Consider the following 113,007-nt stretch of genomic DNA (forward strand, 5'->3'; position numbering starts at 1 on the left):
ATCAGTTGCCAGTCCGTCATTCGTTCCATCCGCAGAGGAGCCGACCGCAGATGAACATCACCGTCTACACCAAGCCGGCATGTGTGCAGTGCAACGCCACCTACAAGGCGCTCGAGAAGCAGGGCATCGCCTTTCAGAAGGTCGACATCACCCTCGACTACGAGGCGCGCGACTACGTGATGGCGCTGGGCTACCTGCAGGCCCCGGTCGTGGTGGCGGGCAACGACCACTGGTCGGGTTTCCGTCCCGACCGCATCAAGGCGCTCGCCGGTTCCGGGGTACTCACCGCTTAATCGGCATCCGACGGCCAGAAGGGAGAATCAGATGAGCAATCTCGTCTACTTCTCCAGCGTGTCGGAAAACACCCACCGCTTCGTCCAGAAGCTCGGTGTTCCTGCGAGCCGGATCCCGTTGCACGGGCGCATCGAGGTCGACGAACCCTACGTGCTGGTGCTGCCCACCTACGGCGGTGGGCGCGCCACCCCAGACGTCAATGACGGTGGCTACGTCCCGAAACAGGTCATCGCCTTCCTCAACAACCAGCACAACCGGTCGCTGATCCGCGGAGTCATCGCGGCCGGCAACAACAATTTCGGTGCGGAGTTCGCCTACGCGGGCAACGTGGTGTCCATCAAGTGTGGCGTTCCGTACCTTTACCGATTCGAACTGATGGGAACCCCGGACGACGTCGAAGCCGTCCGCGCGGGACTTGCCGACTTCTGGAAGGACCAGACGTGTCACCAACCGTCACAGCTGCAGAGCCTGTAACCTCCGCCGCGCCGGGCACGCCCGGTTCGAGCGTCGGCGAGGTCGACTACCACGCGCTCAACGCGATGCTGAACCTGTACGACGCCGACGGCAAGATCCAGTTCGACAAGGACCGCGAGGCCGCGCATCAGTACTTTCGCGAGCACGTCAACCAGAACACGGTCTTCTTCCACGATGTCGATGAGAAGCTCGACTACCTCATCAAGGAGAACTACTACGAGCGCGAGGTGCTCGACCAGTACTCGCGCAACTTCGTCAAGACACTGCTGGGCCGTGCCTACGCCAAGAAGTTCCGGTTCCCGACGTTCCTGGGCGCGTTCAAGTACTACACCAGCTACACGTTGAAGACGTTCGACGGAAAGCGGTACCTCGAGCGCTTCGAGGACCGCGTCGTGATGGTGGCGTTGACGTTGGCCGCAGGCGACACCGGCTTGGCGGAGAAGCTTGTCGACGAGATCATCGACGGCCGCTTCCAGCCGGCCACCCCGACGTTCCTCAACTCGGGCAAGAAGCAGCGCGGCGAGCCGGTGAGCTGCTTCCTGCTGCGCATCGAGGACAACATGGAGTCCATAGGACGCTCCATCAACTCGGCGCTGCAGCTGTCCAAGCGCGGTGGCGGAGTTGCCCTGCTGCTCACCAACATCCGTGAGCACGGCGCACCGATCAAGAACATCGAAAACCAGAGCTCGGGCGTCATCCCGATCATGAAGCTGCTGGAGGACTCGTTCTCCTACGCCAACCAGCTCGGCGCGCGCCAAGGCGCCGGCGCGGTATACCTGCACGCTCACCATCCGGACATCTACCGGTTCCTCGACACCAAACGTGAGAACGCCGACGAGAAGATCCGCATCAAGACGCTGAGCCTGGGTGTGGTGATCCCCGACATCACCTTCGAGCTCGCGAAAAAGAACGAGGACATGTACCTGTTCTCGCCGTACGACGTCGAACGCGTCTACGGGCTTCCGTTCGCCGACATCTCGGTCACCGAGAAGTACTACGAGATGGTCGACGACGCGCGGATCCGAAAGACGAAGATCAAAGCCCGCGAGTTCTTTCAGACGCTGGCCGAGCTGCAGTTCGAGTCCGGCTACCCGTACATCATGTACGAGGACACGGTGAACCGGGCCAACCCGATCGAGGGCAAGATCACCCACAGCAACCTGTGCTCGGAAATCCTGCAGGTGTCGACGCCGTCGGTGTTCAACGACGATCTGACCTACGCCAAGATCGGCAAGGACATCTCGTGCAACCTCGGCTCGATGAACATCGCGAAGACGATGGACTCACCCGATTTCGCGCAATCCATCGAGGTGGCGATCCGCGCGCTGACCGCGGTGAGCGATCAGACCCACATCTGGTCGGTGCCGTCGATAGAGCAGGGCAACAACGACTCTCACGCGATCGGCCTCGGGCAGATGAACCTGCACGGATACCTGGCGCGCGAGCGGATCCACTACGGCTCCGAAGAGGGTGTGGACTTCACCAACATCTACTTCTACACGGTGCTGTATCACGCGCTGCGGGCATCCAACCGGATCGCGATCGAGCGCGGCGCTCACTTCAAGGGCTTCGAGAAGTCGAAATACGCGTCAGGGGAGTTCTTCGACAAGTACACCGAGCAGGTGTGTGCGCCTACGACCGAGAAGGTGCGCGATCTGTTCGCCGAGGCGGACATTCGCATTCCGACGCAAGAGGACTGGCTCAAGCTCAAGGAGTCGGTACAGAAGCACGGTATCTACAACCAGAACCTGCAGGCGGTGCCGCCGACCGGGTCGATCTCCTACATCAACCACTCGACATCGTCGATCCACCCGGTGGCGAGCAAGATCGAGATCCGCAAAGAAGGCAAGATCGGCCGCGTTTACTATCCGGCGCCGTATCTGACCAACGACAACCTCGAGTACTACCAGGACGCCTACGAGATCGGCTACGAGAAGATCATCGACACGTACGCCGCGGCCACCCAGCACGTTGACCAGGGCCTGTCGCTGACGCTGTTCTTCAAGGACACCGCCACCACGCGCGATGTCAACAAGGCGCAGATCTACGCGTGGCGCAAGGGAATCAAAACCTTGTATTACATCCGGCTGCGGCAGATGGCGCTCGAGGGCACCGAGGTCGAGGGCTGCGTCTCCTGCATGCTGTAGGAGGGGCCTAGCACCGCCAGCGGATAAACGATGGCCCAGGGGCCGAGTGTGGGTCCGCTGCACGCGGGGTGCGGAGTCGCTGTGCAGTCATACCCACACTCGGCCGGGCGGCCCTGCTACGCGACGGAGACTGCCTGGAGGTCGGGCAGGCGCGTCAGCACAGGCCTTTTCGGAGGGGTCTTGGGTCCGGATATGTCCTCCGTTTTCAGCTCGTGGTCGATCCAGCACTCGCCCGTCTTCTCATCGAAGGTGCCGCCGTAGAACACACAGCAGACGCCGAACTCAGTGGTGTCGGGATGCTCTGCTGCGCATTCCCAGAAGTCGTCGCTGACCGGCGCCGCGTTGGCAGTCGCGACGAGTCCCGTGACTAGGCCGAAGGTCATCGCGGCGGTCGCGAGAAGTCGCTTGATGTTCATGCAGCCAGGGTGCTGCGAAAACACGCTCGGCAAAACGGGGCGCATGCCCGCAGTGGGTGCCCGCAAGTAGGGGGCGCCGCGACGGCCGGCGATAGGGGCATAGGGGACGCCGAGCGCGCAGTTGGGTACGCGACACGCCGCACGCAGCGTACAAAAGTGCGCACTGGTGCCGAGCGGACCTACTTGTACTTGTGCTGCGGGCCCTGTTCCTTCTTGTACAAGGCCTTGAGCATCCGGTCGCGGAAGAACGCGTTGTCGATGAACTTGATGCCGGTGTTCGCCACCACCGGGATGCCCGCCAGCTTGTGGAAATAGCGGCCGCGCTTGTACTCGCGTCCCCAGGCGGCTTCCATTCGCTGCGCATAGTTGGTGAAGTCGTCGGGCCCGCCGTTGGTCAGCGCGGCGATCGCGCATTCGCCCGCGGCCAGACCGGATTCGAGCGCCTTGGAGATACCGGCACCCGACGCCGGCTTGCCGGCGCCGAGCGAGTCGCCGGTGAACAGCACACCGGGCCGCCACGGCGGCCATGCGGTGAAGCCCATCGGCAACCGCCACGCCCGCACGCTCTTGTTCTTCTTCAGGTCTTCGATCGCGGGCAGCTCCCAATCGCCGGGCAGCGTGCGCAGGAAGTCGCCCAGAAACTGCGTCGCGTTGATCGACTGCCAGTTCTTGTAGCTGTTGACGTAGCCGAGGCCGATGTTGAAGACCCCGTTGCCCATCGGGAACACCCAGCCGTAGCCGGGCAGCTGGTCACCCTGGAACTCCAGCTTCAGGTAGATGTCCAACGAATCCGAATCGGGGCGGTTCGCGTGCATCTCCGAGCGGATGGCGATCGCCGAGTAACCGTTGTACTCCGAATCGATCTTCAGCGCCCGCTTGATGGGGGAGTAGGCCCCGTCGGCGGCGATGACCGCGTCGCCGTACACCTTCTCGCCGCTCTTGAGCACAACACCCACCACGCTGCCGTTCGCGTCGAACTCCGGGCCGGTCACCTCCGCGCCCTGCCGTACCTCGGCACCCGCCGACTCGGCGTGCTTCAGCAGGAGGGTGTCGAGGTGCTCGCGGCTGACCGTGTGACCGTGATCCGGCATCCCGGGGCGCTTGGGGAACGACAGCTCCCACTGGCTCGGGCTGAACACCGTGACACGGTTGACCCGGTGGAACGTGGCGACCTCGTCGGCCAGACCCATCTTCTGCAGGTAGCTCACCGCGCGGGCGGTCAATCCGTCACCGCACGGCTTGGCTCGAGGGAACTCCGCCTTGTCGAGCACCACTACCTTGGCGCCGGTCTGCGCGGCCTGCCATGCGGCAGCCGAGCCCGAGGGGCCTCCCCCTGCAATGACCAGGTCGTATCGCTGGGTCATAACTCTCGTCTCATCGGTTGGCTGTCGCAGAGATACTACCCAAATCGTCGCAGGTCATCTCCCCCTCCAAGTGCCCTGGCGAGGCGTGCCAGCGGCGTGTTCCGCCACGGTCTGAGCAGGTCAGAGAGCCCTAGGCGCGTACAGTGATCCAAATGCGCGGAAGGCCGAAGTCACGCTCCGGTCATGAACCGGGCGTCAAGGTCGACGCCCGAAGTGAACGCTGGCGTGAACATCGCAAGAAGGTGCGGGCGGAGATCGTCGACGCCGCCTTTCGCGCCATCGACCGCCTCGGTCCCGAGCTGTCGCTACGCGAGATAGCCGAGGAAGCGGGGACGGCCAAGCCGAAGATCTACCGGCACTTCACCGACAAGTCGGACCTGTTCCAGGCAATCGGCCAGCGGATGCGCGACATGCTCTGGTCGGCGATCATCCCGTCGGTCAACGTGGAAACCGATTCGGCTCGAGAGATCGTCGGCCGCGGTGTCCAGCACTACGTGGAATTGGTCGACCAGCACCCCAACGTCGTGCGCTTCTTGCTGCAGGGCCGATTCGCCGACCAGTCCGCGGCCGCGATGGCGACGGTCAACAAGGGTCGCGACATCACGCTCGCCATCGCCGACATGGTGAGCAGCGAGCTCGAGGAGATGGAGCTCGACCCGGCGTCGTTCGAGTTGGCGGCGTTCGCGATTTTCGGCACGGCGGCCTCGGCGACGGACTGGTGGCTCGGTGCCGACAACGACAGCCCGCGTCGGATGGCGCCCGACAAGTTCGTCGCGCACCTGGCGACGATCATGATGGGTGCGATCATCGGCACCGGCGATCTGCTCGGCGTGAAGATCGAAGCCGATCAGCCCATCCACACGGCGGTGCGTCGGCAACAACCAGTTGCCTGACCGGATTGCGGTTCTCAGGCGGTCAGTACGAACGCATCGACCGGCTGCCCGCAGCCACGCAGTTCGAGTTGGCGCCGAGGCGCTTCCGTCATCAAGTCGTCGGCGACCCCCGATGCGACGAGTAACTCACCGCCTGCGGCCTGTCGTTGCATCCGCGCCGAGACGTTGACGGGATCGCCAAGGGCGGTGAAGTCGACCACTGATCCGCCAACGTTGCCGACGAACGCCACGCCCGCGTTCACCGCGACCCCCAGCTCAAGCCACGGCCCGTCGTCACTGCCATAACCGACTGCATGCAATAGATCGATCCCGGCTTCGACGGCGCGGCCTCGGTACTCGGGGCCACTGATGCCGCGCACGAAGAAGGCCATCACCTCGTCGCCGATGAGCTTGTCGATCACCGCGTCGTGCCGCAGGAGGGTCCGCGTCGCGGTGATGTAGAACCGGTTGAGTAACGAGGCGAAGTCGGTCGCAGCGCCGCGTCGGCCGAGGACGGTGGATCCGCGAACATCGGCGAAGAGAATCGCGATGTCGACTTCGATGCCGCCCGCGGGCAGCGCATCGCAACACCGACTGCACAGGTTCGGGTTCTTTCGCGACGGGGTGAACCCGGCGGCGGCGAGAACTCGCCCCGCCAGCCCGCCGAACGGGTTGTTGCAGACCTTGCATCGCGGTTCCGATGGGAGATAGCGAAACAGTTTTCGCGCTTTCACCAACGACGCGTGGCCGTCGGTCAGCACCATGTCCCATTCGTTTCGTCCGGCCATAGGCCCGGGGCTCTTGGAGACGTTGGCGATATCCATGGCGACGATGATCGACTTCGAGGGGCATTCGGCACATGAGGCAGGCGCCTCAACTTCGGGCGGCAGGCGCTCAGCCGGGACCATAGAACGGCGCATTCGCGCGGACATCGACGGTTTCGCGTGGAAAATGAGTGTGTGCAACCCACCCAGCCGCTGCGTGAACCCGGCAAAGGCCTGCGCAGAGCCGAGTTGCTGGCCGCGATATCGCTGGCAATTGACCTCGGGCTGGGACAACCGATGGAACACATGCTGCGGTCCTCGTTGATCGCGGGCCGCATCGCCGAAGAGATGGGACTCGACGCACAACGGCGGGCGACGGTGTACTACGCCAATCTGGTCGGCTGGATCGGTTGTCATGCGGATTCTCACGAGCTCTCGGCGCTGTTCGGAGATGACATCGCCTTCCGGGCCGACACCTACGACGTGGACATGGCCGGTCTGCCGTTCCTTAGATTGATGGTCAACCACGTCGGCCGGGGGATGCCTGCGTGGGAACGCGGCATTCGTTCGGCCGCCTTCGTGCTCACCGCCCGCAATCAGGTTGCCAAGCTGATCAATTCGCACTGTTCGTCGGCAGGAGTCCTGTCCGACAGGATGGGGTTGGACCCGCAAGTCAGTGATGCGTTGACGTTCATCTTCGAGCGCTGGGACGGCAAGGGTATGCCCAACGGCGCTCGTGAAGGGGACATCCCGCTCGAAATCCACATTGTGCGGCTCGCCGATGTCGTCGAGGTTCATCTCCGCACGGGCGGTTTCGACCGGGCGCTCGAAGTCGTGCGCGCTCGACGCGGCACACAGTTCAGCCCCGAGGTAGCAGACGTATTCGAGGGAAATGCCGCCGACATCGTCGACGGGTTGCTGGAGATCGACGTCTGGACAGCCGCTTTGGCGCAGGCTCCGGATCGTGGCCGGACACTGGTCGGCAACGAGATCGACGAACTACTCGGTGCCATGGCGGATTTCGTCGACCTCAAATGTCCCAGCTCGCCGGGATACTCGCGAGGAGTCGCCGAATTGGCGGCTGCCGCCGCCCGGATTCGGCGGATGCCCGACACCGAGGTGACCCGGCTCTACCGGGCAGGCCTTGTGCACGGTCTTGGCAAACTGGGTGTGCCCAACCACATCTGGGAGAAGGCGGGAACGCTCACCACCGCCGAGTCGGAGCGGATGCGAATGTATCCGTATCTGACCGGGCGGATCCTGAGCCGGGTCGATGGCCTGGACTCGGTGGTGTCCCTCGCGACCAAGCACGAGGAACGGATCGACGGGTCGGGTTTCCCCCGAGGCTTGGCCGGTGCAGAGCTGACGGCACAGGACCGGATGCTCGCCGCGACGGTCGCCTATCAGCAGCTACGGGAAACACGTCCCGGCCGCGCCGCTCTCGACTCCGGCGACGCCGCAGACGAATTGCGACGAGAGGCACGCGCTGGACATCACGATGCCGAGTCGGTGGAAGCGGTGTTGACCGCCGCCGGTCACCGGTCCCCGAAGAGGGCGCCCTTCTCGGCGGGCCTCACCGCCCGGGAGGTCGAGGTGCTGCGACTCGTCGCGCAGGGCCGGTCGAATCGTGAGATCGCCGATGAGTTGTTCATTGCGCAGAAGACGGCACGCAACCACGTCGAGCGCATCTACGCCAAGCTGGGAGTGAACAACCGTACGCAGGCGACGCTGGCGGCGATCGACCGCGGTCTGGCGGGCTCCTCGGTGCAGGCCGCGACGTAGGTCGCGCTGTTTGGGGCAAACGCCCCATGCGATAGCCGATCCCGCGCGTCGATGATCAGGGCCTCACATCAGCCATTGGCTATTACGGAGGCCTCAATCATGACCGGAATCGCACTGGGCACACCCCTTGAGGTGGTGCCGAATACCCAGCGCGGCGGGCGAATCGACGCAATCGACGTGCGCAGGCATGCCGGCGGCCGGCAAATCCTGCAGAAGCTGTCGCTGACGGTGAATCCAGGTGAGCTGGTCGCCCTCGCAGGCGGCAGCGGCGCGGGGAAGACGACCCTGCTGGAGACACTCGCGGGACTTCGGCCGCCGTCCAGCGGTCAGGTCTGGCACGACGGCGTCGTTCGCGGAACCCGGGCGAGCATCGACGCCCGCATCGGGTATGTGCCGCAGGACGACATCATCCATCTGGAGATGCCGCTTCGCCGGACGCTGCGCTATGCGGCCCGACTGCGGCTGCCTGCAGGCACTTCTGCGGCCGAGGCGGACCGTGTGGTCGAGGAGACCATGAGGGATCTCGACCTGGCCGACCGGGCTGACGTACCGGTCCGTGCGCTGTCGGGCGGCCAGCGCAAGCGGGCCAGCATAGCGGTCGAACTGCTGACCCGCCCGAGTCTGTTCTTCCTCGACGAACCGACCTCGGGGCTCGACCCGTCGACCGCAGCCGACGTGATGCGTCTGCTGCGTGGGCTGAGCCGAAGGGGAGTCACGGTGGTTGTGACGACGCACGAGCCCACCGATATCGACAAATGTGATCGGGTGGTGTTCCTCGCTCGCGACGGACATCTCGCCTTCGCCGGAAGTCCGGCCGACGCGCGGCGATATTTCGACGTCCGGGATCTCGACGACATCTACGACAAGCTCGCCAACGAGCACAGCCCCCCGATCTGGGCGAACCGATTCACCGAAAGCCGCTCGCCCAGAATGCAGAACGGTCATGACTTAACACCCATCCCGGCTCACCCGTCACACGTCAAGAGCGCGGGCGTAATCCGGCAGTGGTGGCTCCTGACGCGGCGCAATGTCGATGTCCTCTTTCGCAACCGGCTGACCCTCGCCATCCTGCTCGGCTCGCCGGTGCTCGTCACGGTGATGATGGCGACGCTGTTCAAGCGTGGTGCCTTCGACCCGAGCAGTGCGGCCGACATCGGGCCCGCCCAGATCGTGTTCTGGATCGCGTTCGACGGCTTCTTCTTCGGCCTGACGTACGGCCTGCTGCAGATCGTCGGCGAGATGGCGGTGTTCAGGCGGGAGCGGTTGGCCGGCCTCAGCGTCGGGGCCTACGTGGCCTCCAAAGTCACTGCGCTGCTTCCGGTCTTGGCATTGGTGAGTGCGGTGCTGCTCGGGGTGCTTCGGTTGCTCGGGCGCCTTCCCGCGATGAGCTGGCATGTGTACGCCTTGCTGTTCGTGACGATTGTGGTCGAGGCGACGTCCGCGCTGGCGCTGGGACTGCTGGCCTCGGCTGCCGTCTCCAACGCGGCGCAGGCGGCCTTGGCCCTGCCGATGCTGTGCTTCCCACAGGTTCTGTTCGGTGGGGCCATCGTTCCCGTCGACGATATGGCAACCCCGGGACGCCTGATGAGCTTCGGCTTGGCCAATCGTCACGCGTTCGAGGCACTTGGCCGCGATCTCGACCTCGACCGGTTCACCACTTCGTTGCCTGCGATGTCCGCGTATCGTGACACCTTCAGCGGTGGCACGGCGGCCAACCTGATAGCGCTGGCAACGTTCGCCGTCGTCCTGACGGTGGCGACGGTGTGGGTTCTGCGCCGACGCTCCACGCCAGGCGCATCAAGGCGGTGACGCAGTAGCGCGACGGTGCCCGCGAGATGGCTGGACAAGCGTCTCGCGGGTCCGCGCACGCCCGGGATGGCTGGATCGCGCGCGGTACCCTGATGCCGACGATTACCCGGTACCGCCGATCCCGGGTAGGGCTCACCGACGGCAAGGGGAGACTTCATGACGGAGCCAGTGCACACCCGCGCACTCATCATCGGGACCGGGTTCTCCGGGCTCGGCATGGGTGTCGCGCTGCAGAAGCAGGGTGTTGACTTCCTGATTCTGGAGAAGGCCGACGAGGTCGGCGGGACGTGGCGCGACAACACCTATCCGGGCGCGGCCTGCGATGTGCCGTCGCACCTGTATTCGTTCTCGTTCGCGCCAAAACCGGACTGGGGCTACGTGTTCTCCTACCAGCCCGAGATCCTCGACTACCTCAAAGACGTCACCGACCGCTACGGGCTGCGCCGCAACATCGTGTTCGGCTCGAAGGTGACGCGCGCCGCCTGGGACGACGCCGAATACCGGTGGCACGTGTTCACCGAGACCGGCGAGGAGTACGTCGCGCAGTTCCTGATCTCCGGGGCCGGCGCGCTGCACATCCCGTCCCTGCCGGACATTCCTGGTCTCGACGACTTCGGGGGCCCGGTCTTCCACACCGCGCGGTGGGACCATGATGTCGACCTCACGGGGAAGCGGGTGGCCGTCATCGGTACCGGCGCCAGCGCCATCCAAGTGGTGCCCGAGCTGGTCAAGATCGCCGAGCAGGTGCAGCTCTATCAGCGCACCGCCGCATGGATCAAGCCGAGGATCAACTTCGCGTTCCCTGGTGCGGTCAAACGCGCGTTCCGTTTCGTGCCCGGTCTGCGCAAGGCGTTGCGCGCGGTGACCTACACGACCATGGACAGCCGCGCGATCGCGCTGGCTAAGCGCCCGGAACTGATGAACGTCGCAGCCTGGATGTACAAGGCCAACATGTACCGGTACGTCAAGGATCCCGAGCTGCGCAGGAAGCTGACCCCCCACTACAAGCCCGGCTGCAAACGAATCCTGATCTCGGACAACTTCTATCAAGCCGTCGCCAATCCGAAGTGCGAGCTGATCATCGAGGGAATCGACAGGGTGACGTCTCGGGGCATCGCCACCGTCGACGGAACCGAACGTGAGGTCGACGCCATCGTCTGCGCGACCGGTTTCCATGTCACCGACTGGTACACCTACCTCGACATCAAGGGTGCGGGCGGCGAGGACCTCGGCGATCGCTGGAACCGCGAGGGCGTGATGGCACACCGCGGCGTCACCGTCGCCGATGTGCCCAACGCGTTCCTGTTGCTCGGGCCGAACACCGGTCTCGGGCACAACTCCGTGGTGTTCATGATCGAGGCACAGATCGGCTATGTGGCCGACGCCATCGCCGCCGCCGACGAGGCGGGCGCCGCGGCGATCGCACCGACTCGCGCCGCCCAGGACCGGTTCAACGAGAAGTTGCAGGACGACCTGTCGACCACGGTGTGGCACACCGGTGGTTGCCATAGCTGGTATCTCGACGCCAAAGGCGTCAACCGGTCCTTGTGGTCCGGTCTGGCGTCGGAGTATTGGCTGGCGACCAGGGAGTTCAAGCCCGAGGAGTACACGTTCATCGGGGTCGGCCAGCCCGTAGCTGTCTAGTTGTCGTCCGATTTGGGCGACACGCTCGACACATCATGTTGTGTTGCGGTGCTAAGCCGGACCCCAGGGGTAGTGTCGGTGGCAGGCTGTAGAACGGCTATAGGTCAATCAAACTGCAGGTGAAATGGGGTTCTCGTGAGTGATGGCATGAAGCTGATCGATCGTGTTTCGGCCATCAACTGGAACCGGCTGCAGGACGAGAAGGACGCTGAGGTGTGGGACCGGCTGACCGGCAATTTCTGGTTGCCGGAGAAGGTGCCGGTGTCCAATGACATCCCGTCGTGGGGCACGCTGACGCCCCACGAGAAGGAAATGACCATGCGGGTCTTCACCGGCCTGACGCTGCTGGACACCATCCAGGGCACGGTCGGCGCGGTCAGCCTGATTCCGGATGCGCTGACCCCGCACGAGGAGGCCGTCTACACCAACATCGCGTTCATGGAGTCGGTGCACGCCCGCAGCTACAGCAACATCTTCTCCACGCTGTGCTCCACCGCCGAGATCGACGACGCCTTCCGCTGGTCGGAGGAGAATCCGAACCTCCAACGCAAGGCCGAGATCGTCATGCAGTACTACAAGGGCGACGAGCCGTTGAAGCGGAAGGTGGCTTCAACGCTGCTGGAGAGCTTCCTGTTCTACTCCGGCTTCTACCTGCCGATGTACTGGAGCAGCCGAGCCAAGCTGACCAACACCGCCGACATGATCCGGCTGATCATCCGCGACGAAGCAGTGCACGGCTACTACATCGGCTACAAGTACCAGCGCGGCCTGGCGATGGAGGACGCCGCCACGCAGGCCGAGCTCAAGGACTACACCTACGAGCTGCTGTTCGAGCTTTACGACAACGAGGTGGAATACACCCAGGACCTGTACGACGAGGTCGGCCTGACCGAGGACGTCAAGAAGTTCCTGCGCTACAACGCCAACAAGGCGCTGATGAATCTCGGCTACGAGGCGCTCTTCCCGCGCGACGAGACCGATGTGAATCCCGCTATCCTGTCGGCGCTTTCACCGAATGCGGACGAGAACCATGACTTCTTCTCGGGGTCGGGTTCGTCCTACGTGATCGGCAAGGCCGTCAACACCGAAGACGAGGACTGGGACTTCTAGATTTCTTGGTGGTGAGAAGATTTTCTGTGCCACCTCCATCGCCGTGGCGGGCGTCGGCATAAACGGCAGGCGCGCGTGAAGTGGTAGTCCACCGCTGACCGTCGGAATAACGCTGACCCGCAAGGCCACTGGGGTCCTGGTACACCGGCCAGGGCCGTCTTTAGATGATCCCGACCTCGTCGCTAGGCCTCGGGCAGTACTAGCAGACCGGCGACCGGTCACGCCGACCACTCCGCGATCGGAACCGAACAGTACTGGTTAGGACTACATTCGCGATCATGACAGCCGAACTGACGCAAGACGTTTCCCGCAGGCTCGAATCGGATCGCTACGTGTGGTTGACCACCGTGGCGAAATCCGGCCAGCCTGTACCCCGACTCGTGTGGTTCTTCTTCGACGGCAAGGAGGTGACTGTGTATTCGATGCCGAAAGCCGCGAAGATCGCGCACATCAAGGCCCGCCCGCAGGTCAGCCTGAATTTGGACTCCGATGGCAACGGTAGGGGGACCGTCGTAATCGCCGGTGCTGCCAGAGTCGACGCGGTCGGGGCCGATTCGCTAGCAGACGAGCAATATCAGGCCAAGTACCACGACTACGCCAGCAGCATCGGGATGGGCGAGGAGTATCTGGCCGCGTTTAGCACGCGGTTGAAGATCAGCGTCGACAAGGTGTGGTCAACGCCGTCTGCCGGGTAGGCGATGAACTTTGCAGTACCCATGGTGGGTTCTTTTCTCATCACATGCCGATACGACGGCGCAGAAATTTAGGCAATCTACTGAATGATTGTTCGAAGCTTAGCTCTTGCCCGTAGCGTGAAGCAGAAACAACGGCTTTCCTCGGGGCGTACTTGCGTCGGGAAGTACTTTTTCACGCGTGCGATAATTTTTGCTAGGGTTGCGGATTCCTGCCCACCACGTGGAACGTATCCGTTCTTGGAGTTTCGCCCATCAGAACTGCGAGGGGTTTATGAGAAAGTTCGTCCGCCCATTTTCGAGCGCGATCATCGCCGCCGCTGCAGCCGGTATCCTGATTGCTGCGCCGGTCAACGCCGCCCCGGCCACTGATCCGAACCCTGAGTCGGGGATCGACGACGTACTCAGGAGATGTGCTCTCAGTGGTGACCCCGAGACCTGTACCCGAGAGATTCTCGAAGACGAGTGCACTTCCTCGGCGTGCCTGCGGACGAATCCCAACGACGTCTTTATTGGAGCAGACAATCCGAACGGCCGCAGCATCGGCGCAGCCAAACAGACCGCCGACAGTCCCGGAGCAAGTAACCAGAACCCTAGCCCGGGGCCGACCAATCGGAATACAAACGGCCCCAACGGAAGCAATAAGAACGGCTGACCGGGCTGGGACTTCTCGGAGCGGCGTTGGCGACCGCCGTGAAGATGCCGGCGAAGATGCCGATCGCACCATTCTTTGACTCGGCGGGCGTCGATTCGAAAGCGTCGCTGAGACTGCGCACAGATCGTCGAAGGCCTTCAAATCTCGATCTCCTCGCAGTCTCGATCTAAGCGTCGTCGGCGGGCTCGACTTTCGCGGTAGTGACCTCGGCCCCAGCCTCGTCGGCGGTTGCCTCGCCGTCGTCCGCCGCTTCGACGTCGACCGGCTCTTCCGCAGGCGTGTCGTCGTCGTTGGCTGACTCGTCGGGTGGGCTCCCGTCGCCGTCCTCGCCTACCGACTCATCCGACGCAACGTCATCGCCGCCACCAGTCGCATGCACCGACGGCGGTGGGTCGGCCAGCGCGACCGCGGTGGCAGATCCCAAGGGAGCCAACGCCGCCGCCGCCGGACGCGACGGATCGTGGACGGGCTTCTGCCACGTCGGCACCCCGACGACCGTCCCGAACGCCATCGCCTGGTCCAACTGCTCGGGTACCGCCTGGGATTTCCTGCGCTCGTCCTCGAGGGTGATCTCGCCAAGGCCGATCCGCTCCTGCAGCCGCTTCATCCACCGCGGCGCCCACCAGCAGTCGTTGCCCAACAGCTTCATGATCGACGGCACCAGGAACATCCGGACCACGGTCGCATCGAGCAGCAGCGCAGTGATCAGCCCGATCGCCAGGTACTGCATCATCACCAGATCGGAGAAGGCGAACGCCCCGCCGACCACGACGAGAACCAGCGCCGCAGCACTGATCAGACGGCCGGTGGTCGCGGTGCCGTGGCGGATCGCCTCCTCGGTGGTCATCCCACGCGCCCGAGCCTCCACCATGCGCGACACGAGGAAGACCTCGTAATCCGTTGAAAGGCCGAAGATCACCGCGATGATCAGCCCGATCACCGGCGCCGTCAGCGGTGTCGGCGTGAAATTCAGCCACGACGAGAAATGCCCGTCGACGAAGATCCACGTCAGCACGCCCAGCGTCGAACACAGCGTCAACGCGTTCATCAACGCGGCCTTGATCGGTAGCACGAGAGACCCGAACGCCAAGAACATCAGGATCGTCGTCGTCGAGACCGCGATGAGGATCATCGCCGGCAGCTTCGCCGAAATCGTTCGGACACTGTCCTGTTCGAGCGCTGGAGTGCCGCCTACATACAACTCGAGGTCGTGTGGCTTGGCAATCGATCTCAGCTCGTCGACCTTGACCTTTGCGTCGAGGCGGTTCTGCAAGCCGTTCTGGATCACCCGAACCGACTCGTCCTTCGAGGCACCGTCGAGATACGGCCGCTCCGGCCACATCTTGGCCGGGTCGTCGTTCGGCTCGGTGAATCCAGGAATCGCGCGCGCCTCACTGCGAACCTGCGCAACCTCGGCGTCGGTGACCGGTCTGCCGTCGGTGCTCTTGATCACCAGCGTGATGGGCTCGACGCGGAACCCGGGGAAGGTTCTATCGAACTCCTCCTGTGCCTGACGCACCGAATTGGTTGGCGGCAGGTACTTCTCACTGATGCCGCCCAGCGCGATGTTGCCCAACGGGAGGATCAGGATGATGAGCACGAGAAGGATGGGAGCCGCGAACAGCACCGGCCGTTTCATGACGCGTTCGGCCAGCCTGCCCCAGAACCCGTTCTCGACCTCGCCGCTGGTCTTTGTCTTCTGCAGCTTGTCGCCCAGCCAATTGATCAGTCGGCTGGTCTTGTCGTTGTTACGCAGGAACGGGATTCGCAGCAGCGTGCGGACATTCAGCGCGTCCACGTTCGGGCCGAGCATGCCGAGAATGGCAGGCAGCACGGTGATCGACAGGATCGCCGCCAGCGTGACCGACGCGATCATGGCGTAGGTGAGCGACTTGAGGAAGCCCTGCGGGAAGAGCAGCAGGCCGCCGACCGACGCCGAGATCAGCACCGACGAGAACGCGATGGTCCGCCCGGCGGTCACCACCGTGCGACGCACCGCCGTTTCGGTGTCGTAGCCTTCGGCGATCTCCTCGCGGAAGCGGCTGACGATGAACAAGCCGTAGTCGATGGCGATGCCGAGGCCGATCAGCGTGACGACCGGCTGCGCGAAGTAGTGCACCGGCACCGACAAGGCGGTCAACCGCATGATGCCGAGCGCCCCTGCGATGGTGAGCCCGCCGATGATGCCGGGCAGGAAAGCAGCAACTACGCCGCCGAACACGAAGAACAGCAGAACCACCACCAACGGCATGGCGAGCACCTCTGCTCGCTTTTGATCGGTGGCGATGGTTCCGGTCAGCTCATTGGCCAACGGCAGCAACCCGGCCAACTGCACGTCGACGCCCGGGTTGTACAGATCCTCTTGGACGGCCTTGAAGTTCTTCAGGATGTCGTCGTCGTTGTCGCCCTTGAGCTGGATGGACATGAACGCGTGCTTCTTCGACGCGTCGGCCATGTTGCGGAGAAGGTCAGGAGTCTTGAAGTAGCCGATGGAGCGCAGGATCTGGTCCGGGTGGTCCTCTTGGACCTGCGCGAGATTGTCGAGCACCTTTTTGCGGAAGGCCCGGTCGTCGACGGTCTTGCCGACGGGAGCGGTGTAGATGGCGACGATGTGGCTGGACGTGTCGCGGCCGTAGTGCTCATCACCGAGTCGCGAGGCCTGCGCCGACTCGCTGCCGTCGTCGAAGAAGCCGCTCTGCGTGACGTGCTGGCCGAGGCTGCTGCCGTAGATGCCGCTGCCGAGGCAGAGCGCCACCATGACTGCGACGACGACGAATCGGTAGCGATATACCGTCCGACCCCACCAGGCGAAAACGATAGGCCCCTAACTCGTAGGTCACTGCGCGCAAGGTGAGATTACAAGCACCGCAGCAGTCAGCGGCCGTCGATCCAGGCAACGCCATCCTGGCCGACGCCCAGCCTCAACGCAGCGACGCGGTATCGATGACGAACCGGTACCGCACATCGCTGGCGATCGTCCGCTCGTAGGCCTCGTTGATGTAGGTCGGCTCGATGACCTCGATCTCAGGAGCGACACCGTGCTCTGCGCAGAAGTCGAGCATCTCCTGGGTTTCGGCGATTCCGCCGATGAGCGAGCCCGCTATACGTCGGCGGCCGAAGATCAAGGAGCCCGCGGGAACCGGCATCGGGTTCTCGGGCATGCCGAGTTCGACCAGCGTCCCATCGAGGGTCAGCAGACCGAGGTAATCGGCCATGTTCAGGTTCGCCGACACCGTGTTGAGGATCAGGTCGAACGTGCCAGCCAGCTTCTTGAACGTGTCGCGGTCGCTGGTCGCGTAGTACTCGTTGGCGCCGAGCCGTAGCCCGTCTTCCATCTTCTTCAGGGTCTGGCTCAGCACCGTCACCTCGGCGCCGAGCGCCACGGCCAACTTGACCGCAAGGTGTCCGAGACCGCCGAGTCCGATGACGGCGACCTTCGTGCCCTCGCCCGCGTTCCAGTGCCGAAGCGGTGAGTAGGTGGTGATTCCCGCGCACAGCAACGGGGCAGCGGCGTCGAGTGAGATCGCGTCGGGGATGCGCAATACGTAGTTTTCATCGACGACGATCGCGCCGCTGTAGCCGCCCTGCGTGGGCTGCCCGTCGCGGCCGACGCCGTTGTAGGTCCCAACCATGCCGGGGTTGTTGCAGTACTGCTCCTCGCCGGCGAGGCAGTATTCGCACTCGCGGCAGGAGTCGACGAAGCAGCCGACGCCGACGCGGTCGCCCACCGTGAAGGCCGTGACGGCGGACCCGACCTCGCTGACGATTCCGGCGATCTCGTGGCCGGGAACCATCGGGTATTGAACATCGCCCCACTCACCTCGCACCGTGTGGATGTCCGAGTGACAGATCCCGGCGAAGTGAATCTGGATCGCGACGTCGTTGGGCCCGACGTCGCGGCGGGTGATCGTCGTCCTGGTCAGCGGTTCGGTGGCAGATGTGGCGGCGTATGCGGTTACAGCGGTCGTCATGTGATCCCTCTTCGATCCACTTCAGGGCATGCGTGAACACGCTCTCTGAGCAGGTGAATTCGCCGCGACCCTGCGGCTGGACAGTGCAACCGGGAATCGCCCGGCAGTAATCCCCGGCGCTTCTGTGAGGAATCTCTTACAGGCCGGGCGACCGAAAAGCACCGTTGAACGAGGTTCGCTCGTACTCGGCGACACCGGCCGGCGTGTAGGGGTCGCGCGCGATCATGTCGTCGGCCTCTTCGGCGCTGATATCGGCGGTGATCAGCATTCCGCCCGTACCGTCCTCCTGCCGGCCCGCGAGCAGGAGCCGCCCTGCCGCGATCTCGCCCTTCAGGAATTCGAGGTGGGCCGGACGGATCCGCTCGACGACATCGGGCGACTGCAGATACGTCGACTTCAAGACGTGAATCACGCTGCCGACGCTAGTTGATCGGCGCGTTGAGCCAGCGCAGGTCGCTCAGTATTCCTCTGGCGGCAACAATGCCCTCGCCGGTCTGCCACACCTCGTTGTTGACCACATAGACCCGGTTGTCGCGGGTGGCGGAGAGCTTCTTCCAGGCATCGCTGTTCATCACCTCGGCAGCGCGATCCTTGGCCGCGGGCGAGGCGAAGGAGACGTAGGTGATGTCGCCGTCGGCGAGGGAGAAGTCGGGGGAGTTGTCGAGATCCTCTTCGGTGGTCCCGACCTCGACGTACGACTTGTCGGTGAAACGTTGTGCCGCAGGCCGTTCCACGCCGACGTCGGCGAGCACGCTGCCTGGGAAGCTGTTTGGCCCGAACACTCGCATCGTCGTGTCGGTGAGCTGAACGACCGACGCCTGAAAATGCGCCGCGTCGTTGTCGGTCCCGGTCTTGTCGGCGGCCGCGGTGAAGCCGTCGATCAGCCCGTTCGCGGCGTCCGCGCGCCACGTTGCCGCGCCCACCGTTCGCAGGCTGTTCTCCCAGGCGGCGCCCGGCGCACCTGTGAAGACGGTCGGCGCGATCGCCGACAGCTCCGCGTACGCGTCGGGGGTGAGGGCCGCCGACCCGAGGATCAGATCGGGTTGCGCCGCGCGAATCTTCTCCAGATCGGGCGAGCTGCGGGTGCCGACTGCGGGCAGGTTGTGCACGACCATTCCCAGGTAAGACGGTTGCGCGTCGGAACCGTCGGGGAGCGCGGCGGCGACGACGCGCGACTGCAGACCAAGCGCGCACAGCGCATCGAGCTGGTCGCCGGCGAGCACCACGATCTTCTGCGGTTCCGCTCGCACGACGGTGCTCCCTGCGGCGTGACGGACCTCCCGGTCGCCCTCGCCGGGACCGACGGGTGCCGGATCGGGTGCACACGACTCGTCGGGCCTGCGTTGATTGCCCAGCACACCCGCTCCGGCGATCTTCGTGGTGCTGGTGATCACCGAGGGCTCATCAGCCGGGGAAGTCGTCCCGTCGCCGAGTTGTCCGCAGCCGCCGACGGCGGTCACCACGACGGCGGTCAGGAGGGCAGCCGCGGCTGCGATCGGGCCGGGTCCCAGACGGCGGATCAGCACGGAGCCGACGGTAACAGCCAGCCGCATTTGCGGCGTTTGTTGCGGCCGCCACCCGCGTTTTTGCCGCAACAAACGCCACAGCTGGCGACTCGGTAAAGCAAATACGACCGTTTGTAGGACCCATGCCGACACTGGCCGGTTCTCACAGATAGGATTCGGACAGAACAGTTGCGGGCACGCCCGCGAGAGACGTTTGGAGGACGAGTTGGTAGCCGAAGCGCCCGCCCCGGTCGGAGAACTCGAGGCCCGCCGTCCGTTCCCGGCGCGCTTGGGCCCCAAGGGCAGCCTCATCTACAAGCTGATCACCACGACCGATCACAAGCTGATCGGCATCATGTACTGCGTCGCCTGCTTCGTCTTCTTCTTCATCGGCGGGTTGATGGCGCTGTTCATGCGCACCGAGCTGGCTCTGCCCGGCCTGCAGTTCCTGTCCAATGAGCAGTACAACCAGCTGTTCACCATGCACGGCACGGTGATGTTGCTGTTCTACGCGACGCCGATCGTGTTCGGCTTCGCCAACCTGGTGCTGCCGCTGCAGATCGGCGCCCCCGACGTCGCGTTCCCGAGGCTCAACGCGCTCTCCTTCTGGCTGTTCCTGTTCGGCGCGACGATCGCGATCGCCGGCTTCATCACCCCCGGCGGCGCCGCCGATTTTGGCTGGACCGCCTACACACCGCTGACCGACGCCATCCACTCCCCGGGAGCGGGCGGCGACCTGTGGATCATGGGTCTGGCCGTCGGTGGTCTTGGCACCATCCTCGGCGGCGTCAACATGGTCACCACGGTCGTGTGCATGCGGGCACCGGGTATGACGATGTTCCGGATGCCGATCTTCACCTGGAACATCCTGGTGACCTCCATCCTGGTGCTGCTGGCATTCCCGCTGCTGACCGCGGCGCTGTTCGGTCTGGCCGCCGACCGCCACCTCGGCGCGCACATCTACGACCCGGCCAACGGCGGTGTGCTGCTGTGGCAGCACCTGTTCTGGTTCTTCGGACACCCAGAGGTGTACATCATCGCGTTGCCGTTCTTCGGCATCGTGACCGAGATCTTCCCGGTGTTCTCCCGCAAGCCGATCTTCGGTTACACCACGCTGATCTACGCGACGTTGTCCATCGCGGCGTTGTCGGTGGCGGTGTGGGCGCACCACATGTACGCCACCGGCGCGGTGCTGCTGCCGTTCTTCAGCTTCATGACATTCCTGATCGCCGTGCCTACAGGGATCAAGTTCTTCAACTGGATAGGCACGATGTGGAAGGGCCAGTTGACGTTCGAGTCACCGATGCTCTTCTCGGTGGGCTTCCTCGTCACGTTCCTGCTCGGCGGCCTGTCCGGTGTGCTGCTGGCCAGCCCACCGCTGGACTTCCATGTGACTGACAGCTATTTCGTTGTGGCGCACTTCCATTACGTGTTGTTCGGCACCATCGTGTTCGCCACCTACGCGGGCATCTACTTCTGGTTCCCGAAGATGACGGGCCGACTGCTCGACGAGCGGCTGGGCAAGCTGCACTTCTGGCTGACATTCATCGGTTTCCACCTCACGTTCCTGGTGCAGCACTGGGTCGGCGACGAGGGCATGCCGCGCCGGTATGCCGACTATCTGCCGTCGGACGGATTCACCGTCTTGAACGTCGTCTCCACGATCGGCGCGTTCACGCTCGGGATCTCGATGATCCCGTTCGTCTGGAACGTGTTCAAGAGCTGGCGCTACGGCGAGCCGGTCATCGTCGACGACCCGTGGGGTTACGGCAACTCGCTCGAGTGGGCCACCAGCTGCCCGCCGCCGCGGCACAACTTCACCGAGCTGCCCCGGATCCGTTCGGAGCGACCCGCGTTCGAGCTGCACTATCCGCACATGGTGGACCGAATGCGCGCCGAGGCGCACATCGGCCGTCACGCTACTGCGGGGGAGTCGATCGAAGGCTTCGGCCCGCGCACCGAACCTGACCGCACCTAGGTCGTGAGCGTCTGGGCGTGAACACGCCAAAGGTTTCGGTTCTGATCACCGTCACCGGAGTCGATCAACCCGGTGTGACTTCTGCGCTGTTCGAGGTGCTTTCGCGGCACAAGGTCGAACTGCTCAACGTCGAACAGGTTGTCATTCGGGGGCGCCTGACGCTGGGTGTACTGGTGTCAGGCACCGCGGAAGTCGCGGGCGGCCCCGAACTGCGCGGTGAGGTCGAGAACGCCATCGGCGAGGTCGGGCTCGACGTGACGATCGAGCGCAGCGATCAGATGCCCGTGCTGCGGGAACCGTCCACCCACACCATCGTCGTGCTGGGCAGGCCGATCACCGCAGAGGCGTTCGGCGTGGTGGCCCGCGAGGTGGCCGCACTCGGCGTCAACATCGATTTCATCCGCGGGGTATCCGACTATCCGGTGACGGGTTTGGAGCTGCGGGTGTCGGTGCCGCCCGGGGATGCTCATCAGCGGTTGCAGACCGCGATGGCGCGGGTGGCCGTCAACGAGGGTGTGGACATCGCGCTCGAGGACTACAGCCTGTCGCGGCGGGCCAAGCGGCTCATCGTCTTCGACGTCGACTCCACCCTGATCCAGGGTGAGGTCATCGAGATGCTGGCCGACCGGGTCGGCGCGCACGCGGCCGTCGCCGAGATCACCGAGGCAGCCATGCGGGGCGAACTGGACTTCGCCGAGTCGCTGAACCGCCGCGTGGCTACGCTGGAAGGTCTGCCGGCCGAGGTGCTCGACGAGGTCGGCGAGCAGATCGAGCTGACCCCCGGCGCGCGCACCACGATCCGCACGCTGCGCCGCTTGGGCTTTCACTGCGGCATCGTGTCCGGCGGCTTCCGTCAGGTGATCGAGCCGCTCGCGCACGAGCTGGAGATGGACTTCGTCGCCGCCAACCAGCTCGAGATCGTCGACGGCAAGCTGACCGGCCGCGTCGTCGGACAGATCATCGACCGGCCGGGAAAAGCCAAGGCGCTGCGGGATTTCGCGCAGCAGGCGGGCGTGCCGATGGAGCAGACGGTTGCCGTCGGCGACGGCGCCAACGACATCGACATGCTGGCCGCGGCCGGACTCGGGGTCGCTTTCAACGCGAAACCGGCGTTGCGCGAGGTGGCCGACGCGTCGCTGAGCCACCCGTATCTGGACACCGTGCTGTTCATCCTCGGCATCACCCGCGGAGAAATCGAGGCGGCCGATTCGATTGACGGCACGCTACGCCGGGTCGAGATACCGGACGACTAGACCACGATCGTGGTCGGTTCCGGGGCGGTGGAACCGGTGACGCTGTGCCAGGCTCGGGCCAGCAGCTCGATGGCTGCCGACAGCTCGTCCTCGGGAAGCGCATAGGGCACGCGCACGAAGCGTTCCAAGGTGCCGTCGACGCCGAACCGTGGGCCTGCGGGCAACTCCAATCCCATCCGGGAGGCGGCGGCCGACAGGGCAGTGCTCATCGGCGCGGGCAATCGCACCCACAGCGACATGCCGCCGACACCCGGTCCCGGCGCCCAGTCCGGAAGATGCCGCTCCAGCAGTGACAGCAGAAACGCCCGCCGGGCCCGGAGGATGTCCCGCCGCTCGGGAAGCAACTGATCGCGCTGCGCGAGAAGCCTTGCGGCGGCGAACTGTTCGAGGACGGGTGTGCCCATGTCGACCGACGGACGGAGTGCGGCGATCGTCGCGATGGTGGCGCGCTCGGCGCGAATCCAGCCCACCCGCAGACCACCCCAGAACGACTTCGACATCGAACCGATCGTCAGCACGAGGTCCCGTCGCGACGTCATCGCCGCAGCCATCGGTTCGGGCACCCCGTCACCGAGCCACATGTCCAGAATGGTCTCGTCGATGACGGTGCGCGTCCTGGTTTCGGTGATGATGTCCGACAACCGCTTTCGGTCCTGCGCGGACATCGTCAAACCGGTCGGGTTCTGATTGTCGGGAATCAGATATGCCAGGCTTGGCGAGAGCTGCTGCACCGCCGCCTGTATCGCATCGAGCTCCCAGCCGTCCTCTGTCATCGCCACCGGAACCGGGCGCGCGCCTGCGGTGGCGATGGACGACAACGCGCCGTGATAGGTGGGTTGTTCGACTAGCACCCGGTCGCCGGGCTGCACGTAGGTGGTCAGGATCAGGTTTATCGCGTGCAACGCCCCGGTTGTCACCAGCACTTCGTCAGGTTCTGTGGGAAGACCGCGATCGCAATACCGATCGGCGATGGCTTCGCGGAGCACCTCCACGCCGACGAGCTCGTGACCCACCTTGTGCAGATAGGGCGTAACGTCATGTGTCGCATCGACGAATGCCTCGCTGACCGCCGCGGCCGGCGCCGACAACGCAGCGGCGGCGAGACTCATTGCGGGTGCGGCGATTTCGACACGTGCGGCCGGTGCGACAGGCAGGGCGGTGGTGCTGCGGGCGCCCCGGCGGGCATTGAGGTAGCCGTCGTCGCGCAGTTGTGTGTAGGCGGCGGTGACGGTGGTGCGGGAGACCCGAAGCGTGTCGGCCATCGCCCGTTCGCTCGGCAGCCGGGCGCCGACAGGGATGCGGCCGTCGACTATCAGCAGCCGGATGGCGTCGGCAAGGCCGTGGTAGGCCGGGCCACTGCGACTGGACGTCCGCCAGTTGCCGAGCTCCCGAGCCAAAAGGTCCACATCGAGGGCTCTTGCGTGCATTTCGACCGTCATCGCAGGCCAGTATGCGCTAACTGGCTATGGAATAACAAGCCAGTCAGTCCCATTATCTGATTATGAGTACAAATTGGACATCCAGAATGACCCCCACGTGGGGCCGGTTCTTCCGTCCCGCCGAACGCATGCCTGCCGAGTTCCTCGATCGAGACGCCGAACGGATGCGCAACGAGCTCGAGCTGATACGGATCCGCTTCCCGCACCATGCTTAGCGCGCCGGCGCGCGGCAGCGTGCTGCTGCTCGGGCTGATCGGCTACGGCTTCTCGATGGCGATGATGGTGCGTGCCGGACTCGGGCTCGACCCATGGGATGTCTTCCATCAGGGGCTCGCGCTGCGGACACCGATGACGATCGGCATCGCTTCGGCCGTCGTCGGGGTGGCGGTGCTGCTGGCCTGGGTCCCGCTGCGGAATCGGCCCGGTATAGGCACCGTCGCCAACGTCATCGTGATCGCGGTGACCGTCGACGCGTCACTGGCGCTACTGCCAACGCCGACAGCGCTTCCGGTGCGGATCGCGATGATGGTCGGCGCCGTCGTCCTCAATGCGATGAGCACCGTGCTCTACATCGGTGCGGGCCTCGGTCCTGGGCCGCGCGACGGCCTGATGACCGGTCTTGTCGTCCGGACCGGCCTCTCGGTCCGGCTCGTCCGGACCTCCATCGAGGCCACCGTGCTGGCCGTCGGCTGGCTCCTCGGCGGTACCGTCGGCGTCGGCACGGTGTTGTATGCGTTCGGCATCGGTCCGCTCGTGCAGTTCTTCGTCCGGATCGCGCCGAAGCGACTGTTGGCACACAGCGGATGGGCGTCCGTCGCCGAGGCGAGCTTCACGAATACGATGGGCGAGTGCCCGACTCCGGAAGCGACAGCGTCGAGGAAGACCTGCTGATCGACTTCGCCAAGGTCGCGCTGCGGCGCGGCGGCCAGACACTCGTGGGGCCCATCACATGGTCGGTGGAACTCGACGAACGCTGGGTGGTCATCGGTCCGAACGGAGCAGGCAAGACATCGCTGCTGCGGATCGCCGCTGCAATGGAATACCCGTCTTCTGGCACCGCGTTCGTGCTCGGCGAACGGCTCGGCCGTACCGACATGTCGGAACTGCGCGCACGGGTCGGGCTGAGCAGTTCGGCGCTGTCGCAGCGCGTACCCGAGGGGGAGGTGGTGCGCGACCTCGTGGTGTCGGCCGGATACGGGGTGCTGGGCCGGTGGCGAGAGAAATACGATGACGTCGACTACACCCAGGCGATCGACATGCTGGAAAGCGTCGGCGCCGAACACCTCGCCGAGCGCATCTACGAGACGCTCTCGGAAGGCGAACGCAAACGTGTGCTGATCGCCCGTTCGCTGATGACCGACCCCGAGCTGCTGCTGCTCGACGAGCCCGCCGCCGGACTCGATCTCGGCGGACGCGAGGAGCTCGTCGCCCGCCTGGAAGACCTCGCCGCCGATCCGGACGCACCGGCGATCGTTCTGGTTACCCACCACGTCGAGGAGATCCCGCGCGGGTTCAGCCACGCCCTGATCCTGTCGGAGGGACGAATCGTCGACGGCGGGCTGCTGACTGACGTGTTGACCGCCGCGAACCTGTCGAAGGCATTCGGCCAGTCCATCGCCCTCGATGTCATCGACGGCCGTTACTTCGCCCGGCGCACCAGGAGCCGAGCCGCGCACAGGAGGCGATGATGAGCGAAGGACCGCTGTTCCCTCGGCCGGCCGCCACCGTGATGCTGATCCGGGACAATCGCGCCGGCCAGCCAGGGGGAATCGAGGTGTTCCTGATGCGGCGGCACCGGAAGATGGACTTCGTCGGCGGCGTGATGGTCTTCCCCGGCGGCGGCGTCGACGACCGCGACCGCAACGCCGACATCGCGTGGCACGGCCCGGACAAGAATTGGTGGGGCGAGCGGCTCGGCACCGACGCCGACCTCGCCGAGGCGCTCGTCTGCGCGGCGGCCAGGGAGACGTTCGAGGAGTGCGGCGTGCTGTTCGCGGGCGCGGCCGACGATCCCGACCTGCTCGTCGACGACGCGTCGAGTTATCGCGATCAGCGCGCCGCGCTGGTCAGCAAGGAGCTGTCGTTCGCGGAATTCCTGCAGGCCGAAAAGCTGATGCTGCGCTCCGACCTGCTGCGGCCGTGGGCGAACTGGGTCACTCCGAAGGAAGAACGCACCCGGCGCTACGACACCTACTTCTTCGTCGGCGCCCTCCCCGTGGGTCAGCTGGCCGACGGGGACAACACCGAATCCGACCAGGCGGACTGGATAGCCCCCGAGGCCGCCCTCGCCGATTTCTCGGCGCAGCGCAGCTTTCTGCTACCGCCGACGTGGACCCAGCTCGACGCGTTGGCCGGTCGCACCGTCGCCGAGATCCTCGCCGTCGAACGGCGGATCGTTCCCATCTCGCCGAACATGAGCATGACCGACGGGAATCTGGAATTCGAGTTCTTCGACGGCGAGCGCTACAACCAGGCTCTCGGGGGGCGCACCCCGTGAGGGAGTTCGTCGGCATCCACACCCTCGACGAACACCCCGGCATCGCGACGCTGCTGCTGTCGAGGCCCCCGACCAATGCGCTGACACGTCAGGTTTGTCGCGAAATCATCGCCGCCGCAGCGGAACTCGGTGGGCGCGACGACATCGCCGCGGTGATCCTGTTCGGCGGGCATGAGATCTTCTGCGCGGGCGACGACGTCACCGTGCTGCGGACGTTCGACGCACACGAGGTCGCCGGGGCCGCTGAGGTCGGCAGAGATGCCGTCGAGGCTCTCAGCGCGCTTCCCAAGCCGACCGTTGCGGCGATCACCGGTTACGCACTGGGCAGCGGGCTGACGCTGGCTCTTGCCGCGGACCGGCGGGTGGCCGGCGACAACGTCAAGGTCGGGGCGACCGAGATCCTGTCGGGTTTTCCGCCCGTTGAGACGGGTCGGCTGGCGCGCACGATCGGGGAGAGCAAGGCCAAGGATCTCGTGTTCACCGGCCGCTTCGTCGACGCCAAGGAGGCGCTGGCACTCGGGCTGATCGACGAGATGGTGGAGCCTGACGCGGTGTACGACGCCGCGATGGCGTGGGCGCAGCGCCTGGTGGACCATCCGCCGCAGGTCCTGGCCGCCGCGAAAGCCTCCTTCGGGCCAGCCCGTTAGGCTGCCCTGCATGAGTTTCGAGCAATCCGACGCCGGGCCCGACGTCGCCGACCACCCCGCTCCGAACCCGCACGCCACGGCGGAGCAGGTGGAGGCGGCGCGCCACGACTCCAAGCTCGCCCAGGTGCTCTACCACGACTGGGAGGCCGAGAGCTACGACGAGAAGTGGTCGATCTCCTACGACAAGCGTTGCGTCGACTATGCACGCGACCTGTTCGACGAGACAGTGCCCGCCGAGGAGCAGCGCAAGCTGCCCTACGACCGCGCGCTCGAGCTGGGGTGTGGCAGCGGCTTCTTCCTGCTGAACCTGATCCAGGCCGGTGTCGCGCGGCGCGGATCGGTCACCGACCTGTCGCCCGGGATGGTCAGGGTCGCCACCCGCAACGGCCAGAACCTCGGCTTGGAGATCGACGGCCGCGTCGCGGACGCCGAACGGATCCCCTACGACGACGACACCTTCGACCTCGTCGTCGGCCACGCCGTGCTGCACCACATTCCCGATGTGGAGTTGTCTCTGCGCGAGGTGGTCCGTGTGCTCAAGCCCGGCGGCCGGTTCGTGTTCGCCGGCGAGCCGACGAACTCCGGTGAGAACTACGCCCGTCCACTGTCGACGCTGACGTGGCGGGCAGTGACGAACGTGACCCGGCTGCCGGGGCTTTCCGGCTGGCGGCGGCCGCAGGCCGAGCTCGACGAGTCGTCGCGGGCGGCCGCGCTGGAGGCGATTGTCGACCTGCACACGTTCTCGCCCGGCGACCTGGAACGCATGGCGCGTAGCGCGGGTGCCGTCGATATCGCTACTCAGACAACGGAGTTCACCGCTGCGATGCTCGGCTGGCCGATCCGCACGTTCGAGGCCGCGGTGCCGCCGGGCCGGCTGGGGTGGGGCTGGGCCAGGTTCGCGTTCTCCAGCTGGATGACGCTGAGTTGGGTCGACCACAACGTGTGGCGCCGCGTCGTGCCGAAGGGCTGGTTCTACAACGTCATGGTCACCGGGGTCAAACCGTCGTAGATTTCAGCGCCGCTGCCGTCGCCTATCTCAGCAGCGCGGCGGGTGCGCAGGCGCTGCGCGACGTCGACGGCTACCGGTTGATCGACACCACCCGCGTCGCCGACATCGCCGCGATCAGGAAGCAGTTCGGCGAGCACTCGGCGATTCTCGTCGAGACGGTGTTGCTGCGCAGAAGGGCGACAACCAAGTTCGATGACCCGTCGCACTGGTTGTTCACCGACGAGGCGCTGCAGCAGGCGACCGCACAGCGGGTGGCCGAACACCGGGCGGCGCGGCTCACGGGCGCAGTCGTGCACGACGTCACCTGCTCGGTCGGCACAGAGCTTGCGGCACTGCGGAACTCGGTCCGCTACCTGGTGGGCAGCGACATCGATCCAAACCGGTTGGCGATGGCACGGCACAACGTGGGCGATGTGCCGCTCTGCCGAGCAGACGCCATACGGCCCGTCACCCGTGACGCCGTCGTACTCGCCGATCCAGCGCGTAGGGGATCAGGACGCCGACGGTTCGACCCCTTGGACTACGCGCCGCCGTTGAACCAACTACTCGACGTGTACAGCGGTCGGCACCTCGTCGTAAAGTGCGCGCCCGGAATCGATTTCGGTGAGATCGAGCGGCTGGGTTTCAGCGGCGAGATTGAGATCACGTCACTGCACGGCAGCGTACGCGAGGCGTGTCTGTGGTCGGCGGGGCTTGCGGGGTCGGGTGTGCGACGCCGCGCCACCGTGTTGGACCGTGCCGAACAGATCACCGATGCCGAGCCCGACGACTGCCCGGTCGCGTCGGCGGGCCGCTGGATCGTCGACCCCGACGGTGCGGTGGTCCGCGCCGGGCTGGTCCGCCACTACGCCGCCAGGCATGGGTTGTGGCAGCTCGACCCGGACATCGCCTACCTCTCGGGCGACCGGCTGCCCGACGGTGTCCGCGGCTTCGAGGTGCTCGACGAGATCGGATTCAGCGAGAAGAGGTTGCGTCAGGCGCTGTCGATGCATGACGCGGGTGCTGTCGAGATCCTGGTGCGCGGCGTCGATGTCGACCCGGACGCGCTGCGCAGGCGGCTGAAGTTGCGTGGCTCGCAGCAGGTGTCGGTGGTGATCACGCGCATCGGCTCCGGCGCGGCAAGCCGCGCAACGGCGTTCATCTGCCGACCGTCACGCTGAAACTGCTCAACCCGCACTCGTCTTCGGCAAAATCTGGTTCTGCTGCCGCCTGTATATTGTGGCGTCGGCGGCTACCGTGCCGCTCTGGCCTGAAGAGGAATCATCCATGCGTCTCTCCGCGTCAATTCTCGCTGCCACGGCGGCTGTGCTCGTCGGTTTCTCCAGCGTCGCCGCGGTACCGGCGTCAGCAGCGCCGCCGAAGTGCTCTGATCTCAAGGGCGCCCTCGTCGGGCAGAACTGCGTGATCCATGAAGCCGACACCGGCTACAACCTGAAGATCAGCTATCCGGCTAACTATCCGGACGTGCAGGCGGTCTTCGACTGGGTGAAGCAGACCCGGGACGGCTTCGTCAACGTCGCGAAAGGCACAGGCGCGCGCACCACGCCCTATCAGCTGGAAGTGACCCCCACCGAGTACAACTCGGCCGTTCCGCCGCGCGGCACGCAGTCGTTGGTGTTCAAGGTGTACCAGGATGTCGGCGGCACCAAGCCGCAGACCTTCTTCAAGGCGTTCAACTGGGATCAGACGCTGCGCTGGCCCATCGTGCTCGACACCGGCGGCAAGGAGAAGACTCAGCCGCTGTTCCAGCCGGGCGCCAATCCATGGCCGATCATCTTCCCGCTTGTGGAGGCCGAACTCGAGAAGCAGATGGGCACCAAGCCGGCGATATCGCCCGCAGTCGGGCTGAATCCGGCCACATATGAGAACTTCGCGATCCAGAACGACAACCTGGTCTTCTTCTTCGGCCAGGGCGCGATCGTGCCGGAGTCGGCGGGTGCGCTGACGGTGCCGATCCCGCGCGGGCCGGTCGACAGGATGATCGCCTAGCCGCTAGGCAGGCGCGAAGCCGTAGACCTGGCCGTCGCTCGTCGCAGCGACGACTCGGCCGTCGTGCCCGATGGACACCCCGACCGGGAAACCGGTCGCATCGGGCAGTGGATAGCTGTTCACCGTGTGGCCGTCGACGGGGTCGAACACCATCAGCGCCTGGCCGTTCTCGCCGTCCTCGACCACGGTGTAGCCGACGTGTCCGCCAGCCCGACTGGATGTCGTCAATGGGGAGACGTCGTCGCGGGTCCAGACCACGTCGGCGTGGTCGCCGCGGTCGCGGATGGCGACCAGCTTCGTGTCAGGGCCACCGCCCGCGATGATCTCGTCGCTCGGTGTCACCGACGGCGGCGTCTGCGAGAGGAATTTCAACGGTGTCGACCACTTCGGCTTGCCGTCAACCGCGTCGATGGCCCACAGCCGGTTGTCGCGACCGTTGACGTAGACCGTCGAACCGTCGGCAGAGGCCACCGGGCTTGACGTGGTGCCCGCCTTGACCGCGTCGCTGGTCCACGCCACCGTCAGCTTCGGGTTGCGGTCGGGATTGTATTTCAGGCCGACGAGCACCGACGCGGAGGCGCCGGGCTGCCACACGGATATAACGACCATGCCCGTCGTGGCGGCGAACGCGGGCGCAGCCGCGACGGGGCAGCGGGGTCGCGCCTGCCTGCAGTCGGAAAGGCCGCGCTGTGAATCGGTCGGGTCGATGCCTTCCACGAGGTCCAGAGGCGTGCCGATGACGGTGCCTCGGTGGGCGTCGAAAAGGAGCACCTGGCCGAGGTGTGTCACCACGAGAAGATGACCCGGTGCCAGAATCCTTGCAGTGGTCGGCATCCCGATGACCGGTCGCCGCCACCGGAACCACTGCGTCGAAGGAAACGACAGCATCGTACCGGGCTGACCGATGTAGAGGTTGTCGAAGCCGTCCCATAACGGGCTTGACGAACCACCGCCCTGCCACAACCGGGTGCACCAGCGCTGCCGCGCGTTGTTGTCGGCCTCCCACACCATCAGCGAGCAGCCAGCCGGGGTCTGCCCGTTGGCAGCCAGATACCGCCCCGACCCGAGCGCCACGGCGGCGCCGAGATCACCCTTGACCGAGCGGGTCCACTCGAGCTCGAGCGTGTCGGCACCTGACACATCGGTATAGCTGCTGTTGGCGGCGTCGCCGTACTGGGCGGCCCAGCCGTCGGAGGCGTGCGCCTCGACCCAGGAGTCGGTATTGCCGCACCCGGCCAGAACGATCGTGATCAGCGCTGTTGAGGCTGCTGCGATGAGTCGCCGGAACACGCGGTCCTTTCCCGTTCCTATTGGTAAACCCACGTGAGGGTAACCGTTCGGGATAGGAGCGCTCGCGTAGGCTTTCCGGCCATGACGACGATGTGGGGAGCGCCGCTGCACAAGCGCTGGCGGGGCTCCCGGCTCCGCGACCCGCGCCAGGCCAAGTTCCTCACGATGGCATCGCTGAGATGGGTGATCTCCAACCGCGCCTACACCCCGTGGTATCTGGTGCGCTACTTCCGGCTGCTCAAGTTCAAGCTGGCCAACCCGCACATCATCACCAGGGGCATGGTCTTTCTCGGCAAGGGCGTCGAGATCCAAGCGACCCCCGAGTTGTCGACGATGGAGATCGGTCGCTGGGTCCACATCGGGGACAAGAACACCATCCGTTGCCACGAGGGTTCGCTGCGCTTCGGCGACAAAGTGGTGCTCGGCCGCGACAACGTCATCAACACCTACCTCGATATCGAGTTCGGCGATTCGGTGCTCATGGCCGACTGGGTCTACGTCTGCGACTTCGACCACCGGATGGACGACATCAACGTGCCGATCAAGGATCAGGGCATTCTCAAGGGCCCGGTCCGGATCGGGCCTGACACCTGGATCGCCACCAAGGTCACCATCCTGCGCAACACCACCATCGGACGCGGCTGCGTTCTTGGCTCGCATGCGGTGGTCAAGGGCGACGTCCCGGACTACTCCATCGCCGTCGGTGCGCCGGCCAAGGTCGTGAAGAACCGCAAGCTCGCCTGGGACACCTCGGCCGCCGAGCGTGCCAAGCTCGCTGCCGCCCTGGCCGACATCGAACGCAAGAAGGCATCCCGCTAGCTTCGTTTGCGTTGATGCTGCACTCAGGGCGGAGAAGTGCGAGTAGCCTGCGCCGTCATTGCAGTGTCGATTCAGCGGTCGGGGAGTGCGTGCTCGACGATCATGCGACGCGGATGTGGTTGTCGCACGCCGCGTTTGGCGGTGAGGTAGACCTGCGCGGTTTCGCTTGCGACGGTGTGCCAGTCGAAGTCCGACGTCAACCGCTCGCGTGCGGCGATCGCCCATTCCTGCGCGGCCTGCGGGTCGTCGAGCACCGCACGAACCGCCGCCGCCAGCGCCGCGATATCGCGCGGAGGGAACGAAATTCCGGTCTGGCCGTTGATGACAGCCTCCCCGAGACCGCCGACGTTCGAGGTGATCAGTGGCGTGCCCGTGGCCGCTGCTTCCAGGGCCACGATGCCGAATGGTTCGTAATGACTCGGTAGCACGGCCGCGTCGGCGCTGTGCAGCAACTGTACGAGTCCCCGGTGATCGACTCGTCCGACGAACGTCACAGCCTTGAGCACCTTGTGCTTTCGGGCCTGCTCGACCAGCCACTCGTACTGCGTTCCGTCACCGGCGACCGTCAGCGTGGTGCCTGGGTGGGTGCGCCGGATCCGCGGCAGCGCCGCGATCGCGTCGTGGACGCCCTTCTCGTATTCGAGCCTGCCCAGGTAAAGCAGCTGCGCCGGTCCCTTGCGCGACCGCCGCCGCGCGAACGGCCACAGGCCCGCGTCGATTCCGTTGCGGATGACCCGGATCTCGGCAAGGCCGGGGCCGAAGAGCTCGGTGATCTCGTCGCTCATCGACCTCGAACACGCGATGAGGGCGTCGGATTCGCGCACCAGCCACGACTCCACGGCGTGCACCTGTCGGCTGATCGGGCCCGAGACCCAGCCGGAATGCCGTCCTGCCTCGGTGGCATGGATAGTGGAAACCAGTGGCACGTCGCAGAATTCGGCGAGGGCGATGGCCGGATGGGCCACCAGCCAGTCGTGCGCGTGCACGACGTCGGGCCGCCACGGCGTGGGTCGTGTGCCCTCGGACTTGATGGCCAGCCCGGTGCGCGTCATCGAATGACCCATGGCCAGCGTCCACGCCATCATGTCGGTGGCGAAGTCGAACTCGTGTGGGTCGTGGGCGGCCGCGACGATCCGCACGCCTTCGCTGACCTCGTCGGTCGACGGATGGGTGCTCGGGTCGGTGTTCGTCGGGCGGCGGCTGAGCACGACGATCTCGTGTCCCGCGGCGGCCAGCGCCGTCGCCAGTTGGTAGACGTGGCGGCCGAGCCCGCCGATCACCACCGGCGGGTACTCCCACGACACCATCAGGATCTTCATGCGTGGGGAAGCCTTCGCGCGTCGAGAGCGCCGAACAGACCGTCCGCGCGGTTCCAGCCCGCCGACAGCCTCTCGGCCTGCTCGCGGCGACCGGTCGCGAGCGCGGCTGCGATCTCGCGGGCGGCGTGCGCGTGCAGATGTGCGCGGTAGCGGGCGTAGTCGGCCGCGGAGTCCTTGCTGATCATGAACGGCCAGTCGCTGGAGACCGTCAGCAGTGTCTCCCGCAGGATCTGATCCGCGACCACGTCGCGCGCGACTGGAGCACCCACCGAGGCGTTCTGTTCGAACGCCTTGTCCACCGTGCTGAGCGCTGTGTCGACCACTTCGTTGTTCAGCTGCACCAGGTCGGCCACCTGCTCGCCGGACCAGACCGACCAGTCCTTGCCCGAACCCCAAGAGCTGGGCGGCAATTCGACGGGGCTGCCGGTGAAGCCGTCGGCGACGGCGTCGGACAGCGTGCCGATGCGGATGCCTGCGGCAGGAAGTTCACGCAATACCCGTTCGAGCCACACCGGACCCTCATACCACCAATGGCCGAAGAGTTCGGTGTCGAATGCGGCGATCACATGTGCCGGCCTGCCGATCCGCTCGCTTTCGCTGACGAGCCGTCGGCGCACCACGTCGACGAAGTCGGCGACGTGTCCGTCGACGGTACGGTCGGCGCGTTCGGGATCGTAGGGCGCCTTGGCATCCGAAGGGACGTTGCGACCCGTGACGCGAGCCGGTTTGAGACCGGTGACGTGATCGTAGGTGTGGAAATCGCGGTACGCCGCATGCCCCGGATAACCGGACTTCGGCGACCACACCCGGTAGCTGACCTGGAGATCACGGCCGAACGCGACGACGTCGGACTGGCCGACCGGCCGTCCCAACGCCGTATCGCCGTGCAGGGACGGGCCGTCGACCATGAAGTGTCCGACACCGGCTGCCGCGTAATCGATTTCCATTCCCGGCGCGTATGCGCATTCCGGCGCCCAGATGCCCGTCGGAGTGTGAGCCAGGCGTTGGTGGGCGTCGGCCAGACCTTCGCGCAGCGCGAACTCGCGCAACCGCGGGTTCAGCAGCGGCTGGAACGGGTGCGACAGCGGGCCACCGAGCAGCTCGATGGTTTCTCCGTCGATCAGCTCGCGCAGCAGCGGGCTGGCGCCATGCCGCCACAGCGTGGTGAACTCGTCGAGCTCGCGATCGGCCTCGGCGACCTCGCGAATACCGAACTGCCGCAACGGTTCCGGTAAGGTTGTCGCCTCTTTGGCGCGTAACCGCCAGTTGGCCAGCCAGTGATGCATGCCCGTCAGGCTGTACGGATCGTCGAGCTGCGCGGTGACCACCGGGGTCATGCCGAGCGTCAGCAGGTGACGGCGGTCCTCGTCGGCGAGCTTGCGCAGCACGCGCATCAACGGCAGGTAGGCCGCCGACCACGACTGGTAGAGCCATTCTTCGCCGACTGGCCAGCGCCCGTGATGGGCCAGCCACGGCAGATGGGTGTGCAGCACGAGGGTGAATAGCCCTGGCACCCGCTCTGGCGGGCCGGAGTGAACAGACCGGGGAGTTGACCCGGTCATGGCCGCACCGCGATTGCTACCAGGTCAAGGCTTTCGTCGATATCGCGGTCGGCCGCGTCGGTCAGGTCGAAGTCGTCGGCGCTGACGGAGGCGACGTCGGCCAGCAGCTCTTCGGGCCACGGCGCATCGGCGAGTGCGCGAGCGACCTGTGCCTCGATGATCGAGCCGCCGTGCTTGGCGTCCATCTCCACCAGTGCCCGGCCGTGGAAGACACCCTGCATGGCATCGAGCGCGAAGCCCGCAGTCTCGAGCAGCTCGGTCAGTTCGCCTGCGTTGAGCTCGCGCGTGTGAAAGGGGTTGAGCGGTGTCTCGCGACCGGGGGAGAACGTGACGCGGTTTGGCGTCGACATCAGCAGCAGGCCCGCTGGCCGCAGCACCCGCAGGCATTCGGCGACAAACTGTGGCTGATCCCACAGATGCTCGATGACCTGGAAGTTCACCACCACGTCAACCGAGCCGTCGGGCAGCGGGAGTTGCGCCAGATTGCCGTGGCGCATGTCCACCCGTGGGTAGCGGGCCCGCACGTGCGCGACGGTGGCCTCGTCGTAGTCCAACCCGATCACCTGCCGTGCCACATCGGCGATCAGGTCGGCGCCGTACCCTTCGCCGCACCCGGCCTCGAGTACGTCACGGCCGGCGCACCGGTCGCGTAAGCGCTGGTAGACCACCTCGTGGCGGCGGAACCAGTAGTTCTCCTCGGCCAGCCCGGGAACTGTGCGCTCCCCGGTCAGCGGCAGGGCGCCCTCCGGCCCGGCCGGACCGTGGGTAACAAATGAGCTCATTGCAGAAGGAGGCTAACCCAGGAGAAGGGTTGGTGGCCGGTTCGCGAACGGTTGGGCCGGTTCAGGACACCTAAGGGGACGTCAGAGCACAAACTTCGACCCGCTATGGTGTTCCTACGACCACCTTAAGTTACCGGCGAGTAACATGGTGGCGACTCTTTCAAACGTGGTAATGGGGCCGACCGCCGGTCTCTTTCGAGGAGGACGAACCAGACTCATGACGAACATCGTGGTCCTGATCAAGCAGGTCCCTGACACGTGGTCGGAGCGAAAGCTGACCGACGGCGACTACACCCTTGACCGCGAGGCTGCCGACGCCGTGCTCGACGAGATCAACGAGCGCGCGGTCGAAGAGGCGCTGCTGATCAAGGAGAAGCAAGGCGGCGACTCGACGGTCACCGTACTGACCGCCGGTCCTCAGCGCGCCACCGAGGCGATCCGCAAGGCGCTGTCGATGGGCGCCGACAAGGCCGTGCACCTGCTCGACGAGGGACTGCACGGCTCGGACATGGTCCAGACCGGGTGGGCACTGGCGCGCGCGCTTGGCACCATCGAGGGCACCGAGCTCGTGATCGCGGGCAACGAGGCCACCGACGGTACCGGCGGCGCAGTACCCGCGATCATCGCTGAGTACCTCGGCCTGCCGCAGCTGACGCACCTGCGCAAGGTCACCGTCGAAGACGGCAAGGTCACCGGCGAGCGGGAGACCGACGACGGCGTGTTCACCCTCGAGGCGTCACTGCCCGCGGTCGTGAGCGTCACCGAGAAGATCAACGAGCCGCGCTTCCCGTCGTTCAAGGGCATCATGGCCGCCAAGAAGAAGGAAGTCACCACCCTCACCCTCGGCGAGATCGGGGTCGAGGGGGACGAGGTCGGCCTGGCGAACGCGGGAACAAAGGTTTTGTCGTCGACCCCCAAGCCGCCGAAGACGGCAGGCGAGAAGGTCACCGACGAGGGTGACGGCGGCAGCAAGGTCGCCGAGTACCTCGTGGCTCAAAAAATCATCTAATTCCTGCGACCGAACCCCTAGAACACAGAGGCAAACAACCCATGGCTGAAGTACTTGTGCTCGTCGAGCACGCCGAAGGTGCCATCAAGAAGGTCACCTCAGAACTCATCACCGCCGCCCGCGTCGTGGGCGAGCCGTCGGCCGTCGTGGTCGGCAAGCCCGGCACCGCCGATCCACTGGTCGACGGACTGAAGGCCGCAGGCGCGGCCAAGATCTACGTCGCCGAGTCCGATGAGGCGGAAAGCTACCTCATCACGCCGTACGTGGACGTGCTGGCGTCGCTGGTGGAGTCGGCCTCCCCGGCGGCCGTGCTGCTGTCGTCCAGCGCCGACGGCAAGGAGATCGCGGGCCGGCTGGCCGCCCGGATCGGCTCCGGAGTGCTCAGCGACGTCATCGACGTCAAGGAGGGCGCCAAGGGCATTCACTCCATCTTCGGCGGTGCGTTCACCGTCGAGGCGGAGGCCACCGGTGACGTTCCGGTCATCACCGTACGTGCCGGTGCCGTCGATGCCGCGCCGTCCGACGGCGCGGGTGAAGTCGTCAAGGTCGAGGTGCCCGCTCAGGCAGAGAACGCCACGAAGATCACCAAGCGCGAGCCCGCTGTCGCGGGCGATCGCCCCGAGCTCACCGAGGCCACCGTCGTGGTGTCGGGCGGCCGCGGCGTCGGCAGCGAGGAGAACTTCAAGGTGGTCGAGGAGTTGGCCGACTCGCTCGGCGGCGCCGTCGGTGCGTCGCGTGCCGCGGTGGACTCGGGCTACTACCCGGGCCAATTCCAGGTGGGCCAGACCGGCAAGACCGTGTCGCCGCAGCTGTACATCGCCCTCGGCATCTCCGGCGCCATCCAGCACCGCGCGGGTATGCAGACGTCCAAGACGATCATCGCGGTCAACAAGGATGAAGAGGCGCCGATCTTCGAGATCGCCGACCTCGGCATCGTCGGCGACCTGTTCAAGGTCGCCCCGCAGCTGACTGAGGCGGTCAAGGCCCGCAAGGGTTAATCCGCCGGCTACTAACCGCCGAGGCCCCCGACACGCTTGCGTGGTCGGGGGCTTTCGCGTTGTGCGCGACGTTCACCGAGCGCTCACGGACACGTCACCGTCACGATGCCGTTTCGAGAGACGGGCACGCGACCGTGCAGTCGTGAGCACCGCTTCAGTTCTGATAGCCGCCGACCAACCGAGCGGTCCGACCACCTCGCCGTCGGCGCCGCGTTACACCCTGCTGCTGTCCACCGACCCCGCTCTCATCGAAGCCGCGCAGCGACTCCGTCATGACGTTTTCACCTCCGAGCCCGGATTCGCGCTCACAGGCGCGATCGACGGTCGCGATGCCGACCGTTTCGACGAGTTCTGCGATCACCTGCTGGTCCGCGAGGACAACACCGGCGAGCTCGTCGGCTGCTACCGGATGTTGCCGCCGCCGGCAGCCATCGCGGCAGGAGGGCTCTACGCCGCAACCGAATTCGATGTCACCGGCCTTGACCGGCTGCGTCCGTCTCTGGTGGAGATGGGCCGTGCCGTGGTTCGCGACGATCACCGCAACGGCGGTGTCGTGCTGCTCATGTGGGCGGGCATCCTGGCCTACCTGGACCGGTGCGGGTACGACTACGTCACAGGTTGCGTCTCGGTGCCGGTTGCCGATTCCGATTCGGCGCCGGGCAGCCAGATTCGCGGTGTGCGGGACTTCGTCCTGCGCAGGCATGCCGCACCCGCGGCATACACCGTGTACCCGTATCGTCCGGTGATCGTCGACGGACAGGGCCTCGACGACGTCGATCCGCCCGCGCGGGTCTCGGTCCCGCCACTGATGCGCGGATATCTGCGCCTCGGCGCCCAGGTGTGCGGTGCACCCGCCCACGACCCGGACTTCGGCGTCGGTGACTTCCCGGCGCTGCTGGACAAACGCAGGGCCGACGTCAGATATCTGAAACGGCTGAGGTCAGTCGGGGCGGCGAGCGACATGGCAGACGGGATGGAAAGGTGACCGACACCGCTGACGCGGCGAGTGTCGACAGTCCCTGGGTGCCGCGGGCGACGTGTGACGCGTCGTGTGTCGCCGCAGGGGCGGCTCCTGCCGGGCGACCGGTCGTGGTGGCGGTGCGCGTCGCGGTGCGGGTCACTTTCGCCATGATCCTGTTGTCGGCCGTTCCGCTGCTGGCGATCCCGATGCCGGGCCGCTCGCACGTTCAACGCGGCTACTGCACGATGATGCTGCGCGCGTTGGGTGTGCGAATCACGGTGTCCGGCGGTCCTATTCGCAACCTCCGTGGCGTGCTCGTCGTCAGCGGTCACGTGTCCTGGGTGGACATCTTCGCGATCGGCGCGGTGATGCCGGGATCTTTCGTCGCGAAGGCCGAGATGATCAGCTGGCCCGGCCTGGGTGTCGCGGCGCGGCTGATGAAGGTCATCCCGATCGAGCGGGCGAGCCTGCGCCGGCTGCCCGAGGTCGTCGAGATGATCGCCGCTCGGCTGCACGCCGGGCAGACCGTGGTGGCGTTCCCCGAAGGCACCACGTGGTGCGGGCTGGCGTACGGCCGGTTCCGGCCCGCGATGTTTCAGGCCGCCGTCGACGCGGGCAGGCCGGTGCAACCGCTGCGGCTGCGCTACCAGCACCGCGACGGCACACCGTCGACCGTCGCCGCCTACGTCGGCGACGACACCCTGATCGCGTCGATCCGCCGCCTGGTGACCGCCCACCGCACGATCGTGGGTGTGCAAGTCGAGTCGCTGCAGTTGCCGGGAACCGATCGACGGGACCTCGCCGCGCGTTGCGAGGAGGCGGTCCGGGGAGATCTGGGACGACGGGCACACGGGCACGCACTGGTCGCCTGACCGGGAATCAGGGCGGCCGCGGCCCGGCGGCTAAAATAGACGGGTTATGACGACTGACAAGTCGGTCTACCTGGATCACGCCGCCACCACTCCGATGCATCCCGCTGCCATCGAGGCGATGACGACCGTGCTGGCGACCGTCGGAAACGCGTCGTCGCTGCACGGCACGGGCCGTGTCGCGCGCCGCCGGATGGAGGAGTCGCGCGAGACGCTGGCCAGGCTGCTCGGTGCGCGACCGTCCGAAGTGGTCTTCACCGCCGGCGGAACCGAGAGCGACAACCTGGCGGTCAAGGGCGTCTTCTGGGCGCGTCGGGACGCCGAACCCCGTCGCAGGCGCATCGTGACCACCGCGGTCGAGCATCACGCGGTCCTGGATTCCGTCGAATGGCTCGCCGAACACGAGGGCGCCGAGGTGACCTGGCTGCCCACCGCGTCCGACGGGTCTGTCTCGCCCGCCGCCCTGCGCGCAGCAATGCAGGAACACGACGACGTCGCGCTGGTGTCGGTGATGTGGGCCAACAACGAAGTCGGCACGATCATGCCGCTGGCCGAACTCGCCGCGGTGGCCGCCGAATTCGATGTACCGATGCACAGCGACGCCGTGCAGGCGATCGGGCAGATCCCGGTCGACTTCACCGCGAGCGGGCTGTCGGCGATGAGCATCACCGCGCACAAGTTCGGCGGCCCGACCGGAGTGGGCGCGCTGCTGCTGCGCCGCGACACGGCGTGCGTGCCGCTGCTGCACGGCGGCGGCCAGGAACGCGATGTCCGTTCGGGCACACCGGATGTCGCAGGCGCGGTGGCGATGGCGGCGGCCGCCGAAGTGGCGATCGAGGGCATGGAGACGACCAGTGCGCGGGTGGCCCTCCTGCGGGACCGGCTTGTCGACGGGGTGCTCGCGAGCATCGACGATGTCGTTCTCAACGGCGCGACGGGCGCGCAGCGACTGCCCGGCAACGCGCATTTCACCTTCCGCGGCTGCGAGGGCGACTCGCTGCTGATGCTGTTGGACGCCAGGGGAATCGAGTGCTCGACGGGCTCGGCGTGCACGGCCGGTGTGGCGCAACCCTCCCACGTGCTGACGGCGATGGGCGCCGATCCTGCCAGCGCCCGCGGGTCGTTGCGGCTGTCGCTCGGCCACACCAGCGTCGAAGCCGACGTCGACGCCGCGCTCGACGTGCTGCCAACAGCGGTGAAACGGGCGCGGCAAGCCGCGCTGGCCAGTTCGGGAGTTGTCGAGTAGTGCGGGTTCTTGTCGCGATGAGCGGAGGTGTCGACTCGTCGGTCGCCGCCGCCCGGATGGTCGACGCCGGTCACGACGTGGTGGGCGTGCACTTGGCGCTTTCGGCCACGCCGGGGACACTGCGCACTGGATCGCGGGGGTGCTGCTCGAAGGAAGACGCAGGCGATGCCCGCCGAGTCGCCGACATCCTCGACATCCCCTTCTACGTCTGGGATTTCGCCGACAAGTTCAAAGAGGACGTCATCGACGACTTCGTGTCGTCGTATGCGCGGGGCGAAACCCCAAACCCGTGCGTGCGGTGCAACGAGCGGATCAAGTTCTCGGCGTTGTCGGCCCGCGCACTCGCGCTGGGTTTCGACGCGGTCGCCACCGGGCACTACGCCCGGCTGTCGGAGGGCAGGCTGCGACGCGCCGTCGACAGCGACAAGGACCAGTCCTATGTCCTCGGCGTGCTGACCGCCGAGCAATTGCGCCACGCGCTGTTCCCGATCGGTGACACCCCCAAGCCGCAGATTCGCGAGGAGGCCGCTCGCCGCGGCCTGGCCGTCGCCGATAAGCCGGACAGCCACGACATCTGCTTCATCCCGTCCGGTGACACGAGGGCGTTTCTCGGCAGCCGCATAGGTGTGCGCCGCGGCACCGTCGTCGATGCGGGTGGAACGGTGCTCGCCGAACACGACGGCGTACACGGCTTCACCATCGGCCAGCGCAAGGGTCTTGGCATCGCCGGGCCGGGGGCCGACGGGCGACCGCGTTACGTGACGTCCATCGACGCCGAAACCGCGACCGTGCACGTGGGCGCCCTGGCCGACCTGGAGGTGTGGACGCTGACGGGCGAGAAACCCGTGTTCACCTCGGGCGCCGTGCTGCGGAGGCCGCTCGAGGGTGTGGTGCAGGTGCGGGCTCACGGCGGCATCGCCGACGCCGTCGCCGAGGCGCGCGACGGCAACCTCGTCGCCGATCTGCGGTCTCCGCTGCACGGCGTGGCGCCTGGCCAGACGATGGTTCTCTACCGTCCCGACGCCGGAGGCGACGAAGTGGTCGCGAGTGCCACGATCGCGCGCAGCGTCTAGTCGGGCACCTTGTCGATGATGTTCGTCATGACAATTCCGGGCACCGAATCCGGGAACACGCAGAAGGACACCTCGACCAGCACAACGTTCTTGAGCCGATAGTCGCGGCCGCACGTACCCGGCGAGCGCATGGTCAGCGTGTCCGCGTCGGCGGTCCACTCGCCGATGAATGTCGATCCGAGTTCGGTCGAGCCGCAGTCATATACCTGTCCGACGAGATCGGCGAACGCGTGCCGGGCGGTCTCTTGGTCGCGGTATGCGGCAGCGCCCTCGGAGATGAGGCCGCCGTCGGGCGGATTCTGGAATGTCGTCTTGTGGAATTCTTCGACCTCGTTGCCGAACGTCTGCGTCTCGGCGAAGTACCACTGGCACTCCTGCGGTGTTCCAGTCATCAGGTCGCTGACATCGACCGGGATCTTGCCGTCCATGCTCGGCACGATCGTCAGGGCGTCGCCTGCGCCCGTGATCGCCTGCATCTGGGCCTGATCCAGCATCACCGACTCGACATCCACCGGCGACCGCGATTCGTCGTCGATGCCAGGAGCCGTCCGCGTCGCCGTGCCCGCGATGGTCTGTGCGCAGCCACCGGTCAACAGCGCGACAGCACACAGCACCGCAAGTCGGCCAGCCGCTGAGGACATGTGTCGGCTCCTTCCTGTGTCGCAGACTAACGCGTGTGGCTCGTGTGGCGAATAGTGTTGGTGAAGTGAACGCCTTCGCCGCCGGTACCGGCATCGGATCCTGGCCGGGCACGTCGGCGCGTGAGGCTGCCGAGATCGTGGTCGGTGAGCTGCACCGACTGCCGCATCTGGCCGAGTTGCCCGCCCGCGGCATCGGTGCCGACCTCATCGGCCGGGCGGGCGCACTGCTGGTCGACATCACGATCGACACCGTCCCCCGCGGTTACCGGATCGCCGCAGGACGCAGCGCGGTGACCCGGCGAGCGGTCAGCCTGCTGGCCGAAGACGTCGACGCCCTCGAGGAGGCCTGGGAGAAGGCGGGCCTGCGGGGCGCGGACCGGACCATCAAGGTGCAGGCGCCCGGCCCCATCACGCTCGCGGCGCATCTGGAACTGTCCAACGGGCATCGGGCGATCACGGATGCCGGCGCCGTTCGCGACCTCGCGCGTTCACTGGCCGAAGGCGTTGCGGCGCACCGCTCCGAGGTTGCTCGGCGGCTGGACTGCCCGGTCGTCGTGCAGTTGGACGAACCGTCGCTGTCCGCCGCGCTGGAGGGGCGACTGACCGGGGTGTCGAGCCTGTCCCCGGTGCATCCGGTCGACGAGTCCGTCGCGGCCACGCTCTTCGATGAGTGCGTGGCGGTGGTGGGCGGCACGGTGGCGTTGCACAGTTGTGCGGGCGGGCTGCCGTGGCCGCTGTTGCAACGCAGCACGTTCAGCGCGCTGTCGTTCGATCTGTCGACGGTGACGGCGGAGTCGCTGGACGGTGTCGGCGAATTCGTCGAATCAGGCCGCACGGTCCTGCTCGGCGTCGTACCCGTCACCGCCCCCGAGAACCGGCCGTCCGCCGAGGAGGTGGCCCGGTCGGTCGTCGACGTCACCGATCGCCTCGGCTTCCCCCGCAAGCTGCTGCCGGACCGGATCGGCGTCACTCCGTCGTGCGGTATGGCCGGAGCGACCCCGCAGTGGGCGCGCAGCGCGATCGAGCTGTCTCAGAAGGCGGCCGACGCCATCGCCGACGACCCGGCAGCGGTCATGAATTAGTGTTTGCCAGGCAAAGGTCTGTGCGACAATGCTTGCGCGGGACCCTGGGTCGGTTTGCCCGGTTGGTCCGGGAAGGGATCGTGGCGTACTCGACAGTTCGCATTGCGGCGGGTGCCGGCGTTGTCGCAGCCTCCCTTCTGATCGTCGGCCCGAATCCTGCGCCCGCGTTCGCCGACAAGTACGGCTGGTCGAGTGACGACTACGGCAACAACGGCTACGCGAAACGCGATGCCTCGAACGTTGTGAAGGACGCCATCAACGGCATCAGCAGCTTCCCGGACGCCGGCAGGGACTCGCAGCCAGATGCGGATCCGCGCAAGATGGATCTCGGCAGCGACAACGAGGACCTCGTAACGGAGAGCTTCGCTCCGGAAGGCCAGATGGCCATGCGGTCGGCGGCGGTGGCGGAAGCGCCTGCCGGCGACAACCTCGCGGTGGCCGTTCCAGGCGGCGGTGGGTCCGGCTACTCGGGTCAGCCGGTGTCGGCGTTCCAAGCGCCGCGCGTGACGATCGGCAACGGCCGCACGCCCGGCACGCACGTCGCCCAGCCGCCCCAGGGCCCTGACCCGGTACTGGCCTATGCCGTCCAGGGGGTCCCCGCGGCGCCCGCGTTTCCCACAGCGATCGAGATCAACATTCCGCCGCTTCCGCCGCCGCTGCCGCCGGTGGAGCGGATCGGGGCCGCCGAGCTGGTGGTGGGGCAGTTCGGTTACGGCACTACGGACACGGTCACCGATCCGCTGGCCGGTGTCGCCGGTTTGTTCCTGATACCCGCGATCGGGGCGGTTCTCGGCTACCGGCAGGCCCGCGCCGCGCAGTCGCTGCGGGAGTCACTCCGTACGTAGGTCCTTGCGCAGGATTTTGCCCGCCGACGACTTCGGGATCGCGTCGATGAACGCCACCTGACGCACTTTTTTGTAGGGCGCGACCTCGCTCGCGACGAACTCCATCACTTCGGTTTCAGTGAGCTCGGCACCGGATTGCTTGACCACGAACGCCTTTGGCACCTCTTCACCCGATTCGGCGTCGCGCACGCCGATCACGGCGGCGTCGGCGATCGCGGGATGGGTGAGCAGCACCGCCTCCAACTCGGCGGGGGGCACTTGGTATCCCTTGTACTTGATGAGTTCCTTGAGCCGGTCGACGATGTACACACAACCGGTGGAATCAACCTTGGCCAGGTCTCCGGTGCGCAGCCACCCGTCGTCGTCGATGGTCTCCCTGGTGGCCACCTCGTTGTTGAGGTAGCCGGCCATCACGTTCGGGCCCTTGAACCACAACTCGCCCGTCTCGCTGAGACCGCTTGCGGGCACCTCGATTTCGTCGCCGGTCGCAGGGTCGATGAGTCTGGACGACGAATTGGCCGCCGTCCACCCCGCGGCGCCGATGGGCGCCACCGACCCGACGAGACGCTCGCCGCCGTCCAACGGGGTGCAATGGCTGACCGGGCTGAGCTCGGTCATGCCGTACCCCTGCACGACTCGACACCCGAGGCGATCGGCGACCGCGTGACCGAGTTCCTCGTCGAGCGGCGCCGCGCCGGAAAGTACCGCGCGGAGGGTCGACATGTCGTAGGAGTTGACCAAGGGATGTTTGGCCAGGGCCACCGCGACGGGCGGGGCGATGTAGGCCACGGTCACCTTGTGGTTGGCGATGGTGGCGAGGAACTCCTCGAGATCGAAGCTTCCCATCATCACCAGACGTGCCCGAGCATGTAGGACGGCGTTGAGCAACACCGTCATTCCGTAGATGTGAAAGAACGGCATGATCGCGATGACGACGTCGTCGGCGCCCACGTCCTGCACCGGCCGTGTCTGCGCGACGTTGGCGACCAGGTTGCGGTGGGTCAGCATGACACCCTTGGGGTTGCCGGTCGTGCCCGAGCTGTAGGGCAGCACGGCGAGGTGGGTGGCCGGGTCGAAGCTGACTTTCGGCGCCGGGAAACCGGCGCCGAGTAGATCCTCGGCGCTCGGGTGGCCGTCCGCGCCGTCGAGGACGACCAGTCGGTCGTCGGAAATGCCCACTGCCGCGGCCGCCTCCTTGGCTGCCGGCAGCAGTGCACTGACGGTGATGAGCATCGTCGCCTTGGAGTCCGTCAGCTGCTTGACGATGTCCTTCGCGGTGAACAGCACGTTGATCGTGGTGGCCGTCGCCCCTGCGCGCAGGATGCCGTGGAAGGCGATGGCGAACGCCGTGCTGTTGGGTGCGAGCAGGCCGACCACATCGCCGACGCCAACACCGCGATCGGCGAGGGCGCCGGCGAATGAATCGATTTTGCCGACCGCATCGCGGTAGCTGACTTCGGTGCCCTGCTTCGCATCTACCAGGGCGACACGCTCGCCGTCGGCGGCGTCGAGATTGCCGAACAGATAGTCGTAGACGCTGACCGAGGGAATGTCGACATCGGGGAATGGACTGGCGAAACTCATGGTTCCGATCGAACCATGTCGACGCGCCGGTGGGTCAGCCGCCGTCGAGCTGCTTGACCAGCTTCTTGGGGGCGACCATTCGGTAGGACGCGTCGACCAGTTCGCGCACCTCACCCCAGTCGACCTTCTTCCTGGCGGTGAGGTCAAGCCCGAGCCAGCCGGCCGATCCGAGGTAGGCGGGGAAGAAGAACCGGGTGTCCTGCTCGAGTGCCCTGCGGTCGCTTTGGTCGACTTTGACCATGATCGACCGCGGATATTGGATGTAGTCGCCGCCCTTGATCGACGGCTTGGCGCTGCCCCCGTACATCGCGAAGATCTTCGTTGCGAAGAACGAGGGCCTTCCGTGCGACACCTTCTCGTACGCCTCCGGAAAGCCCAAGGTGATCGTCCGCACCTCGGCGAGAACGGGATCGTCGTCGTGAAACATGATCGGGTGCGGCATTGGTGCCAAGTTACCCGTTGCGCGACATCTGCTGGGCCCGCACGTCGGCATGCATCTCCCACGGAGCCTGGGGCAGCACATGCCCGGTTTCCAACAGCGACTTCAAGTTCGACATGACCGCCGCCCAGCCCGCCGCGGCCACGTCGCGGTTCGATGCGTCAGGGATGTCGGTGTGGGTCACCGTCAGCCGGACGATGTCATGGTGCGGTTCGATGTCGAAACGCACGACGGACGGCAGGCCCGCCTCATCTGCGCCGAACGTGATGACCAGTCGACGCGGCGGCGTCGCTTCGATCACCTCGCCCTCGATGTCGGCGATCCCCGAACCGTCGGTGCGCAGATGCTCCCAGCGCGAGCCCGGCTGCCAGTCGGACACATTGCTGTGACCCCAGTACTTGGCGGTGAGGTCGGCGTCGGTGAGCGCCTCCCATACCTTCTCCGGCGTGCTGTGGATGTAGGTCACGTACACAAACGACGGCTTGTCGTCCGTTGCGGTCATGTCCGTCTCCTCTGCTTGTTGCTTCACCGCACGCAGCGTGTGAAGACGCGAATATTCGAACTGTTCAATCCAGCGATGGCCAATCTCGTGCAGCGGAATGGGATTCAAGTAGTGCAGCTTGAGCCGCCCATGTCGCACGGTGCTGATGAGGTTGGCCGCCTCGAGCACCGCCAGATGCTGGCTGACCGACTGCCGCGCCATTTCGAGGTACTCGCACAACTGGCCGAGTGTCTGCCCGTTGTCCTGCCGCAGCCGATCAAGCAGCAGGCGACGACCCGGGTCGGCCAGCGCCTTGAACACCAGATCCGCCGGGTCATCCGCCATCCGACCATTATGCAGGCATATACCTGCCTATTGTCAAACCTGCATGCCTTTCCGTCGCCGAGCCTGTCTTAGTCCTCCGATAGCCTGCGTGGGTGAGCCCGAAGGCAACGGAGGCGCGGCAGGCGCTCGCCGAACAGTCCGAGGACGCGCCCGACGCCGACCTGCGCCGTCGCTGGCAGGAATTGGCCGACGAAGTGCGTGAGCACCAGTTCCGCTACTACGTCCGCGACGCGCCGGTCATCTCCGACGCCGAATTCGACAAGCTGCTACGCGAGCTGCAGACCCTCGAGGACGATCACCCCGAGCTGCGGACGCCCGATTCGCCGACCCAGCTCGTCGGCGGCGCGGGGTTCGCGACCGACTTCACGTCTGCCGAACATCTCGAGCGGATGCTCAGCCTCGACAACGTCTTCACCCCCGATGAGCTGGCCGCCTGGGCCGGCCGCATCAAGGGCGAGATCGGCGACGATGCGCACTACCTCTGCGAGCTCAAGATCGACGGCGTCGCGCTGGCGCTGGTCTATCGCGACGGCAAGCTTCAGCGCGCCGCGACCCGCGGTGACGGCCGCACCGGTGAGGACGTCACGCTCAATGCCCGCACGATCGAGGACATCCCGGAAAAACTCACCGGTTCAGAGGAATTCCCGGTGCCCAAAGTGCTCGAAGTGCGCGGCGAAGTTTTCTTCAGGGTCGCCGATTTCGAGGATCTGAACGCCGGCCTCGTCGCCGAAGGCAAGCCGCCCTTCGCCAATCCGCGTAACAGCGCCGCCGGATCGCTGCGACAGAAGAATCCGGCCGTCACCGCGCGACGCCGACTGCGCATGATCTGCCACGGCCTCGGCAAGGCGGAGGGCTTCAGCCCGAAGACGCTGCATGACGCCTATCGCGCCCTCAAGTCCTGGGGGCTGCCGGTCCCCGACCACACCACGAGGGTGCAGGGCATCGACGCGGTCACCGAACGCATCGCCTACTGGGGTGAGCACCGCCACGACGTCGAACACGAAATCGACGGCCTGGTGGTCAAAGTCGACGAGGTCGCGCTGCAGCGGCGGCTCGGCTCGACGTCACGGGCGCCGCGATGGGCGATCGCCTACAAGTACCCACCGGAGCAGGCGACGACCAAGCTGCTCGACATCAAGGTCAATGTCGGGCGTACCGGGCGCGTCACGCCGTTCGCCTGGATGGAACCCGTCAAGGTCGCCGGTTCGACGGTCAGCCAGGCCACGTTGCACAACGCGTCGGAGGTCAAGCGCAAGGGCGTCCTCATCGGCGACACCGTCGTCATCCGCAAAGCAGGCGATGTGATTCCCGAGGTGCTCGGGCCCGTCGTCGACCTGCGCGACGGCTCCGAGCACGAATTCGTCATGCCGACAACGTGTCCCGAATGCGGAACGACGCTCGCGCCGGCCAAGGAGGGCGACGCCGACATCCGCTGCCCGAACACCAGGTCGTGTCCCGCACAGCTGCGGGAGCGGGTGTTCCACGTCGCCGGCCGCGGTGCGTTCGACATCGAAGGACTGGGCTACGAAGCCGCGGTTGCACTTCTCCAGGCCGGAGTGATCACCGACGAGGGTGACCTGTTCACGCTGGGCAGCGAAGACCTGCTGCGCACCGAACTGTTCAGGACCAAGGGCGGGGAGCTGTCAGCCAACGGGAAGCGGCTGCTGGTGAATCTGCACGAAGCCAAGGCCCAACCGCTCTGGCGTGTGCTCGTCGCGCTGTCGATCCGTCATGTCGGCCCTACGGCTGCGCGCGCGCTGGCCACCGAATACGGCAGCCTGGACGCGGTGATGGCGGCTTCCCAAGATGAATTGTCGGTCGTCGAGGGCGTCGGACCCACCATCGCCGCCGCGGTCACAGAGTGGTTCACCGTCGACTGGCACCGCGCGATCATCGACAAGTGGCGCGCCGCGGGAGTGCGGATGGCCGACGAGCGCGACGCGAGCATCGAGCGGACGCTGGAGGGCCTGTCGATTGTCGTGACGGGATCGTTGACGGAATTCTCTCGCGACGACGCCAAAGAGGCCATCGTCGCGCGCGGCGGCAAGGCGGCCGGTTCGGTGTCGAAGAAGACCGCGTATGTGGTGGCGGGAGATTCACCGGGCTCGAAGTACGACAAGGCCGTCGAGCTGGGTGTCCCGATCCTCGACGAGGACGGGTTCAGCCGGCTACTTCAGAACGGTCCGGACGCAGTCTGACCCTCGAGTTTGTCGCCCGCTTCGGCCGGGAATGCGTTCGCAGAACCGAATCATAGGGAGTGAACCGATGACGATCTGCGCGACGTGCGGTAACGACTACGACAAGGCGTTCACCGTGACCTGGCCCGACGGCCGTAGCGAGAACTTCGACAGCGTCGAGTGCGCCGCAGCCCAGCTGGCGCCCGAATGCGCCCACTGCGGATGCCGGATCCTCGGGCACGGCATCGAGACCGACGAAGGCATGTTCTGCTGCGCGCACTGTGCCAGGAAGGACAGCAGCGCCGACGTCAACGACCGCTGGCCGGTGCCCGCAGGCGGCTGACGCGTCAGCGCAGAATCGTGGCGACGATCCCCGCGAGGTAGCCAAGGCGAGCCACCTCCGACGGCCGGAACTCCGGGCCGCCGGGTCGGCCGAGAACCACCGCGGTGTGCTGGTCGCCCAACGGTGCGGCGGCCAGCGTGGTGTTCATGTCCCGCCACACTTGCGGCATCCAATCAGCTTCGCCGTCAAGCGATTTCGCGGTGTCCAGCGGTAGCCACGGCACTTCGTTGATGTGGGTTTCTGGCGCTCCGTGGCTGCCCACCATGCGGTCGATGCCCGATTCGGTCAGCCGCACCACGGTGCACCAACCGACGCGCAACACCCGCGGCGCCTCGTCGGCCAGTACTTGAAGCTTCGCCGGCTTGCCCGGCGCGGCAGCGATGTGGTCGACCAGCTCCAGTTCCCGATGCGCCTCCAACAGACCGGTGTGCGGCCGGATGCTGTCGACCCGCACTCCTCTGAGGTTCTCCGCAGCAGTGATCAACATGTCGGGCATCGCGCCAGGGGGCAGATCGACGATCATGTCGTCAATCGCGTAGCCCGTGCCGCGCTCGACCACGTCGAGGGACAGGATGTCGGCGCCGACCGAACCCAGCGCCACCGCCAAGGAGCCGAGGCTGCCTGGCCTGTCTTCCAGCTGGACCCGCAGCATGAACGAAGGCACGCGCAACACTGTTTCACAGGGCAGCGGGGTCGGCATGCCGATGCGACGACCGCTTGCGGGAGGAGCCGACGGGCCGGGGTGACGCCTGACTAGGCTTGCATGTCGTGTCCCAGATCTCCCGAGATGAGGTAGCCCATCTCGCCCGCCTGGCTCGGCTCGCACTGAGCGACGACGAGCTGGACGGCTTCGCAGGCCAGCTCGGAGCCATCATCGAGCACGTCAGCCAGATCCAGGCCGTCGACGTCACCGACGTCGAGGCCACGGACAACCCGCTGACGTCGGTGAATGTCACCCGTCCCGACGTCGTCGAGCCGGGGTTGTCGCAAGAGCAGGCGCTGGCGCAGGCGCCGAAGTCGGCCGAGGGCCGCTTCGCGGTGCCGCGGATCCTGGGGGAGCCGGAATGACGGCTTCTGGCGATCTCCCCAGGCTGGACGGCGCGACGCTCGGCGCCAAGATCGCGGCCAAAGAGGTGTCGTCGGTCGAGGTCACCCGGGCCTGCCTGGACCGAATCGCCGACACCGACGGCGAGTACAAGGCGTTCCTGCACGTCGCGGAGGACGCGGCGCTGGCCGCAGCCGCGGCCGTCGATGCCGCGGTCGCCGCGGGAGAGGCGCTGCCGTCGCCGCTCGCCGGGGTCCCACTGGCGCTCAAGGACGTCTTCACCACCACCGACATGCCGACCACCTGCGGGTCGAGGATCCTCGAGGGTTGGACGTCGCCGTACGACTCGACGGTCGCGGCCCGATTACGTGCCGCGGGAATCCCCATCCTGGGCAAGACGAACATGGACGAGTTCGCGATGGGATCGTCCACCGAGAACTCGGCGTTCGGCCCGACGCGCAACCCATGGGACGTAGAGCGGGTGCCGGGCGGATCCGGCGGCGGCAGTGCTGCCGCGCTCGCGGCGTTCCAGGCCCCGCTGGCCATCGGTTCGGACACCGGCGGATCGATCCGCCAGCCCGCCGCGCTGACTGCGACCGTCGGCGTCAAACCCACCTACGGCACGGTGTCGAGGTACGGACTGATCGCGTGCGCGTCGTCGCTGGATCAGGGCGGGCCGTGCGCGCGCACGGTGCTCGACACTGCGCTGCTGCACCAGGTGATCGCCGGACACGACCCGAGGGATTCGACGTCTATCGACGCCGACGTGCCCGATATCGTCGCCGCGGCGCGCGCGGGCGCCGGCGGCGACCTGCGCGGTCTGAAGGTCGGTGTCGTCCGCCAGTTGCGCGGTGACGGCTATCAGGACGGTGTGCTGTCGTCGTTCACCGCCGCCGTGGAGACGCTGACCGAGCTGGGTGCCGACGTGTCCGAAGTCGACTGCCCGCACTTCGACTACTCGCTGCCCGCCTACTACCTGATCCTGCCGTCTGAAGTGTCGTCGAACCTGGCCCGATTCGACGGAATGCGCTACGGATTACGTGTCGGTGACGACGGGACGCACAGCGCCGAAGAGGTCATGGGGATCACGCGGGCTGCCGGCTTCGGTCCGGAAGTCAAGCGCCGCATCATGATCGGTACGTATGCGCTGTCAGCGGGCTATTACGACGCGTATTACAACCACGCCCAGAAGGTGCGCACGCTGATCGCCCGTGACCTCGATGAGGCGTACCAGAAGGTGGACGTGCTGATATCGCCTGCAACCCCGACGACCGCGTTCCCGCTGGGGGAGAAGGTCGACGATCCGCTGGCGATGTACCTCTTCGACCTCTGCACGCTGCCGCTGAACCTGGCCGGACACTGCGGTATGTCGGTGCCCTCGGGCCTCTCACCCGACGACAATCTGCCGGTCGGACTGCAGATCATGGCGCCGGCCCTCGCCGACGACCGGCTCTACCGGGTAGGCGCCGCCTATGAGGCGGCCCGAGGGGCACTGCCGACGGCGGTGTAGCCCGACACCGTGCCTGCAACGGCGACACAGGGGAGGATGGAGCCAGCGCACGCGAGGAGCAGGAGAGGCAGATGCGGATCGGAATCTTGACCGGCGGCGGTGACTGTCCCGGGTTGAACGCGGTGATACGGGCGGTCGTGCGTACGTGCGATGTGCGGTACGGCTCGTCGGTCGTCGGATTCCTGGACGGTTGGCGCGGCCTGCTCGAAGACCGTCGCATCCAGCTGCGCAACGACGACCGCAACGACCGTCTGCTCGCCAAGGGCGGCACCATGCTGGGCACTGCGCGGGTACATCCGGACAAGCTGAAGGCCGGCCTGGACCAGATCAAGCAGACGCTGGACGACAACGGCATCGACGTGTTGATCCCGATCGGCGGCGAAGGCACGCTGACCGCGGCGCACTGGCTGTCCGAGGAGAACGTGCCCGTCGTCGGGGTGCCCAAGACCATCGACAACGACATCGACTGCACCGACGTCACGTTCGGCCACGACACCGCCCTCGGGGTCGCCAGCGAGGCCATCGACCGACTGCACAGCACGGCCGAGTCACATCAGCGGGTGATGCTCGTCGAGGTGATGGGACGCCACGCCGGCTGGATCGCGCTGAACGCGGGGCTGGCTTCCGGTGCGCACATGACGCTGATCCCCGAGCAGCCCTTCGACGTCGAAGAGGTGTGTCGGTTGATCAAGCAGCGGTTTGTGCGCGGCGATGCGCACTTCATCTGCGTGGTCGCCGAGGGCGCCAAACCCGCCGAGGGCTCGATGAAGTTGCGCGAAGGCGGGATCGACGAGTTCGGTCACGAGAAGTTCACCGGCGTCGCGCAGCAGTTGGCCAGCGAGGTCGAGAAGCGGATCAGCAAGGAGGTGCGGGTGACCGTCCTCGGTCACGTGCAGCGTGGTGGCACGCCGACCCCGTATGACCGCGTGCTGGCCACCCGGTTCGGCGTCAATGCCGCCGACGCCGCCCACGCCGGGGAGTACGGGATGATGGTCTCGTTGCGGGGACAGGAGATCGGCCGCGTGCTGCTGGCCGACGCCGTCCGCCAGTTGAAGCTGGTGCCGCAGAGCCGCTACGACGACGCCGCCGAGTTCTTCGGCTGATTTTCGCCCGGTAAGCGGGGAAAAGTGACCCACTAGGATCGGAACCATGTCTGTTTCCACCGCTGACCTGGTCGACTACGACGACGTCGTCGCACGCTTCGAGCCGGTGCTCGGGCTCGAGGTGCACGTCGAACTGTCGACGGCGACCAAGATGTTCTGCGGCTGCGCCAACCGATTCGGCGCGGAGCCCAACACGCAGGTGTGTCCGGTGTGCCTCGGCCTGCCCGGCTCGCTGCCGGTGCTCAACCAGACCGCCGTCGAGTCCGCGATGCGGATCGGGCTGGCGCTCAACTGCGAGATCGTGTCGTGGTGCCGGTTCGCCAGGAAGAACTACTTCTATCCGGACATGCCGAAGAACTACCAGATCAGCCAGTACGACGAGCCGATCGCCATCAACGGCTACCTCGACGTTCCGCTCGACGACGGCAGCATCTGGCGGATCGAGATCGAACGCGCCCATATGGAGGAAGACACCGGCAAGCTCACCCACCTCGGCAGCGGGACCGGGCGTATCGAGGGCGCGACGACATCGCTGATCGACTACAACCGCGCCGGTGTGCCGCTGATCGAGATCGTCACCAAGCCGATCGAGGGCACCGGCGCACGCGCTCCCGAGATCGCCCGCGCATATGTGACGGCGCTTCGGGACATGTTGCGCGCTCTCGGTGTCTCCGATGTGCGGATGGATCAGGGTTCGATGCGATGCGACTCGAACGTCTCACTCATGCCGACCGGCGCGACGGAGTTCGGCACCCGCACCGAGACCAAGAACGTGAACTCGCTCAAGAGTGTCGAGGTCGCGGTCCGCTACGAGATGCGCAGGCAGGCAGCTGTTCTGGACTCAGGCGAGAAGGTTCACCAGGAAACCAGGCATTTCCACGAGGACGGCTACACCTCGCCTGGCCGCAGCAAGGAAACCTCGCAGGACTACCGGTATTTCCCCGAACCCGACCTCGAGCCGATCGCGCCCGACGCCGAGTTCGTGGAGAAGCTGCGGGAGACCATCCCCGAATACCCCTGGCTGCAACGCAAACGGATACAAGAGGACTGGAACATCTCCGACGAGGTGATGCGCGACCTCGTGAACATCGGCGCGCTCGACCTGATCGCCGCGACCGTCGCGCAGGGGGCGTCCAGCGAGGCCGCTCGGGCGTGGTGGGGAAACTTCCTGGTCCAGAAGGCCAACGAGTCAGGCGTCGAACTCGACGCGCTGAAGATCACGGCCGCACAGATCGCCGCGGTGGTGGCGCTGGTCGACGAGGGCAAGCTGTCCAACAAGCTGGCCCGCGAGGTTGTCGAGGGTGTGCTGGCCGGTGAAGGCGAGCCGGCTGACGTGATGAAGGCGCGCGGCCTCGAACTGGTGCGCGACGATTCGCTGATGCAGGCGGCAGTGGACGAAGCGCTGGCCGCCAATCCCGATGTGGCGGAAAAGATCCGGGGCGGCAAGGTGCAGGCGGCCGGTGCGATCGTCGGCGCGGTGATGAAGGCGACGAAGGGTCAGGCCGATGCCGCACGTGTGCGCGAGTTGGTGCTGGCGGCCTGCACCTAGATGGCAGGGGTCGACGCTGAACTGCTGGCGGTCGTCGAACGTTCGCCGACGGCCACCGACGCGCACGACCGCGCCGGTTGGGTCGGGCTGTTCGCCGCCGACGGGCGCGTCGAGGACCCGTACGGGTCGCGTCCCCATGTGGGACAGGAGAACATCGCTCGGTTCTACGACACGTTCATCGCGCCCCGCCGGATCGTCTTCCACCGCGACGTCGATGTCGCCGTCGATGCGGCGGTGGTGCGCGATCTGACGCTGGAGATCGCGATGGGTCGGGAAGTGACGCTGAACGTTCCGATGCATCTGCGCTACGACCTGAGGCGCCTCGATGGCGACTGGGAGATCGAGCGACTGCGCGCACATTGGGAATTGCCGACCATGGTCGCGCAGATGCTGCGCCGGGGCTGCAAGGCACTGCCGGTTTCCGCGCGATTGGGCGCAGAGTTGTTGCGTAATCAGGGGCTCGGCGGGACGGCGGGTTTCATATCCGGCTTCCGGCGGCCGAGCCGCCGTCAAAAGCGTTGTGTCGAAGCATTTCTCGACGCGGCCGTGACCGGGGATGAGGTGTCGTCGAGGCGCACGATGAGCGGCGGGGCATCGGTGAGCGTCGGCGAGCAGACTGCGATTTCGGTGGGCCAGTTCGTCGACCGTGTGCGGGGCGGCCGCTGGTTCAAGATGATCGCGGCGGGCGACACCGTCAGCGCGTCGGTCGACACGCCGTCGGGACGTGGTGTGGTGTTCTGCGAAGTGGCCCGCACGACGCGGGGTATCACGCGCGTGCGCTACTTCGCCTGACCAGTGCTGCGGCGGGCAGATCTAGGTGTTGTCGGCTCTGTTGCGCGGGAAGCCGCCGCCCGACGGGAACACCGGGAAGACGACGTCGTCGAGTTTTTCCGGGTCACCTGTGGTCTTGTTCACCGTGGCGCCCCAGACGTTCCCGTCCGGCGAGGTCTGCAGCGCCCACGCGTGACCGTGCACGTCCTGGCGGACCACCTCGGGTTCGCCGGTGACCGAGCCGGTGTCGGGAGCCAGTCGCACGGCGACCGTCTGCTTGGGGTTGATCAGGTTGACGAGCACGGTGCCGTCCAGCGCCGCACAGCCCGCCACCCCCGGCTTGTCGGGCCAGGTCCACACGGTCGAGGTCTTCGAATCCTTGGCGATGCGTTGCAGCCGATCGGCAGTCGGGGTGCGGTCGGCGATGTAGAGCGAGCCGTCCGACGGATCGACGCACAGGCCGCCGCCTGAGCCCAGCCCCGACATCGCCGTGGTCTGCGGTGCCTGGTTGACCGTCGTCGGCTGCTCGATGCGCAGCAACTTGCCCGCAGGCGAAGCCGGGTCGGCAGCCAGGCCGGGGTCGCCGGCGTCGCCGGTGAGGACGACCAGCGTGGTAGGGCTGGTGAACTGCAGGGCGCCCATGTTGCCGGTGGCGCCCTTGGGAATGCCGGTGAAGATCGGCTTAGGGACATCGCCGTCGGCGATGCGGATCACCCGGTTGTCAGTCGGCGTGCTGACATAGGCGTACATCAGCCGGTCCTGCGAGTACGTCGGCGACAAGACGATGTCCATCAGCCCGCCGTCACCGCTGCCGTCGACAGGTATGACAGTCTTGACCTTGGGTTCCGCCCGCACCGACACCTCTTTGACCGCGCCGGTGACGCGTTCGGCGACCAACGCCGACTGACTGTCGGGAAGCATGATCAACCCGCTCGTGCTTTCCAGGCAGCCCTGCATCACATTGGGCGCCGGGCACTCCTTCGGGAACGGCTTCGCAGGCAGCGGGGGCGGCGGCGGGGGACTCGAGCTGGGCCCCGGCCGCAGTTCAGGCTCTTCGGTGAACGGCTGCGACTGTGCGTTGTCGAATCGCGCACATCCGGAGAGAGCGAGCAACCCCGCGCAGGACAATGCGACGACACCCCGCAACGGCCCGCGCAGATTCATGCCCGCCAGGTTACGGATCGTTTCGCGATGTGCGCCACGCCGGTGCTTCGGCGAACCTCGACGGCGCCGGTGAATACGACGCCGAAAGCGCCGCGCCAATCCTCGATTCACCAATCATGAGCACTTACCCTGAGCAGGTGACCAGTAATCCCCAGTGGCAGCGGCCCGACGACCTTGGCCGGCCCGCGTCGGCAAGCCTGGTCGACCCCGAAGACGATCTGCCCTCGTCGAATTACGCCGGTGACTTCGAAACCACCGCGATCCCGAACTACAAGACCGACTCGCAGCCTGGATACGGCCTTATCGGCGAGCCCGAGCCGCTGCCGTATGGGCAGGGAGTCGACAGCCAGCCGATGAGCCCCTACGCGCAGCCCGCCGATATCGGTCCCGGCTACGACGATCGGCAGGTCGACGATCGACGCGGCACCCAGGACCTCGGCCTGATGCTGCTGCGCTGGGCAGTCGGCGCGCTGTTGGTCGTTCACGGGCTTCAGAAGGCGTTCGGCTGGTTCGGCGGCCCAGGGCTGGACGGCTTCGAGGACCGGCTCAAGGAGGCCGGCTACCAGCACGCCGACATGCTGACCTACATCGGCACCGGCGCCCAGATTCTCGCGGGCCTGCTGCTGATCCTCGGCCTCTTCACCCCGCTGGCCGCGGCCGGTGCGCTGGCGTACCTGGTCAACGGCCTGCTCGTGGAGGCGATGGCCGCCCACAACGAGGCCAGGCTGCGCGACTTCCTGACCGATGGGCACGAGTACAAAGTCATCCTGATCGTCGCGGTCGTCGCGATCATCCTCGCCGGACCGGGGCGGTACGGGCTGGACGCGGGCCGAGGCTGGGCCCGCAGGCCGTTCATCGGTTCTTCCGCCGCGCTGCTGCTCGGTGTCGGCGGCGGCATCGCGCTGTGGGTGCTCCTCAACGGCGGCAACCCGCTGTCCTGACGCGGACGCGGACGGGCAGGACGGGCTGAGCTCAGCCGTAGGGATTGGGGACCCGACCGGCACTGGCCTCGGTCAACCGGGGCAGCGTGGAGAACGTGACCGCGGGCAGTGTCAGCTCGCGACCGTCCTTGAACTGGGCCCGTGCCCAGGACCCCTTGTTGAAGGCCAGCCCGTCGATGTCCTCCCAGCGCACGGTCTCGCTGCCGCGCAGGCTGCGCGCGGTGACGGTGTCGACCCGCGCCACTGTGCGCAGTCGGACGATGTAGGCCGACAGGACCACGGGAATGATCAGCAGCGGTGCGAACCACGGCGACGCCAGCACCAGCGACAAGATGCCCAGCGCCAGAAAACCGACCGCGAAATGAGCCATCGGCGAGATTCTGATCACGGCCGGTTCGGCGGGGGCGGGCTCCGATGGGGAAGTCACGCCTGCCATCGTCGCACTGCGCAGCGCCGGTAAGGGAATTTGACGGTTGACCAGTGCGGAGACTACCGTCGTCTGTTGTGGAGAACCTTGGCTTGCTCGTAGTAATTGGGTTGCGCGTTGATACCGCGCTTGCCCTGACTCGGGCATAGTCACAAGTATCGACGCGCAACCCTCGTACAGCGGCCTCGCTGACGGGGGTTTTTTGTTGCCCCAGCAGTGATTTGAGAACCCACAAAACAATTCAGACAAATGAGGACATCGTGAGCGCACCAACCACGCGACCCCCGGAACGGTCGGCGAACCCGCCGTACGGGGATTTGGCCGAGGCCAACGCCGCGCAATCCGCGGCGAAGGCGGGCGGTCAAGGCCAGTCAAGCCACCCCAAGAAGATTGCCCCACAACAACTCACCGGAGCCCAATCGGTCATCCGGTCGTTGGAGGAGCTCGACGTCGACGTCATCTTCGGGATCCCCGGCGGTGCCGTGTTGCCGGTCTACGACCCGCTTTTCGACTCGCAGAAGCTCCGCCACGTCCTCGTCCGCCACGAGCAGGGCGCTGGACATGCGGCAAGTGGTTACGCTCACGCCACCGGCAAGGTCGGAGTGTGCATGGCGACGTCGGGCCCCGGCGCCACCAACCTGGTGACGCCGCTGGCCGATGCGCACATGGATTCCATTCCGGTGGTCGCGGTGACGGGTCAGGTCGGTCGCGGGCTGATCGGCACCGACGCCTTCCAGGAGGCGGACATCTCGGGTATCACGATGCCGATCACCAAGCACAACTTCCTCGTGCGCGACGGCAACGACATCCCGCGTGTGATGGCCGAGGCGTTCCACATCGCATCAAGCGGACGGCCTGGACCCGTCCTCGTTGATATCCCCAAGGATGTGCTGCAGGGACAGTGCACGTTCAGCTGGCCGCCGCGCTTCGAACTGCCGGGCTACAAGCCGAACACCAAGCCGCACAACCGCCAGATCCGTGAGGCCGCCAAGCTCATCGCGGCGTCGCGCAAGCCGGTGCTCTATGTCGGCGGCGGCGTCATCCGCGGTGAGGCGACCGAGCAGCTTCGGGAACTGGCAGAGCTGACCGGCATCCCGGTGGTCACGACGTTGATGGCCCGCGGCGCCTTCCCGGACAGTCACCCGCAGAACATGGGTATGCCGGGGATGCATGGCACGGTCGCCGCGGTGGCCGCGCTGCAGCGCAGCGACCTGCTGATCGCGCTGGGCACCCGCTTCGATGACCGGGTGACGGGCAAGCTGGATTCGTTCGCGCCGGAGGCCAAAGTCATCCACGCCGACATCGACCCGGCGGAGATCGGCAAGAACCGGCACGCCGACGTCCCGATCGTCGGCGACGTCAAGGCGGTCATCACCGACCTGATCGAGGCGCTGCGCCGTGACGACACCACCCCCATCCCGATGGACAAGTGGTGGGAGTACCTGCGCGATGTGCAGTCCACCTACCCGCTGAGCTACGGGCCGCAGAGTGACGGCAGCCTGTCTCCGGAGTATGTGATCGAGCAGCTCGGCAAGATCGCCGGTCCCGACGCCGTGTACGTCGCAGGCGTTGGGCAGCACCAGATGTGGGCTGCGCAGTTCATCTCCTACGAGAACCCGAAGACATGGCTCAATTCGGGCGGTCTCGGCACGATGGGTTATGCCGTTCCCGCCGCGATGGGAGCGAAGTTCGGCCGCCAGGACGCCGAGGTGTGGGCGATCGACGGCGACGGCTGTTTCCAGATGACCAACCAGGAGCTGGCCACCTGCGCGGTCGAGGGCGCACCGATCAAGGTCGCGATCATCAACAACGGCAACCTCGGCATGGTCCGCCAGTGGCAGACGCTGTTCTACGGAGAGCGGTACAGCCAAACGGATCTGGCCACGCACAGCCATCGCATCCCCGACTTCGTCAAGCTCGCCGAGGCGCTCGGCTGCGTGGGATTGCGGTGCGAGCGTGCCGAAGACGTTGAGGACGTGATCAACCAGGCGCGAGCCATCAATGACCGCCCGGTGGTGATCGACTTCGTCGTCGGCGCAGATGCGCAGGTGTGGCCGATGGTGGCCGCGGGCACCGGCAACGACGAGATCATGGCGGCCCGTGGTATCCGTCCGCTGTTCGACGATCCCGAAGAAGGACACGCGTGATGACCCGAAGACGAGCGCGAGTGAGGATCGCTGGGCCCACGCCCGCAGGGCAGGGGACGAGGTACGAGCGAGGACCGGTGGGCCCACGCCCGCAGGGCAGGGGACGAGTGGGAGTCGAGACATCATGAGCAGCATTCCTACGCATACGCTTTCGGTGCTCGTCGAGGACAAGCCCGGTGTTCTCGCGCGCGTGGCGTCGCTGTTCTCGCGTCGCGGCTACAACATCCAGTCATTGGCGGTCGGCGCGACGGAGCAGAAGAACATGTCGCGGATGACCATCGTGGTCAGCGTTGACGAGTCGCCGTTGGAACAGATCACCAAGCAGCTCAACAAGCTGATCAACGTGATCAAGATCGTTGAGCAGGACGAGGACAACTCGGTGTCGCGCGAGCTGGCACTGATCAAGGTGCGCACCGACGCCGCCACCCGTGGGCAGGTCATCGAAGCGGTGAACCTGTTCCGCGCGAAGGTGGTCGACGTGTCGACCGAGTCGCTGACGATCGAAGCGACCGGCACGCCCGCCAAGCTCGAAGCGTTCCTGCGGGTGCTGGAGCCCTACGGTATTCGCGAGTTGGTGCAGTCCGGAGTCGTGTCGCTGTCGCGCGGGCCGCGCGGCATCGGCGTCAAGTAAAGCCCCATAATCAGGCGAGATCGAAGAAGAGAAGGAAACACAGTGGCAGTAGAGATGTTCTATGACGACGACGCGGACCTGTCGATCATCCAGGGACGCAAGGTCGGCGTCATCGGCTACGGCAGCCAGGGCCATGCACACTCGCTGAGCCTGCGCGATTCCGGCGTCGAGGTGAAGGTCGGCCTGAAGGAGGGCTCGAAGTCGCGGGCCAAGGTCACCGAGCAGGGGCTCGAGGTGGACACGCCCGCCGAGGTCGCCAAGTGGGCCGACGTCATCATGCTGCTCGCGCCCGACACCGCACAGGCCGACATCTTCACCAGCGACATCGAGCCGAACCTCGCCGACGGCAACGCGCTGTTCTTCGGGCACGGCCTGAACATCCATTTCGGCCTGATCAAGCCACCCGCCAACGTCACCATCGGCATGGTCGCCCCAAAGGGGCCGGGCCACCTGGTGCGCCGTCAGTTCGTCGACGGCAAGGGTGTGCCGTGTCTGGTCGCGGTCGAACAGGATCCGAAGGGTGAGGGGCAGGCGCTCGCGCTGTCCTACGCCAAGGGCATCGGCGGCACCAGGGCCGGTGTCATAAAGACGACGTTCAAGGACGAAACCGAGACCGACCTCTTCGGCGAGCAGGCCGTGTTGTGCGGCGGCACCGAGGAATTGGTGAAGACCGGTTTCGACGTGATGGTGGAGGCCGGCTATGAGCCCGAGTTGGCGTACTTCGAGGTGCTGCACGAGCTGAAGCTGATCGTCGACTTGATGTACGAGGGCGGTATCGCCCGGATGAACTACTCGGTGTCCGATACCGCGGAGTTCGGCGGCTACCTGTCGGGCCCGCGCATCATCGACGCCGACACCAAGCAGCGGATGAAAGACATCCTCTCCGACATCCAGGACGGCAGCTTCGTCAAGAAGCTGGTGGCCAACGTGGAGGGCGGCAACAAGCAGCTCGAGGATCTGCGCAAGCAGAACGCCGAACATCCCATCGAGGTGACCGGCAAGAATCTGCGCGACCTGATGAGCTGGGTCGACCGCCCCATCACCGAAACGGCCTAGTCTTTTGCGATTTTCGGCGCGCTGAGTCACGCTGAGGGTAACTCAGCGCGCCGAAATCGCTACTGGGACGGCGATGACCACGGGAAGTCGATCCATCGGTCGGTTCTGCGCCAGATGTACTCGCAGTCGACGGCTGACTGCGGCTTCTGGTACAGAACCGCGCAGCGGGCATCTGCGACGTGGTCGGCGCAGAAATCGCGCACCAGTCGAAGTGTCTCGCCGGTGTCGGCGACGTCGTCGGCGATGAGGACGCGGGCCCCGGCCAGATCGACGGCGTTGGGCACCGGAGGAAGTACCACCGGCATGTCCAAGCGCTCGTCGACGCCGGTGTAGAACTCGACGTTGATCACCGCCAAGTTCTTCACGCCCAGCGCATAGCCGAGCGCGCCTGCGACGAACAGACCGCCGCGCGACGGCGAGTATCAGCTCGGGTGCGAACCCGTCGGCTGCGACGCGGCCCGCCAATTCATCTGCGGCGGAGCCGAACAGTTCCCAGGAGAGCTCTTCGCGGTCTTCTCTCACGGCGACAGCCTTGGCAGCTGTTTGTAGCCGAACTCCCTGCGCAGCACCGTGCGTGCGGCGTAGTAACCGGCCATGCCGTGCACCCCGGTGCCGGGCGGTGTCGCCGACGAACAGAGGTACGCCTTCGGGATCGGCGTCGTCCACGGGTTGAGCCGCAGTGTGGGTCCGACCATGGCGGCGAACAGTGTCGCGCCGCCGACGATGATGTCGCCGCCCACGTAATTGGCGTTGTGGTCCGACATCTGCGCCGCAGGCACGCAGCGCGAAGAGGCCACGAGGTCGCGGAAGCCGGGGGCGGCATCGTCGAACATCGCGGTGACCGTCTCGGTGAGGTCGGCGGTGGAGCCCGCGGGGACATGGGCATAGGTCCACAACGGTCGGCGGCCTTGATCGTCGGTGCGCGACGGGTCCGATAGGTGCGGCAGCGAAACCAGCGTCATCGGCCGCTCGGCATGCCGTCCCGCGGCGACTTCGCGTTCGCAGTGCGCCATCTGCGCTCTGGTCCCGCCCATGTGCACTGTCGGCGCTTCGCCCACTCTCGGGTCGCGCCAAGGGATCTCGCCGGACAGCACGAAATCGACCTTGCACACACCCGGGCCGAATCGGTAGCCGCGCAGTGCCTTCGCGTAGCGCGCGGGGACGGCGTCGCCGTAGATGTCCAGCAGCGCGGTCGGGGCTGTGTCGTAGATGACCACGCCACCGGGCGAGGCGGTCACGGGTTCGCCGAGTATCAACTCGCCCCCGTGGGCGCGCAGATCGGCGATCAGCGCGTCGGAGATGACCTGGGTGCCGCCGATTGGCACCGGCCAGCCCGCGGTGTGCGCGACTGTGCCGAGCATCAGCCCGGCGCCGCTGTTAACCGGCGACGGCATCCGCGCAATGGCATGGGTGCCAACACCGGTGAACAATGCGCGGGCGTCTTCTCCGCGCAGCAGGCCCCATGCGGGGCTGCCTTGGGTCAGCACCCGCAGGCCGGTCCGCACAGTGGTGAGGAGGTCCGGCGGCAGCGACCGCTTGTCGCCGAGGAAGAACTCGACGACGCCGTCGACGTTCTCGGTCAGCGGCCCGAAGAGTCGCCGCCACGACGCGCCGACCTCCAGCTCGTCGCAGGTGCGGTCCAGCGATCGATATGCGACCGCGGCGGGTCGTCCCGGCAGCGGATTCGCATACGACACCTCCGGCGCGACGAGCTTGACCCCGCGTGCGGCCAGATCGAACTCCACGAAGAACGGCGAGGCGATCGCGAGCGGATGGACCGCCGAGCAGATGTCGTGAAGCACGCCGGGGAAATCGGGGTCCGGCGCGCTGCGTGCGCCACCGCCCGCGGTCGGCTGTCCTTCGATCACCCGCACCGCGAGCCCTGCTCTAGCGCAGATGACAGCGGCAGCCAGGCCATTGGGTCCACTGCCGACGACGGTCACGTCCACGCCTGGGTTTCTCCCGCCCTCCACCCCGTCATTCAAGCCCATTAGTCTGGCCGGGTGAGTCTCCCCGTCGTACTTATCGCCGACAAACTGGCCGAATCGACCGTTGCTGCGCTCGGTGACCAGGTAGAGATCCGCTGGGTGGACGGCCCCGACCGCGAAAAGCTGCTGGCCGCCGTGCCGGAGGCCGAGGCGCTGTTGGTCCGTTCCGCAACCACCGTCGACGCCGAGGTGCTGGCCGCGGCGCCCAAGCTGAAGATCGTGGCGCGCGCCGGTGTCGGCCTGGACAACGTCGACGTCGACGCCGCCACGGCCCGCGGCGTACTGGTCGTCAACGCGCCGACTTCGAACATCCACAGCGCCGCCGAGCACGCGATCGCCTTGATGCTGTCGGCCGCTCGGCAGATTCCGCCGGCCGACGCGTCGCTTCGCGAACGCACCTGGAAGCGGTCGTCGTTCTCCGGCACGGAGATCTACGGAAAGACGGTCGGCGTGGTCGGGCTCGGCCGGATCGGCCAGCTCGTCGCGCAGCGCCTCGCCGCGTTCGGCACCCACATCGTCGCCTACGACCCCTACGTGTCACCTGCCCGGGCCGCACAGCTGGGCATCGAACTGCTGACGCTCGATGAACTACTGGGGCGGGCCGATTTCATTTCCGTGCACCTGCCGAAGACGCCCGAGACCGCCGGCCTGATCGGCAAGGAGGCGCTGGCCAAAACGAAGCCGGGCGTGATCATCGTCAACGCCGCGCGCGGCGGCCTGATCGTCGAAGAGGCGCTCGCCGAGGCTGTTTCCAGCGGACACGTGCGCGCCGCGGGACTCGATGTGTTCGCCACCGAACCGACCACCGAGAGCCCCCTGTTCGAACTACCGCAGGTGGTCGTCACCCCGCATCTCGGCGCGTCGACCGCCGAGGCGCAGGACCGCGCGGGCACCGACGTCGCCGGGAGTGTGAAGCTGGCACTCGCCGGTGAGTTCGTGCCCGATGCGGTGAACGTCGGCGGCGGTGTGGTCGGCGAGGAGGTCGCGCCGTGGCTCGATCTCGTGCGCAAGCTCGGGTTGCTGATCGGTGTGCTTTCCGCCGAGCTGCCGGTGTCCATCTCTGTGTCTGTGCAAGGCGAGCTCGCCTCCGAAGATGTTGAGGTGCTGCGCCTTTCGGCATTGCGCGGCTTGTTCTCCTCGGTGATCGAGGATCCGGTGACGTTCGTCAACGCTCCGTCGCTTGCCGCCGAACGCGGCGTGGAGGCGAGTATCAGCACCGCCACCGAAAGCCCCAACCACCGCAGTGTCGTCGATGTCCGCGCGGTGTGCTCCGACGGTCAGGTCGCCAACGTGGCGGGCACGCTGTCGGGGCCGCAGCTGGTCGAGAAGATCGTCCAGATCAACGGCCGCAACTTCGATCTGCGCGCCGAGGGCATCAACCTGATCATCAACTATGCCGACCAGCCGGGAACGCTGGGCAAGATCGGCACGTTGCTCGGCTCCGCGGGGGTCAACATCCACGCCGCGCAACTCAGCGAGGACGCCGAAGGGCCGAGCGCGACGATCCTGATGCGCATCGACCGCAACGTGCCGCAGGACTTGCGTGCCGAGATCGCCGACGCCGTTGGCGCCAACCTGCTCGAAGTGGTGGACCTGACATGAAACTGGCCGTCATCGCCGGCGACGGCATCGGGCCCGAAGTCATCGCACAGGCGCTCAAGGTCCTCGACACGGCGCTGCCCGGCGTTGACAAGACGGAGTACGACCTCGGCGCCCGGCGTTATCACGCGACGGGGGAGACCCTGCCCGACGGCGTCGTCGACGAACTGAAGGGTCACGACGCGATTCTGTTGGGCGCCATCGGCGATCCATCGGTACCCAGCGGTGTGCTCGAGCGCGGGCTACTGCTGACGTTGCGCTTTCAACTCGACCACCACGTGAACCTGCGCCCGTCGCGGCTGTATTCGGGTGTCGACAGCCCGCTCTCCGGTAATCCGCCGATCGACTTCGTCGTCGTGCGCGAGGGAACCGAAGGGCCGTATACCGGCACCGGTGGAGTCATCCGCGCGGGCACGCCGCACGAGGTGGCCACCGAGGTCAGCCTGAACACCGCGTTCGGGGTGGAACGCGTCGCCCGCTACGCGTTCGCACGTGCCGGCGAGCGGCGCAAGCACGTCACGTTGGTGCACAAGACGAACGTGCTGACGTATGCGGGCAAGCTGTGGTCGCGGGTCGTCGACGAGGTCAGCAGCGACTATCCCGATGTCGAGGTGTCCTACCAGCACATCGATGCGGCCACGATTCACATGGTGACCGATCCGGGCCGGTTCGACGTGATCGTGACCGACAACCTCTTCGGCGACATCATCACCGATCTGGCCGCCGCGGTGTCCGGCGGCATCGGTTTGGCGGCCAGCGGCAATATCGATGCGACACGGACCAATCCGTCGATGTTCGAACCGGTGCACGGCAGCGCCCCCGACATCGCCGGGCAGGGCATCGCCGACCCGACCGCGGCGATCATGTCCGTTGCGCTGTTGCTGTCCCACGTCGGCGAGATCGACGCCGCCGCGCGTGTCGACAAGGCCGTCGAGCAACACTTGGCCACGCGCGGTGAGGCGAAGCTGTCGACGATGGAGGTCGGCGAACGGATCATCGCGAGCCTGTAGGCCGCCCGGTGGCGACACTGCGGCGGCAGTGCTGGCTATTAGGGATCGGTTCGGCGTTTTCGCGGTCGCGACCGTGCCGGGTATGTCGGCAACCGCAAGCGCCGGCCTTCCGAATCCATTGTGTTTCATCGGTTCCTGGTTCTTCACCACCGCCGGGTGGATGCAACTGGTACTCGCGCGGCCTGCACTCGGTGTCGGCTGGTACTCGGCGGCAACGCAATTCGTCGGGACCATACTGTTCAACATCAGCACCGGATCGGCGCTGTTGGCGCATGCGGTCAAGCCGGAACGGCGCCTGGTGTGGGCGCCCGACCTGCTGGGATCGGTCGGCTTCCTGATCAGTGGAGCGCTCGGCATCGTGGCCGTGACGGCGGTGGTCGGGCTGATCGATCTGCAGGCTCGCGACTGGCATGCCGAGGGGATCAACATGATCGGATGCATTGCCTTCGGCGTCTCCGCCCTTGGTGCGTTCGTCACCGGATCCGGTGTCACCGCCGATGCCGTGCTCGCCAACGCAGGTACGTTCATCGGCGCGCTGTGCTTTCTGGCGGCTGGGCTGCTGGTGCTGCCGCCTACGGCGCATCGCAGCCCTGAACGTGGGGGATAGGCCGTCGTCGGCTGTTCGGCAAACTAGCCCTTGGCTCGGGGCTTGATCTGATCGATCACTTGCCAATTGACGCCTCGTTGATCGGCGGATCCGCACCATTATCGCGGTTCGTCGTCGAAGTTCAGATCGAATCTGACGTCGGTGCCCTCGACCTTGGTCACATTCACGTCGACGCCGTAGGTATCGCCCGCGTCGTTGACCGTGCAGCGGGTCGTCGCGCCGACTTCACCCTTGAGGTTGTCGGGGCATTCGACGGACTCCGGCGCGCGCCCGACCTGTTTCTCCAACTGAGCCGAGATCTCCTTCGCGAGCTCGTCGTTGTCAACCGAGACGCTCGTGCCGGCGGAGAAGGAACAGGCCGCCACAGTGGCGGCCGATGCGGCGACCCACAGTGCCGATCCGAGAAGTCGCCGCATCGGGCACCCCCTGTACGTGTGCGTCAGCCCAGAAACTGTGGCACAACCCGCGTACTGCCTGCGCGGCTTTCGGTCACGATCCGGCGTGATCGCCACTCAGGGGGTCTGATTCAAGCGGAACAAGGGGGATCGCGATGATCGGAAAGAGAGCGCAGACCGCAAACGCCGCCGCGTAGCCTGCGGCGCCGATCAACCCGCCGAACAACGGTGGAGCTATGCCTGCGGTGAGCAACTGGCTCGTGTTCTGTGTGCCGAGCGCCCGTCCGCTCCAGAAGGGTCCGGCGATCTCCGCGATCGCGGTGAAGGCCAATCCGTTGTCCGACACGGTGATCACCGACGCGACGATCACCATCGCCACGCTGATCGGCGAGTTGAGCCAGTCGGTCAGCGCCAACAGGCCCATCGACGCGGCGGCGGCCAGCGCGATGACGCGGATCGGTCGTAGCCGCGAGCCGGCGATGTCCGACCACCGGCCCGCCGCGATTCGGCCGGCGGCGCCGAGCACCTGGGCCAGCGTCACCAGCAGACCGGCGGACGCCGCGGACCATCCGCGCTCGGCCATCAACCACACCAACGTGAAGGTCGACACCATCACCTGAGGTGCCACCAGAAGCACCGAAACGGCGTGGATGCGCCACAGCGTTGCCGACCCCCGGTAGGGGTTGGCTAGATCGCTCTCGTCGGCCTCTGCGCGCGGCGGACGGGGCGGATCCTTCACCGCCACCGCACAGATGACGGCTGCCGCCGCGCAGACCCCGGCGGGGAAGAGCAGTGCCGCCGACACGCCGTAGTTCTCCGCCAGCCGCGGAATCACCAAGGCACCGAGGCCGACTCCCAACGGCTGGGCCGTCTGCCGGATGCCCATGACGAGCCCGCGCTGATCCGGCGGGAACCACCCCACCACGAGTCTGCCGCTCGCGGTGTTGCTGCTGGCCGCGGCCATTCCGCCGAGCAATAGGAATGCGCCGACCGCGAACAGCGAGTGCACGGAGGCCGCTGCGAACGCCGCGGCCGCGGTCAGCGCCGAGCCGAGCGCCAACACGGTGCGTTCGCCTATCCGGTCGACGACATAACCCCATGCGATGAGGGTGAGGACCATTCCGAAGCTCGGCATCGACGACAGCAGGCCCGCCGCGGCCAGGTCGAGGCCGCGCTCGGTGTGCAACGTCGGGATGAGGAATGCCGCGCCATTGATGAACACGTTTGCGAAGAGGGTCGCCGTTAGCGCTATGACGAGCATCGACCAGCGGCGCACGGTGCTGATCGGACCCGCCGTCATGGAGCCCATCGTTGCACAGCCGTCTCAACATATTGAACAGGAATCTCATGCTATGAGAAGCAGATCGGCGGGAGTTGCCTCGAGCGGCCGCAATGCCGCCCACTAGGCTGGGCTGATGCGCCTAGGCCGTATCGCCAGCCCCGACGGGGTCGCCTTCGTCAGCATCGAGGGGTCCCCCGAGCAGTCGGATGCCGTTGTCAGGGAGATCGCCGAGCATCCGTTCGGCAATCCGACCTTCACCGGACGACAGTGGCCGCTGGCCGATGTCCGATTGCTGGCGCCCATCCTTGCCAGCAAGGTGGTCTGCATCGGCAAGAACTATGCCGCGCACATCGCGGAGATGGCTGAGGACGCGAGGAGCAGCACGAGCGACGGCGGGGAGGTCGCAGACCCGATCATCTTCATGAAGCCGAACACCGCGATCGTCGGGCCGAACGTTCCCATTCAATTGCCCGCGGACGCTGACCCCGTCCACTTCGAGGGTGAGTTGGCCGCGGTCATCGGAAGGCCGTGCAAGGACGTCCCCGCGTCGCGGGTGGCCGAGAACATCCTCGGCTACACGATCGCCAATGACGTCTCCGCACGCGATCAGCAGAAGAAGGATGGCCAGTGGACCCGCGCCAAGGGCCACGACACCTTCTGTCCCGTCGGCCCATGGATCGTCACCGACGTCGATTCCTCCGATCTCGAGATCCGCACGGAAGTCAACGGCGACGTGAAGCAGAACAGCCGGACGTCGAACATGATTCACGACGTCGGCGCCGTCGTCGAATGGATCTCGGCGGTGATGACGCTGCTACCGGGCGATCTCATCCTGACCGGAACGCCAGACGGTGTCGGTCCGCTCGAGAACGGCGACACGGTGAGCATCACGATCGAGGGTATCGGAACCCTCACCAATCCCGTTGTACGCAAAGGAAAACCGTGACCGCACTCGGGAAGAGCCACGATGGCGGGGCCCGTGTCCGGGTGCGGTTCTGCCCTTCGCCGACGGGCACGCCGCACGTCGGTTTGATCAGGACCGCGCTCTTCAACTGGGTCTACGCTCGGCACACCGGCGGCGACTTCGTGTTCCGGCTCGAGGATACCGACGCCGAACGCGACAGCGAGGAAAGCTATCTCGCGCTTCTCGACTCGCTGAACTGGCTCGGCCTCAACTACGACGAAGGGCCCGAGATCGGCGGACCGTACAGCCCGTATCGGCAGTCCGAGCGCCGCGACATCTACCGCGACGTGGTTGCGCGGCTCGTGGCCGCTGGGGTGGTGTACGAGGCGTATTCCACACCCGAGGAGGTGGAGGCCCGTCACATCGCCGCGGGCCGTAACCCGAAGCTGGGTTATGACAACTTCGATCGCGACCTGACCGACGAGCAACGCGATGCGCACCGGAGGGACGGCCGGCGCCCGGTTTTGCGGCTGCGGATGCCCGATGAACCGATCACGTGGCACGACCTGGTTCGGGGCGAGACGACGTTCGCGCCGGGCTCTGTTCCGGATTACGCGCTGACCCGCGCCAGCGGAGACCCGCTGTACACCTTGGTCAATCCGGTCGACGACGCGTTCATGAAGATCACCCACGTCCTGCGCGGCGAAGACCTGCTGTCGTCCACACCGCGGCAGATCGCCCTGTATCAGGCGCTGATGCGCATCGGTGTCACCGATGCCATCCCGCAGTTCGGCCACCTGCCCGCCGTGCTCGGCGAAGGCAACAAGAAGCTGTCCAAACGCGATCCGCAGTCGAATCTGTTCCTGCATCGTGACCGTGGTTTCATTCCGGAAGGACTGCTGAATTACCTGGCGCTGCTGGGCTGGTCGATCGCCGACGACCGTGACGTGTTCAGTCTCGACGAAATGGTCGCGGCCTTCGATGTGACGGACGTCAACTCCAATCCGGCCCGCTTCGACCAGAAGAAGGCCGACGCGCTCAACGCCGACCACATCCGGCTGCTGACCGAGGAAGACTTCACGCAACGGTTGCGCGCGTACTTCGGTGTGCACGCCTACGACACCGGCCTCGGTGACGATGGGTTCGCCGAGGCCGCCCGGTTGGTGCAGACCCGAATCGTCGTGCTTGCCGATGCGTGGGATTTGCTGAAGTTTCTCAACGACGACGAGTTCGCCCTCGACGAGAAGGCGGCGGCGAAGGAGTTGCGCGCCGATGCGGGCCAGGTGCTCGAGGCCGCGCTGAACGCGCTCGACGGCGTCCGCGACTGGAAGTCCGCCGACATCGAGGCGGCACTCAAAGGCGCCCTGCTCGATGAACTGGAGCTCAAACCGCGCAAGGCGTTCGGTCCGATCCGGGTGGCTGCGACAGGATCGACGGTCAGCCCACCGCTCTTCGAATCGCTCGAGCTGCTCGGACGCGAGCGCAGCTTGGCGCGCTTGCGCGCCGGTCGTGACCACGCGGCGGCCGCGGCGACCGCCGGGTGAGAAGACGACGCGAAATCTTTGGTAATCTGCACGTCGGCCCGGCAAGACACCAATCGTGTCGTCTCATCTGTCTGCCTGGCCGGAAAAGGGCCTGTGACCAGCGGTTACAGGTGGCCGATGGGGTATGGTGTAATTGGCAACACAGCGGTTTCTGGTACCGCCATTCTAGGTTCGAGTCCTGGTACCCCAGCAGCAGTAGTGATTATGGTCGGCTCTGGCACCTGAGCTATGCTGGCCCTTCGGAAAGTTCTGGCCCCCGTCGTCTAGCGGCCTAGGACGCCGCCCTCTCACGGCGGTAGCGTGGGTTCGAATCCCATCGGGGGTACCCTGCGTGTCGAACATGGAGCGCCCGAACCCTCGCCAGGGTTCGGGCTTTTTCTGCGCGCGCCCCCGCAGGCACGACGCACATCTTCGGATTGTCGGCGGTGCCGCCGTTCGGGAACTCACTCGGACCGACAGATCGGAGAGCCGACTCGTTGCACGGGTCATCGCCCCACCAAGGAAGAGGCTGTCAAAACCCGGTCAGCTGCGGTGGAGTCGCAGCTTTCCTGCAGGAGGTCCGCGACATGAGTGTTAACGTGCGTCGATGGGAGGAGCCATCGACAGAGAAGCGGCAACTCGATGACGACCGCCCTCGCCAAGCCGGAGTGGGACGCCAGGCGGCGAACCCTTCGTAACGCGGTGCGCGAGGCGGTGTACGGGGTCGACAGCCGAATGCGTATAAGGGGTTCCTTCGTTCACGGTGATTTCCATCTCGCTCGCGACGGTCGAGTCACATTCAGCGATGTCGACCTGCTCATCGACGACGACGGAAGGAGTCCGCACGCGTGGGAGGCAGACGTGGCGGCCGCGCTCGCGAGCCGAGGGTGGGACATCCGTATCTCCGTTCTGCACTTCGATCCGACGCTGTCGATGGAGCGATCAGCGTCCAGCCTCCTCAGTTTTGGACAACTGATCCGATTCCTGCCGAAGACTCACGATCGGCGATTTGAGGCCTATCTCCTATCGAAGACGGCACTGGGAGTACTTGGCGTGCCGGGCATCGCCGCCCGTTCGGAACAGACCCCGTGCGGGGATGACCGCGTTCGGGCCGCATGGTTGGCCCGAATCGGTTTCGAGGCGGGATTCGACAGGGCGTCCTGTATCGATCTCTTATTGGGAGCACCGGAGCCGAACGAAATCACGGCCGCATTCGTCGATCTCATGCGTTTCAATGACCGATCGGCCGCTCGGGCGTGGTTCCTCGACAGGCTGGAGAGATCGACGGCTCATCCCTGGATGAAAGACCACTATCACGAAGTACTTCAGGAAAGCTGACTCTGCAACGTCAGTGCTTACCCGGTTCCGCAGGAGGGTCGCCGGAGTCGTCGTCGACGAGTGATTCGTGCGGATGGCTGATCATTGCCGAAAACGTCGCGGTAGTCTGCCAGGTCAGTGCCTCGAGTTCCATGGGACACAACGACACCCACTGCCCGGATGTACTGGACTCGATGAGCAGTCGCGAACCGTTGCGGGTCTCGACTCGAGCGACACGCACCTCGGCGAATTCGTTTCCGATGGTGACCGGTTCGCCGACTGCATGCGGGCGATCCGGTCGCGGAGATGTCATGGTCCCTGCCCGGTCATAGGAAGATCGCCAGGTTCTGCATCCGAATCACCGACTCGTCGACCAGAATCGTGCGGCGCCTGAGCTTCCAACGCTCCCCCTCTCGCCGGAGCAGGTCTTCGCGACCCGCTGACAGAAGTGCTCCTTCCTGCACATCGCCTCTGCTGCGAAAGAGGAGCATCGCCGAGTCGACGATGAGGTGGTCGCGATCTTCGGTCGCGAACGCGCGGACGTTGGACAGATGACGCCGTAACCGCGAAGGCGGATCCTCGGTCCATGCATGTTCAGTGAGGAAACGAGCAGCCCTGCGCGACAACGAGTATTTGTCCTCGTCGAAATGTGCCATCCCGGGCGCCGTATCGTATCCCGCGTTCCGCGCGGTGGTGACCCGTACCGGCATCAGGTAGTGGATGTCGTCGGCCAGCAGATCCAGCCAGTCGGTATAGGCCTGTGCGTCGAGTAGGTACGTCTCGTCGACCAGCCAGCGGTGCAACTCGAGGTGGCGTTCGTCGTCGAAGCGCAGGCTGGTGCCTCTACGCGTGATCCTCGACGCGGTCTTGCCGAGGCGGGAGGCGCTCGAATGCGTGACATCGGCATTATTCATGTTGTAGCGCCTCGCTCCAGGTCGTCTGCCCACCGCCGCAACAACTCCCGCTGGTTGAACTCGCTATATCCTTTCCGCGCGAGGCCCGGGCCGCAGAACCGCTCGGGCGGCAGCGGCGGCGTGACTTCGGTGTCATCCTCGAGCAGTCCCATCCTGCTGTTGAGCAGCAGGCGGCGGGCCATAGAGCCTCCGGCGGTACTGGTGAGCGACACCCAGTTCTCGACGTCATCCTGTTCGAACATGCCGGTGCTGCCGAAGCACATCAGATAGGCCTTGTACGAGAGGGCCTTGAACTCTTCAGGCGCCTGCTTGTCGACGGCGAACCACGACAGAACTTCGGTTTCGTGCTCGCTGACCGGCTGCCACTGCCGCAGGCTGATGAAGGGAAGCACACCGTCGGAGGCCGCGACTTTCGGCCAGTTGTGGACGAAGGACAGATTCGGATACAGCGACGCGGCGCTGAACATGTAGCCGTCGCGCCCGATCACGTCGAGTTGCCCGACGGACCAGGACCGCTTCAGCCGGCTGATCATCTCGTCGGGATAGCCGACGTACCGCAACCGCTCCTCGAGCGAGCCGTCCGGCAGTTTGTAGGTGGTGCCTCCGCCGTTGCCCGCCCAATAGAGCACACCTTCTTTGCGTTTCTGTGCGTTGGGTTCCCGAAACAAGCCGATTTCCACGATCGACGAATGCGTGTGGGGAGTGTGATACATGTCCCCGGCGAAGTTCTCGGCGCCGATCTTCCAATTGGCCTTGATGCGCCAACGCTGCGGGCCGTGCATTTCGATTCCACTACTGCTCTGCTTGGTATAGAAGTCCAGATAGAACCGGAAGTCGCCGAGATACTCATCGAGCGGAGGCGCCGTGGCGGCCAGGCTGATGAAGATCAGCCCGTTGTAGATGTCGATATTCGGTGCCGGCAGCAGCCGTTGCCCCGTGCGTTTAAATCCCGCTTCGCCGCCGTAGGCTTCCTCGTGGAACGGCAGCCCCGCGATGCTGCCGTCGTTGCGGTACGACCAACCGTGATACGGACAACGGAAGTGCGACGCGTTGCCCATCTCGGCGCGGCACACCTGCATGCCCCGGTGAAGACACATGTTGAAATGCACCCGGACGACGCCTTCTTCGTCGCGGATGACGATGAACGAGTCATGGAGTACCCGACGGACCACGTAGTCGCCGGGTTGGGGAATTTCCGACTCATGTCCGACGAAGATCCAGACTCGGCTGAAGAGGCGCTCCTTTTCGAGTTCGAAGATCGCGCTGTCGTTATATATGTGCGCCGGAATCATTCCGCGCCGCACATCGTCGAGCACGCCTTGCAGCTCGGTCACGACGATCTCTTCTCGCACGCACGCAGGAGCACCATTGTGTTCAGAGGTTACTTCCGCACAGTGGACCTCGGCGCAGCCTTCAGACAAGTGACACAGAAAATCTCAGTAGCTATGGTGGCAAGCTGCTTACCGGCACTTTTCGGTCAGCCGAGGATAGACACCGGTCTCCCGCACACCCACGCGAGTCAGCGCACAGTCCGCGCTCCCCGATTATCGTCGAAAGCCTTGCGGCGCAATCTGAGCTGAATTGGCACAAGCGAGGGAGGGCTATATCGATCCGTCGGGCTAACGCCTATGCACGTTCGAACTGCACCCACCATCGGGGATATACCTAGCAGTCGATCAGAGCCGTCGGGTCAATGCATCAGCGGCCGCCAGCAAGTCTGCCGCCCATCGCGTTCCCGGTCGGCGGCCCATCCGATCGATCGGGCCGGACACCGATATCGCCGCGATGACCTGGCCCCGGCCGTCCCGTACCGGTGCGGACACACTTGCCACGCCCGGCTCCCGTTCGGCGACGCTCTGCGCCCAACCGCGTTTGCGTACGTCGGCCAGTGTGCGGTCGGTGAATTTCGCCGCGGGCAATACCGCCTGCTGGGTGGCAGCGTCGCTGAACGCCAACAGGATCTTCGCCCCCGACCCCGCCGTCATCGGAAGGTGCGTTCCGACCGGAACCGTGTCGCGGAGTCCAGCAGGCGGTTCCAACGCTGCCACGCAAATCCGGGACGTGCCCTCACGCCGGTAGAGCTGCACGCTTTCACCGGTGATTTCGCGCAACCGCGGAAGGACAGCCGCGCCAGCGGCCAAGAGGGGATCGTTCACCTGTCCGGCCAACTCGACCAGCGCAGGCCCGAGGCGCCAGCGGCCCTCGGCGTCGCGCGCGAGCAGACGGTGTACCTCCAGGCCCGCGGCGAGGCGGTGGGCGGTAGCCCGCGGGAGACCGGTCCGTTCGCACAGTTCGGCCAGACCACAGGGCGACTCGGAGATCGTGTGCAGCAGCCCCACCGCTTTGTCGAGCACGCCGATACCGCTATCCTGTCTCACAAGGAGATACTAGCGTTCCAGATTGTGAGATAGTCAAGCATGAGCACCGACACCAGGCCGCGCACCATGGCGGAGAAGGTTTGGGACGACCACGTCGTCGCTCTCGGCGGCGGCACGGGTGAATCCCGGGAACCCGATCTGATCTACATCGACCTTCATCTCATTCACGAGGTGACCAGCCCGCAGGCGTTCGACGGGTTGCGGCTCGCGGATCGCGGCGTGCGCAGACCGGACTTGACCATCGCCACCGAGGACCACAACGTGCCGACGATCGACATCGACAAGCCGATCGCCGACCCGGTCTCCCGCATTCAGGTCGAAACGCTGCGACGCAATTGCGAGGAGTTCGGCATCCGGCTGCATCCGATGGGCGACGCCGAACAAGGCATCGTGCACATCATCGGACCGCAACTCGGTCTCACCCAGCCGGGCATGACGGTCGTCTGCGGTGACAGCCACACGTCGACCCACGGCGCATTCGGTTCACTTGCGATGGGCATCGGCACGTCGGAGGTCGAGCATGTGCTCGCCACGCAGACGCTGCCCCTTCGTCCGTTCAAGACGATGGCCGTCAATGTCGACGGACAACTGCCCGCGGGCGTCAGCGCCAAAGACATCATCCTCGCGGTGATCGCGAAGATCGGTACCGGCGGTGGTCAGGGTCACGTCATCGAATACCGCGGCAGCGCCATCGAAGCGCTGTCGATGGAAGGTCGGATGACGATCTGCAACATGAGCATCGAAGCCGGCGCGCGTGCGGGCATGGTCGCACCCGACGAGACGACGTATGAGTTTCTGCGCGGACGGCCGCATGCTCCGACAGGTGCGGACTGGGATGCGGCGGTCGCAGCGTGGGAGAACCTACGCACGGATGACGGCGCCGAATTCGACACCGAGGTGTACATCGACGCGACGATGCTGAGCCCGTTCGTGACGTGGGGGACCAACCCGGGCCAGGGCGTGCCGCTGTCGGCGTCGGTGCCTGATCCCGAGTTGATGCTCTCCGACGATGAGCGGCAGTCCGCCGAGAAGGCATTGACCTACATGGATCTCAGGCCGGGCACAGCCATGCGCGATATCGCGGTTGACACCGTCTTCGTGGGCTCGTGCACCAACGGTCGTATCGAGGATCTGCGTGTGGTGGCCGACGTTCTCCGCGGCCGCAAGGTCGCCGACGGTGTGCGGATGCTTGTGGTGCCCGGGTCGATGCGGGTTCGCGCCCAGGCCGAATCAGAAGGTCTCGGCGAGATCTTCACCGACGCCGGCGCGGAATGGCGACAGGCGGGCTGCTCGATGTGTCTCGGCATGAATCCCGATCAGCTGTCGCCGGGTCAGCGGTGCGCGTCGACCTCGAACCGAAATTTCGAGGGCAGACAAGGTAAGGGTGGCCGCACACATCTGGTGTCACCGGCCGTGGCAGCGGCGACGGCGGTGCGCGGCGCGTTGTCCTCACCCGCAGACCTGAGTACCTAGAGGAGACGAACCATGGAACCCTTCCGTACGCATACCGGCATCGGAGTTCCGCTGCGCCGGTCCAATGTCGACACCGATCAGATCATTCCTGCGGTGTATCTGAAGCGGGTCACCCGAACGGGTTTCGAGGACGGGTTGTTCGCGTCGTGGCGCAACGATCCGTCGTTTGTCTTGAATCTGAGCCCGTTCGACAGGGGCTCCGTATTGGTGGCCGGACCCGATTTCGGCACGGGTTCGTCGCGCGAACATGCGGTGTGGGCGCTCATGGACTACGGCTTCCGTGTCGTCATCTCGTCAAGGTTCGCGGATATTTTTCGCGGGAATGCGGGCAAGTCGGGCCTACTGGCGGCAGAAGTTTCTCAAGATGATGTGGAACTGCTGTGGAAGCTCATCGAGCAGCAGCCCGGACTGGAAATCACTGTGAATCTTCAAGATCGCAACGTGGCCGCGGGAACGGTCATGGTGCCGTTCAAGATTGACGATTACACCGCCTGGCGATTGCTCGAAGGTCTCGACGATATAGGCCTTACCCTGCGGAAACTCGATGACATCGAGTTGTATGAATCCAACCGCCCGGACTGGAAACCGCATACGTTGCCGATACCCGGATAGCCGCGGAAGCAACGGAAATTAAGGGTTCACAAAGGGCCCTTCCGGCCCCCTCGCCAGCGGCCATGCGCGGCAACCGGATTCCAGAAATACGTGACAGCAACGCCTGAAATTGCGCGTGGCTCTTGGAAATCAGTGGTAAGTCGTATTACCGTGTCTTTCTAGTTGGTCCAAGGTGGATCACTGGTCTGGAGGTTTTGCATGAACAAAGCAGAGCTGATCGACGTACTCACGAAGCAACTCGACGTCGACCGTCGCTCGGCAACCGATGCGGTTGAGGGTGTGGTCGACACAATCGTGCGTGCGGTACACAAGGGTGACAGCGTCACCATTACCGGTTTCGGCGTCTTCGAACAACGCCGTCGTGCAGCCCGGGTCGCGCGTAATCCGCGTACCGGCGAGACAGTAAAAGTGAAACCAACGTCCGTGCCGGCCTTCCGGCCCGGCGCTCAGTTCAAAGCGGTTGTCTCTGGCGCACAGCGCCTCCCGGCGGAAGGACCTGCAGTGAAGCGTGGAGCTAGTGGTAGTGGCGGAGCTCGAAAGGCCGTGCGGAAGGCCGCGGCCAAGAAGGCGGTGAAGCGCGGCGCCGCCAAGAAGGCAGTGAAGCGCGGCGCCGCCAAGAAGGCAGTGAAGCGCAGCGCCGCCAAGAAGGCAGTGAAGCGCAGCGCCGCCAAGAAGGCAGTGAAGCGCGGCGCAGCCAAGAAGGCAGTGAAGCGTAGCGCCGCCAAGAAGGCAGTGAAGCGCGGCGCAGCCAAGAAGGCAGTGAAGCGCACCGCCGCCAAGAAGGCAGTGAAGCGCGGCGCAGCCAAGAAGACCGCGCGCAGGGCGCCGGCCAAGAAGGGTCGTCGGTAACCTTCAGACAGACGCGCCGTGGGTCATCGAGACCCACGGCGTATCTGCGTATTGAGGAGCCCCGAGCCTAGACGGCCGCGCTCTCGATGACCGACGCAGGCCCAACGGTGGGGACCGTGCGGGAGTAACGGAAACCCGCCCGGCTCAACAGATCGGCGTACTGCGCCTCGGTGCGTTCCCGTCCCGCCAGTGAACCAGCATCTCCAGGTCGAGCATCTTCGACAGGTGCTCGCGCTCGTCATCCGGCACCACCATCTCGACCAGCAAGAGCGTTGCGTCCGGTTTCATCGCGGCGCGCACGTTACGCAGGGTCCGGACGGCATCATCGTCATTCCAGTCGTGAATGATGTGCTTGAGAATGTAGGCATCGCCGCCCGTGGGTATCGACTCGAAGAACGATCCACCGATCGTTTCGCAGCGATCGGACACACGGGTGGCCGCGAGCACCGAGGACGCACCGTCGACGACATGGTCGAAGTTGAACAGGATGCCGCGCGCCGTCGGCGTCTTCGCGAGGATGGCGCTCAGCAGCATGCCGTGCCCGCCGCCGACATCGACGATCGTGTCGAAGCCGGAGAAGTCGTAGGCGGCGACGACCAACGGTGTCTCCATCGTCGACATGCTCGTCATCCCGTCGTTGAACACCGCACCGAGTTCAGGCACCTCGGGAAGCCAGTCGAAGGCCGGTTTGCCCCTCAGCATTTCGATTGCGGACCGCCCCGTCTGCACCGAGTACGAGAGCTGACCCCATTGTTTCCAGTGCATCGGATCGCCCCAGAACAGCACCATTCCCGGAGTCAGGAGTGTCGGAGCGCATGGACTGACTCAGGGGGTGAGTGCGAAGCGGCCGTCACGACGTTGGGAGAAGATTCCACGGTTGGCGAGCGCGCGCAACAGCCGATTGACGCTGTCCGCGTCGGCACCGACACGGTCCGCGATGGCTGCGGCTGTCAGTGGACCGTCACGCAACGCGTCCGCGATGCCGAGCTTGGTCGCCGCGTACACGCCCTGCGCCACAAAGGCTCCAGTCATCGTCTCGAGGATCGTCGCGAACGGTGCTTGCATCGTGCGTTCGATTCGACGCAGGCGGCGCCGAACTGCGTCGAGTGTGCGGGCGAGTCGAACCGGCGGGAGCTTGGGTGGCGCGTCGGCGGGCATGGTGTCCTTTCCAGCTTCGCCGGCGAGCGCCGGCTATTTCTTGGTGGGGGCGAGCGGACTACCGATGTGGTCGGCCGCTACCAAAGTGCCTTGCAATGATGACATCACCCATGTGCTGCCCTTGCGGTTGCGTGACTTGTCGGGACGCACGCCGTCGCGGGCACACCACCACTCGATGAGATCCGGGATGACCTTGCCCTGGGTGCAGATCACCGGTGTGCCGTCGGCCGCGGCGATTTCGAGTATCCGGCGCCGCGCCGCCTTGCGATCGTCGGCGTAGGCCTCCTCGGTGAGCAGCGGTTCATTCTGAATTCCGACGCCGAGCTCCTCGGCAAGAGGTTCGATGGTCTGGTGGCAGCGGGTGCGGTCGGCCGAATACAAGGTGTCGGCACCGAAGGCCAGCAGTTGACCGACCAGCGACTCCGCCTGCGCCCGGCCGCGTTTGTCCAGTGGGCGCAGCCGATCGTCGCCCTTGTAGCTCGACTTGCTGCCCGCCGTGCCGTGCCGAACGATCAGTACGGTCTTGGTGTTCGGCGGAAACTTGGCGAACCGGCGCAACACCTTCCGGTCGTGTGCATACTGCAGCTGCTTGACCGCCGCCGAAACGGGCAGCCATTTCAACTCGTCGACCTCGTCGTTCGGAGTGAAGTCGCCGTCGACGATGTGTGCCGCCCAGTAACGCACCTTCTTGATGCCCTGCTTCTCGACCGGATAGCTCACAGACGTCAGCCGGCGGCCGAGGTGGCAGGCATAGCCGGTTTCCTCGTGCACCTCGCGTACCGCGGTCAACGGTTCGCTCTCCCCGAGTTCGACCTTGCCCTTGGGCAGCGACCAGTCGTCGTAGCGGGGCCGGTGGATCACCGCGACCTCGGGCTCACCCCCGTCATCGCTGAATCGCCACAGCACAGCACCCGCTGCGAGCACCGCCTTGTTCGCGGGCACCGCGTCACGGGAGGACTTCTTCGGCACCTCAACTCCTGCCGGTCATTTTCAACCGCGGGAACTCTCAAGGATGTCGGTGGCGTTCCATCAGCCACACTTGATGATCGCGGACGGTCTGGCCTTCATGCGGGGAGGCGGTCCAACTCCCGTCGGCGCCCAATTCCCAACAGCGGGTGGCCGGATTCATCGCCGACTCGAACACCTCATCCAGCTGCGTTTTCAGCCTCGGATCCTTCACTTGGGCCATCACTTCGACCCGGCGGTCGAGATTACGATGCATCATGTCCGCGCTGCCGATCCATAACTCATCGATGGCGCGCAAGTGAATAATTCGCGAGTGCTCGAGGAAGCGTCCGAGTATCGAGCGAACCACGATGTTCTCCGAGAAGCCTGCGGCCCCCGGGCGTAGCGCGCATATTCCGCGAACCACGACCTCGACCCGCACACCGGCCTGCGACGCCCGATAGAGCGCGTCGATCACCTGCTCGTCGACCAAAGCGTTCGCCTTCAGCCGGATTCGTCCCTCGGCGCCTTCGCGCGTTGCGGCGACTTCCCGTTCGATTCCCTCGATGATCCCTCTGCGCACCCCGAGCGGGGCGACGAGCAGATTGCGGTAGGAATCCTTGCGCGAATAACCGGTCAGCGAGTTGAACAGATCGGTGAGGTCGGCGCCGATGTCGGGGGCGGCGGTCAGCAGGCCGACGTCCTCATAGAGCCGAGCGGTTTTCGGGTTGTAGTTGCCGGTGCCCACGTGGCAGTAGCGCCGGATGGCCGACCCCTCGCGCCGCACCACGAGCGCGGTCTTGCAGTGGGTCTTGAGCCCGATCAACCCGTAGACGACGTGCACACCTGCCTGCTCGAGTGCTCGCGCCCACTTGATGTTGGCCTGCTCGTCGAAGCGCGCCTTGATCTCCACCAGCGCCACGACCTGCTTACCCGCCGAAGCCGCGTCGATCAGCGCGTTGACGATCGGGGAATCACCCGACGTGCGGTAGAGGGTCTGCTTGATCGCCAACACATTGGGGTCGGCGGCGGCCTGCTCGATGAACCGCTGCACCGTGGTGGAGAACGAATCGTACGGGTGGTGAACAAGAACGTCGCCGTCGCGCAGCGTCGCGAAGATGCTCTTGGGCGTCTCCCGCTCACCGAACGCGGGCGGGGTGGCCGGCACGAACGGCGGGTCCTTCAACTCAGGACGGTCGACACCGTAGATCTGCCACAGCGACGAAAGATCCAGCAGGCCAGGCACCTCGATGACGTCGCCGGGGTTCACGTCGAGCTCGCGCAGCAGCAGCTCCAACATGTTCTCGGTCATGTCGTCGGCGACCTCGAGACGCACCGGAGAACCGAAACGCCGTCGGGCCAACTCACGTTCGAGCGCTTGCAGCAGATCCTCGTCTCGGTCCTCCTCGACCTCGAAATCCGCGTTGCGGGTGATCCGGAACGCGTGATGCTCGACAATCTCCAGGCCGGGGAAGAGCACGGTGAGGAACGCCGCGATCAGCTCCTCCATCGGAAGGAAGCGCAATTCGCCGTTCCGGCTGTCGAGTCCCACGAAGCGGTCGACGTTGTCGGGCACCTTGATTCGGGCGAAATGCTGACCGCCGTCATCGGGATGCTTGACGGTGATCGCCAGGTTCAGGCTCAACCCGCTCACGAATGGGAACGGGTGGGCGGGGTCGACCGCCAGCGGTGTGAGCACCGGGAAGACCTGCTCATGGAAGTAGGTCGACAGCCGCTCGCATTCGTCGTCGTCGAGCTGGGCCCAGGTGACGATGACGATGCCCTTCTCGGCGAGCGCAGGGCGCACCGCGTCGGAGAACACATGCGCGTGTCTGCTGGCGATCTGCTGCGTGCGCTCGCTGATCCGGCGCAACTGCTCGCGGGGTGACAGCCCGTCGGCGGAACGCACCGACAATCCCATCTCGTCGCGACGTTTCAGCCCTGCCACCCGGACCATGTAGAACTCGTCGAGGTTCGAGGAGAAGATCGCGAGGAACTTCGCGCGCTCGAGGAGCGGAAGCGACGGATCGGCGGCCAGCGCGAGCACGCGCGCGTTGAAGTCCAGCCAGCTCAGTTCGCGGTTGAGATATCGGTCCTCGGGCAGTGCGTTGTCGACGGCAGGCGCCGTCGCCGCTGGTGGTGCCTCCGGAGTTCTGCTGTCCTCCTCGCGCGCGGACCCCGAATCACCCGGCACCGCGATGGTGCCCTGCTGTCGAACACGAGTCTCGGCTTCGGTCATCCAACCGATCATTCCTCATCGCCGAGCGCAGCGGCCAACGACGGGCAATATCCTCAACCGCTGTTCACCTTGGCCTGCCGATGGCCTGCGTCGTCGCCGTCCCGACGCCGAGCCTGCGGGCCACCATCAGGTCGTCGGGTGTGTCGATATCGCAGCGCAGCCCGGGCCACGGCCCGGTGAGCTCGATGGCCCCCGAATGCTGATGGCGTCGGGCGGAATCCGGTCCGAACTCAGGCGCCAACGCGACACCGAAGGCAAACAGCGCCGAGGTCCCGGTACCGTGCCTGTCCCCGACGAAGCTGCGTGGGTATCCGCGGGCGGCAGCGATCGCCTCGGCGAGTTCCTGCGGCTGCAATGCGGGCAAATCACCCTGCAGCGCAACGATGTTCGGCGTCGAGTCACGAATGACATCCTCTGCGGCCCTTATCGCATTGTTCAGCGGGTCGCGGTGGCCGTCGGGTGTCGGGTCGGACAGAACCTGCGCGCCCAACTCCAGGGCGGTCTCCCCGGCAACCTGGTCCGGGGTGACGACGGTGACCGTTTGCAGTGCGGGAACCGCGAGCGCGGCCTTGATGGTGTCGACCATCATGGCCAGCACCACGGCCTCCCTGGTCGCAGCGGAGAACACCCCGGCGAGTCGCGTCTTGGCGGCGGCCAGCCGCTTGACGGCGATGACCAATCCGACGTCAGCGGGCGCGCCGGTCTGCGTGCCGCTCATAGGTTTCCATCCTGCCAGTCCGCGCGAGCTAGGGTTGAGCCGTGGTGGAGGCGGCGGTAATGGGGGCCGGTGCGTGGGGAACAGCGCTGGCCAAGGTGTTGGCGGACGCCGGTAACAACGTCACGTTGTGGGCCAGGCGCACGGAGCTGGCCGACGAGATCAACGACACCCATCGCAACCCCGAATACCTCGACGACGTCGAACTGCCTGCATCGATCCGCGCTACCAGCGACCCGGCCGAGGCGTTGTCGAACGCCTGCACGGTGCTATTCGGGGTTCCTTCGCAGACACTTCGGGCCAATCTCTCGCGGTGGGCCGAGCTGATCAAGGAGGACGCGACGCTGGTCAGCCTCGCAAAGGGCATCGAGCTGGATTCGTTGATGCGGATGAGCCAGGTGGTGATTCAGGTGACGGGCGCCGACCCGGCGCGGGTGGCTGTCGTCACCGGCCCCAACCTGGCCAGCGAGATCGCCGAGCAACAACCCGCTGCCACCGTCGTGGCCTGCTCCGACTCCGGTCGGGCGGTGACCCTGCAGCGAGCGATGGCCACCGGGTACTTCCGTCCCTACACCAACGCCGACGTCATCGGCGCCGAAGTGGGTGGCGCGTGCAAGAACGTCATCGCGCTTGCCTGCGGCATGGCGGCTGGTGTCGGGATGGGGGAGAACTCGGTGGCCGCGATCATCACCCGGGGTCTCGCCGAGATCATGCGATTGGGAATCGCGTTGGGCGCCAAACCCGCCACCCTGGCCGGGTTGGCCGGGGTCGGTGACCTCGTCGCGACGTGTACGTCGCCCCATTCGCGTAATCGCACCTTCGGCACCCGGCTCGGCAGAGGGGAGTCGTTGGAGGCGGCAAAGCTGGCAGGCGGCGGGCACGTCGCAGAAGGCGTCACGTCGTGCGAGTCGGTGCTGGCGCTCGCGGGCAGCTACGACGTCGAGATGCCGTTGACCGACGCGGTTCACCGGGTATGCCACAAAGGGTTCTCGGTGCCCGAGGCGGTCGCGCTGCTGCTCGGTCGCAGCACGAAACCGGAGTAGCCGCATGTCCGGCTTGTACGGCGACTCGACCAGAAGCGTCAAAGCAACTGGGACTGAAGCGTTGCCGGGAGGACCCATTGCGCAGCCGCCGGTGCTGGCGTCCGCGTATCACATCCCAGCCGACGAAGACGATTCACTCGACAGCTACGGGCGGTATCACAACCCCACGTGGCGCCGACTCGAGTCGGCGCTGGCCGACCTGGAAGGCGCCGCATCGGCGTTGACGTTCGGATCGGGCATGGCGGCGATCACGTCGGTGCTGCGGGCGATCGTCAAGCCGCGCTCCACCGTCGTCGTGCCCGCCGACGGTTACTACCAGGTTCGCCGCTATGCAACCGAATACCTTGCACCGCACGGAACTACAGTGATCGAGGCGACGTGCGCCGACATCATCGACGCTGCATCGAACGCCGACGTGGTGCTCGCGGAAACACCGTCGAAATCCGGGCCTGGACGTCGTCGACCTGCACAGGCTCGCGCTGAACTGCCGTGAGCGCGGCGCGCTCCTTGTCGTCGACAACACCACCGCGACACCGCTGGGGCAACAACCGTTGTCGCTCGGCGCTGATCTCGTGGTGGCCAGCGCCACCAAATCGCTTTCGGGTCATCACGATCTGCTCGCAGGCTACGTGGCGGGCAGTCACGCGGATCAGATGGCAGCCATCGAGCATGAACGTCGGCTGGCCGGCCCCATCCTCGGCGCGTTCGAGGCGTGGCTTGTGTTGCGAAGTATCGGCACGGCGGGTCTGCGGTACGAGCGTCAGTGTCAGAACGCCCTCGCGATGGCGCTGGCGCTGCGCGCCCATCCCGCCGTGCGGTCGGTGCGCTACCCGGGGCTGCCCGATGACCCGTCGCACCAGGTGGCGAACCGGCAGATGAAGCGATTCGGCGGAATCGTGGCGATCGAACTGTCCGACGCCGCCGCCGTTCATGCGTTGGCGCAGAACAGCAACCTACTGGTGTCCTCGACGAGCTTTGGCGGCATCCACAGTTCGATCGATCGCCGGGCGCGCTGGGGCGATCCGGTCGGTGAGGGCTTCGCACGCATCTCCGCGGGGATCGAGGACACCGAGGATCTCGTCGCCGATATCGAGCAGGCGCTGCGCTGACGAGCCGGGTCGCAACGGTAGATCGTGTGGGTTTCGGCTGGGGCGGTAGCCTCTTTAGGTTGTGACTGCCCGCCACCAGCCCGGCTCAGCCGGTCGCGTCCGTGTCGCCGTCGTGTACGGCGGACGCAGCTCTGAGCACGCGATCTCCTGCGTTTCCGCGGGTAGCATCTTGCGCCACCTCGATCCCGAGCGCTTCGAAGTGGTGGCTGTGGGCATCACGCCGGGCGGGTCGTGGGTGCTGACCAACGCGGAGCCGGACACCCTCGCGATTGCCGACGGTCGATTGCCTGAGGTCAGCGGTGCTTCGGGGACGGCGCTCGCTCTTCCCGCCGACGGCCGAGGCGGTCAGCTGCTGTCACTGAGTCAGGGCGCCCCAGGAGCGCTGTTGGCGTCGGTCGACGTCGTTTTTCCTGTGCTGCACGGGCCCTACGGGGAGGACGGCACCATCCAAGGGCTCCTCGAACTGGCCGGCGTGCCGTATGTCGGCGCCGGGGTGCTGGCCAGCGCGGCGGGGATGGACAAGGAGTTCACCAAGAAGCTGCTGGCGGCCGACGGGCTGCCCATCGGTGATCATGTGGTGCTGCGGCCACAGAACGAGTCTCTGCAATTGGAGGATCGTGAACGCCTCGGGTTGCCGGTCTTCGTCAAGCCCGCCCGCGGCGGGTCGTCGATCGGGGTCAACCGGGTCACGGCATGGGATGAGTTGCCCGCCGCGATCGCCGATGCACGCACACACGATCCAAAGGTGATCGTCGAAGCGGCCGTGCCCGGACGCGAACTGGAGTGTGGCGTACTGGAACTACCCGACGGCAGGATCGAGGCGAGCACGGTCGGCGAGATCCGCGTGGCCGGCGTGCGGGGACGTGAGGACGGCTTCTACGACTTCGCTACCAAGTACCTCGAAGACGCCGCCGAACTCGACGTGCCCGCCAAGGTCGACGACGACATCGCCGACGAAGTACGGCGGTTGGCGATCCGGGCGTTCCGCGCGATCGACTGCCAGGGCCTGGCCCGCGTCGACTTCTTCCTTACCGATGACGGCCCGGTCGTCAACGAGATCAACACCATGCCCGGGTTCACCACGATCTCGATGTATCCGAGGATGTGGGCGGCCAGCGGCGTCGATTACCCGACCCTGCTGGCGGCGATGGTGGACACCGCGCTGGCCCGGGGCACCGGACTGCGCTAGCGGGCGGGCGCCGGATCGACCGGCCTGGCAGGCATCGCGCTCGAGATCGCCTGCGAGATCTCCTGGATGGGTGTCGGACCCGAACCGCTGGGCAGTGTCAGGGCTATATATACGGGGCGGTCAACGGCGAACCAGGTGCTCCTGTCCGCCTCGGTCAGCTCGAACCACGCCACGGGTTCGACGACCTGGGTGGGCACACCCACGACGAAGTCCAGCGGACGGTCGAGTCCGCAGCGAAGAATCACCGGATCGGTGTCCCACTCGGCCCGCCATGCGGCGGTGCCCGGCGGTGCCGGTTCGGCCGCAGGCGCGCGCCGGTAGTCGCCGAGATGGTCGGGCAGTGCTGCCATCAACGCCGTGCATTCGGCACTTCCCGCCTGCGGCGCGGGCACCGTCGCGATGGGGACCGGTTCCTGCTGGGTCGGGGTCTGCCGCAGCACCGCGACAACCAGCACGGCGACGATCGCAGCGACCGCTATTGCGATCGCGGCGATCAGGAGTGCGCGCGGCGGCCCGTCCGGGCCGTCGTCGGCTGGCGATGCCACAAGGGCAACTCTAAGGTCGCGATCCGGCGACCTGCTGAACGCGGCGCGGCCAGTTGCTTGACGACCTCGGCGCGGCACTGGATCAGCATGAAAGCATCGACCACCCGGTATCTCCTCTACTTCGCTGCATAGACTCCACGCCGCAGGGACCAAAATTGCTCGGTGTTCAGCGCACGCCCGACGAGAGCCAGCGTGAGCATCGCAGCACAGTGAGGAGGTGCCGTGGCCACCGAGGAGCCCGCGGAGAGTCTGGCGGGCCTCGGCGAGTTCACCGTCATCGATCGCCTGGTTGCCGGCCGTGATCAGCCCGCGGTGGTCACCGTCGGCCCCGGCGACGACGCCGCCGTGGTCACCGCGGCCGACGGCAGGACCGTGGTGTCCACCGACATGCTGGTGGAGGGCAGGCATTTCAGGCTGGACTGGTCGTCGCCGCATGACGTCGGCCGGAAGGCGATCGCGCAGAACGCGGCGGACATCGAAGCCATGGGCGCGGCGGCGACCGCTTTCGTGGTGGCGTTCGGTGCGCCAGGAGACACGCCTGCCGCGCACACGGTCGAACTGGCCGACGGGATGTGGGAAGAGGCTCGCAAGCTCGGCGCGGGGGTCGTCGGCGGCGATCTGGTCAGCGCCCCGCAGTGGGTGATCTCGGTGACGGTGCTTGGCGCCCTTGGTGAGCGCGCACCGGTGCTGCGTTCGGGCGCGCGGGTGGGCGACACCCTGGCCCTCGCGGGGACGCTCGGTCGGTCTGCTGCGGGATATCACTTGTGGCAGAACACAATCGACGGGTTCGAGGACCTGCGCCGCGTGCACCTGACACCCGAGCCGCCATACGGTCATGGGCGTATCGCCGCGGACGGCGGCGCGACGGCGATGACGGATGTCTCCGACGGCCTCGTCGCGGATCTGAGCCATATCGCCCAGGCGTCGGGAGTCGGTGTCAACGTGTCGACCGCGGCGTTGGCCGCCGACCGCGAGGCGCTGTCGGAGGCCGCGGAAGCGGTAGGGGTCGACGCGTGGACGTGGGTGCTTGGTGGCGGTGAAGACCATGCGTTGGTCGCGACGTTCCACGGCGTTCCGCCCAAGGGATGGCGGCCCATCGGCACGGTCATCGACGCTCCGTCGCGGGTGCTGGTCGACGGCGAGACGTGGCCGGGAAGCCCGGGCTGGCAGTCCTACGACTGAGCTGAGCGGCTAGGTTCATCTCCTGTGACTGCACGGCCGTTGAACGAGTTGGTCGAAATGGGTTGGGCGCAGGCGCTCGAGCCGGTGGGCGCCCAGGTCGCGCAGATGGGAGAGTTTCTGCGGGCGGAGATCGCGTCGGGTAACGGCTATCTACCGGCCGGCCAGAACGTGTTGCGGGCGTTCACCTTTCCGTTCGATCGGGTGCGGGTTCTGATCGTCGGGCAGGACCCGTACCCCACGCCGGGGCACGCGGTGGGCCTCAGCTTCTCGGTCGCCCCGGATGTTCGGCCGCTGCCACGCAGCCTCGACAACATCTTCGCCGAGTACCGCAAGGACCTCGGCTATCCGGCGCCTGCCACCGGGGACCTCACGCCATGGTGCGAGCGCGGGGTGACGCTGCTCAACAGGGTGCTCACCGTTAGGCCAGGCGCTCCGGCGTCGCACAGGGGCAAGGGCTGGGAAGCCGTCACCGAATGCGCGATTCGGGCGTTGGTGGCGCGCTCGAAGCCGTTGGTCGCGGTGCTGTGGGGACGTGACGCGTCGACGCTCAAGCCGATGCTCGAAGGCAGCGACTGCGTCGCGATCGAGTCGGCGCATCCGTCGCCGCTGTCGGCGTCGAGGGGATTCTTCGGGTCGCGGCCGTTCAGCCGCGCCAACGAGCTGCTCGAGCAGATGGGCGCCGAACCGATCGATTGGCGGCTGCCCTAGCTGCCGAGATCGACGTTGTGGCGGGTTCTTCTCACACAGATCCGCCCAAATGTCGGTTTGGGCGTTTTCAGCCGCGGGTGACCTTGCCGGCCTTGATGCAGGACGTGCAGACGTTGATGCGCTTCTTGTTGCCGCCGGGACGGGTCACGGCGCGCACGCTCTGGATGTTCGGGTCCCACCGACGGCTGGTCCGGCGATGGGAGTGCGAGACCGACTTGCCGAAGCCGGGGCCCTTCCCGCAGATATCGCAGACGGCAGCCATTCGAGAACTCCTTGGATCAGTGCTTCGGGGGTCTATTCATATCCGACCCAACAACCTGACCAGGATACCGGGCGGCAAAGAGAACGCCAAAACGCTGTCCACCGGCGGGCGACCGGGCCTGTCGATGTGGCAGGCGTTGTCCGGCGCAGTCGATAGGCTGGCGCCCACCGGGGGTCCCCTTGGTCCGGGAGGGAGGTGGGTGACCGATGGCCGAGCATGGTCGACGGCTGGACGCGTCCGGCCTGCGCGAATGGGCCCACACCTCGGTCGGCGACCTCATCACGCACACCGACGAGATCAACCGGCTGAACGTCTTCCCCGTCGCCGATGCGGACACCGGCACCAACATGCTGTTCACCATGCGCGCGGCCTGGGCACAGGCGGACGCACACTCCGGAGAAAGTGGCGTTGCCGAAGTGGCCGCCGCGCTCGCCGACGGTGCGCTGAACGGCGCCAGAGGCAACTCCGGGGTGATTCTCTCGCAGATCCTGCGCGGCCTGGCCGACGTCACCGCGGAGGCCGCCGCCGATCGCCGAGGCGAGCTCGCCGACATCGACGGCGCCATCCTGGCCGCGGCGCTGCGCCATGCGGTCGGGCTTGTGGTGGCGTCGATGGGCGAGTCGGTGCCCGGCACCATCCTGTCGGTGCTGCAGGCGGCCGCCGAAGCCGCAGAGGGCGCCGTCTCAGGCGCCGCCGACCTCGGTGGTGTGGTGTCGGCCGCGTCGGATGCGGCGGTGATCGCGCTCGACAAAACCACCGAGCAACTCGCTGTGCTCACCGATGCGGGCGTGGTGGATGCGGGCGGTCGCGGTCTGCTGGTGCTGCTGGATGCCCTCGCCAAGACGGTGTCCGGTCGCGCGCCCGCCCGCCAGGAGTACGTGCCCGCCCCGCCGCACGTCGAGACCGCCCTTGCCGCACCGGGTCCGCGGTTCGAGGTGATGTACCTGCTGAGCGACTGTCGCCCCGACGGGGTGGAGCGCCTCCGACAGCGGCTCGACGAGATCGGTGGCTCGGTCGCGATCGCGGCGTCGGGGTCCGACGGCGTTGGGCGCTACTCGGTGCACGTGCATGCCGACGATGCAGGCGGCGCCGTCGAGGCTGCGCTGCCGTTCGGCGTGCTCAGCCGAATCCAGATCACCGCACTCACCGGTGGCTCCGCCGCGCATGCGCCCGGCGGCTGGACTCGCGAGCGTGCGGTGCTGGCGGTCGTCGACGGGAACGGCGCCGCCGAGCTCTTCGCCGGCGAAGGAGCCCATGTTCTGCGACCTGATCCGGACGCCACGGACCCCGCGACGGCGGTGACCGCCAAGGAGCTGCTGCGCGGACTCGTCGACGCGGGCGCAGCCCAGATCATGGTGCTGCCCAACGGATTCGTGGCCGCAGAGGAGTTGGTTGCGGGCTGCACCGCGGCGATCGGCTGGGGTATCGACGTGGTTCCAGTGCCTGCGGGCTCGATGGTGCAGGGCTTGGCGGCGCTTGCCGTGCACGACGCCGACCGGCAGGCCGTCGACGACGGTTACACCATGGCGCGCGCCGCGGCAGGCGCCCGCCACGGCTCGGTGCGGGTCGCCACCGAGGAGGCGCTGACGTGGGCAGGCACTTGCCGGCCAGGGGACGGCCTCGGCATCGCCGGTGACGAAGTGCTGATCGTCGCCGATGACCTCACCGCCGCGGGCGCCGGGATGATCGACCTGCTTCTCGTCGCAGGCGGCGAGCTGGTGACCGTGCTCAGTGGCGCAGGCGTGGAGCCGGCTGTGGGCGAAGCGCTTCAGCGACATGTGCACAACGAGCATCTGGGCATCGAGTTGGTGACGTATGCGACAGGCCATCGCGGTGACGCACTGCTGATCGGGGTGGAGTAGTGGTCGCGCTCTCTGACCGGCTCGAATTCGTCCTCGGCGCCAAGGCGGCCGGTCAGCTCGAGCAACACTTCGGAATTCGCACCGTGAACGACCTCGTGCGGCACTATCCGCGCAGGTACGAAACGGGGTCGACGGTGTACACGGATGATGACGAACCCCCGGAGGAAGGCGAGCACATCACCTTCGTCGACACCATCACGAAATACGAACTGAAACTGACGAATCGCACGCCGAAGCGCGAGTACCTCGTCATCACGCTCGGACACCGCAGACCCAAGGTGACCGCGACGTTCTTCAACGTCAAGTACATCAAGAGGAGCCTGAAAGAGGGCCTGCGCGTGATGCTGTCCGGCGAGGTCGGATACTTCAAGGGCACAATGCAATTGACCCATCCGGCCTTTTTGATCCTGGACTCCGGCAAGGGCTCCAAGTCGTTGGCGAAGATCGCCGAAACGTCGAGAGACACCAGCGGCGAGCTTCTGCTCGAAGGATTCGCGCGTGACTTCTTTCCGATCTATCCGGCCAGTGCCAAGATGCAGAGCTGGGACATCTACGCCTGCGTGCGCCAAGTGCTCGACGTGCTCGATCCCATCACCGATCCGCTCCCGGAATCATCCCTGCGGCCGCGTGATCTGATGTCCGAGGACGAGGCACTGCGCGCCATTCACCTGTCGGAGAACGAATCCGAGCGGAACAAGGCCGTCGAGCGCCTCACTCACGACGAGGCGCTCGGGCTGCAGTGGGCACTGGTGACGCGCCGAAACAGTGAACTCGGCGGATCTGGTCCGTGTGCCGCAAGGAAAGACGACGGCCTACTCGCGGCGCTGATGAAGCAGCTGCCGTTCGAACTGACAGCGGGGCAGAAGGAGGTGCTCGAAACGCTGTCGGCCGAACTTCAAGAAACCCGCCCCATGAACCGGATGCTGCAGGGAGAGGTCGGCTCGGGAAAGACCATCGTGTCGGTGCTGGCCATGCTCCAGATGGTCGACGCCGGCTATCAGTGCGCGCTGCTCGCCCCGACGGAAGTGCTCGCCGCCCAACATGCCCGCTCGGTGCGCGACGTTCTCGGCCCCCTGGCGATGGCGGGTCAGCTCGGCGGTGTCGAGAACGCCACCCGGGTGGCGCTGCTGACCGGATCCATGACGGCACAGCAGAAGAAGCAGGTTCGCGACGAGGTCGCCTCGGGTGAGGCGGGCATCGTGATCGGCACGCACGCCCTCCTCCAGGACACCGTCGACTTCCACAAGCTGGGCATGGTCGTGGTCGACGAGCAACACCGGTTCGGAGTCGAACAGCGAGATCGGCTGCGCGCCAAGGCACCAGCAGGCCTGACGCCGCATCTTCTGGTGATGACCGCCACCCCCATTCCTCGCACGGTGGCCCTGACCGTCTACGGCGACCTCGAGACGTCGACGCTGCGCGAACTGCCACGCGGTCGTCAACCGATCACCACCAACACGATCTTCATCGCGGATAAACCGAGATGGCTGGACCGCGCTTGGACGCGCATCATCGAGGAAGTGCGGGCCGGCAGGCAGGCCTACATCGTCGCTTCGCGCATCGACGAGAACGACAAGAAGACTGGCGGCGAGGACGCCGGGCCGCCTGCGACCACAGTGGTCGAACTGCTCGAGCATCTTCGCCGCGGCCCGCTGGCGGGCCTGCGGTTGGGGCTGATGCACGGAAAGCTGCCCGCCGACGAGAAGGATGCGGTGATGGCCGCGTTCCGCGCGGGCGAGATCGATGTCCTGGTGTGCACCACCGTCATCGAGGTGGGCGTCGACGTCCCCAACGCCACGGTGATGTTCGTGATGGATGCCGACCGGTTCGGCATCAGTCAGCTGCATCAGCTACGCGGGCGCATCGGTCGCGGCGAACACGCCAGCCTGTGTCTTCTGGCAACCAGGCTGCCGGAGGGCTCCAAGGCGGGTGAGCGGCTGACGGCGGTGGCGGGCACGCTGGACGGCTTCGAGCTTGCCGATCTCGACCTCGCGGAGCGCCGTGAGGGCGATGTGCTTGGCTACAGTCAGTCGGGCCGCGCGATCACGCTGCGCTTCCTTTCTCTCCTGGAGCATCGCGAGATCATCGAAGAGGCGCGCGCCTTCTGCCAGTCGCACTACGACAAGGCCTCCGCAGATCCCGCAATGGCTCTGCTGGCAGCCCAATTCACCGATACCGAGCGCGTCGAGTACCTGGACAAGACATGAGTGGCAAGCGGTTGGCGTATCTCGCCCTTGCGGTCATGCTGGCCGTTGCAGTGGCATGCCAGACCGTCGCCTCGGCGAGCCAGCGCGCGGCGCTGTTCGTCGCACAGTCCGATGTGCCCAGGGTCGCCGCAGGCGTCGACGTCCTGGCCGGAATGGCGCAGATACCGCGGCGCACACGGGTATTCGATTATCGCAGGGTCGCCTTCGGCGACTCATGGACCGACGACAACCCGGCTCCCGGCGGACACAACGGGTGCGACACCCGCAATGACATCCTGGACCGCGACCTCGTCGAAAAAACCTACGTGTCGATCAAGCGGTGCCCCAACGCCGTTGCCGCCGGTACGCTGCACGACCCGTACACCAATGAGGTCGTCGTGTTCACGCGCGGCAACCGAATCGGCGCATCGGTGCAGATCGACCACCTCGTTCCGTTGGCGCTCGCATGGGATCTCGGTGCCCGCGACTGGCCCGAGGGCCTGCGCGTGCGGTTCGCCAACGATCCGGCGAACTTGCTCGCCGTGGCGGGGGAGCCCAATCAGGACAAGAGCGATTCCGAGCCCGCGCTGTGGATGCCGCCCAACGAGGCGTTCCGCTGCCAGTACGCCGTGCAGTTCATCGCCGTCCTGCGCGGCTACGATCTGCCCATCGATGTGGCTTCGGCGAGGGTGCTGCGCGACGCTGCGGCGACCTGCCCGACGAGCTGAAAGTCACCATGCCTGCGCGCAATCCGATGCGGCGAAGCGCTGCGATCGTCGTCGGCGGCCTCATCGTCGTGGCACCGGTGGGTTGCTCGTCGTCGGAGTCGCGCGACGACGCGGCCCCGAACCCGGCCAGGATCGTTGTCGAGGGGCAGACCCGAACCGTCGACGGCACGACGGTCTGTATGGACGGGCCGACGGGTGAGGTGTCCATCGAGCTGGATCCGCCGGGGACCGCTCCCGGTGCGACGAGCCCGAACCCCATCGTGGTTCTGGACCTGACCCCGAAGGGTGCTGCGCCGTCGGTCTCGCTGCTGGCGATCAATCTGCCTGATGTCGCGCTTTCGGCGGGGCGCTACCGGACCTCCGGAGTGCCGACGGCGACGAAGGCGGGGAACACGTACACGGTCAAGGGGCAGGCGACCGTGGTCGGAACGCCGCCCGAGCGACCGGTGTACAAGTCTTTCGAGCTCGAGATCACCTGCCCCTAGGCGGCCAAGCCTAAGTGCCGGTGTAGGTCTCGGGGTCCGGGCGGAACCGGGTGCCGTCGTCGAGCCCGTTGAGCGTGGCCATCTCGTCGTCGGTCAGCTCGAAGTCGAACACCTCGAGGTTCGACCTCACCCGTTCCGGCGACGACGAACGCGGGATCACGACGTTGCCCAATTGGATGCTCCACCGGATCAGTGCCTGCGCAGGCGTCTTGCCGTGCGCCTCGGCGATGGACACGATCGTCGGATTGTCCAGCAGCCGACCCACTCCCAACGGGCCGTAGGCCTCGGTGACCACGCCGCGGCTCTCGTTGACCGCGCGCAACTCGGCCTGGTTCAGCAGGGGGTGCAGCTCGATCTGATTGACGACGGGGGCCACGAAGGACAGGTCGACGATGTTCGACAGGTGTTCCTCGTTGAAGTTGGCGACGCCGATCGAACGGGTGAGCCCCGCGCCCTGGCTGGACATCAGCCCACCCCAGCTGTCGACGTACTTCCCCTGTTCGCCGGCGGGCCAGTGAATCAGGTACAGGTCGACGTAGTCCAGACCGAGCCGCTCCAGGCTCTCCTTGAGCGCATCCTGCGATGACTGGAAACCTTGGTCGGAGGTGGCCAGCTTGGTGGTGACGAACAATTCGGAGCGCGGCACACCGGAGGACGCGATCGCCCGGCCCACCGCGGCCTCATTGCCGTACGCGGACGCCGTGTCGATGAGGCGGTAGCCCGCCTCGAGCGCAGCCGACACCGACTCCTCGGTCTCGGCATCCGACAGCTCGCCGACGCCGAGACCGATCACCGGCATCGTGTTGTCGTCGTTCAGAGTGACCGAAGGAATCGCAGCCGCCGACGTCATGTCACCTATCCCTGCCTAGTTGACTGGAGTTGGTGGTACCGAAAGACCACCGACTTCGCCGATGACTATATTGCCGAGCCGGATACGCCACCTAATCAGTACCTGGACTGGCATTTCGCCCGATGTCCGACAATGGTGTTTCACGCGGCAGTTGTCGCATTCGTGATCAGCCGTCGACGAGGAGAAGCCATGGCTGCAGCTGATCCGGCGGTCCGGCCCGACTTCAGGGACAGATTGCAGAAGGTCGTTGGCGCACCGACAATGCAGGCCATTTCCCGGATGCCCGACCGCGCCAAACGGGTGCTGCTGCGGGGCCGCTCGATATCCATCGACGGCAAGACGCTGGACACCACCCTGCAGCTCGTGCTGGCCTCGTCCCGGGTTGCGGGCCGGGAGGGGCTGATACTCAGCAAGGATCCGGCGACCGCGCGCGCCCGCCTCGACGCCACGGCGTCGAGGTTCCCACGGGTGCATGCCGACGTCACCACGTCGGACGTCTCGATACCGGGACCTGGTGGAGACATTCCAGCGGTGCACATCCGCCCGACGACGAGCGGCGGCGATCACGCGCCGCTGCTGGTCTACTTCCACGGCGGCGGTTTCGTCGTCGGCGGTTATCCGACGCACGGCAACCTCTGTGAGGTCATCTCTGCCCGCGCGGACATCCATGTGCTGTTCGTCGACTACCGGCTCGCACCCGAGCACAAGGCGCCCGCAGCGGCCGAAGACGCGTACGCCGCCTATCGGTGGGCTTGCGACCACGCCGCCGATCTTTCGGCCGACGCGGGCCGGGTCGCGGTCGGCGGAGACAGCGCGGGCGGCAACCTGGCCGCGGTGGTGACACAGCGCGCCCGCAACGAGAGTGCACCGCTTCCTTTCATGCAGCTGCTTCTCTACCCGATGTGCGACTTCACCGCCCACACACGCTCGATGGATCTCTTCGCCGACGGCTTCTTCCTGCGTCGCTGGGACATGGACTTCTGCCATGAGCAGTACGTCGGCGGCTCCGGTGTCGATCCGTCCGATCCGCAGGTCTCGCCTCTGCTGGCCTCCGATCTCTCCGGGCTGCCGCCCGCCCTGCTCGTGACCGCGGGCTTCGATCCGCTGCTGGATCAGGACCGCCAATTCGCGGCCGCCCTGTCATCGGCCGGTGTCGCGGTCGACATGCTCGAGTTCGGTTCGATGATCCACGCCTTTCCCAACTTCTTCGGGCTGGGCGGCGGCGCGGCGGTGGCGACCGATGACATCATCGCGGCCCTGCGTGCGCATCTGCACCGGAGCTGACGAGCCGGCGAGACCTCGCCGGTACCCTTGACCCCGTGGCCACGAAATCCAAGAAGACCAGCTACGACCTCAACGCCGCCGACCGCAGGCGCAACATGCTGATTCAGATTGGTCTGACCGCGGTCGTCGTGCTCCTCGGCGTCGGGCTGGTGCTCTACATCGTCATGGGTGCCGACAAGAAGCCGGAGTCAGGCGAGGCCAAATCGATCCGAGTGACGTCGAGCAAGCTCATCACCAAAGAGGGGACCTCCGAACCGAAGGCGGTGCTGGGGCTGTACGAGGACTTCCTCTGCCCCGCATGCGGCAACTTCGAGAAGGAGTATGGCCGGACGGTGAGCAACCTGATCGACAGCGGTGCCGTGGCCGCCGACTACTACATGGTGTCCATCCTCGATCGCGCAGGCGACGGCTACTCGTCGCGGGCGTCGAACGCGGCCTACTGCGTGGCCGACGAGTCTAAGGACGCGTTTCGCCGCTTCCACGCCGCCCTGTACGCCCAGCAGCCGGAAGAGAACGTCGGGCCGTTCCCCGACAACGAGACTCTGATCAAGACCGCCCGCCTGGCCGGCGCGGGAGGTGGCGTGCCTGACTGCATCAGCAAGGGCCGCTACGAGGAGATGGCGCAGGGCTTGGCCTCGGCGACCGGCGTCAACTCGACTCCGTCCATCCGCATCAACGGTGCGGACTACGAGCTCAAGTCGCCCGAGGACCTTGTGAACAAGATCAAGGAGATCGTCGGGGACGTGCCCGGCCTGGTGGCCGCTTCCCCTAATCCGGATCCAAAGCAACCGCCGGCGCCGCCGGCCGCGCCATGACCGTCACCGCCGACAGCTCGGCCGAGTCCGCCGACCGCCCGGCCGAACCCGCCGTCGACGACGCGAGGCCGGGCGTCGAGGTGGGGCGCGCCAGCGCGCTGTGGGTGCTGATCGCCGGGGTGCTCGGACTGACCGCCGCGATCACACTGACGGTGGAGAAGATCGAAATACTGATCAATCCCGACTATGTGCCTTCTTGCAGCATCAACCCGGTGCTGTCCTGCGGTTCGGTGATGATCACCCCGCAGGCCTCGGCGTTCGGCTTCCCGAACCCGCTCATCGGCGTCGTGTCGTTCGCCGTCGTGGTGGTCACCGGTGTGCTTGCGATCGCGAAGGTCAGGCTGCCGCGGTGGTATTGGGGTGGGCTGGCCGTTGGCACGCTGCTCGGCGTCGCGTTCATCCACTGGCTGATCTTTCAGAGCCTGTACCGCATCGGCGCGCTGTGCCCGTACTGCATGGTGGTCTGGGCGGTCACCGTCCCGCTGTTCGTCGTGGTGGCTGCCATCGCGCTGCAGCCGCGCCTGGAGTACGGGGTGGCGCGCTTCGTCCACCAATGGCGCTGGTCGTTGGTGACGCTCTGGTTCACGGCGTTGACCCTGATGATCCTGGTGCGGTTCTGGAACTACTGGTCGACCCTGGTCTAGTCGGTGCGCCCCTGGATGGCGTTAGGGTTCCTTGGTGATCTCCAAAATCCTGGTGGCCAACCGCGGCGAGATCGCGATCCGTGCGTTTCGTGCCGCTTACGAGATGGGCATCACCACCGTCGCGGTCTACCCCTACGAGGATCGCAACTCCCAGCACCGGCTGAAGGCCGACGAGTCCTACCAGATCGGGGAGACGGGCCATCCGGTCCGCGCCTATCTCTCGGTCGACGAGATCATCAGGGTGGCCAGGCAGGCGGGGTGCGACGCCGTCTACCCCGGGTACGGCTTTCTGTCGGAGAACCCCGACCTGGCCGCGGCGTGCGCCGAGGCGGGGATCACGTTCGTCGGGCCGGGTTCCGACGTGTTGGAGCTGACGGGCAACAAGGCGCGCGCGATCGCGGCCGCACGGGCGGCGGGACTGCCTGTGCTGACGTCATCGGAGCCGTCGGCGTCTGTCGACGAACTCGTCGCCGCGTCGTCGAGCATGGACTTCCCGTTGTTCGTCAAGGCGGTGTCCGGTGGCGGTGGCCGCGGGATGCGCAGGGTGACCGACGCCGATGCGCTGCCGGAGGCCATCGAGGCGGCCAGCCGCGAGGCGGAGTCGGCGTTCGGCGACCCGATGGTGTATCTCGAGCAGGCCGTACTCAACCCGCGCCACATCGAGGTGCAGATCCTTGCCGATACGCACGGGAACGTGATGCACCTCTTCGAACGCGACTGCAGTCTGCAGCGACGCCACCAGAAGGTCATCGAGCTGGCGCCGGCGCCCAACCTCCCCGAGGAGCTGCGCGAGCGGATCTGTTCGGACGCAGTCTCATTCGCGCGCGAGATCAACTACTCGTATGCCGGAACGGTTGAGTTCCTTCTCGACGAGCGCGGCCATCACGTCTTCATCGAGATGAACCCTCGGATCCAGGTGGAACACACTGTCACCGAGGAGATCACCGACGTCGACCTGGTCGCCTCCCAGATGCGCATCGCCGACGGCGAAACCCTCGAGCAGCTGGGCTTGTCGCAGGACGAGCTCGTGGTGCACGGAGCGGCGATGCAATGTCGGATCACCACCGAGGATCCAGCCAACGGCTTCCGGCCCGATACCGGCCGCATCACCGGATACCGCTCACCCGGCGGTGCGGGTATCCGGCTGGACGGCGGCACCAACCTCGGCGCCGAGATCAGCGCGCACTTCGATTCGATGCTGGTCAAGCTCACCTGCCGGGGCCGGGATTTCTCCGCGGCCATCGCGCGCGCCCGCCGCGCGCTGGCCGAGTTCCGGATCAGGGGAGTGTCGACCAATATCCCGTTCTTGATGGCCGTGGTCAACGACCCCGATTTCCGGGCGGGACGGATCACCACGTCGTTCATCGACGAGCGACCGTATCTCTTGACCGCGCGCACACCAGCCGACCGCGGCACCAAGATCCTGAACTACCTCGCCGAAGTGACGGTGAACCAACCGCACGGCCCGCGGCCCTCGACGATCTACCCGCAGGACAAGCTGCCCCCCATCGATCTCACGGCGCCTGCTCAGTCGGGTAGCAAGCAGCGCCTCGTGGAGCTCGGCCCGGAGGGGTTCGCCCGTTGGATGCGCGACTCCGCGGCCGTCGGCGTCACCGACACCACGTTCCGCGACGCACACCAGTCGCTGCTGGCGACGCGGCTGCGCACCAACGGGCTGGTGACGGTGGCGCCCTACGTCGCGCGCATGATGCCGCAGCTCCTGTCGGTCGAATGCTGGGGTGGCGCGACTTACGATGTGGCCCTTCGTTTTCTGAAGGAAGACCCCTGGGAGCGGCTGGCCGCGTTGCGGGAAGCGATGCCCAACATCTGTCTGCAGATGCTGCTGCGCGGGCGAAACACCGTCGGCTACACGCCGTATCCGGAGCTCGTCACGAAGGCGTTCGTCGAGGAGGCTACCGCGACGGGCATCGACATCTACCGCATCTTCGATGCGCTCAACAACGTCGAATCGATGCGCCCTGCGATCGACGCGGTTCGCGAAACGGGCACGGGCATCGCCGAAGTCGCGATGAGCTACACCGGCGACCTGTCCGATCCCGGCGAAAGTCTGTACACGCTGGACTACTACCTGAAGCTGGCCGAGCAGATCGTCGATGCGGGCGCACACGTGTTGGCGATCAAGGACATGGCGGGATTGCTGCGCCCGCAGGCTGCTTCGGCGTTGGTGTCGGCCCTGCGTTCGCGGTTCGAGCTGCCCCTGCACGTGCACACCCACGACACTCCCGGTGGTCAGCTGGCCACCTATCTGTCGGCGTGGCAGGCCGGGGCGAGCGCGGTCGACGGCGCCGCAGCGCCGTTGGCGGGCACCACCAGCCAGCCCGCACTGAGCTCGATCGTGGCGGCCGCCTCGCACACCGAATACGACACAGGGCTGTCGCTGGCCGCGGTCTGTGAGCTCGAGCCGTACTGGGAAGCTCTGCGAAAGGTGTACGCGCCCTTCGAGTCTGGATTGCCCGCGCCGACGGGCCGGGTGTATCGCCACGAGATTCCGGGCGGTCAGCTGTCCAACCTGCGCCAGCAGGCCATCGCGCTCGGACTGGGGGATCGGTTCGAGGACGTGGAGAACGCGTACGCCGGATCAGATCGCGTTCTCGGTCGGTTGGTGAAGGTGACCCCGTCGTCGAAGGTGGTCGGCGACCTCGCGCTGTCGCTGGTCGGTGCGGGTGTGACGGCGGACGAGTTCGCCGCCGACCCGGCCCGGTTCGACATCCCCGACTCCGTCATCGAGTTCCTGCGCGGCGAACTGGGCGACCCGCCAGGCGGCTGGCCGGAACCGTTGCGCACCAAGGCACTTGCCGGGCGGCCGCCTGCCAAGCCGGCCAAGGAGCTCACGCCCGATAACGAGGCCGCGCTCGCGTCGGCAGGGCCCGAACGGCAGGCCGAACTCAACAGATTGCTGTTCCCCGCCCCGACAAAGGAATTCGACGCCCACCGAGACCAGTACGGCGACACCTCGAGCCTGTCGGCCAACCAGTTCTTCTACGGGTTACGCCCCGGCGACGAGCACCGCGTCCGGCTCGAACGCGGCGTCGAACTGTTGATCGGGCTCGAAGCGATCTCCGAGCCTGACGAACGCGGCATGCGCACCGTGATGTGCATCCTCAACGGCCAGCTGCGCCCGGTCCTGGTGCGTGACCGCAGCATCGCCAGCGACATCCCGACCGCCGAGAAGGCCGACCGGACCAATCCCGACCACGTCGCGGCGCCGTTCGCGGGTGTCGTCACCGTGTCGGTCGCCGACGGCGACAAGGTGGACGCGGGCCAGACCGTCGCCACCATCGAGGCGATGAAGATGGAGGCCGCCATTACCGCACCAAGGGCAGGCACCGTCAGCCGTATCGCCGTGTCGCACACCGCCCAGGTCGAGGGCGGTGACCTCCTGGTGGTGGTCAGCTGACCCGCATCGTTGCAGGCGCCTTCGGCGGACGGCGGATCGCAGTGCCGCCGCGCGGCACCCGCCCCACCACCGACCGGGTGCGCGAAGCGCTGTTCAACGTGCTGGCCGCCCGCTTCGCCCTGCAGGGCGCCGCCGTGCTCGACCTGTATGCGGGCTCCGGTGCGCTGGGGCTCGAAGCGCTGTCGCGCGGTGCGCAAACGGCGGTCTTCGTCGAATCCGACCAGCGGGCCGCGGCGGTGATCGGCCAGAACATCAAGGCGCTCGGCGTCGGAGGAGCCACACTGCGCCGCGGGTCGGTCGCGTCGGTGCTGACCGCGGGCACCGAAACCCCATTCGACCTCGTTTTCGCCGATCCGCCGTACGACATCGGCGACGCGGAGGTGAACGAGGTGCTCGTCGCCCTGACCGATCGCGGGTGGACCGCGCGGGGCAGCGTCGCGGTCGTCGAGCGCGGCGCCTCAGGACCAGGCCTCGGCTGGCCGGACGGCTGGACGCCGTGGCAGACCCGCCGCTACGGCGACACCCGCCTCGAGCTGGCCGAGAGGACCTGAGCTGCCCTGATAGCGTCGGTCCTCATGAGCGGCGCGGTATGCCCGGGATCCTTCGACCCGGTGACCCTCGGGCACGTCGACATCTTGGAGCGCGCGGCGGCTCAGTTCGACGAGGTCGTGGTGGCCGTGCTGGTCAATCCGAACAAGAAGGGCATGTTCGACGTCGACGAGCGGATCGCGATGATCGACGAGTCGACGGCGCATCTGCCCAACCTGCGCGCGGAGTCCGGCCAGGGGCTGGTCGTCGACTTCGTGAAGACCCGCGGATTGACCGCGATCATCAAGGGCCTGCGCACCGGCACCGACTTCGAATACGAATTGCAGATGGCGCAGATGAACAAGCACATCGCAGGCGTGGACACCTTTTTCGTCGCGACCACGCCGCGGTATTCGTTCGTCTCGTCGTCACTGGCCAAGGAAGTCGCCTTGCTGGGCGGGGACGTTTCGGAGTTGCTGCCTGAGCCGGTGAACGCCCGCCTGCGAAACAAACTAAAGGGTTAATAACCGACGACCTCGGGTAGCCAGGGGATGGCGCGACAGCCCATCAGCGCCCAACCCCAATACATATCGGAGGTATTTCCTATGGTCGAGACATTCGTGCAATCGACCGACGACGCTGTCCAGTTCCTGACTGACCAGCACAATCTGATCAAGGACTTGTTCGAAGAGGTGCTTTCCGCCTCCAGCGACGAGGCACGTGACAAGGCGTTCACCGAATTGCGGCAGCTGCTCGCGGTGCACGAGACCGCCGAAGAGATGGTGATCCACCCGCGGGCCCGCCACGAGCTGAGCGACGGCGACGCCATCGTCGACGCCAGGCTCGCCGAGGAGCACGAGGCCAAGGAGCAGTTGTCGAAGCTGGAGAAGATGGACATCGGATCCAAGGAGTTCATCACCGAATTGACTCAATTCCGCGATGCCGTCGTTGATCACGCCGAGCACGAGGAATCCGAGGAATTCGGCAAGTTGGAGCGCAAGCTCAGTTCCGACGACCTCGAACGGATGGCCAAGGCATTGCAGGCCGCGCAGGCGATCGCCCCGACGCGGCCGCATGCCGGCGTGGAGTCGGCGAAGCTGAATTTCGCGGTCGGCCCGTTCGCGTCGATGCTCGACAGGGCGCGGGATCTGATCAAGGCTGCGACCGGATAACGGATTCGACGCCCACGGCGAAGACCGTCCGCCGGTTGCGGGCGGTCTTTGCATGTGCCGATATGCCGTCGGCGCCACCCTTGACATAATGTCGTCGGAACGTAGTCAGCCAAAAGTTGACCTGGCCTGGGACGGGACCCGCGAAACCCGACCGGCGACACACCGGCGGCGGTAGTGAGTCACAGGGATAACACCAGGCACACTGGTAACAACAACTACGCCTGGAGGGTGTGCCGTGTACCGAGTATTTGAAGCGCTCGATGAGTTGGGCGGAATCGTGGAAGAAGCCCGCGGCGTCCCGATGACGGCAGGCTGCGTGGTGCCCCGCGGCGACGTGCTCGAGCTGATCGACGACATCAAGGACGCGATCCCCGGCGAGCTCGACGACGCCCAGGATGTTTTGGACGCCCGCGACCAGCTGCTCAACGAGGCCAAGGAGCACTCCGGCTCGATGGTCGCGACGGCCCACGCAGAGGCCGACTCCATGCTCAACCACGCCCGTACCGAGGCCGACCGGCTGCTGGCCGACGCGAAATCTCAGGCCGACCGCATGGTCGCCGAGGCGCGGCAGCACAGCGAGCGGATGGTCGGGGAGGCCCGCGAAGAGGCGGCCCGCGTCAGCGCAACGGCCAAGCGCGAATACGAGGCCAGCGCAGGCCGCGCCAAGGCCGAGGCCGACCGCCTGATCGAAAACGGCAATCTCTCCTATGAGAGGGCCGTCCAGGAAGGCATCAAGGAGCAGCAGCGCCTCGTGTCGCAGACCGAGATCGTGCAGTCGGCGACAGCCGAGGCCACCCGCCTCATCGACACCGCTCACGCCGAGGCCGACCGGCTGCGCGGCGAGTGCGACATCTACGTCGACAGCAAGCTCGCGGAATTCGAGGAGTTCCTCAACGGAACCCTGCGTTCGGTGGGCCGCGGCCGCCATCAGCTGCGCACCGCTGCGGGCACGCACGACTACGCCACCCGCTGACCACCGCGGCTACCCGCGGGAAGGCTCGCCGTACGATCTACAGAATGGCGACGAAGAATTCCCGCTCGCCGCTGGTGATCAACATCTCCCGACTCGGCCGTCGGCCCGGGTCGATGATGACCGTCAACGAGACGGTGCCAAGCCCGGCGCGCATCGGTGTCGAGCTGGCGGCGATCGACGAAGGCGCGCCCCTCGAGTTGGACCTGCGGATCGAATCGGTGTCGGAAGGCGCCCTGGTCACCGGAACGGTGTCGGCGCCGACCACGGGCGAGTGCGCCCGCTGCCTGACCCCGGTGCCGGGCCACGTCGACATCGACCTGACCGAGCTGTTCGCCTATCCCGACAGCACCACGGAGGCGACCACCGACGCCGATGAGGTGGGACACGTCGTCAGCGACTCCATTGACCTCGAACAGCCGATCATCGACGCCGTCGGCCTCGCGCTGCCGTTCTCGCCGCTCTGCGGGCCGGATTGCCAAGGGCTGTGCCCGGATTGCGGAATCCCGATGGCGACCGCCGAGCCCGGGCACGCGCACGAGAAGATCGATCCGCGTTGGGCGAAGCTGTCTTCGATGCTGGAGACCGACGACAAGTGACGGGCGATCGCGCTGCACTGCTGGCCGCGCTCGGGGTCGAGCTTCCCGATGAGCTGCTCACCATGGCGCTGACGCACCGCAGCTACTCCTACGAGAACGGTGGACTGCCCACCAACGAGCGACTCGAGTTCCTCGGCGATGCCGTCCTCGGGCTGACGATCACCGAAGAGCTCTATCACCGCCATCCCGACCGCTCCGAGGGCGACCTCGCCAAGCTGCGTGCGAGCATCGTCAACACCCAGGCGCTGGCGGACGTGGGTCGCACGTTGTCCGACGGGGGCCTCGGTGCGCACCTGCTTCTGGGCAAGGGGGAGGAGAACTCCGGTGGCGCGGACAAGTCGAGCATCCTGGCCGACGGCGTCGAATCCCTGCTCGGCGCAATATATGTCGAACACGGCCTGGCGGTTGTGCGCGAGGTGATCCTGCGGTTGTTTCACTCGCTGATCGAGACGGCGCCGACGCTCGGTGCGGGGCTGGACTGGAAGAGCAGCCTGCAGGAGTTGACCGCCGCACGCAGCATGGGCGCGCCGTCGTACATGGTCACCGCCACCGGCCCCGACCACGACAAGGAGTTCACCGCGACGGTCGTCGTGATGAACACCGAATACGGCAGGGGCGTCGGCCGCACCAAGAAGGAAGCCGAGTTGAAGGCCGCCGCCGCAGCGTGGACGGCGCTGTCCGCCTCGAACGTCGATGCCTGAACTGCCCGAGGTCGAGGTCGTTCGGCGGGGGCTCGAAGCGCACGTGACGGGTAAGACCATCACCGGCGTGCGGGTGCACCATCTGCGGGCCGTTCGACGGCACGAGGCAGGCCCCGCCGACCTGGCCGCTCGACTGCTGAACACCACCATCACCGGCACCGGCAGGCGCGGCAAGTACCTGTGGCTCACGCTCGACGACGGCTCAGCGCTGGTGGTCCATCTCGGTATGAGTGGGCAGATGCTGCTCGGCCCCGTGCCCAACGAGGGGCACCTGAGGATCGCGACGCTGCTCGACGACGGCACCGCGCTCAGCTTCGTCGACCAGCGCACGTTCGGCGGCTGGCTGCTGGCCGACCTTGTCACCGTCGACGGCGCCGACGTACCGGTACCCGTCGCCCACATCGCCCGCGATCCGCTGGACCCGGACTTCAACCGCGACGGCGTCGTCACGGTGTTGCGCCGCAAGCACTCCGAGATCAAACGCCAGCTGCTCGACCAGACCGTGGTGTCGGGTATCGGCAACATCTACGCCGACGAGGCGCTGTGGCGGGCCAAGGTCAACGGCGCCCGGCTGGCGTCGTCACTGCCTCGCAAGAAACTCGCCGAACTGCTCGACACCGCGGCCGAGGTGATGACCGAGGCGCTCGGTAAGGGCGGCACGTCGTTCGACTCGTTGTACGTGAACGTCAACGGCGAGTCCGGTTACTTCGACCGCTCGCTGGACGCCTACGGCCGTGAGGGCGAGCCGTGCAGACGCTGCGGTGCGGTGATGCGGCGCGAGAGCTTCATGAACCGCTCGTCGTTCTACTGCCCGCGGTGCCAACCCCGCCCGCGGGTTCGCCGGGCATAAATACGCGCGAGAGTGCATGCAAGCAGGCCGACACTCGCACTTCCTCTGCTGGAATGCAGTTTCGCGGATAGTTGTAGAAATAAGCCATGACGGAACTGTGGGTCGAGCGCACCGGTGTGCGCCGCTACGTCGGGCGCAGCGCGCGGGGCGCGGAGGTGCTCGTCGGCGGCGAGGACGTCGAGGGTGTGTTCACCCCCGGCGAGCTCATGAAGATCGCGCTCGCCGCCTGCAGCGGCATGGCCAGCGATCTCCCGCTGCAGCGCCGGCTGGGCGAGGACTACGCGACGACGATCAGGGTCTCGGGCGTTGCCGACCGCGAACAGGAGCGCTACCCGCACCTCGACGAGCGCATGGAACTCGACCTGTCGGCGCTATCTGACGAGGAGCGGGCGCGGGTACTCACGGTCGTACAACGTGCGATCGACCAGGTCTGCACGGTCGGTCGCACCCTCAAATCCGGGACTCAAGTGACATTTGAGGTTAGTGATGCAGGAGTTAGCTGAGGTACGGCTGACCGCATGGGTGCACGGCCACGTGCAGGGGGTCGGATTTCGGTGGTGGACCCGGTCTCGGGCCCTCGAACTGGGGCTGACCGGGTTTGCGTCGAACAGGCCCGACGGGCGTGTCCAGGTCGTCGCGCAAGGCCCTCGCGATACGTGTCAGCGGCTGCTTGACCTGCTGGAAAGCGGAAACACTCCCGGCCGCGTCGCCAAAGTTGTCGCCGAGTGGACAGAAGTCGGCGACGCGATGACCGGCTTCACCGAGCGTTAGCCCCTCCGGCTGTAGTGTGGCCCATCGTGCACCTCAAGAGTCTGACGCTGAAGGGCTTCAAGTCCTTTGCCTCGCCGACGACTCTGCGCTTCGAACCGGGCATCACATGCGTCGTCGGACCCAACGGCTCGGGCAAGTCGAACGTGGTCGACGCGCTCACCTGGGTGATGGGCGAGCAGGGTGCCAAGACGCTGCGCGGCGGCAAGATGGAAGACGTCATCTTCGCAGGCACGTCGTCGCGGCCGCCGCTGGGCCGCGCCGAGGTCACCGTGACCATCGACAACTCCGACAATTCGCTGCCGATCGAGTACTCCGAGGTGTCGATCACCCGCCGGATGTTCCGCGACGGCGGCAGCGAGTACGAGATCAACGGCAGCAGTTGCCGTTTGATGGACGTACAGGAACTGCTCAGCGACTCCGGCATCGGCAGGGAGATGCACGTCATCGTCGGGCAGGGCAAGCTCTCGGAGATCCTGGAGTCGCGGCCGGAGGACCGACGGGCCTTCATTGAAGAGGCCGCGGGTGTCCTCAAGCACCGGAAACGCAAAGAGAAGGCCGTCCGCAAGCTCGACTCGATGTCGGCCAACCTTGCGCGGCTGACCGACCTCACCACCGAATTGCGCCGTCAGCTCAAACCGCTCGGCAGACAGGCCGAGATGGCGCGCCGCGCCCAGACCATCCAAGCCGATCTACGCGATGCCCGGCTCCGGCTCGCGGCGGACGATTTGGTCAGCCGCAGAGGCGAATTCGACAACACCAACCAGGCCGAGGCGGCGCTGCGCCGCGAGCACGACGAGATGACCGCCCGGCTGCAGACCGCCACCGTCGAGCTCGACGCGCACGAAAGCGCGGTGGCCGGGCTCAGCGAGCGCGCCGAGGCCGCCCAGCAGAGCTGGTTCCGATTGTCGGCGCTCGCCGAGCGGGTCAGCGCGACCGTACGCATCGCCAGCGAACGCGCCCAGCACCTCGACACCGAGCAGGAGGTGTCAAGCGGAGCCGATCCCGACGCGCTAGAGGCCGAGGCCGACGAGGTGGCCGCGCACGAACGTCGGCTGCAGTCCGAGCTGGCGCACTCCCGCGAGCGGCTGACCGCGGCACGCGACGAGCTGGCCGAACGCGACCGCGTCGCCGCCGAGGCCGAGCGCGCCCATCTGGCGGCGGTGCGTGCCGAAGCCGACCGCCGCGAGGGCCTGGCCCGGTTGGCCGGCCAGGTGGACACCATGCGCACCCGGGTCGAGTCCATCGACGAGACCGTGGCCCGCCTCAGCGAGAACATCGAGGAGTCGGGCACCCGCGCGCAGCAGGCGAAGGCCGATTTCGAGACGGTGCAGAGCCGCGTCGGCGAACTCGACGCGGGCGAGGTCGGCCTCGACGATCAGCACGACCGGAGCGTGACCGCGCTGCGGCTGGCCGACGAACGCGTGGCCGAACTGCAAGCCGGTGAACGCAGCGCCGAACGGCACGTCGCCTCGCTGCGCGCCCGCATCGACGCCCTCTCGGTCGGCCTAGACCGCAAGGACGGCGCCGCTTGGCTGCAGCGAAACCTCTCCGGCGCAGGCCTTTTCGGCTCACTGGCAAGCCTCGTCAAGGTGCGGCCCGGCTGCGAGGCGGCCGTCGCGGCCGTGCTCGGGGCCGCCGCGGACGCCGTGGCAGCCGAAAGCTTCGGAGCCGCCCGCTCCGCCGTCGCAGCACTCAAGGCGTCCGACGGCGGCCGCGCGGCGATCGTGCTGGGCGACTGGCCCGTTCAGGCGCCACCGCCGACGCCCCCGCCGGAGGGGGCGCAGTGGGCGACCGATCTGGTCGACATGCCGTCTCGGCTGCGCGGTGCGCTGACCGCGATGCTGTCCGGCGTCGCGGTGGTAGACGATCTGCCCGCTGCACTGGACCTGGTGGCGGCCCGTCCGGAGCTGCGGGCGGTCACCGTCGACGGCGACCTCGTCGGCGCCGGTTGGGTCAGCGGCGGCTCGGATCGCAAACCCAGCACGCTCGAGCTCACCTCGGAGGTGGAGAAGGCCCGCACCGAGCTGGCACAGGCCGAGAACCAGGTCAACGAGCTCAGCGCCGCGCTGGCCGGTGCGCTGGCCGAGCAGAAAGCCCGTCAGGACGCCGCCGAGCAGGCGCTGGCCGCGCTGAACGAGTCCGACGCCGCGATCTCGGCGATCTACGAACAGCTCGGCAGGCTCGGCCAGGAGGCCCGCACGGCCGACGAGGAGTGGCAGCGGCTGATCCGCCAACGCGACGACCTGGAGTCCGGCCGGGTGCAGACCGTCGAGGAGCTGGCCGCGCTCGAGCAGCGGCTGCACAACGCCGAGCAGGCGCCGCTGGTGGATTCGGCGCCCGCCGACCGGCAGCAGACCGTCGCGGCGGCCGAGGCCGCCCGCGCCGCGGAGGTGGAGGCCAGGCTTTCGGTTCGCACCGCTGAAGAACGCGCGAATGCCGTTCGGGGACGGGCGGATTCGCTGCGCCGAGCGGCCACCGCCGAACGCGAGGCCAGGTTGCGGGCCCAGCGTGCTCGCGAAGCCCGTGAACACGCCGCGGCTGTCGCGGCAGCGGTCGCCGAGTCGGGACGCCATCTCGCGAACCGACTGCACTCGACGGTGACCGTCGCGTCCCGCCGACGTGACGAGCTGGTCAGCGAGCGCCATCAACGCATCGAGGCACTGGCCGGAGTTCGCGAGCAGGTCACCGAATTGACCACGAAGATCGCCGCCGTCACCGAGGCGCTGCACCGCGACGAGGTCGCCAAAGCCCAAGCCGCACTTCGGATCGAACAGCTCGAACAGCAGGTCCTCGAGCAGTTCGGGATGGCGACCGCCGACCTCATCGCCGAATACGGACCCGACGTTGCGCTACCGCCAACGGAGTTGGAGATGGCCGAGTACGAGCAGGCCCGCGAGCGGGGCGAGCAGGTCACCGCGCCCGCGCCGATGCCCTTCGACCGGCCGACCCAGGAGCGACGCGCCAAAAAAGCCGAACGGGAACTCAACGAGCTCGGCCGCGTCAACCCGTTGGCGCTCGAGGAGTTCGCCGCATTGGAGGAGCGCTACAACTTCCTGTCCACCCAGCTGGAGGACGTCAAGGGCGCGAGGAAGGATCTGCTCGACGTCATCTCCGACGTCGACACCCGCATCCTGCAGGTGTTCACCGAAGCCTTCATCGACGTGGAACGTGAGTTCACCCAAGTGTTTTCGACGCTGTTCCCCGGCGGCGAGGGCAGGCTGCTGCTCACCGACCCCAATGACATGTTGACCACCGGTATCGAGGTCGAGGCCCGGCCGCCGGGCAAGAAGATCAAGCGGCTCTCGCTGCTCTCCGGTGGAGAGAAGTCGCTGACGGCGGTCGCGATGCTGGTCGCGATCTTCCGGGCAAGGCCGTCGCCGTTCTACGTGATGGACGAGGTCGAGGCGGCGCTGGACGACGCCAACCTGCGCCGCCTGATCTCGCTGTTCGAGCAGCTACGGGAACGTTCGCAGCTGATCGTCATCACCCACCAGAAGCCGACGATGGAGGTCGCCGACGCGCTCTACGGCGTCACGATGCGCGATGACGGCATCACCGCGGTGATTTCGCAGCGCATGCGGGGACAGGAACTGGTCACCGCGGGCTGAGGGACCATGCCGAGATCGACGTTTCGGCGCGATCAACTCACACTTTTGCGCCTGTTTGTCGGTTTCGGCGTTAGGGGCACGGGCGCACGCCACGGCGGCGCAGGGCGGCCAGGTCGGCGGCGCCGCAGCCGTGCAGGCAGATGTGCAGCTCGGAGATGAAGTTGGCAAGCCAGTCCAGCACCGCCGCAGCGGAGTCGATGGCGGGGGCGAGCAGTGGCCGGGCCACCGCGACGACGTCGGCGCCCATCGCCAGCGCCTTGGCCGCGTCCATGCCGGTCCGGATGCCGCCGGAGGCGACCAGCGACATGCCGGGCAGCGTCTGGCGGACCTCGGTCAGGGCCTGTGCGGTCGGGATGCCCCATTCGGCCAACGTCGGATGGCGGATCTCGCCGTAGCGGACGTACTGCTCGACGCGGGCCCATGACGTTCCGCCCGCGCCCGCGACGTCGACCGCGGCGATCGGACAGTCCACCAGCTCGGCTGCGGCCGTCGCCCCGATACCGTGGCCGACCTCCTTCAGCATCACTGGATAGCCGATGGAGCGAGCGATGTCGCGGAGCCGCCCGATGGAGCCGGAAAAGTCGGTGTCACCCTCGTGCTGCATTGCTTCTTGCAACGGATTCGTATGCACTGCAAGGGCATTCGCGCCGACCCGGTCGAGGGCCGCGACAAGCTCTCCCACCAGCTCGTCGGAGAGCTGCGCAAGCCCGATGTTGCCGATCAGCAGCGCCTCGGGTGCGACGTCGCGAACCGCGAAGCTCGTCGAGGCCACCTCGTCGCCGAGCATGATGCGCTGCGAGCCGAGCATCATGCCGATGCCGAGCTTCTCGGCGGCCGCGGCCAGGTTGCGGTTGATGACGCCGGAGAGTTCGGCACCGCCCGTCATCGCCCCGATCAACACCGGCGCCTCCAGGCGGACACCGAGGAACTCGGTATGCAGGTCGATCGCCCCGAGGCTGGTCTGGGTCAGCGCGTTGTACGGCAACACGAGGCGCTCCAGACCGGTCGTCACGGTCTGGTAGTCCACGGCCTCGGTCAAGCACACGTCGATGTGCTTGGCCTTGCGGGAC

Annotated in this window: 106 protein-coding genes, 2 tRNA genes and 2 pseudogenes (1 of these 110 cut by a window edge); 74 read left to right on the plus strand and 36 right to left on the minus strand. The window is 66.3% G+C overall.

Annotated elements, in window-relative coordinates; all coding sequences use genetic code 11:
- Window positions 1–50 precede the first annotated feature (50 nt).
- The 3 genes from C6A82_RS09345 to nrdE all read left to right on the plus strand — a co-directional run bounded on the left by C6A82_RS09345 (window position 51) and on the right by nrdE (window position 2,915).
- Window positions 51–293 carry a redoxin NrdH gene (locus C6A82_RS09345; RefSeq protein WP_105345739.1) on the plus strand — a complete coding sequence of 81 codons (243 nt, stop codon included), beginning with the start codon at window positions 51–53 and terminating at the stop codon, window positions 291–293.
- A 31-nt stretch (window positions 294–324) separates the two neighbouring features.
- A complete protein-coding gene (gene nrdI / locus C6A82_RS09350; protein ID WP_105345740.1) occupies window positions 325–768 on the plus strand; it encodes a class Ib ribonucleoside-diphosphate reductase assembly flavoprotein NrdI in 444 nt (147 codons plus the stop codon).
- 65 nt (window positions 769–833) lie between these two features.
- Window positions 834–2,915, plus strand: coding sequence for a class 1b ribonucleoside-diphosphate reductase subunit alpha (gene nrdE / locus C6A82_RS09355; RefSeq protein ID WP_233216956.1), 2,082 nt, complete (start codon window positions 834–836; stop codon window positions 2,913–2,915).
- A gap of 116 nt (window positions 2,916–3,031) precedes the next feature.
- Here the strand turns inward: nrdE and C6A82_RS09360 are convergent, their stop codons facing one another.
- Together C6A82_RS09360 and C6A82_RS09365 are read right to left on the minus strand one after the other, a co-directional pair.
- Window positions 3,032–3,331: a hypothetical protein gene (locus C6A82_RS09360; RefSeq protein WP_105345744.1), complete on the minus strand. Its 300-nt coding sequence runs from the start codon at window positions 3,329–3,331 to the stop codon at window positions 3,032–3,034.
- Window positions 3,332–3,510: 179 nt separating this feature from the next.
- Entirely contained in the window at window positions 3,511–4,695 is a 1,185-nt protein-coding gene (locus C6A82_RS09365) for a geranylgeranyl reductase family protein (protein WP_105345746.1), read from the minus strand.
- A 152-nt stretch (window positions 4,696–4,847) separates the two neighbouring features.
- Here C6A82_RS09365 and C6A82_RS09370 point away from each other — a divergent pair, with 152 nt between their 5' ends.
- Window positions 4,848–5,588, plus strand: coding sequence for a TetR/AcrR family transcriptional regulator (locus tag C6A82_RS09370; RefSeq protein ID WP_105345748.1), 741 nt, complete (start codon window positions 4,848–4,850; stop codon window positions 5,586–5,588).
- A 14-nt stretch (window positions 5,589–5,602) separates the two neighbouring features.
- Here C6A82_RS09370 and C6A82_RS09375 read toward each other — a convergent pair whose 3' ends face one another.
- Window positions 5,603–6,475 (minus strand): adenylate/guanylate cyclase domain-containing protein, encoded by an 873-nt coding sequence (locus tag C6A82_RS09375; protein WP_311101761.1) that lies wholly within the window; start codon window positions 6,473–6,475, stop codon window positions 5,603–5,605.
- Window positions 6,476–6,526: 51 nt separating this feature from the next.
- Here C6A82_RS09375 and C6A82_RS09380 point away from each other — a divergent pair, with 51 nt between their 5' ends.
- The 6 genes from C6A82_RS09380 to C6A82_RS09405 all read left to right on the plus strand — a co-directional run bounded on the left by C6A82_RS09380 (window position 6,527) and on the right by C6A82_RS09405 (window position 14,023).
- The gene (locus C6A82_RS09380) at window positions 6,527–8,113 is read left to right on the plus strand and encodes an HD domain-containing phosphohydrolase (RefSeq protein WP_396836788.1); all 1,587 of its coding nucleotides are present in this window, start codon (window positions 6,527–6,529) and stop codon (window positions 8,111–8,113) included.
- A 99-nt stretch (window positions 8,114–8,212) separates the two neighbouring features.
- The gene (locus tag C6A82_RS09385; protein ID WP_105345750.1) at window positions 8,213–9,922 is read left to right on the plus strand and encodes an ATP-binding cassette domain-containing protein; all 1,710 of its coding nucleotides are present in this window, start codon (window positions 8,213–8,215) and stop codon (window positions 9,920–9,922) included.
- Window positions 9,923–10,078: 156 nt separating this feature from the next.
- Window positions 10,079–11,566, plus strand: a complete 1,488-nt coding sequence (locus tag C6A82_RS09390; RefSeq protein ID WP_105344769.1) for an NAD(P)/FAD-dependent oxidoreductase — start codon at window positions 10,079–10,081, stop codon at window positions 11,564–11,566.
- 147 nt (window positions 11,567–11,713) lie between these two features.
- A complete protein-coding gene (nrdF, locus tag C6A82_RS09395) occupies window positions 11,714–12,676 on the plus strand; it encodes a class 1b ribonucleoside-diphosphate reductase subunit beta (protein ID WP_105344767.1) in 963 nt (320 codons plus the stop codon).
- 278 nt (window positions 12,677–12,954) lie between these two features.
- Window positions 12,955–13,371, plus strand: coding sequence for a TIGR03667 family PPOX class F420-dependent oxidoreductase (locus C6A82_RS09400; RefSeq protein WP_105344766.1), 417 nt, complete (start codon window positions 12,955–12,957; stop codon window positions 13,369–13,371).
- A 271-nt stretch (window positions 13,372–13,642) separates the two neighbouring features.
- Window positions 13,643–14,023 (plus strand): hypothetical protein, encoded by a 381-nt coding sequence (locus C6A82_RS09405; protein ID WP_142405940.1) that lies wholly within the window; start codon window positions 13,643–13,645, stop codon window positions 14,021–14,023.
- 166 nt (window positions 14,024–14,189) lie between these two features.
- On the opposite strand, the gene C6A82_RS09410 is transcribed toward C6A82_RS09405, so the two are convergent.
- From C6A82_RS09410 to C6A82_RS09425, 4 genes are all read right to left on the minus strand, one after another.
- A complete protein-coding gene (locus tag C6A82_RS09410) occupies window positions 14,190–16,781 on the minus strand; it encodes an MMPL family transporter (RefSeq protein WP_105344764.1) in 2,592 nt (863 codons plus the stop codon).
- Between the two features lie 163 nt (window positions 16,782–16,944).
- A complete protein-coding gene (locus C6A82_RS09415; RefSeq protein ID WP_105344762.1) occupies window positions 16,945–17,994 on the minus strand; it encodes an NAD(P)-dependent alcohol dehydrogenase in 1,050 nt (349 codons plus the stop codon).
- 136 nt (window positions 17,995–18,130) lie between these two features.
- Window positions 18,131–18,406 (minus strand): YciI family protein, encoded by a 276-nt coding sequence (locus C6A82_RS09420; protein WP_105344760.1) that lies wholly within the window; start codon window positions 18,404–18,406, stop codon window positions 18,131–18,133.
- Between the two features lie 10 nt (window positions 18,407–18,416).
- Entirely contained in the window at window positions 18,417–19,520 is a 1,104-nt protein-coding gene (locus tag C6A82_RS09425) for an iron-siderophore ABC transporter substrate-binding protein (RefSeq protein ID WP_311101762.1), read from the minus strand.
- Window positions 19,521–19,725: 205 nt separating this feature from the next.
- On the opposite strand from C6A82_RS09425, the gene ctaD reads away from it, so the two are divergent.
- Together ctaD and serB are read left to right on the plus strand one after the other, a co-directional pair.
- Entirely contained in the window at window positions 19,726–21,477 is a 1,752-nt protein-coding gene (ctaD, locus tag C6A82_RS09430; RefSeq protein ID WP_105344772.1) for a cytochrome c oxidase subunit I, read from the plus strand.
- Window positions 21,478–21,494: 17 nt separating this feature from the next.
- Complete coding sequence (serB, locus tag C6A82_RS09435; RefSeq protein WP_199193744.1) at window positions 21,495–22,730, plus strand: phosphoserine phosphatase SerB; 1,236 nt, start codon at window positions 21,495–21,497, stop codon at window positions 22,728–22,730.
- On the opposite strand, the gene C6A82_RS09440 is transcribed toward serB, so the two are convergent.
- Window positions 22,727–24,169, minus strand: a complete 1,443-nt coding sequence (locus tag C6A82_RS09440) for a PLP-dependent aminotransferase family protein (RefSeq protein ID WP_105344755.1) — start codon at window positions 24,167–24,169, stop codon at window positions 22,727–22,729. The two genes, serB and C6A82_RS09440, sit on opposite strands and share 4 nt — an antisense overlap.
- Window positions 24,170–24,255: 86 nt before the next feature.
- Between C6A82_RS09440 and C6A82_RS09445 the strand changes: the two genes are divergently transcribed.
- The 8 genes from C6A82_RS09445 (at window position 24,256) to C6A82_RS09480 (ending at window position 30,311) form a co-directional block, all read left to right on the plus strand.
- Complete coding sequence (locus tag C6A82_RS09445; protein WP_255419226.1) at window positions 24,256–24,384, plus strand: hypothetical protein; 129 nt, start codon at window positions 24,256–24,258, stop codon at window positions 24,382–24,384.
- On the plus strand, window positions 24,377–25,060 hold the full coding sequence (locus C6A82_RS09450; RefSeq protein ID WP_105344753.1) for a YitT family protein: 684 nt from the start codon (window positions 24,377–24,379) through the stop codon (window positions 25,058–25,060). Before C6A82_RS09445 ends, C6A82_RS09450 begins: the two co-directional genes overlap by 8 nt.
- Window positions 24,973–25,857 carry an ABC transporter ATP-binding protein gene (locus C6A82_RS09455; protein ID WP_199193742.1) on the plus strand — a complete coding sequence of 295 codons (885 nt, stop codon included), beginning with the start codon at window positions 24,973–24,975 and terminating at the stop codon, window positions 25,855–25,857. The genes C6A82_RS09450 and C6A82_RS09455 overlap by 88 nt, the downstream gene beginning before the upstream one ends.
- A complete protein-coding gene (locus C6A82_RS09460; RefSeq protein WP_396836789.1) occupies window positions 25,854–26,666 on the plus strand; it encodes an NUDIX hydrolase in 813 nt (270 codons plus the stop codon). The genes C6A82_RS09455 and C6A82_RS09460 overlap by 4 nt, the downstream gene beginning before the upstream one ends.
- On the plus strand, window positions 26,663–27,313 hold the full coding sequence (locus C6A82_RS09465; RefSeq protein ID WP_105349371.1) for an enoyl-CoA hydratase: 651 nt from the start codon (window positions 26,663–26,665) through the stop codon (window positions 27,311–27,313). Before C6A82_RS09460 ends, C6A82_RS09465 begins: the two co-directional genes overlap by 4 nt.
- Window positions 27,314–27,323: 10 nt before the next feature.
- Entirely contained in the window at window positions 27,324–28,322 is a 999-nt protein-coding gene (locus tag C6A82_RS09470) for a class I SAM-dependent methyltransferase (RefSeq protein WP_105349370.1), read from the plus strand.
- Window positions 28,256–29,482 carry a THUMP-like domain-containing protein gene (locus C6A82_RS09475; protein WP_158261681.1) on the plus strand — a complete coding sequence of 409 codons (1,227 nt, stop codon included), beginning with the start codon at window positions 28,256–28,258 and terminating at the stop codon, window positions 29,480–29,482. Before C6A82_RS09470 ends, C6A82_RS09475 begins: the two co-directional genes overlap by 67 nt.
- 106 nt (window positions 29,483–29,588) lie before the next feature.
- Complete coding sequence (locus C6A82_RS09480; RefSeq protein ID WP_105349376.1) at window positions 29,589–30,311, plus strand: esterase; 723 nt, start codon at window positions 29,589–29,591, stop codon at window positions 30,309–30,311.
- Between the two features lie 3 nt (window positions 30,312–30,314).
- Here the strand turns inward: C6A82_RS09480 and C6A82_RS09485 are convergent, their stop codons facing one another.
- Window positions 30,315–31,601 (minus strand): PQQ-binding-like beta-propeller repeat protein, encoded by a 1,287-nt coding sequence (locus tag C6A82_RS09485; RefSeq protein WP_105349369.1) that lies wholly within the window; start codon window positions 31,599–31,601, stop codon window positions 30,315–30,317.
- Window positions 31,602–31,682: 81 nt separating this feature from the next.
- Here C6A82_RS09485 and C6A82_RS09490 point away from each other — a divergent pair, with 81 nt between their 5' ends.
- A complete protein-coding gene (locus C6A82_RS09490; protein ID WP_105349368.1) occupies window positions 31,683–32,420 on the plus strand; it encodes an acyltransferase in 738 nt (245 codons plus the stop codon).
- A 71-nt stretch (window positions 32,421–32,491) separates the two neighbouring features.
- Here the strand turns inward: C6A82_RS09490 and C6A82_RS09495 are convergent, their stop codons facing one another.
- The 3 genes from C6A82_RS09495 to C6A82_RS09505 are packed head-to-tail and all read right to left on the minus strand — an operon-like array spanning window position 32,492 to window position 36,083.
- Window positions 32,492–33,739: a glycosyltransferase family 4 protein gene (locus C6A82_RS09495; RefSeq protein WP_105349367.1), complete on the minus strand. Its 1,248-nt coding sequence runs from the start codon at window positions 33,737–33,739 to the stop codon at window positions 32,492–32,494.
- Window positions 33,736–35,301 carry a glycoside hydrolase family 57 protein gene (locus C6A82_RS09500; RefSeq protein WP_105349366.1) on the minus strand — a complete coding sequence of 522 codons (1,566 nt, stop codon included), beginning with the start codon at window positions 35,299–35,301 and terminating at the stop codon, window positions 33,736–33,738. Before C6A82_RS09500 ends, C6A82_RS09495 begins: the two co-directional genes overlap by 4 nt.
- Window positions 35,298–36,083: a bifunctional 2-polyprenyl-6-hydroxyphenol methylase/3-demethylubiquinol 3-O-methyltransferase UbiG gene (locus C6A82_RS09505; protein ID WP_105349365.1), complete on the minus strand. Its 786-nt coding sequence runs from the start codon at window positions 36,081–36,083 to the stop codon at window positions 35,298–35,300. The genes C6A82_RS09500 and C6A82_RS09505 overlap by 4 nt, the downstream gene beginning before the upstream one ends.
- 217 nt (window positions 36,084–36,300) lie before the next feature.
- Here C6A82_RS09505 and C6A82_RS09510 point away from each other — a divergent pair, with 217 nt between their 5' ends.
- The 6 genes from C6A82_RS09510 to mnmA all read left to right on the plus strand — a co-directional run bounded on the left by C6A82_RS09510 (window position 36,301) and on the right by mnmA (window position 42,239).
- Window positions 36,301–37,092, plus strand: a complete 792-nt coding sequence (locus C6A82_RS09510; protein ID WP_105349364.1) for an electron transfer flavoprotein subunit beta/FixA family protein — start codon at window positions 36,301–36,303, stop codon at window positions 37,090–37,092.
- A gap of 41 nt (window positions 37,093–37,133) precedes the next feature.
- On the plus strand, window positions 37,134–38,090 hold the full coding sequence (locus tag C6A82_RS09515) for an electron transfer flavoprotein subunit alpha/FixB family protein (RefSeq protein WP_105349363.1): 957 nt from the start codon (window positions 37,134–37,136) through the stop codon (window positions 38,088–38,090).
- A 142-nt stretch (window positions 38,091–38,232) separates the two neighbouring features.
- Window positions 38,233–39,075: a GNAT family N-acetyltransferase gene (locus tag C6A82_RS09520; protein ID WP_105349362.1), complete on the plus strand. Its 843-nt coding sequence runs from the start codon at window positions 38,233–38,235 to the stop codon at window positions 39,073–39,075.
- A complete protein-coding gene (locus C6A82_RS09525; protein WP_105349361.1) occupies window positions 39,072–39,923 on the plus strand; it encodes a 1-acyl-sn-glycerol-3-phosphate acyltransferase in 852 nt (283 codons plus the stop codon). The genes C6A82_RS09520 and C6A82_RS09525 overlap by 4 nt, the downstream gene beginning before the upstream one ends.
- Window positions 39,924–39,969: 46 nt before the next feature.
- Window positions 39,970–41,166, plus strand: coding sequence for a cysteine desulfurase family protein (locus C6A82_RS09530; protein WP_105349360.1), 1,197 nt, complete (start codon window positions 39,970–39,972; stop codon window positions 41,164–41,166).
- Entirely contained in the window at window positions 41,166–42,239 is a 1,074-nt protein-coding gene (gene mnmA, locus C6A82_RS09535; RefSeq protein ID WP_105349359.1) for a tRNA 2-thiouridine(34) synthase MnmA, read from the plus strand. The genes C6A82_RS09530 and mnmA overlap by 1 nt, the downstream gene beginning before the upstream one ends.
- Here the strand turns inward: mnmA and C6A82_RS09540 are convergent.
- Window positions 42,236–42,880, minus strand: a complete 645-nt coding sequence (locus C6A82_RS09540; protein WP_105349358.1) for a sensor domain-containing protein — start codon at window positions 42,878–42,880, stop codon at window positions 42,236–42,238. The two genes, mnmA and C6A82_RS09540, sit on opposite strands and share 4 nt — an antisense overlap.
- Window positions 42,881–42,945: 65 nt before the next feature.
- On the opposite strand from C6A82_RS09540, the gene C6A82_RS09545 reads away from it, so the two are divergent.
- On the plus strand, window positions 42,946–43,962 hold the full coding sequence (locus C6A82_RS09545) for a methionine synthase (RefSeq protein ID WP_105349357.1): 1,017 nt from the start codon (window positions 42,946–42,948) through the stop codon (window positions 43,960–43,962).
- 80 nt (window positions 43,963–44,042) lie between these two features.
- Window positions 44,043–44,807 carry a hypothetical protein gene (locus tag C6A82_RS09550; protein ID WP_105349356.1) on the plus strand — a complete coding sequence of 255 codons (765 nt, stop codon included), beginning with the start codon at window positions 44,043–44,045 and terminating at the stop codon, window positions 44,805–44,807.
- Here the strand turns inward: C6A82_RS09550 and C6A82_RS09555 are convergent.
- The 3 genes from C6A82_RS09555 to C6A82_RS09565 are packed head-to-tail and all read right to left on the minus strand — an operon-like array spanning window position 44,793 to window position 47,635.
- A complete protein-coding gene (locus tag C6A82_RS09555) occupies window positions 44,793–46,391 on the minus strand; it encodes an AMP-binding protein (RefSeq protein ID WP_105349355.1) in 1,599 nt (532 codons plus the stop codon). The two genes, C6A82_RS09550 and C6A82_RS09555, sit on opposite strands and share 15 nt — an antisense overlap.
- A gap of 34 nt (window positions 46,392–46,425) precedes the next feature.
- Window positions 46,426–46,833, minus strand: a complete 408-nt coding sequence (locus C6A82_RS09560; RefSeq protein ID WP_105349354.1) for an MmcQ/YjbR family DNA-binding protein — start codon at window positions 46,831–46,833, stop codon at window positions 46,426–46,428.
- Window positions 46,834–46,843: 10 nt separating this feature from the next.
- A complete protein-coding gene (locus tag C6A82_RS09565) occupies window positions 46,844–47,635 on the minus strand; it encodes a metalloregulator ArsR/SmtB family transcription factor (RefSeq protein ID WP_199193990.1) in 792 nt (263 codons plus the stop codon).
- A 113-nt stretch (window positions 47,636–47,748) separates the two neighbouring features.
- Between C6A82_RS09565 and ligA the strand changes: the two genes are divergently transcribed.
- A complete protein-coding gene (gene ligA, locus C6A82_RS09570) occupies window positions 47,749–49,854 on the plus strand; it encodes an NAD-dependent DNA ligase LigA (protein ID WP_105349352.1) in 2,106 nt (701 codons plus the stop codon).
- A gap of 67 nt (window positions 49,855–49,921) precedes the next feature.
- Entirely contained in the window at window positions 49,922–50,176 is a 255-nt protein-coding gene (locus C6A82_RS09575) for a hypothetical protein (protein WP_105349351.1), read from the plus strand.
- Between the two features lie 4 nt (window positions 50,177–50,180).
- On the opposite strand, the gene C6A82_RS09580 is transcribed toward C6A82_RS09575, so the two are convergent.
- Window positions 50,181–50,840, minus strand: a complete 660-nt coding sequence (locus C6A82_RS09580; RefSeq protein WP_105349375.1) for an amino acid-binding protein — start codon at window positions 50,838–50,840, stop codon at window positions 50,181–50,183.
- Window positions 50,841–50,944: 104 nt separating this feature from the next.
- On the opposite strand from C6A82_RS09580, the gene gatC reads away from it, so the two are divergent.
- The 5 genes from gatC (at window position 50,945) to C6A82_RS09605 (ending at window position 56,175) form a co-directional block, all read left to right on the plus strand.
- Window positions 50,945–51,244, plus strand: coding sequence for an Asp-tRNA(Asn)/Glu-tRNA(Gln) amidotransferase subunit GatC (gene gatC, locus C6A82_RS09585; protein WP_105349350.1), 300 nt, complete (start codon window positions 50,945–50,947; stop codon window positions 51,242–51,244).
- Window positions 51,241–52,731: an Asp-tRNA(Asn)/Glu-tRNA(Gln) amidotransferase subunit GatA gene (gene gatA, locus C6A82_RS09590; RefSeq protein WP_105349349.1), complete on the plus strand. Its 1,491-nt coding sequence runs from the start codon at window positions 51,241–51,243 to the stop codon at window positions 52,729–52,731. The genes gatC and gatA overlap by 4 nt, the downstream gene beginning before the upstream one ends.
- A 71-nt stretch (window positions 52,732–52,802) precedes the next feature.
- Window positions 52,803–53,834 (plus strand): ATP-dependent 6-phosphofructokinase, encoded by a 1,032-nt coding sequence (locus C6A82_RS09595; protein WP_105349348.1) that lies wholly within the window; start codon window positions 52,803–52,805, stop codon window positions 53,832–53,834.
- 46 nt (window positions 53,835–53,880) lie between these two features.
- Entirely contained in the window at window positions 53,881–55,383 is a 1,503-nt protein-coding gene (gene gatB / locus C6A82_RS09600) for an Asp-tRNA(Asn)/Glu-tRNA(Gln) amidotransferase subunit GatB (protein WP_105349347.1), read from the plus strand.
- On the plus strand, window positions 55,384–56,175 hold the full coding sequence (locus C6A82_RS09605) for a nuclear transport factor 2 family protein (protein ID WP_105349346.1): 792 nt from the start codon (window positions 55,384–55,386) through the stop codon (window positions 56,173–56,175).
- 21 nt (window positions 56,176–56,196) lie between these two features.
- Here the strand turns inward: C6A82_RS09605 and C6A82_RS09610 are convergent, their stop codons facing one another.
- Window positions 56,197–57,318, minus strand: a complete 1,122-nt coding sequence (locus C6A82_RS09610) for a PQQ-dependent sugar dehydrogenase (protein WP_105349345.1) — start codon at window positions 57,316–57,318, stop codon at window positions 56,197–56,199.
- A 137-nt stretch (window positions 57,319–57,455) separates the two neighbouring features.
- Between C6A82_RS09610 and C6A82_RS09615 the strand changes: the two genes are divergently transcribed.
- A complete protein-coding gene (locus C6A82_RS09615) occupies window positions 57,456–58,259 on the plus strand; it encodes a DoxX family protein (protein WP_105349374.1) in 804 nt (267 codons plus the stop codon).
- A 31-nt stretch (window positions 58,260–58,290) separates the two neighbouring features.
- Here C6A82_RS09615 and C6A82_RS09620 read toward each other — a convergent pair whose 3' ends face one another.
- A complete protein-coding gene (locus tag C6A82_RS09620; protein WP_105349344.1) occupies window positions 58,291–58,695 on the minus strand; it encodes a PH domain-containing protein in 405 nt (134 codons plus the stop codon).
- A 251-nt stretch (window positions 58,696–58,946) separates the two neighbouring features.
- Between C6A82_RS09620 and C6A82_RS09625 the strand changes: the two genes are divergently transcribed.
- From C6A82_RS09625 to ilvC, 3 genes are all read left to right on the plus strand, one after another.
- Window positions 58,947–60,833 carry an acetolactate synthase large subunit gene (locus C6A82_RS09625; RefSeq protein WP_105349343.1) on the plus strand — a complete coding sequence of 629 codons (1,887 nt, stop codon included), beginning with the start codon at window positions 58,947–58,949 and terminating at the stop codon, window positions 60,831–60,833.
- Between the two features lie 124 nt (window positions 60,834–60,957).
- Entirely contained in the window at window positions 60,958–61,464 is a 507-nt protein-coding gene (gene ilvN, locus C6A82_RS09630; RefSeq protein ID WP_105349342.1) for an acetolactate synthase small subunit, read from the plus strand.
- A gap of 54 nt (window positions 61,465–61,518) precedes the next feature.
- Window positions 61,519–62,520, plus strand: coding sequence for a ketol-acid reductoisomerase (gene ilvC, locus C6A82_RS09635; RefSeq protein WP_199193989.1), 1,002 nt, complete (start codon window positions 61,519–61,521; stop codon window positions 62,518–62,520).
- 59 nt (window positions 62,521–62,579) lie between these two features.
- Here ilvC and C6A82_RS09640 read toward each other — a convergent pair.
- Window positions 62,580–63,042, minus strand: a pseudogene (locus C6A82_RS09640) (phosphoribosyltransferase).
- On the minus strand, window positions 63,039–64,469 hold the full coding sequence (locus C6A82_RS09645) for an NAD(P)/FAD-dependent oxidoreductase (RefSeq protein ID WP_199193988.1): 1,431 nt from the start codon (window positions 64,467–64,469) through the stop codon (window positions 63,039–63,041). The pseudogene C6A82_RS09640 and the gene C6A82_RS09645 overlap by 4 nt, the downstream one beginning before the upstream one ends.
- 54 nt (window positions 64,470–64,523) lie before the next feature.
- On the opposite strand from C6A82_RS09645, the gene serA reads away from it, so the two are divergent.
- The 3 genes from serA to C6A82_RS09660 all read left to right on the plus strand — a co-directional run bounded on the left by serA (window position 64,524) and on the right by C6A82_RS09660 (window position 67,724).
- Window positions 64,524–66,110, plus strand: a complete 1,587-nt coding sequence (serA, locus tag C6A82_RS09650; protein ID WP_105349339.1) for a phosphoglycerate dehydrogenase — start codon at window positions 64,524–64,526, stop codon at window positions 66,108–66,110.
- Entirely contained in the window at window positions 66,107–67,117 is a 1,011-nt protein-coding gene (locus tag C6A82_RS09655; protein ID WP_105349338.1) for a 3-isopropylmalate dehydrogenase, read from the plus strand. The genes serA and C6A82_RS09655 overlap by 4 nt, the downstream gene beginning before the upstream one ends.
- Before the next feature lie 82 nt (window positions 67,118–67,199).
- Window positions 67,200–67,724 (plus strand): hypothetical protein, encoded by a 525-nt coding sequence (locus C6A82_RS09660; RefSeq protein ID WP_311101764.1) that lies wholly within the window; start codon window positions 67,200–67,202, stop codon window positions 67,722–67,724.
- 98 nt (window positions 67,725–67,822) lie between these two features.
- On the opposite strand, the gene C6A82_RS09665 is transcribed toward C6A82_RS09660, so the two are convergent.
- Window positions 67,823–68,140 carry a DUF4333 domain-containing protein gene (locus tag C6A82_RS09665; RefSeq protein WP_105349337.1) on the minus strand — a complete coding sequence of 106 codons (318 nt, stop codon included), beginning with the start codon at window positions 68,138–68,140 and terminating at the stop codon, window positions 67,823–67,825.
- 73 nt (window positions 68,141–68,213) lie between these two features.
- Window positions 68,214–69,419, minus strand: a complete 1,206-nt coding sequence (locus C6A82_RS09670) for an MFS transporter (protein ID WP_105349336.1) — start codon at window positions 69,417–69,419, stop codon at window positions 68,214–68,216.
- Window positions 69,420–69,534: 115 nt separating this feature from the next.
- Here C6A82_RS09670 and C6A82_RS09675 point away from each other — a divergent pair, with 115 nt between their 5' ends.
- The 5 genes from C6A82_RS09675 to C6A82_RS09695 all read left to right on the plus strand — a co-directional run bounded on the left by C6A82_RS09675 (window position 69,535) and on the right by C6A82_RS09695 (window position 73,166).
- A complete protein-coding gene (locus C6A82_RS09675; RefSeq protein ID WP_105349335.1) occupies window positions 69,535–70,347 on the plus strand; it encodes a fumarylacetoacetate hydrolase family protein in 813 nt (270 codons plus the stop codon).
- Complete coding sequence (gene gltX, locus C6A82_RS09680; RefSeq protein ID WP_105349334.1) at window positions 70,344–71,849, plus strand: glutamate--tRNA ligase; 1,506 nt, start codon at window positions 70,344–70,346, stop codon at window positions 71,847–71,849. Before C6A82_RS09675 ends, gltX begins: the two co-directional genes overlap by 4 nt.
- Before the next feature lie 118 nt (window positions 71,850–71,967).
- A tRNA-Gln gene (locus C6A82_RS09685) sits at window positions 71,968–72,039 on the plus strand.
- Window positions 72,040–72,101: 62 nt separating this feature from the next.
- Window positions 72,102–72,174 (plus strand) — tRNA-Glu (locus C6A82_RS09690).
- A gap of 296 nt (window positions 72,175–72,470) precedes the next feature.
- Window positions 72,471–73,166 carry a hypothetical protein gene (locus tag C6A82_RS09695; RefSeq protein WP_105349333.1) on the plus strand — a complete coding sequence of 232 codons (696 nt, stop codon included), beginning with the start codon at window positions 72,471–72,473 and terminating at the stop codon, window positions 73,164–73,166.
- A 10-nt stretch (window positions 73,167–73,176) separates the two neighbouring features.
- Here the strand turns inward: C6A82_RS09695 and C6A82_RS09700 are convergent, their stop codons facing one another.
- The 4 genes from C6A82_RS09700 to C6A82_RS09715 all read right to left on the minus strand — a co-directional run bounded on the left by C6A82_RS09700 (window position 73,177) and on the right by C6A82_RS09715 (window position 76,437).
- A complete protein-coding gene (locus tag C6A82_RS09700) occupies window positions 73,177–73,458 on the minus strand; it encodes a hypothetical protein (RefSeq protein ID WP_199193986.1) in 282 nt (93 codons plus the stop codon).
- Window positions 73,459–73,471: 13 nt separating this feature from the next.
- Window positions 73,472–74,059, minus strand: coding sequence for a 3-phenylpropionate/cinnamic acid dioxygenase subunit beta (locus tag C6A82_RS09705; RefSeq protein WP_105349332.1), 588 nt, complete (start codon window positions 74,057–74,059; stop codon window positions 73,472–73,474).
- Entirely contained in the window at window positions 74,056–75,351 is a 1,296-nt protein-coding gene (locus C6A82_RS09710) for an aromatic ring-hydroxylating dioxygenase subunit alpha (protein WP_199193987.1), read from the minus strand. The genes C6A82_RS09705 and C6A82_RS09710 overlap by 4 nt, the downstream gene beginning before the upstream one ends.
- A 384-nt stretch (window positions 75,352–75,735) precedes the next feature.
- Window positions 75,736–76,437: an IclR family transcriptional regulator gene (locus C6A82_RS09715; RefSeq protein ID WP_105349331.1), complete on the minus strand. Its 702-nt coding sequence runs from the start codon at window positions 76,435–76,437 to the stop codon at window positions 75,736–75,738.
- Window positions 76,438–76,476: 39 nt separating this feature from the next.
- Between C6A82_RS09715 and leuC the strand changes: the two genes are divergently transcribed.
- The 3 genes from leuC (at window position 76,477) to C6A82_RS09730 (ending at window position 79,371) form a co-directional block, all read left to right on the plus strand.
- Window positions 76,477–77,910: a 3-isopropylmalate dehydratase large subunit gene (gene leuC, locus C6A82_RS09720; RefSeq protein ID WP_105349330.1), complete on the plus strand. Its 1,434-nt coding sequence runs from the start codon at window positions 76,477–76,479 to the stop codon at window positions 77,908–77,910.
- 12 nt (window positions 77,911–77,922) lie between these two features.
- Window positions 77,923–78,522, plus strand: a complete 600-nt coding sequence (gene leuD / locus C6A82_RS09725; RefSeq protein ID WP_105349329.1) for a 3-isopropylmalate dehydratase small subunit — start codon at window positions 77,923–77,925, stop codon at window positions 78,520–78,522.
- Window positions 78,523–78,720: 198 nt separating this feature from the next.
- Complete coding sequence (locus tag C6A82_RS09730) at window positions 78,721–79,371, plus strand: HU family DNA-binding protein (protein WP_105349328.1); 651 nt, start codon at window positions 78,721–78,723, stop codon at window positions 79,369–79,371.
- Between the two features lie 144 nt (window positions 79,372–79,515).
- Here the strand turns inward: C6A82_RS09730 and C6A82_RS09735 are convergent, their stop codons facing one another.
- Genes C6A82_RS09735 through cofC form a run of 5 tightly spaced genes read right to left on the minus strand, consistent with a single transcriptional unit; the run spans window position 79,516 to window position 84,431 of the window.
- On the minus strand, window positions 79,516–80,160 hold the full coding sequence (locus tag C6A82_RS09735) for a methyltransferase (RefSeq protein WP_311101765.1): 645 nt from the start codon (window positions 80,158–80,160) through the stop codon (window positions 79,516–79,518).
- Window positions 80,161–80,196: 36 nt separating this feature from the next.
- On the minus strand, window positions 80,197–80,529 hold the full coding sequence (locus C6A82_RS09740; RefSeq protein ID WP_311101766.1) for a methyltransferase dimerization domain-containing protein: 333 nt from the start codon (window positions 80,527–80,529) through the stop codon (window positions 80,197–80,199).
- Between the two features lie 33 nt (window positions 80,530–80,562).
- Entirely contained in the window at window positions 80,563–81,498 is a 936-nt protein-coding gene (locus C6A82_RS09745; RefSeq protein ID WP_105349327.1) for a bifunctional NUDIX hydrolase/histidine phosphatase family protein, read from the minus strand.
- 37 nt (window positions 81,499–81,535) lie between these two features.
- Window positions 81,536–83,725 carry an RNA degradosome polyphosphate kinase gene (locus C6A82_RS09750; RefSeq protein ID WP_105349326.1) on the minus strand — a complete coding sequence of 730 codons (2,190 nt, stop codon included), beginning with the start codon at window positions 83,723–83,725 and terminating at the stop codon, window positions 81,536–81,538.
- A 52-nt stretch (window positions 83,726–83,777) separates the two neighbouring features.
- On the minus strand, window positions 83,778–84,431 hold the full coding sequence (cofC, locus tag C6A82_RS09755) for a 2-phospho-L-lactate guanylyltransferase (protein ID WP_105349325.1): 654 nt from the start codon (window positions 84,429–84,431) through the stop codon (window positions 83,778–83,780).
- 59 nt (window positions 84,432–84,490) lie between these two features.
- Between cofC and C6A82_RS09760 the strand changes: the two genes are divergently transcribed.
- From C6A82_RS09760 to C6A82_RS09770, 3 genes and pseudogenes are all read left to right on the plus strand, one after another.
- Window positions 84,491–85,471: an NAD(P)H-dependent glycerol-3-phosphate dehydrogenase gene (locus tag C6A82_RS09760; protein WP_199193985.1), complete on the plus strand. Its 981-nt coding sequence runs from the start codon at window positions 84,491–84,493 to the stop codon at window positions 85,469–85,471.
- Between the two features lie 4 nt (window positions 85,472–85,475).
- Window positions 85,476–86,580, plus strand: a pseudogene (locus tag C6A82_RS09765) (cystathionine gamma-lyase).
- 61 nt (window positions 86,581–86,641) lie between these two features.
- Window positions 86,642–87,769 (plus strand): D-alanine--D-alanine ligase family protein, encoded by a 1,128-nt coding sequence (locus C6A82_RS09770; protein WP_105341457.1) that lies wholly within the window; start codon window positions 86,642–86,644, stop codon window positions 87,767–87,769.
- Here C6A82_RS09770 and C6A82_RS09775 read toward each other — a convergent pair.
- Window positions 87,766–88,314 carry a DUF3515 domain-containing protein gene (locus C6A82_RS09775; protein WP_105341458.1) on the minus strand — a complete coding sequence of 183 codons (549 nt, stop codon included), beginning with the start codon at window positions 88,312–88,314 and terminating at the stop codon, window positions 87,766–87,768. The two genes, C6A82_RS09770 and C6A82_RS09775, sit on opposite strands and share 4 nt — an antisense overlap.
- Window positions 88,315–88,536: 222 nt before the next feature.
- Between C6A82_RS09775 and C6A82_RS09780 the strand changes: the two genes are divergently transcribed.
- Window positions 88,537–89,496, plus strand: coding sequence for a thiamine-phosphate kinase (locus tag C6A82_RS09780; RefSeq protein WP_311101767.1), 960 nt, complete (start codon window positions 88,537–88,539; stop codon window positions 89,494–89,496).
- A gap of 24 nt (window positions 89,497–89,520) precedes the next feature.
- Window positions 89,521–90,204: a uracil-DNA glycosylase gene (locus C6A82_RS09785; RefSeq protein WP_105341504.1), complete on the plus strand. Its 684-nt coding sequence runs from the start codon at window positions 89,521–89,523 to the stop codon at window positions 90,202–90,204.
- A gap of 67 nt (window positions 90,205–90,271) precedes the next feature.
- On the opposite strand, the gene rpmB is transcribed toward C6A82_RS09785, so the two are convergent.
- Complete coding sequence (gene rpmB / locus C6A82_RS09790; RefSeq protein ID WP_105341502.1) at window positions 90,272–90,466, minus strand: 50S ribosomal protein L28; 195 nt, start codon at window positions 90,464–90,466, stop codon at window positions 90,272–90,274.
- 206 nt (window positions 90,467–90,672) lie between these two features.
- Between rpmB and C6A82_RS09795 the strand changes: the two genes are divergently transcribed.
- The 4 genes from C6A82_RS09795 to C6A82_RS09810 are packed head-to-tail and all read left to right on the plus strand — an operon-like array spanning window position 90,673 to window position 95,727.
- On the plus strand, window positions 90,673–92,328 hold the full coding sequence (locus C6A82_RS09795) for a DAK2 domain-containing protein (RefSeq protein ID WP_105341499.1): 1,656 nt from the start codon (window positions 90,673–90,675) through the stop codon (window positions 92,326–92,328).
- Window positions 92,328–94,535: an ATP-dependent DNA helicase RecG gene (gene recG, locus C6A82_RS09800; RefSeq protein WP_311101768.1), complete on the plus strand. Its 2,208-nt coding sequence runs from the start codon at window positions 92,328–92,330 to the stop codon at window positions 94,533–94,535. Before C6A82_RS09795 ends, recG begins: the two co-directional genes overlap by 1 nt.
- Window positions 94,532–95,242: an HNH endonuclease family protein gene (locus C6A82_RS09805; protein ID WP_105346624.1), complete on the plus strand. Its 711-nt coding sequence runs from the start codon at window positions 94,532–94,534 to the stop codon at window positions 95,240–95,242. Before recG ends, C6A82_RS09805 begins: the two co-directional genes overlap by 4 nt.
- A gap of 8 nt (window positions 95,243–95,250) precedes the next feature.
- Window positions 95,251–95,727 carry a lipoprotein LpqH gene (locus C6A82_RS09810; protein WP_105346625.1) on the plus strand — a complete coding sequence of 159 codons (477 nt, stop codon included), beginning with the start codon at window positions 95,251–95,253 and terminating at the stop codon, window positions 95,725–95,727.
- 10 nt (window positions 95,728–95,737) lie between these two features.
- Here the strand turns inward: C6A82_RS09810 and C6A82_RS09815 are convergent, their stop codons facing one another.
- A complete protein-coding gene (locus C6A82_RS09815; RefSeq protein ID WP_105346627.1) occupies window positions 95,738–96,577 on the minus strand; it encodes an aldo/keto reductase in 840 nt (279 codons plus the stop codon).
- A 189-nt stretch (window positions 96,578–96,766) separates the two neighbouring features.
- On the opposite strand from C6A82_RS09815, the gene C6A82_RS09820 reads away from it, so the two are divergent.
- From C6A82_RS09820 to smc, 14 genes are all read left to right on the plus strand, one after another.
- Window positions 96,767–97,861, plus strand: coding sequence for an alpha/beta hydrolase (locus C6A82_RS09820; protein ID WP_105346628.1), 1,095 nt, complete (start codon window positions 96,767–96,769; stop codon window positions 97,859–97,861).
- Between the two features lie 35 nt (window positions 97,862–97,896).
- Entirely contained in the window at window positions 97,897–98,676 is a 780-nt protein-coding gene (locus C6A82_RS09825; protein ID WP_199193843.1) for a thioredoxin domain-containing protein, read from the plus strand.
- Window positions 98,673–99,320, plus strand: a complete 648-nt coding sequence (locus C6A82_RS09830; protein ID WP_105346630.1) for a vitamin K epoxide reductase family protein — start codon at window positions 98,673–98,675, stop codon at window positions 99,318–99,320. Before C6A82_RS09825 ends, C6A82_RS09830 begins: the two co-directional genes overlap by 4 nt.
- A gap of 34 nt (window positions 99,321–99,354) precedes the next feature.
- Window positions 99,355–102,738, plus strand: a complete 3,384-nt coding sequence (locus C6A82_RS09835; RefSeq protein WP_105346631.1) for a pyruvate carboxylase — start codon at window positions 99,355–99,357, stop codon at window positions 102,736–102,738.
- Window positions 102,735–103,289, plus strand: a complete 555-nt coding sequence (gene rsmD, locus C6A82_RS09840; protein WP_105346633.1) for a 16S rRNA (guanine(966)-N(2))-methyltransferase RsmD — start codon at window positions 102,735–102,737, stop codon at window positions 103,287–103,289. Before C6A82_RS09835 ends, rsmD begins: the two co-directional genes overlap by 4 nt.
- 24 nt (window positions 103,290–103,313) lie before the next feature.
- Window positions 103,314–103,790: a pantetheine-phosphate adenylyltransferase gene (gene coaD, locus C6A82_RS09845; RefSeq protein ID WP_105346634.1), complete on the plus strand. Its 477-nt coding sequence runs from the start codon at window positions 103,314–103,316 to the stop codon at window positions 103,788–103,790.
- A gap of 81 nt (window positions 103,791–103,871) precedes the next feature.
- The gene (locus C6A82_RS09850) at window positions 103,872–104,438 is read left to right on the plus strand and encodes a hemerythrin domain-containing protein (RefSeq protein WP_199193844.1); all 567 of its coding nucleotides are present in this window, start codon (window positions 103,872–103,874) and stop codon (window positions 104,436–104,438) included.
- 235 nt (window positions 104,439–104,673) lie between these two features.
- Window positions 104,674–105,411: a cell division protein SepIVA gene (gene sepIVA, locus C6A82_RS09855; protein WP_105346636.1), complete on the plus strand. Its 738-nt coding sequence runs from the start codon at window positions 104,674–104,676 to the stop codon at window positions 105,409–105,411.
- Between the two features lie 44 nt (window positions 105,412–105,455).
- The gene (locus C6A82_RS09860) at window positions 105,456–106,007 is read left to right on the plus strand and encodes a DUF177 domain-containing protein (protein WP_105346638.1); all 552 of its coding nucleotides are present in this window, start codon (window positions 105,456–105,458) and stop codon (window positions 106,005–106,007) included.
- Complete coding sequence (gene rnc / locus C6A82_RS09865) at window positions 106,004–106,708, plus strand: ribonuclease III (RefSeq protein ID WP_105346639.1); 705 nt, start codon at window positions 106,004–106,006, stop codon at window positions 106,706–106,708. The genes C6A82_RS09860 and rnc overlap by 4 nt, the downstream gene beginning before the upstream one ends.
- Window positions 106,701–107,558 carry a DNA-formamidopyrimidine glycosylase gene (gene mutM, locus C6A82_RS09870; protein WP_105346641.1) on the plus strand — a complete coding sequence of 286 codons (858 nt, stop codon included), beginning with the start codon at window positions 106,701–106,703 and terminating at the stop codon, window positions 107,556–107,558. Before rnc ends, mutM begins: the two co-directional genes overlap by 8 nt.
- An 86-nt stretch (window positions 107,559–107,644) precedes the next feature.
- Window positions 107,645–108,061, plus strand: coding sequence for an OsmC family protein (locus C6A82_RS09875; protein ID WP_105346642.1), 417 nt, complete (start codon window positions 107,645–107,647; stop codon window positions 108,059–108,061).
- The gene (locus C6A82_RS09880) at window positions 108,045–108,329 is read left to right on the plus strand and encodes an acylphosphatase (protein ID WP_105346649.1); all 285 of its coding nucleotides are present in this window, start codon (window positions 108,045–108,047) and stop codon (window positions 108,327–108,329) included. Before C6A82_RS09875 ends, C6A82_RS09880 begins: the two co-directional genes overlap by 17 nt.
- A gap of 26 nt (window positions 108,330–108,355) precedes the next feature.
- A complete protein-coding gene (gene smc / locus C6A82_RS09885; protein WP_105346650.1) occupies window positions 108,356–111,937 on the plus strand; it encodes a chromosome segregation protein SMC in 3,582 nt (1,193 codons plus the stop codon).
- A gap of 70 nt (window positions 111,938–112,007) precedes the next feature.
- Here the strand turns inward: smc and fni are convergent, their stop codons facing one another.
- Window positions 112,008–113,007 carry the 3' portion of a type 2 isopentenyl-diphosphate Delta-isomerase gene (gene fni / locus C6A82_RS09890; RefSeq protein WP_105346644.1) on the minus strand. 14 nt of this gene lie beyond the right edge of the window, so the window shows 1,000 of its 1,014 coding nt (coding positions 15–1,014); its start codon lies off the right edge, out of view; its stop codon occupies window positions 112,008–112,010.

Origin of the sequence: Mycobacterium sp. ITM-2016-00318 (assembly GCF_002968285.2) — a bacterium.
In the GTDB taxonomy this organism is placed as follows: domain Bacteria; phylum Actinomycetota; class Actinomycetes; order Mycobacteriales; family Mycobacteriaceae; genus Mycobacterium.

What these genes read in the sequence shown, in the direction of transcription:
- C6A82_RS09740 (WP_311101766.1), bottom strand. Translation starts at nt 80,529, where the DNA reads ATGCCCGCCGACGCGCCACCCAAGCTCCCGCCGGTTCGACTCGCCCGC.
- C6A82_RS09735 (WP_311101765.1), bottom strand. Translation starts at nt 80,160, where the DNA reads ATGGTGCTGTTCTGGGGCGATCCGATGCACTGGAAACAATGGGGTCAG.
- C6A82_RS09555 (WP_105349355.1), bottom strand. Translation starts at nt 46,391, where the DNA reads ATGAGTTTCGCCAGTCCATTCCCCGATGTCGACATTCCCTCGGTCAGC.
- C6A82_RS09365 (WP_105345746.1), bottom strand. Translation starts at nt 4,695, where the DNA reads ATGACCCAGCGATACGACCTGGTCATTGCAGGGGGAGGCCCCTCGGGC.
- rpmB (WP_105341502.1), bottom strand. Translation starts at nt 90,466, where the DNA reads ATGGCTGCCGTCTGCGATATCTGCGGGAAGGGCCCCGGCTTCGGCAAG.
- C6A82_RS09560 (WP_105349354.1), bottom strand. Translation starts at nt 46,833, where the DNA reads ATGCCGCACCCGATCATGTTTCACGACGACGATCCCGTTCTCGCCGAG.
- ilvC (WP_199193989.1), top strand. Translation starts at nt 61,519, where the DNA reads ATGTTCTATGACGACGACGCGGACCTGTCGATCATCCAGGGACGCAAG.
- C6A82_RS09510 (WP_105349364.1), top strand. Translation starts at nt 36,301, where the DNA reads ATGACGAACATCGTGGTCCTGATCAAGCAGGTCCCTGACACGTGGTCG.
- C6A82_RS09730 (WP_105349328.1), top strand. Translation starts at nt 78,721, where the DNA reads ATGAACAAAGCAGAGCTGATCGACGTACTCACGAAGCAACTCGACGTC.
- nrdF (WP_105344767.1), top strand. Translation starts at nt 11,714, where the DNA reads ATGAAGCTGATCGATCGTGTTTCGGCCATCAACTGGAACCGGCTGCAG.
- gatA (WP_105349349.1), top strand. Translation starts at nt 51,241, where the DNA reads ATGACGGCTTCTGGCGATCTCCCCAGGCTGGACGGCGCGACGCTCGGC.
- C6A82_RS09860 (WP_105346638.1), top strand. Translation starts at nt 105,456, where the DNA reads ATGGCGACGAAGAATTCCCGCTCGCCGCTGGTGATCAACATCTCCCGA.
- C6A82_RS09610 (WP_105349345.1), bottom strand. Translation starts at nt 57,318, where the DNA reads ATGAATCTGCGCGGGCCGTTGCGGGGTGTCGTCGCATTGTCCTGCGCG.
- nrdI (WP_105345740.1), top strand. Translation starts at nt 325, where the DNA reads ATGAGCAATCTCGTCTACTTCTCCAGCGTGTCGGAAAACACCCACCGC.
- C6A82_RS09480 (WP_105349376.1), top strand. Translation starts at nt 29,589, where the DNA reads ATGCGTCTCTCCGCGTCAATTCTCGCTGCCACGGCGGCTGTGCTCGTC.
- C6A82_RS09830 (WP_105346630.1), top strand. Translation starts at nt 98,673, where the DNA reads ATGACCGTCACCGCCGACAGCTCGGCCGAGTCCGCCGACCGCCCGGCC.
- leuC (WP_105349330.1), top strand. Translation starts at nt 76,477, where the DNA reads ATGAGCACCGACACCAGGCCGCGCACCATGGCGGAGAAGGTTTGGGAC.
- coaD (WP_105346634.1), top strand. Translation starts at nt 103,314, where the DNA reads ATGAGCGGCGCGGTATGCCCGGGATCCTTCGACCCGGTGACCCTCGGG.
- C6A82_RS09440 (WP_105344755.1), bottom strand. Translation starts at nt 24,169, where the DNA reads ATGACGGTCGAAATGCACGCAAGAGCCCTCGATGTGGACCTTTTGGCT.
- C6A82_RS09455 (WP_199193742.1), top strand. Translation starts at nt 24,973, where the DNA reads ATGGGCGTCCGTCGCCGAGGCGAGCTTCACGAATACGATGGGCGAGTG.
- C6A82_RS09705 (WP_105349332.1), bottom strand. Translation starts at nt 74,059, where the DNA reads ATGAATAATGCCGATGTCACGCATTCGAGCGCCTCCCGCCTCGGCAAG.
- C6A82_RS09795 (WP_105341499.1), top strand. Translation starts at nt 90,673, where the DNA reads ATGGCCGAGCATGGTCGACGGCTGGACGCGTCCGGCCTGCGCGAATGG.
- C6A82_RS09675 (WP_105349335.1), top strand. Translation starts at nt 69,535, where the DNA reads ATGCGCCTAGGCCGTATCGCCAGCCCCGACGGGGTCGCCTTCGTCAGC.
- C6A82_RS09495 (WP_105349367.1), bottom strand. Translation starts at nt 33,739, where the DNA reads ATGAAGATCCTGATGGTGTCGTGGGAGTACCCGCCGGTGGTGATCGGC.
- C6A82_RS09820 (WP_105346628.1), top strand. Translation starts at nt 96,767, where the DNA reads ATGGCTGCAGCTGATCCGGCGGTCCGGCCCGACTTCAGGGACAGATTG.
- C6A82_RS09700 (WP_199193986.1), bottom strand. Translation starts at nt 73,458, where the DNA reads ATGACATCTCCGCGACCGGATCGCCCGCATGCAGTCGGCGAACCGGTC.
- C6A82_RS09655 (WP_105349338.1), top strand. Translation starts at nt 66,107, where the DNA reads ATGAAACTGGCCGTCATCGCCGGCGACGGCATCGGGCCCGAAGTCATC.
- C6A82_RS09760 (WP_199193985.1), top strand. Translation starts at nt 84,491, where the DNA reads ATGGGGGCCGGTGCGTGGGGAACAGCGCTGGCCAAGGTGTTGGCGGAC.
- nrdE (WP_233216956.1), top strand. Translation starts at nt 834, where the DNA reads ATGCTGAACCTGTACGACGCCGACGGCAAGATCCAGTTCGACAAGGAC.
- cofC (WP_105349325.1), bottom strand. Translation starts at nt 84,431, where the DNA reads ATGAGCGGCACGCAGACCGGCGCGCCCGCTGACGTCGGATTGGTCATC.
- ilvN (WP_105349342.1), top strand. Translation starts at nt 60,958, where the DNA reads ATGAGCAGCATTCCTACGCATACGCTTTCGGTGCTCGTCGAGGACAAG.
- C6A82_RS09400 (WP_105344766.1), top strand. Translation starts at nt 12,955, where the DNA reads ATGACAGCCGAACTGACGCAAGACGTTTCCCGCAGGCTCGAATCGGAT.
- C6A82_RS09470 (WP_105349370.1), top strand. Translation starts at nt 27,324, where the DNA reads ATGAGTTTCGAGCAATCCGACGCCGGGCCCGACGTCGCCGACCACCCC.
- C6A82_RS09595 (WP_105349348.1), top strand. Translation starts at nt 52,803, where the DNA reads ATGCGGATCGGAATCTTGACCGGCGGCGGTGACTGTCCCGGGTTGAAC.
- C6A82_RS09810 (WP_105346625.1), top strand. Translation starts at nt 95,251, where the DNA reads ATGCCTGCGCGCAATCCGATGCGGCGAAGCGCTGCGATCGTCGTCGGC.
- C6A82_RS09460 (WP_396836789.1), top strand. Translation starts at nt 25,854, where the DNA reads ATGATGAGCGAAGGACCGCTGTTCCCTCGGCCGGCCGCCACCGTGATG.
- C6A82_RS09385 (WP_105345750.1), top strand. Translation starts at nt 8,213, where the DNA reads ATGACCGGAATCGCACTGGGCACACCCCTTGAGGTGGTGCCGAATACC.
- C6A82_RS09540 (WP_105349358.1), bottom strand. Translation starts at nt 42,880, where the DNA reads ATGTCCTCAGCGGCTGGCCGACTTGCGGTGCTGTGTGCTGTCGCGCTG.
- C6A82_RS09620 (WP_105349344.1), bottom strand. Translation starts at nt 58,695, where the DNA reads ATGGCAGGCGTGACTTCCCCATCGGAGCCCGCCCCCGCCGAACCGGCC.
- C6A82_RS09345 (WP_105345739.1), top strand. Translation starts at nt 51, where the DNA reads ATGAACATCACCGTCTACACCAAGCCGGCATGTGTGCAGTGCAACGCC.
- mutM (WP_105346641.1), top strand. Translation starts at nt 106,701, where the DNA reads ATGCCTGAACTGCCCGAGGTCGAGGTCGTTCGGCGGGGGCTCGAAGCG.
- C6A82_RS09875 (WP_105346642.1), top strand. Translation starts at nt 107,645, where the DNA reads ATGACGGAACTGTGGGTCGAGCGCACCGGTGTGCGCCGCTACGTCGGG.
- leuD (WP_105349329.1), top strand. Translation starts at nt 77,923, where the DNA reads ATGGAACCCTTCCGTACGCATACCGGCATCGGAGTTCCGCTGCGCCGG.
- C6A82_RS09575 (WP_105349351.1), top strand. Translation starts at nt 49,922, where the DNA reads ATGACGATCTGCGCGACGTGCGGTAACGACTACGACAAGGCGTTCACC.
- C6A82_RS09370 (WP_105345748.1), top strand. Translation starts at nt 4,848, where the DNA reads ATGCGCGGAAGGCCGAAGTCACGCTCCGGTCATGAACCGGGCGTCAAG.
- C6A82_RS09490 (WP_105349368.1), top strand. Translation starts at nt 31,683, where the DNA reads ATGACGACGATGTGGGGAGCGCCGCTGCACAAGCGCTGGCGGGGCTCC.
- C6A82_RS09360 (WP_105345744.1), bottom strand. Translation starts at nt 3,331, where the DNA reads ATGAACATCAAGCGACTTCTCGCGACCGCCGCGATGACCTTCGGCCTA.
- C6A82_RS09505 (WP_105349365.1), bottom strand. Translation starts at nt 36,083, where the DNA reads ATGAGCTCATTTGTTACCCACGGTCCGGCCGGGCCGGAGGGCGCCCTG.
- C6A82_RS09670 (WP_105349336.1), bottom strand. Translation starts at nt 69,419, where the DNA reads ATGACGGCGGGTCCGATCAGCACCGTGCGCCGCTGGTCGATGCTCGTC.
- C6A82_RS09450 (WP_105344753.1), top strand. Translation starts at nt 24,377, where the DNA reads ATGCTTAGCGCGCCGGCGCGCGGCAGCGTGCTGCTGCTCGGGCTGATC.
- gatB (WP_105349347.1), top strand. Translation starts at nt 53,881, where the DNA reads ATGTCTGTTTCCACCGCTGACCTGGTCGACTACGACGACGTCGTCGCA.
- C6A82_RS09710 (WP_199193987.1), bottom strand. Translation starts at nt 75,351, where the DNA reads ATGATTCCGGCGCACATATATAACGACAGCGCGATCTTCGAACTCGAA.
- C6A82_RS09750 (WP_105349326.1), bottom strand. Translation starts at nt 83,725, where the DNA reads ATGATCGGTTGGATGACCGAAGCCGAGACTCGTGTTCGACAGCAGGGC.
- C6A82_RS09880 (WP_105346649.1), top strand. Translation starts at nt 108,045, where the DNA reads ATGCAGGAGTTAGCTGAGGTACGGCTGACCGCATGGGTGCACGGCCAC.
- C6A82_RS09375 (WP_311101761.1), bottom strand. Translation starts at nt 6,475, where the DNA reads ATGGTCCCGGCTGAGCGCCTGCCGCCCGAAGTTGAGGCGCCTGCCTCA.
- C6A82_RS09660 (WP_311101764.1), top strand. Translation starts at nt 67,200, where the DNA reads ATGTCGGCAACCGCAAGCGCCGGCCTTCCGAATCCATTGTGTTTCATC.
- C6A82_RS09410 (WP_105344764.1), bottom strand. Translation starts at nt 16,781, where the DNA reads ATGGTGGCGCTCTGCCTCGGCAGCGGCATCTACGGCAGCAGCCTCGGC.
- C6A82_RS09665 (WP_105349337.1), bottom strand. Translation starts at nt 68,140, where the DNA reads ATGCGGCGACTTCTCGGATCGGCACTGTGGGTCGCCGCATCGGCCGCC.
- C6A82_RS09500 (WP_105349366.1), bottom strand. Translation starts at nt 35,301, where the DNA reads ATGACCGGGTCAACTCCCCGGTCTGTTCACTCCGGCCCGCCAGAGCGG.
- C6A82_RS09445 (WP_255419226.1), top strand. Translation starts at nt 24,256, where the DNA reads ATGACCCCCACGTGGGGCCGGTTCTTCCGTCCCGCCGAACGCATGCCT.
- C6A82_RS09605 (WP_105349346.1), top strand. Translation starts at nt 55,384, where the DNA reads ATGGCAGGGGTCGACGCTGAACTGCTGGCGGTCGTCGAACGTTCGCCG.
- C6A82_RS09815 (WP_105346627.1), bottom strand. Translation starts at nt 96,577, where the DNA reads ATGACGTCGGCGGCTGCGATTCCTTCGGTCACTCTGAACGACGACAAC.
- C6A82_RS09695 (WP_105349333.1), top strand. Translation starts at nt 72,471, where the DNA reads ATGACGACCGCCCTCGCCAAGCCGGAGTGGGACGCCAGGCGGCGAACC.
- C6A82_RS09390 (WP_105344769.1), top strand. Translation starts at nt 10,079, where the DNA reads ATGACGGAGCCAGTGCACACCCGCGCACTCATCATCGGGACCGGGTTC.
- C6A82_RS09515 (WP_105349363.1), top strand. Translation starts at nt 37,134, where the DNA reads ATGGCTGAAGTACTTGTGCTCGTCGAGCACGCCGAAGGTGCCATCAAG.
- C6A82_RS09805 (WP_105346624.1), top strand. Translation starts at nt 94,532, where the DNA reads ATGAGTGGCAAGCGGTTGGCGTATCTCGCCCTTGCGGTCATGCTGGCC.
- C6A82_RS09405 (WP_142405940.1), top strand. Translation starts at nt 13,643, where the DNA reads ATGAGAAAGTTCGTCCGCCCATTTTCGAGCGCGATCATCGCCGCCGCT.
- C6A82_RS09850 (WP_199193844.1), top strand. Translation starts at nt 103,872, where the DNA reads ATGGTCGAGACATTCGTGCAATCGACCGACGACGCTGTCCAGTTCCTG.
- C6A82_RS09530 (WP_105349360.1), top strand. Translation starts at nt 39,970, where the DNA reads ATGACGACTGACAAGTCGGTCTACCTGGATCACGCCGCCACCACTCCG.
- C6A82_RS09415 (WP_105344762.1), bottom strand. Translation starts at nt 17,994, where the DNA reads ATGACGACCGCTGTAACCGCATACGCCGCCACATCTGCCACCGAACCG.